This is a genomic window from Allobosea sp. LjRoot90 (assembly GCF_964254315.1).
GTDB lineage: Bacteria > Pseudomonadota > Alphaproteobacteria > Rhizobiales > Beijerinckiaceae > Allobosea.
Map to the genome: position 1 here is coordinate 1 of NZ_CAXUTF020000008.1, position 111950 is coordinate 111950.

At 68.1% G+C, this 111950-nt stretch carries 106 protein-coding genes and 1 riboswitch (1 of these 107 running past the window's edge); of the genes, 62 read left to right on the forward strand and 44 right to left on the reverse strand.

The window, feature by feature from the left end; genetic code table 11:
* Positions 1–272 precede the first annotated feature (272 nt).
* The 3 genes from ACSQ3M_RS23840 to ACSQ3M_RS23850 all read left to right on the forward strand — a co-directional run bounded on the left by ACSQ3M_RS23840 (position 273) and on the right by ACSQ3M_RS23850 (position 4500).
* A complete protein-coding gene (locus tag ACSQ3M_RS23840) occupies positions 273–1241 on the forward strand; it encodes an ornithine cyclodeaminase family protein (protein ID WP_436152562.1) in 969 nt (322 codons plus the stop codon).
* Positions 1242–1436: 195 nt separating this feature from the next.
* Positions 1437–3092 (forward strand): acetolactate synthase large subunit, encoded by a 1656-nt coding sequence (locus tag ACSQ3M_RS23845; protein ID WP_436152563.1) that lies wholly within the window; start codon positions 1437–1439, stop codon positions 3090–3092.
* A gap of 25 nt (positions 3093–3117) precedes the next feature.
* Positions 3118–4500 (forward strand): aldehyde dehydrogenase family protein, encoded by a 1383-nt coding sequence (locus ACSQ3M_RS23850; protein ID WP_436152564.1) that lies wholly within the window; start codon positions 3118–3120, stop codon positions 4498–4500.
* Between the two features lie 8 nt (positions 4501–4508).
* On the opposite strand, the gene ACSQ3M_RS23855 is transcribed toward ACSQ3M_RS23850, so the two are convergent.
* A complete protein-coding gene (locus ACSQ3M_RS23855; protein ID WP_436152565.1) occupies positions 4509–5135 on the reverse strand; it encodes an SCO family protein in 627 nt (208 codons plus the stop codon).
* A 32-nt stretch (positions 5136–5167) separates the two neighbouring features.
* The gene (locus ACSQ3M_RS23860) at positions 5168–6226 is read right to left on the reverse strand and encodes a L,D-transpeptidase family protein (RefSeq protein ID WP_436152566.1); all 1059 of its coding nucleotides are present in this window, start codon (positions 6224–6226) and stop codon (positions 5168–5170) included.
* Positions 6227–6411: 185 nt separating this feature from the next.
* Here ACSQ3M_RS23860 and ACSQ3M_RS23865 point away from each other — a divergent pair, with 185 nt between their 5' ends.
* Together ACSQ3M_RS23865 and ACSQ3M_RS23870 are read left to right on the forward strand one after the other, a co-directional pair.
* The gene (locus ACSQ3M_RS23865) at positions 6412–7035 is read left to right on the forward strand and encodes a DsbA family protein (RefSeq protein ID WP_436152567.1); all 624 of its coding nucleotides are present in this window, start codon (positions 6412–6414) and stop codon (positions 7033–7035) included.
* A 7-nt stretch (positions 7036–7042) separates the two neighbouring features.
* Positions 7043–7207, forward strand: coding sequence for a hypothetical protein (locus tag ACSQ3M_RS23870; RefSeq protein ID WP_436152568.1), 165 nt, complete (start codon positions 7043–7045; stop codon positions 7205–7207).
* Between the two features lie 3 nt (positions 7208–7210).
* Here the strand turns inward: ACSQ3M_RS23870 and ACSQ3M_RS23875 are convergent, their stop codons facing one another.
* Genes ACSQ3M_RS23875 through ACSQ3M_RS23895 form a run of 5 tightly spaced genes read right to left on the reverse strand, consistent with a single transcriptional unit; the run spans position 7211 to position 11958 of the window.
* Positions 7211–7513 carry a hypothetical protein gene (locus tag ACSQ3M_RS23875; protein ID WP_436152569.1) on the reverse strand — a complete coding sequence of 101 codons (303 nt, stop codon included), beginning with the start codon at positions 7511–7513 and terminating at the stop codon, positions 7211–7213.
* A gap of 43 nt (positions 7514–7556) precedes the next feature.
* Complete coding sequence (locus ACSQ3M_RS23880; protein ID WP_436152570.1) at positions 7557–8471, reverse strand: cation diffusion facilitator family transporter; 915 nt, start codon at positions 8469–8471, stop codon at positions 7557–7559.
* On the reverse strand, positions 8471–9004 hold the full coding sequence (lspA, locus tag ACSQ3M_RS23885) for a signal peptidase II (RefSeq protein WP_436152571.1): 534 nt from the start codon (positions 9002–9004) through the stop codon (positions 8471–8473). Before lspA ends, ACSQ3M_RS23880 begins: the two co-directional genes overlap by 1 nt.
* Positions 9001–9627, reverse strand: coding sequence for a methyltransferase family protein (locus tag ACSQ3M_RS23890; protein ID WP_436152572.1), 627 nt, complete (start codon positions 9625–9627; stop codon positions 9001–9003). Before ACSQ3M_RS23890 ends, lspA begins: the two co-directional genes overlap by 4 nt.
* A gap of 12 nt (positions 9628–9639) precedes the next feature.
* Positions 9640–11958: a heavy metal translocating P-type ATPase gene (locus ACSQ3M_RS23895; RefSeq protein ID WP_436152573.1), complete on the reverse strand. Its 2319-nt coding sequence runs from the start codon at positions 11956–11958 to the stop codon at positions 9640–9642.
* Positions 11959–12063: 105 nt separating this feature from the next.
* On the opposite strand from ACSQ3M_RS23895, the gene ACSQ3M_RS23900 reads away from it, so the two are divergent.
* The 19 genes from ACSQ3M_RS23900 to ACSQ3M_RS23990 all read left to right on the forward strand — a co-directional run bounded on the left by ACSQ3M_RS23900 (position 12064) and on the right by ACSQ3M_RS23990 (position 30824).
* Complete coding sequence (locus tag ACSQ3M_RS23900) at positions 12064–12483, forward strand: MerR family transcriptional regulator (RefSeq protein ID WP_436152733.1); 420 nt, start codon at positions 12064–12066, stop codon at positions 12481–12483.
* Between the two features lie 88 nt (positions 12484–12571).
* Complete coding sequence (locus ACSQ3M_RS23905; RefSeq protein WP_436152574.1) at positions 12572–12940, forward strand: hypothetical protein; 369 nt, start codon at positions 12572–12574, stop codon at positions 12938–12940.
* A gap of 180 nt (positions 12941–13120) precedes the next feature.
* The gene (locus tag ACSQ3M_RS23910; RefSeq protein ID WP_436152575.1) at positions 13121–13639 is read left to right on the forward strand and encodes a YcnI family copper-binding membrane protein; all 519 of its coding nucleotides are present in this window, start codon (positions 13121–13123) and stop codon (positions 13637–13639) included.
* Between the two features lie 41 nt (positions 13640–13680).
* The gene (locus ACSQ3M_RS23915; RefSeq protein WP_436152576.1) at positions 13681–15267 is read left to right on the forward strand and encodes a copper resistance CopC/CopD family protein; all 1587 of its coding nucleotides are present in this window, start codon (positions 13681–13683) and stop codon (positions 15265–15267) included.
* A complete protein-coding gene (locus tag ACSQ3M_RS23920) occupies positions 15264–16061 on the forward strand; it encodes a DJ-1/PfpI family protein (protein ID WP_436152577.1) in 798 nt (265 codons plus the stop codon). The genes ACSQ3M_RS23915 and ACSQ3M_RS23920 overlap by 4 nt, the downstream gene beginning before the upstream one ends.
* A 19-nt stretch (positions 16062–16080) precedes the next feature.
* On the forward strand, positions 16081–16560 hold the full coding sequence (locus ACSQ3M_RS23925) for a copper chaperone PCu(A)C (protein ID WP_436152578.1): 480 nt from the start codon (positions 16081–16083) through the stop codon (positions 16558–16560).
* A 158-nt stretch (positions 16561–16718) separates the two neighbouring features.
* A complete protein-coding gene (locus ACSQ3M_RS23930) occupies positions 16719–17633 on the forward strand; it encodes a dihydrodipicolinate synthase family protein (RefSeq protein WP_436152734.1) in 915 nt (304 codons plus the stop codon).
* Entirely contained in the window at positions 17633–18802 is a 1170-nt protein-coding gene (locus ACSQ3M_RS23935; RefSeq protein ID WP_436152579.1) for a mandelate racemase/muconate lactonizing enzyme family protein, read from the forward strand. Before ACSQ3M_RS23930 ends, ACSQ3M_RS23935 begins: the two co-directional genes overlap by 1 nt.
* A 26-nt stretch (positions 18803–18828) precedes the next feature.
* Positions 18829–20106 (forward strand): ABC transporter substrate-binding protein, encoded by a 1278-nt coding sequence (locus ACSQ3M_RS23940; RefSeq protein ID WP_436152580.1) that lies wholly within the window; start codon positions 18829–18831, stop codon positions 20104–20106.
* Positions 20107–20295: 189 nt separating this feature from the next.
* Positions 20296–21201, forward strand: coding sequence for a carbohydrate ABC transporter permease (locus ACSQ3M_RS23945; RefSeq protein ID WP_129157911.1), 906 nt, complete (start codon positions 20296–20298; stop codon positions 21199–21201).
* A gap of 217 nt (positions 21202–21418) precedes the next feature.
* The gene (locus ACSQ3M_RS23950; protein WP_436152581.1) at positions 21419–22249 is read left to right on the forward strand and encodes a carbohydrate ABC transporter permease; all 831 of its coding nucleotides are present in this window, start codon (positions 21419–21421) and stop codon (positions 22247–22249) included.
* 10 nt (positions 22250–22259) lie between these two features.
* Positions 22260–23381, forward strand: coding sequence for an ABC transporter ATP-binding protein (locus tag ACSQ3M_RS23955; RefSeq protein ID WP_436152582.1), 1122 nt, complete (start codon positions 22260–22262; stop codon positions 23379–23381).
* Complete coding sequence (locus ACSQ3M_RS23960; RefSeq protein ID WP_436152583.1) at positions 23378–24361, forward strand: NAD-dependent epimerase/dehydratase family protein; 984 nt, start codon at positions 23378–23380, stop codon at positions 24359–24361. Before ACSQ3M_RS23955 ends, ACSQ3M_RS23960 begins: the two co-directional genes overlap by 4 nt.
* On the forward strand, positions 24301–26049 hold the full coding sequence (locus ACSQ3M_RS23965; RefSeq protein WP_436152584.1) for an SMP-30/gluconolactonase/LRE family protein: 1749 nt from the start codon (positions 24301–24303) through the stop codon (positions 26047–26049). The genes ACSQ3M_RS23960 and ACSQ3M_RS23965 overlap by 61 nt, the downstream gene beginning before the upstream one ends.
* Positions 26046–26810, forward strand: a complete 765-nt coding sequence (locus tag ACSQ3M_RS23970) for an SDR family NAD(P)-dependent oxidoreductase (protein WP_436152585.1) — start codon at positions 26046–26048, stop codon at positions 26808–26810. Before ACSQ3M_RS23965 ends, ACSQ3M_RS23970 begins: the two co-directional genes overlap by 4 nt.
* Positions 26811–26814: 4 nt before the next feature.
* Positions 26815–28227: an FAD-binding oxidoreductase gene (locus ACSQ3M_RS23975; protein WP_436152586.1), complete on the forward strand. Its 1413-nt coding sequence runs from the start codon at positions 26815–26817 to the stop codon at positions 28225–28227.
* A 266-nt stretch (positions 28228–28493) separates the two neighbouring features.
* Positions 28494–29525, forward strand: a complete 1032-nt coding sequence (gene exbB, locus ACSQ3M_RS23980) for a tonB-system energizer ExbB (RefSeq protein WP_436152587.1) — start codon at positions 28494–28496, stop codon at positions 29523–29525.
* Between the two features lie 4 nt (positions 29526–29529).
* Positions 29530–29970: a TonB system transport protein ExbD gene (gene exbD / locus ACSQ3M_RS23985; RefSeq protein ID WP_436152588.1), complete on the forward strand. Its 441-nt coding sequence runs from the start codon at positions 29530–29532 to the stop codon at positions 29968–29970.
* Positions 29967–30824 carry a TonB family protein gene (locus ACSQ3M_RS23990; RefSeq protein WP_436152589.1) on the forward strand — a complete coding sequence of 286 codons (858 nt, stop codon included), beginning with the start codon at positions 29967–29969 and terminating at the stop codon, positions 30822–30824. Before exbD ends, ACSQ3M_RS23990 begins: the two co-directional genes overlap by 4 nt.
* Before the next feature lie 9 nt (positions 30825–30833).
* Here ACSQ3M_RS23990 and ACSQ3M_RS23995 read toward each other — a convergent pair whose 3' ends face one another.
* The 3 genes from ACSQ3M_RS23995 to ACSQ3M_RS24005 all read right to left on the reverse strand — a co-directional run bounded on the left by ACSQ3M_RS23995 (position 30834) and on the right by ACSQ3M_RS24005 (position 33394).
* Complete coding sequence (locus tag ACSQ3M_RS23995; protein ID WP_436152590.1) at positions 30834–32069, reverse strand: alpha/beta hydrolase; 1236 nt, start codon at positions 32067–32069, stop codon at positions 30834–30836.
* A 158-nt stretch (positions 32070–32227) separates the two neighbouring features.
* On the reverse strand, positions 32228–32995 hold the full coding sequence (locus ACSQ3M_RS24000) for an SDR family NAD(P)-dependent oxidoreductase (protein WP_436152591.1): 768 nt from the start codon (positions 32993–32995) through the stop codon (positions 32228–32230).
* Positions 32996–33103: 108 nt separating this feature from the next.
* A complete protein-coding gene (locus tag ACSQ3M_RS24005) occupies positions 33104–33394 on the reverse strand; it encodes a metal-sensing transcriptional repressor (protein ID WP_436152592.1) in 291 nt (96 codons plus the stop codon).
* 214 nt (positions 33395–33608) lie between these two features.
* Between ACSQ3M_RS24005 and ACSQ3M_RS24010 the strand changes: the two genes are divergently transcribed.
* Entirely contained in the window at positions 33609–34502 is an 894-nt protein-coding gene (locus ACSQ3M_RS24010) for a nickel/cobalt efflux transporter (protein WP_436152593.1), read from the forward strand.
* Here the strand turns inward: ACSQ3M_RS24010 and ACSQ3M_RS24015 are convergent.
* From ACSQ3M_RS24015 to ACSQ3M_RS24070, 12 genes are all read right to left on the reverse strand, one after another.
* Positions 34483–35331, reverse strand: coding sequence for a GNAT family N-acetyltransferase (locus ACSQ3M_RS24015; protein WP_436152594.1), 849 nt, complete (start codon positions 35329–35331; stop codon positions 34483–34485). The two genes, ACSQ3M_RS24010 and ACSQ3M_RS24015, sit on opposite strands and share 20 nt — an antisense overlap.
* Positions 35332–35341: 10 nt before the next feature.
* Entirely contained in the window at positions 35342–35863 is a 522-nt protein-coding gene (locus ACSQ3M_RS24020; protein WP_436152595.1) for a hypothetical protein, read from the reverse strand.
* A 70-nt stretch (positions 35864–35933) separates the two neighbouring features.
* Positions 35934–36866, reverse strand: a complete 933-nt coding sequence (locus tag ACSQ3M_RS24025; RefSeq protein WP_436152596.1) for a nucleoside hydrolase — start codon at positions 36864–36866, stop codon at positions 35934–35936.
* Between the two features lies 1 nt (position 36867).
* A complete protein-coding gene (locus tag ACSQ3M_RS24030) occupies positions 36868–37635 on the reverse strand; it encodes an ATP-binding cassette domain-containing protein (RefSeq protein WP_436152597.1) in 768 nt (255 codons plus the stop codon).
* Positions 37636–37741: 106 nt separating this feature from the next.
* A complete protein-coding gene (locus tag ACSQ3M_RS24035; RefSeq protein WP_436152598.1) occupies positions 37742–38683 on the reverse strand; it encodes a sugar ABC transporter substrate-binding protein in 942 nt (313 codons plus the stop codon).
* 33 nt (positions 38684–38716) lie between these two features.
* Positions 38717–39658 carry an ABC transporter permease gene (locus ACSQ3M_RS24040; protein ID WP_436152599.1) on the reverse strand — a complete coding sequence of 314 codons (942 nt, stop codon included), beginning with the start codon at positions 39656–39658 and terminating at the stop codon, positions 38717–38719.
* A gap of 2 nt (positions 39659–39660) precedes the next feature.
* Positions 39661–40440 carry an SDR family NAD(P)-dependent oxidoreductase gene (locus tag ACSQ3M_RS24045; RefSeq protein ID WP_436152600.1) on the reverse strand — a complete coding sequence of 260 codons (780 nt, stop codon included), beginning with the start codon at positions 40438–40440 and terminating at the stop codon, positions 39661–39663.
* Between the two features lie 115 nt (positions 40441–40555).
* Entirely contained in the window at positions 40556–42100 is a 1545-nt protein-coding gene (locus tag ACSQ3M_RS24050) for a xylulokinase (RefSeq protein WP_436152601.1), read from the reverse strand.
* A 31-nt stretch (positions 42101–42131) separates the two neighbouring features.
* A complete protein-coding gene (locus ACSQ3M_RS24055; protein ID WP_436152602.1) occupies positions 42132–43433 on the reverse strand; it encodes an NAD(P)/FAD-dependent oxidoreductase in 1302 nt (433 codons plus the stop codon).
* A 277-nt stretch (positions 43434–43710) separates the two neighbouring features.
* Positions 43711–44442, reverse strand: coding sequence for an amino acid ABC transporter ATP-binding protein (locus ACSQ3M_RS24060; RefSeq protein ID WP_436152603.1), 732 nt, complete (start codon positions 44440–44442; stop codon positions 43711–43713).
* Positions 44439–45101 (reverse strand): amino acid ABC transporter permease, encoded by a 663-nt coding sequence (locus ACSQ3M_RS24065; RefSeq protein WP_436152604.1) that lies wholly within the window; start codon positions 45099–45101, stop codon positions 44439–44441. Before ACSQ3M_RS24065 ends, ACSQ3M_RS24060 begins: the two co-directional genes overlap by 4 nt.
* Positions 45102–45208: 107 nt before the next feature.
* Positions 45209–45964, reverse strand: a complete 756-nt coding sequence (locus ACSQ3M_RS24070; RefSeq protein ID WP_436152605.1) for an ABC transporter substrate-binding protein — start codon at positions 45962–45964, stop codon at positions 45209–45211.
* 135 nt (positions 45965–46099) lie between these two features.
* Here ACSQ3M_RS24070 and ACSQ3M_RS24075 point away from each other — a divergent pair, with 135 nt between their 5' ends.
* From ACSQ3M_RS24075 to ACSQ3M_RS24090, 4 genes are all read left to right on the forward strand, one after another.
* Positions 46100–46687, forward strand: a complete 588-nt coding sequence (locus ACSQ3M_RS24075; RefSeq protein ID WP_436152606.1) for a helix-turn-helix domain-containing protein — start codon at positions 46100–46102, stop codon at positions 46685–46687.
* Between the two features lie 318 nt (positions 46688–47005).
* The gene (locus ACSQ3M_RS24080; RefSeq protein WP_436152607.1) at positions 47006–47878 is read left to right on the forward strand and encodes an alpha/beta fold hydrolase; all 873 of its coding nucleotides are present in this window, start codon (positions 47006–47008) and stop codon (positions 47876–47878) included.
* 83 nt (positions 47879–47961) lie between these two features.
* Positions 47962–48363 (forward strand): c-type cytochrome, encoded by a 402-nt coding sequence (locus ACSQ3M_RS24085; RefSeq protein WP_436152608.1) that lies wholly within the window; start codon positions 47962–47964, stop codon positions 48361–48363.
* A gap of 98 nt (positions 48364–48461) precedes the next feature.
* Positions 48462–49010 (forward strand): NUDIX hydrolase, encoded by a 549-nt coding sequence (locus ACSQ3M_RS24090; protein WP_436152609.1) that lies wholly within the window; start codon positions 48462–48464, stop codon positions 49008–49010.
* A gap of 9 nt (positions 49011–49019) precedes the next feature.
* Here ACSQ3M_RS24090 and ACSQ3M_RS24095 read toward each other — a convergent pair whose 3' ends face one another.
* Positions 49020–49721, reverse strand: coding sequence for a 2OG-Fe(II) oxygenase (locus ACSQ3M_RS24095; RefSeq protein ID WP_436152610.1), 702 nt, complete (start codon positions 49719–49721; stop codon positions 49020–49022).
* A 224-nt stretch (positions 49722–49945) separates the two neighbouring features.
* Here ACSQ3M_RS24095 and ACSQ3M_RS24100 point away from each other — a divergent pair, with 224 nt between their 5' ends.
* Positions 49946–52492: a heavy metal translocating P-type ATPase gene (locus ACSQ3M_RS24100; protein ID WP_436152611.1), complete on the forward strand. Its 2547-nt coding sequence runs from the start codon at positions 49946–49948 to the stop codon at positions 52490–52492.
* Positions 52489–52881 carry a Cu(I)-responsive transcriptional regulator gene (gene cueR / locus ACSQ3M_RS24105; RefSeq protein ID WP_436152612.1) on the forward strand — a complete coding sequence of 131 codons (393 nt, stop codon included), beginning with the start codon at positions 52489–52491 and terminating at the stop codon, positions 52879–52881. The genes ACSQ3M_RS24100 and cueR overlap by 4 nt, the downstream gene beginning before the upstream one ends.
* 107 nt (positions 52882–52988) lie before the next feature.
* Here cueR and ACSQ3M_RS24110 read toward each other — a convergent pair whose 3' ends face one another.
* On the reverse strand, positions 52989–53270 hold the full coding sequence (locus ACSQ3M_RS24110) for a hypothetical protein (RefSeq protein WP_091834565.1): 282 nt from the start codon (positions 53268–53270) through the stop codon (positions 52989–52991).
* A gap of 206 nt (positions 53271–53476) precedes the next feature.
* Here ACSQ3M_RS24110 and ACSQ3M_RS24115 point away from each other — a divergent pair, with 206 nt between their 5' ends.
* The 3 genes from ACSQ3M_RS24115 to ACSQ3M_RS24125 all read left to right on the forward strand — a co-directional run bounded on the left by ACSQ3M_RS24115 (position 53477) and on the right by ACSQ3M_RS24125 (position 57622).
* Positions 53477–54904: a cytochrome P450 gene (locus ACSQ3M_RS24115; RefSeq protein ID WP_436152613.1), complete on the forward strand. Its 1428-nt coding sequence runs from the start codon at positions 53477–53479 to the stop codon at positions 54902–54904.
* Between the two features lie 367 nt (positions 54905–55271).
* Entirely contained in the window at positions 55272–55727 is a 456-nt protein-coding gene (locus ACSQ3M_RS24120; RefSeq protein ID WP_436152614.1) for a glycine zipper domain-containing protein, read from the forward strand.
* A gap of 161 nt (positions 55728–55888) precedes the next feature.
* Entirely contained in the window at positions 55889–57622 is a 1734-nt protein-coding gene (locus ACSQ3M_RS24125) for a hypothetical protein (protein ID WP_436152615.1), read from the forward strand.
* Between the two features lie 16 nt (positions 57623–57638).
* Here the strand turns inward: ACSQ3M_RS24125 and ACSQ3M_RS24130 are convergent, their stop codons facing one another.
* Positions 57639–58214 (reverse strand): hypothetical protein, encoded by a 576-nt coding sequence (locus tag ACSQ3M_RS24130; protein ID WP_436152739.1) that lies wholly within the window; start codon positions 58212–58214, stop codon positions 57639–57641.
* 203 nt (positions 58215–58417) lie between these two features.
* Here ACSQ3M_RS24130 and ACSQ3M_RS24135 point away from each other — a divergent pair, with 203 nt between their 5' ends.
* From ACSQ3M_RS24135 to ACSQ3M_RS24155, 5 genes are all read left to right on the forward strand, one after another.
* Entirely contained in the window at positions 58418–60784 is a 2367-nt protein-coding gene (locus ACSQ3M_RS24135) for a hypothetical protein (RefSeq protein WP_436152616.1), read from the forward strand.
* Positions 60781–64320, forward strand: a complete 3540-nt coding sequence (locus ACSQ3M_RS24140) for a hypothetical protein (protein ID WP_436152617.1) — start codon at positions 60781–60783, stop codon at positions 64318–64320. Before ACSQ3M_RS24135 ends, ACSQ3M_RS24140 begins: the two co-directional genes overlap by 4 nt.
* Positions 64321–64441: 121 nt before the next feature.
* A complete protein-coding gene (locus ACSQ3M_RS24145) occupies positions 64442–65929 on the forward strand; it encodes a hypothetical protein (protein ID WP_436152618.1) in 1488 nt (495 codons plus the stop codon).
* A complete protein-coding gene (locus ACSQ3M_RS24150; RefSeq protein WP_436152619.1) occupies positions 65926–68583 on the forward strand; it encodes a penicillin-binding transpeptidase domain-containing protein in 2658 nt (885 codons plus the stop codon). The genes ACSQ3M_RS24145 and ACSQ3M_RS24150 overlap by 4 nt, the downstream gene beginning before the upstream one ends.
* Entirely contained in the window at positions 68580–71615 is a 3036-nt protein-coding gene (locus ACSQ3M_RS24155; protein WP_436152620.1) for a hypothetical protein, read from the forward strand. The genes ACSQ3M_RS24150 and ACSQ3M_RS24155 overlap by 4 nt, the downstream gene beginning before the upstream one ends.
* 171 nt (positions 71616–71786) lie before the next feature.
* On the opposite strand, the gene ACSQ3M_RS24160 is transcribed toward ACSQ3M_RS24155, so the two are convergent.
* The 5 genes from ACSQ3M_RS24160 to ACSQ3M_RS24180 all read right to left on the reverse strand — a co-directional run bounded on the left by ACSQ3M_RS24160 (position 71787) and on the right by ACSQ3M_RS24180 (position 77275).
* Entirely contained in the window at positions 71787–73271 is a 1485-nt protein-coding gene (locus ACSQ3M_RS24160; RefSeq protein WP_436152621.1) for a hypothetical protein, read from the reverse strand.
* Positions 73272–73341: 70 nt separating this feature from the next.
* Positions 73342–73899: a hypothetical protein gene (locus tag ACSQ3M_RS24165; protein ID WP_436152622.1), complete on the reverse strand. Its 558-nt coding sequence runs from the start codon at positions 73897–73899 to the stop codon at positions 73342–73344.
* A complete protein-coding gene (locus ACSQ3M_RS24170; protein ID WP_436152623.1) occupies positions 73896–75458 on the reverse strand; it encodes a hypothetical protein in 1563 nt (520 codons plus the stop codon). Before ACSQ3M_RS24170 ends, ACSQ3M_RS24165 begins: the two co-directional genes overlap by 4 nt.
* 183 nt (positions 75459–75641) lie before the next feature.
* On the reverse strand, positions 75642–76592 hold the full coding sequence (locus ACSQ3M_RS24175; RefSeq protein WP_436152624.1) for a hypothetical protein: 951 nt from the start codon (positions 76590–76592) through the stop codon (positions 75642–75644).
* A 47-nt stretch (positions 76593–76639) separates the two neighbouring features.
* Positions 76640–77275: an OmpA family protein gene (locus tag ACSQ3M_RS24180; protein ID WP_436152625.1), complete on the reverse strand. Its 636-nt coding sequence runs from the start codon at positions 77273–77275 to the stop codon at positions 76640–76642.
* 295 nt (positions 77276–77570) lie between these two features.
* On the opposite strand from ACSQ3M_RS24180, the gene ACSQ3M_RS24185 reads away from it, so the two are divergent.
* Positions 77571–78569: a hypothetical protein gene (locus ACSQ3M_RS24185; protein ID WP_436152626.1), complete on the forward strand. Its 999-nt coding sequence runs from the start codon at positions 77571–77573 to the stop codon at positions 78567–78569.
* 32 nt (positions 78570–78601) lie between these two features.
* On the opposite strand, the gene ACSQ3M_RS24190 is transcribed toward ACSQ3M_RS24185, so the two are convergent.
* Positions 78602–79516: a LysR family transcriptional regulator gene (locus ACSQ3M_RS24190; protein WP_436152627.1), complete on the reverse strand. Its 915-nt coding sequence runs from the start codon at positions 79514–79516 to the stop codon at positions 78602–78604.
* Between the two features lie 123 nt (positions 79517–79639).
* On the opposite strand from ACSQ3M_RS24190, the gene ACSQ3M_RS24195 reads away from it, so the two are divergent.
* A complete protein-coding gene (locus ACSQ3M_RS24195; RefSeq protein WP_436152628.1) occupies positions 79640–80614 on the forward strand; it encodes an alpha/beta fold hydrolase in 975 nt (324 codons plus the stop codon).
* 165 nt (positions 80615–80779) lie between these two features.
* Here ACSQ3M_RS24195 and ACSQ3M_RS24200 read toward each other — a convergent pair whose 3' ends face one another.
* Both ACSQ3M_RS24200 and cobD read right to left on the reverse strand, forming a co-directional pair.
* Positions 80780–81751, reverse strand: a complete 972-nt coding sequence (locus ACSQ3M_RS24200; protein WP_436152629.1) for a D-2-hydroxyacid dehydrogenase — start codon at positions 81749–81751, stop codon at positions 80780–80782.
* Positions 81752–81856: 105 nt separating this feature from the next.
* On the reverse strand, positions 81857–82861 hold the full coding sequence (gene cobD, locus ACSQ3M_RS24205; RefSeq protein ID WP_436152630.1) for a threonine-phosphate decarboxylase CobD: 1005 nt from the start codon (positions 82859–82861) through the stop codon (positions 81857–81859).
* Here cobD and cbiB point away from each other — a divergent pair.
* Positions 82860–83840, forward strand: a complete 981-nt coding sequence (gene cbiB / locus ACSQ3M_RS24210; protein ID WP_436152631.1) for an adenosylcobinamide-phosphate synthase CbiB — start codon at positions 82860–82862, stop codon at positions 83838–83840. The two genes, cobD and cbiB, sit on opposite strands and share 2 nt — an antisense overlap.
* Here cbiB and cobO read toward each other — a convergent pair.
* Together cobO and cobU are read right to left on the reverse strand one after the other, a co-directional pair.
* Complete coding sequence (gene cobO / locus ACSQ3M_RS24215) at positions 83837–84445, reverse strand: cob(I)yrinic acid a,c-diamide adenosyltransferase (protein WP_436152632.1); 609 nt, start codon at positions 84443–84445, stop codon at positions 83837–83839. The genes cbiB and cobO overlap by 4 nt on opposite strands.
* Before the next feature lie 2 nt (positions 84446–84447).
* The gene (cobU, locus tag ACSQ3M_RS24220) at positions 84448–84960 is read right to left on the reverse strand and encodes a bifunctional adenosylcobinamide kinase/adenosylcobinamide-phosphate guanylyltransferase (RefSeq protein ID WP_436152633.1); all 513 of its coding nucleotides are present in this window, start codon (positions 84958–84960) and stop codon (positions 84448–84450) included.
* Positions 84961–85018: 58 nt separating this feature from the next.
* Positions 85019–85202, forward strand: a riboswitch (cobalamin riboswitch).
* A 35-nt stretch (positions 85203–85237) separates the two neighbouring features.
* Between cobU and ACSQ3M_RS24225 the strand changes: the two genes are divergently transcribed.
* The 9 genes from ACSQ3M_RS24225 to cobJ are packed head-to-tail and all read left to right on the forward strand — an operon-like array spanning position 85238 to position 94695.
* The gene (locus tag ACSQ3M_RS24225) at positions 85238–85411 is read left to right on the forward strand and encodes a CbtB domain-containing protein (protein WP_436152634.1); all 174 of its coding nucleotides are present in this window, start codon (positions 85238–85240) and stop codon (positions 85409–85411) included.
* 10 nt (positions 85412–85421) lie between these two features.
* Entirely contained in the window at positions 85422–86177 is a 756-nt protein-coding gene (locus tag ACSQ3M_RS24230; RefSeq protein WP_436152635.1) for a CbtA family protein, read from the forward strand.
* A gap of 46 nt (positions 86178–86223) precedes the next feature.
* Positions 86224–86649: a DUF1636 family protein gene (locus ACSQ3M_RS24235; protein ID WP_436152636.1), complete on the forward strand. Its 426-nt coding sequence runs from the start codon at positions 86224–86226 to the stop codon at positions 86647–86649.
* Positions 86646–87695 (forward strand): cobalamin biosynthesis protein CobW, encoded by a 1050-nt coding sequence (cobW, locus tag ACSQ3M_RS24240; RefSeq protein WP_436152637.1) that lies wholly within the window; start codon positions 86646–86648, stop codon positions 87693–87695. The genes ACSQ3M_RS24235 and cobW overlap by 4 nt, the downstream gene beginning before the upstream one ends.
* A gap of 4 nt (positions 87696–87699) precedes the next feature.
* Positions 87700–91227, forward strand: coding sequence for a cobaltochelatase subunit CobN (gene cobN, locus ACSQ3M_RS24245; RefSeq protein WP_436152638.1), 3528 nt, complete (start codon positions 87700–87702; stop codon positions 91225–91227).
* On the forward strand, positions 91224–92510 hold the full coding sequence (cobG, locus tag ACSQ3M_RS24250) for a precorrin-3B synthase (protein ID WP_436152639.1): 1287 nt from the start codon (positions 91224–91226) through the stop codon (positions 92508–92510). Before cobN ends, cobG begins: the two co-directional genes overlap by 4 nt.
* 15 nt (positions 92511–92525) lie before the next feature.
* Complete coding sequence (locus tag ACSQ3M_RS24255) at positions 92526–93158, forward strand: precorrin-8X methylmutase (RefSeq protein WP_436152640.1); 633 nt, start codon at positions 92526–92528, stop codon at positions 93156–93158.
* Entirely contained in the window at positions 93155–93907 is a 753-nt protein-coding gene (locus ACSQ3M_RS24260) for a precorrin-2 C(20)-methyltransferase (RefSeq protein ID WP_436152641.1), read from the forward strand. The genes ACSQ3M_RS24255 and ACSQ3M_RS24260 overlap by 4 nt, the downstream gene beginning before the upstream one ends.
* Complete coding sequence (gene cobJ, locus ACSQ3M_RS24265; RefSeq protein WP_436152642.1) at positions 93904–94695, forward strand: precorrin-3B C(17)-methyltransferase; 792 nt, start codon at positions 93904–93906, stop codon at positions 94693–94695. Before ACSQ3M_RS24260 ends, cobJ begins: the two co-directional genes overlap by 4 nt.
* On the opposite strand, the gene ACSQ3M_RS24270 is transcribed toward cobJ, so the two are convergent.
* Complete coding sequence (locus ACSQ3M_RS24270; protein ID WP_436152643.1) at positions 94638–95399, reverse strand: cobalt-precorrin-6A reductase; 762 nt, start codon at positions 95397–95399, stop codon at positions 94638–94640. The genes cobJ and ACSQ3M_RS24270 overlap by 58 nt on opposite strands.
* Here ACSQ3M_RS24270 and cbiE point away from each other — a divergent pair.
* From cbiE to bluB, 5 genes are all read left to right on the forward strand, one after another.
* A complete protein-coding gene (cbiE, locus tag ACSQ3M_RS24275; protein WP_436152644.1) occupies positions 95398–96648 on the forward strand; it encodes a precorrin-6y C5,15-methyltransferase (decarboxylating) subunit CbiE in 1251 nt (416 codons plus the stop codon). The two genes, ACSQ3M_RS24270 and cbiE, sit on opposite strands and share 2 nt — an antisense overlap.
* Before the next feature lie 259 nt (positions 96649–96907).
* Positions 96908–97294 (forward strand): cobalamin biosynthesis protein, encoded by a 387-nt coding sequence (locus tag ACSQ3M_RS24280; RefSeq protein ID WP_436152645.1) that lies wholly within the window; start codon positions 96908–96910, stop codon positions 97292–97294.
* Positions 97291–98058 carry a precorrin-4 C(11)-methyltransferase gene (gene cobM / locus ACSQ3M_RS24285; RefSeq protein WP_436152646.1) on the forward strand — a complete coding sequence of 256 codons (768 nt, stop codon included), beginning with the start codon at positions 97291–97293 and terminating at the stop codon, positions 98056–98058. The genes ACSQ3M_RS24280 and cobM overlap by 4 nt, the downstream gene beginning before the upstream one ends.
* Positions 98055–99380: a cobyrinate a,c-diamide synthase gene (locus ACSQ3M_RS24290; RefSeq protein ID WP_436152647.1), complete on the forward strand. Its 1326-nt coding sequence runs from the start codon at positions 98055–98057 to the stop codon at positions 99378–99380. Before cobM ends, ACSQ3M_RS24290 begins: the two co-directional genes overlap by 4 nt.
* A complete protein-coding gene (gene bluB, locus ACSQ3M_RS24295; RefSeq protein WP_436152648.1) occupies positions 99377–100009 on the forward strand; it encodes a 5,6-dimethylbenzimidazole synthase in 633 nt (210 codons plus the stop codon). Before ACSQ3M_RS24290 ends, bluB begins: the two co-directional genes overlap by 4 nt.
* Here the strand turns inward: bluB and ACSQ3M_RS24300 are convergent.
* Positions 100006–101202, reverse strand: coding sequence for an MFS transporter (locus ACSQ3M_RS24300; protein ID WP_436152649.1), 1197 nt, complete (start codon positions 101200–101202; stop codon positions 100006–100008). The two genes, bluB and ACSQ3M_RS24300, sit on opposite strands and share 4 nt — an antisense overlap.
* Positions 101203–101347: 145 nt before the next feature.
* On the opposite strand from ACSQ3M_RS24300, the gene ACSQ3M_RS24305 reads away from it, so the two are divergent.
* Positions 101348–102274 carry a LysR family transcriptional regulator gene (locus ACSQ3M_RS24305; RefSeq protein ID WP_436152650.1) on the forward strand — a complete coding sequence of 309 codons (927 nt, stop codon included), beginning with the start codon at positions 101348–101350 and terminating at the stop codon, positions 102272–102274.
* Here the strand turns inward: ACSQ3M_RS24305 and ACSQ3M_RS24310 are convergent.
* A complete protein-coding gene (locus ACSQ3M_RS24310) occupies positions 102258–102911 on the reverse strand; it encodes a CoA transferase subunit B (RefSeq protein ID WP_436152651.1) in 654 nt (217 codons plus the stop codon). The two genes, ACSQ3M_RS24305 and ACSQ3M_RS24310, sit on opposite strands and share 17 nt — an antisense overlap.
* A 15-nt stretch (positions 102912–102926) precedes the next feature.
* Positions 102927–103634, reverse strand: a complete 708-nt coding sequence (locus ACSQ3M_RS24315; RefSeq protein WP_436152652.1) for a CoA transferase subunit A — start codon at positions 103632–103634, stop codon at positions 102927–102929.
* A gap of 159 nt (positions 103635–103793) precedes the next feature.
* Here ACSQ3M_RS24315 and ACSQ3M_RS24320 point away from each other — a divergent pair, with 159 nt between their 5' ends.
* From ACSQ3M_RS24320 to ACSQ3M_RS24340, 5 genes are all read left to right on the forward strand, one after another.
* Positions 103794–105092 carry a phosphopantothenoylcysteine decarboxylase domain-containing protein gene (locus ACSQ3M_RS24320; RefSeq protein ID WP_436152735.1) on the forward strand — a complete coding sequence of 433 codons (1299 nt, stop codon included), beginning with the start codon at positions 103794–103796 and terminating at the stop codon, positions 105090–105092.
* Positions 105093–105097: 5 nt separating this feature from the next.
* Positions 105098–105583: a dUTP diphosphatase gene (gene dut / locus ACSQ3M_RS24325; RefSeq protein WP_436152653.1), complete on the forward strand. Its 486-nt coding sequence runs from the start codon at positions 105098–105100 to the stop codon at positions 105581–105583.
* Entirely contained in the window at positions 105580–106032 is a 453-nt protein-coding gene (locus ACSQ3M_RS24330; RefSeq protein ID WP_436152654.1) for an RrF2 family transcriptional regulator, read from the forward strand. Before dut ends, ACSQ3M_RS24330 begins: the two co-directional genes overlap by 4 nt.
* Positions 106033–106122: 90 nt before the next feature.
* On the forward strand, positions 106123–107097 hold the full coding sequence (gene cysK, locus ACSQ3M_RS24335) for a cysteine synthase A (RefSeq protein ID WP_436152655.1): 975 nt from the start codon (positions 106123–106125) through the stop codon (positions 107095–107097).
* Positions 107094–107546 (forward strand): GNAT family N-acetyltransferase, encoded by a 453-nt coding sequence (locus ACSQ3M_RS24340; protein ID WP_436152656.1) that lies wholly within the window; start codon positions 107094–107096, stop codon positions 107544–107546. Before cysK ends, ACSQ3M_RS24340 begins: the two co-directional genes overlap by 4 nt.
* 3 nt (positions 107547–107549) lie before the next feature.
* On the opposite strand, the gene ACSQ3M_RS24345 is transcribed toward ACSQ3M_RS24340, so the two are convergent.
* The 5 genes from ACSQ3M_RS24345 to rnpA all read right to left on the reverse strand — a co-directional run.
* The gene (locus tag ACSQ3M_RS24345) at positions 107550–108407 is read right to left on the reverse strand and encodes a VOC family protein (RefSeq protein WP_436152657.1); all 858 of its coding nucleotides are present in this window, start codon (positions 108405–108407) and stop codon (positions 107550–107552) included.
* Between the two features lie 160 nt (positions 108408–108567).
* The gene (gene yihA, locus ACSQ3M_RS24350) at positions 108568–109233 is read right to left on the reverse strand and encodes a ribosome biogenesis GTP-binding protein YihA/YsxC (protein WP_436152658.1); all 666 of its coding nucleotides are present in this window, start codon (positions 109231–109233) and stop codon (positions 108568–108570) included.
* Between the two features lie 9 nt (positions 109234–109242).
* Positions 109243–109875, reverse strand: a complete 633-nt coding sequence (locus ACSQ3M_RS24355) for a CatB-related O-acetyltransferase (protein ID WP_436152659.1) — start codon at positions 109873–109875, stop codon at positions 109243–109245.
* Between the two features lie 139 nt (positions 109876–110014).
* Positions 110015–111898, reverse strand: a complete 1884-nt coding sequence (gene yidC, locus ACSQ3M_RS24360) for a membrane protein insertase YidC (RefSeq protein ID WP_436152660.1) — start codon at positions 111896–111898, stop codon at positions 110015–110017.
* A 44-nt stretch (positions 111899–111942) separates the two neighbouring features.
* On the reverse strand, positions 111943–111950 hold the final stretch of the coding sequence (rnpA, locus tag ACSQ3M_RS24365; protein WP_436152661.1) for a ribonuclease P protein component. Its footprint extends 376 nt past the window's final position; the window shows 8 of its 384 coding nt (coding positions 377–384); its start codon lies beyond the right edge, outside the window; its stop codon occupies positions 111943–111945.

The window sequence follows — 111950 nt, forward strand, 5'->3', positions numbered from 1 at the left end:
CTTCTTGAAAGTTTTTCGACAAAGCCAACGCTGAGCCCAACATACTCGAATTTTCAACGGCTTAGCTCTTACCCGGCAAAGAGCCTCCCACGAACCGACGGTCCGTGACCGCATCCGAGCCCCTTGCGCACTCGCCTCACGGCAGAACGGCCCCACGCAGCCCATCGCTCGAGCCTTGCCCAGCGTCTCGCCGGTGCTCATACCGGACAGAGCCGGCGCTCGACTGTCGGTTGCCCCGCGCGTTTGCGCCCCGTCACGATGCGGTTCGATCGATGAGCGACCACCTCCTCTATCTATCCCGCGATGACGTGCGGGCCTGCACGGTGACGCCACGCGCAGCGCGCGAGGCCGTGCTCGGCGCCTTTCGCGACCATGCTGCTGGCCGCAACCGAAGCTTGCCCAAGACCGCGCTATCGCTCGGACCCGGCCATGCCTTCCAGGCGATGACCGCCGCCTCAGAGGCGCAAGCAATCGCCACGGTGAAATGGGTCGCTTCGGCGCCGGCTGCGCCGGGCAGCGCAGTGCCCAGCGTGAGCGCACTGATCTGCGTCAGCGATTATGCCACGGGTGCTCCGCTCGCCATCCTCGACGGCGACGAGATCACCCTCATCCGCACCGCCGCGATGTCAGCCGCCGCCGCCTCGCTCCTCGCGCCGACCGTTCCGCGCACGATCGGCTTCGTCGGTTGCGGCCTGCAGGCCTATGCCCATCTCGCCGCCTTTCATGATCTCTACCCTGATCTCACGAGCGCCCTACTAATGAGCCGCAGCCGCCACTCGGCCGAGCACCTAGCCGAGGCTGCCGCTGCACGGGGGTTGGCCACGGAGATCGTCGACGAGGCCGATGCGCTCCTCGCCCGCAGCGATCTCGTCGTCTCCATGGTCCCGGCGGCACCCGGCCTGCACCCCTTCCTCGATGCCAGGCGGATGAAGCCCGCCTCCTTTGCTGCTGCCGTCGACACCGGCCGCAGCTGGCTGCCGGAGGCGCTACCGGCCTTCGACCTCCTGGTCACCGACAGCCTCGTCCAGTCGCAGGCGCCCTATGATGTCGACGGGCAGCCGGTGACGACCGCACGCTTCGGCCATGATCTCGTTGCCCTATCGCATGCGCCGCTGAGCGATGCCGGAACGAAGCGCTCGCTGTTCTGCTTCCGCGGCTTCGCGCTGGCCGATCTCGCGCTCGCGCATCTCGTCCTCGAGAAGGCGCGCGTCGCCGGCATCGGAACGTCCCTGCCGCGCTAGAGCCGGATCCGATCAGGTTGAATCAACCTGATCGGTGAATCCGTCTCTCACTTTGAGTCGAGAGCCCGCTCCGATCAGCTTGCGGTGCAAGCTGATCGGAGCGGGCTCTTGCAACCCTGCCATGCGCCGGCTTTCGCTTCGCGTGCAGGCAGCCTACCTTTCCGGGTATCGAGGCGTTCCGGATAGGCGATGACAATGACGAAGGGTTCCGATCTCCTGGTGGCCGCGCTCGAGAACGAGGGCGTCGACCGCATCTTCGGTGTTCCCGGCGAGGAGAATCTCGATGTCGTCGAGTCGCTTCGGACTTCGAAGATCGAGCTGGTCCTGACCCGGCACGAACAGGCTGCTGCCTTCATGGCGGCGACGCATGGCCGGCTGACGGGGCGGCCCGGCGTCTGCATCGCGACGCTCGGGCCCGGCGCGCTGAATTTCTCGACCGGGGCGGCCTATGCCCATCTCGGCGCCATGCCGATGATCCTGATCACCGGCCAGAAGGCGATCATGAGCGCCAAGCAGGCGCGCTTCCAGATCGTCGATGTCGTCGCCTCGATGAAGCCGCTGACCAAGATGACCCGCCAGATCGTCAGCGCCGCCAGCATCCCTTCCGTGGTGCGCGACGCCTTCCGCGTTGCGATGGAGGAGCGGCCAGGCCCGGTCCATCTCGAGCTGCCGGAGGACATCGCCGCCGAGGAGGTCGCCGACGTGCCGCTGATCCCGGTCCATCCGCTTGAGCGGCCGGTGGCCGATCCAAAGGCGATCGCCCGCGCAGCCGAGATGATCCTGGCCGCCAAGCGGCCGCTGGTGATGATCGGTGCCGCAGGCAACCGGCCGCGACTGGTCGAGCCGCTCTCCGATTTCGTGCGGCAAGTGCGCCTGCCCTTCTTCAACACCCAGATGGGCAAGGGCGCCGTCACCGGCGGCTCGAACCTCTATATCGGCACCGCCGCTTTGTCCGAGGGCGACTATGTCCACCAGGCGATCGACCGGGCCGACCTGATCATCGCGATCGGCCACGACACGATCGAGAAGCCGCCTTTCCTGATGAAGAGCGCCGGCGGACCGAAGGTGATCCATATCGGCTATCAGTCGGCGACGGTCGAGCAGGTCTATCACCCCGATGCCGAGGTGATCGGCGATATCGGAGCGACCGCCGCGGCGCTAGCAGAGCGGCTGGGAGGCCGGCTGCAAGCCGATCCGGTCATGCTGGAGCTGCGCCAGAAGATTCTGGCCCATCTCAACGACCGGGCCGAGGAAGACCGTTTCCCGGTCACGCCGCAGCGCATCGTCCACGATATCCGCGCCGTGATGCCGGAGGACGGCGTCGTCTGCCTCGACAACGGCATGTACAAGATCTGGTTCGCGCGGAACTACCGCACCCATGTCGCCAACACGCTGCTGCTCGACAATGCGCTGGCGACGATGGGTGCCGGCCTGCCGTCGGCGATGATGGCGGCGATGCTCTATCCCGAGCGCCGGGTGATGGCGGTCTGCGGCGATGGCGGCTTCATGATGAACAGCCAGGAGATGGAGACCGCCGTCCGCCTGGGTCTCAACCTCGTCGTCGTCGTCCTCAACGACAACGCCTATGGCATGATCCGCTGGAAGCAGGCCGTCGACGGCTTCGCCGATTACGGCATGAGCTTCGGCAATCCCGATTTCGTTCGCTATGCGCAGGCTTATGGCGCCAAGGGCTCGCGCGTCGGTTCCGCCGCCGAGCTGGTGCCGACGCTGGAGGCGGCCTTTGCCGGTGGCGGCGTCCATCTCGTCGAGGTTCCCATCGATTATTCGGAGAACACACGCGTGCTCGTCGAGGAGCTGCGCAACAAGACGCCAGATATCGAGTTGGCCTGATACGGACCAAGCGAAGGAGACTACCATGCTGCAGGTCGTGCAGGCGTTCGATCGCGCCCCGATCGAGGAGATCGCAACCGATGATGCGGCAGCGCTCGAGGCCAAGCTGAAGGCGGCCGACAACGTCTTCCGCGATCGCGACCCCTGGCTGAAGCCGCATGAGCGGATCGCGATCCTGCGCAAGCTCGCCGAATTGCTGGCGGCCAAGCGCGACCATTTCGCCCGCCAGATCGCACGCGAGGGCGGCAAGCCGCTGACCGATGCGATCATCGAGACGACGCGCGCCATCGACGGCATCCACAATGCCGCCGACGAACTCCGGAACTTCGCCGGGCGCGAGATCCCGATGGGGCTGACGGCCGCTGCTGCCGGGCGCTGGGCCTTCACCACCAAGGAACCGATCGGCGTCGTCGCGGCGATCTCGGCCTTCAACCATCCGCTCAATCTGATCGTTCACCAGGTCGCGCCGGCGATCGCCGTCGGCTGCCCGGTGATCATCAAGCCGGCGAGCACAACGCCGCTCTGCTGCCGCGACTTCGTCGCGCTGGTGCACGAGGCCGGCCTGCCCGAAGCCTGGTGCCAGATGTTCATCCCGGAGACCAACGAGCTCGCCGAGGCCCTCGCCACCGACCGGCGCGTCGCGTTCCTCAGCTTCATCGGCTCGGCCAAGGTCGGCTGGTACCTGCATTCCAAGCTGGCGCATGGCGCGCGCTCGGCGCTGGAGCATGGCGGCGCGGCGCCGGCGATCGTCGACCGCAGCGCCGATCTCGAGCGGATCATCGAGCCCCTGGTCAAGGGCGGCTACTACCATGCAGGCCAGGTCTGCGTGTCGACGCAGCGCATCTTCGTGCATCAGGAGATCGCGGATGCCTTCACCGAGCGGCTGGTGGCGCGCGTCGCCAAGCTGCGCACCGGCGATCCCACCCTGAAAGAGACCGAGGTCGGGCCGCTGATCCTGCCGAAGGAGGCCGACCGGGTCGCGAGCTGGATCGAGGAGGCGGTGAAGGGCGGCGCGAAGCTTGCGCTCGGCGGCAAGCGGCTCTCCGAGACGACGCTGGAACCGGCCGTGCTGCTCGATCCTGCGGTCGACGCCAAGGTCTCGCAGCTCGAGGTCTTCGGCCCGCTGGTCTGCGTCTACCGCTACAGCAAGCTCGATGACGCCATCGCCCAGGCCAACTCGCTGCCCGTCGCCTTCCAGGGCAGCGTCTTCGCGCAGGACATCGATGTCGCCTTGCGCGCCGCCGAGCGTCTCGACGCCTCGGCGGTGATGGTCAACGACCCGACCGCCTTCCGCACCGACTGGATGCCCTTCGCCGGCCGCAAGGAATCCGGCTACGGCACCGGCGGCATCCCCTACACCATGCGCGACATGACGCAGGAGAAGATGATCCTGCTGAACCGGCGCTGAGGCGATCCTCAGCGCTTGAGCAGCAGCTGGACCTTGGCGAGCGCCGAGGCCTGTTCCTCATGATAGTCGATCAGGCTGCGGAAGCGACCTTCCGCGTCCATCAGATAGACCGAGGCGGTGTGGTCCATGGTGTAGCCGTCCGCAGTCGGCAGGCGCTTGGCGTAGGCCTTGTAGGCTTTCAACGCCGCATCGACCTCTTCTTGGCTGCCGGAGAGCCCGACGATGCGCGGATCGAAGGACTGCAGATAGAGCGCCAGCTGCGCCGGCCTGTCGCGCTCGGGATCGACGGTGACGAAGAGCACGTTCAGCCTGTCCGCCTCAGCGCCGAGCTTGCCCAACAGAGTGGTAAGCTCGAACAGCGTGGTCGGGCAGACCTCCGGACAATGGGTGAAGCCGAAGAAGACCAGTGTCGGCTTGCCCTGGTAGTCGGCTTGCGTGACCTTGCGACCGGTATGATCGGTCAACGAGAAGGGCCCGCCGACATCGGCCATCGGCGAGGACGACACGGCCGCGTCGGTGCCCGGCCGGCCCGGCCCGTCGACACGCCACCAGCCGAGCAGGATCGCGCCAGCGGCGAAGGCGACGAGGGCGACCGCGGTCCAGGCGCCGTAGCGGATGAATTTGAGGATCGACATGGCGCCCTGTCTGGCCGCCGGCCTCGCAGACGTCAACGCGGCGTAATCGACCCCGTCGCCGTTGCCTGCTGCGGCTCATCGTCGCCACCGCCATAGGGATCGGCCAGCGCCGCCTGCGGCGCGCTGATCTCGACCTTGCCGGCGACCATGGTCTGCATCCGCTCCGGCCCGACATTGCGCAGCAGCTTGCGGAAGCTCTGGTGCATGCCGCCATCCATCAGCGCATAGCTCATCGCCGGCAGGCTGTCGGCGAGCTCGGTGAAGCGCGCTTCGTCGCGGGCACTGCGGGCGGTGACCAGCGGCTCGACCTCGGGATCGGCCTGATAGGCCGGGCATGGCGCTCCCGGCACGAAGGCGGAAGCATCGCCGGCCGGATTGAAGACGTAGCGGCCGCCGCAGGTCGCCAGCCGCGGCGGCTGGCGCGTCGCCTCGAAATGATCCGAGCCTTCCTTGAGATTGCGCCAGAAGGCGATGTTTTGATTGCTGCGATGACGGGCCAGGTTTTCCGGCGTCATCCGGAACGGGAAGGCCTGGACCTGGAAGCTGCGCTGGCCGCCGGCGAAGGCCTCGCGCGCCATCCCGTAGATTTCGGTGACGCCGTCGTCGGTCATGGCGTAGCAGCCGGCCGAAGTGCAGGCGCCGTGCACCATCAGGGCCGAGCCGGTATAGCCCTGCGCCTTCTCGAGCGCGTTCGGATAGCCGAGGTTGAAGGACAAATAGAACTGCGACTTCGGATTCATCAGCTCCGCCGTCACTGTGTAGAAGCCCTCGGGTGCCTGCCGGTCGCCCTCACGCTTCTTCGGGCCGAGCTGGCCGGACCAGCGGCACATCGGATAGGTCTTGAGCAGAGCGTATTGGCCAGAGCGGTCGCGCTTCCAGACCTCGAGCTCGCTCTCCTTCTTGTAGATCCGCACCACGATCGGGTCGGCCTGGCTCATGCCTTTCGCCGACATTTGCGAGACGAGCGCGGCCGGCAGCGGCTGGAGTGCCCGGCCATCGCCTTCCATCCCGACACAGGACGAAAGCGCGATAGCGGCGGCGCCGAGCAGCGCGAAGCGCCGGACATTCTGGAAGATCGAGCGGATGGTCATGGATAAAATTATCGGAGTGTGGCGCTAACGACTGGTGAACGGGCTCGCGAGCGACCCTGCAACCTCAGGCCGGTCGAGGTTCAATTGACGTTTTCGTGAACGGCACCTCCGGCTCCCCGCGTTCTCGGCACTTGAAGCTGTAGTGGCTTCAGGTCGCAGAACGGCGGCGAAAGGGGAATCACGCGATGCTCGACCGCCGCCTCATCATCCAATCCCTCGCCTTCGGCCTCGCCGGCTCGCTGTCCGGCAGGGTGTTCGCGCAGGCCCCGTCCGCCCTGCTCGACCCCGGCCCGCTGCCGGAAAAGGTCTTCGGCGCGACGGAAGCGCCAGTAACGGTGGTCGAATACGCCTCGCTCACCTGCCATCACTGCATGAACTTCCACATGAAGACCTGGCCGGAGCTCAAGGCGAAATATGTCGACACCGGCAAGGTGCGCTTCATCATCCGCGAATTCCCGCTCGATCCGCTGGCGATGGCCGGTTTCATGCTCGCCCGCTGCGCCGGCGAGGAGAAATGGTATCCCGTCGTCGACATGTTCTACCGGACGCAGGAAAGCTGGGCCCACTCCGACAAGCCGCTCGACGGGCTGACCCAGGCGATGCGCCAGGCCGGCATGGGCAAGGACGGTGTCGAGGCCTGCCTGAAGCGCGAGGATGTCTATCAGGGGATCAAACAGGTTTCCGAGCGCGGCAAGGGGTTCGGCGTCGAGTCGACATCGACCTTCTTCGTCAATGGCAAGAAGGAGGTCGGCGCGCTCTCGCTCGAGCAGTTCGACGCGATCCTCGCGCCGTTGCTGGCCGGCCGCTGACCCGATCATGGTGAGGTCGCGCAACGTCGCGCTTGGGGTGGCGCTGATCGCGCTCGCGATCCTGTTCTACGCGGTCACCGTCGTGCGGATGCGCCAGACCGAGGATCAGCGGCATCTCAACGATCCCAAGGCGCACTCGGCCCCGGCCGCGCCTGCCAGCCCGACGCCTTAAGCGTCAGGCCGGCCGCCCGATCGCACGCTTGGCGGCCTCGACGGCGCCGGCGCATTGCGGCGCGATCTCGACCAGCACCACATCCGGGCTTGCTGCGCCCGTCCAGAAGCGCACCACCTGAACGACGGCCCAGCCCGGGTTCTCGCCGACGCGCGTCACGATCGCAGGCGCAGCAGTGCGGGCGCAGGCAGCGACCTTGTCGGCGCTGTCGCGCGGGATGCCGAGCGCCGAGAGCTGGCTGGTGATGGCGCCCTGAATCGGATCGAGGATCAGGAGCGAGACCAAAGCGGCGATGATCGAGTCCATGACGGTTCAGCCTCTTGTTCTTGTCGCGGGCGCGCGCACGAGGTCAGAGACGTTGCTCATGCCCGTCCGCCTGCCGAATCGCCAGATCCTCGATCTGGATCGTCGTGTGCTTCAGGCCGAACTGCTCGGCCAACAGCCGATTGGCCGCAACGAGCACAGGCCTGGCCTCAGCCATGTCGGCGACCACGACATGCGCACTCATCGCATCGAGCCCCGAGGTCAGTGTCCAGACATGCAGGTCGTGGACGGCCGTGACGCCCGACAGCGCCACCAATGATTTCTCCAGCAAGGCGACATCGACTTCCGGCGGCGTGCCTTCCATCAGGATGTGGACGGCTTGCTTCAGCAGGATCCAGGTCCGCGGCACGATGAACAGGCCGATGCCGGCGCCGACGATCGGATCGGCCAGCGTCCAGCCGGTCGCCATCACGATAACAGCCGCGATGATGACGCCGAGCGAGCCGAGCATGTCGCTCAGCACCTCGAAATAGGCGCCCTTGACGTTGAGGCTCTCGGAGGAGCCGCCGGCGAGCAGCTTCATGCTGATCAGGTTGACGATCAGCCCGACGACCGCGACGGCGAGCATCGGCCCGCCCAAGATGGGCGGCGGATTGAGGAAGCGCTCATAGGCTTCGTAGAGGATGTAAAACGTCAGCAGCAGCAGGACGACGGCGTTGGCGAGCGCCGACAGGATCTCCATGCGGACATAGCCGAAGGTCTGTTGCGGCGTCGCCGGCTTCTCGGCGAAGCGGATCGCGACCAGCGCCAGAGCGAGCCCGCCCGCGTCGGTCAGCATGTGTGCCGCATCCGCCAGCAGCGCGAGGCTGCCCGTCCATAGCCCTCCGACCACCTCGGCAAGCATGAAGGCGAAGGTCAGGCCAAAGGCGGCGGCGAGCCGCGACTTGTGTCGCCCTGCCGCCGTACCGGCGCTGCCGCCATGTGAATGCCCGACTCCCATCAGGATGCTCCGCTTTTGGATTGGTACTGCCCCGCGTCATCCGCACGCGCGTCGTCAGCCCGGTTCATGACCGGCAACGCCGCCAGCAGCATCAGCACCACGCCAAAGGTCAGCGCGATATCGGCACCGTTGAAGGTCGGCCAGTGCCAGTCGCCCCAATGCAGGTCGAGGAAATCGGTTACCGCGCCCTGCCGCCAGCGGTCGAGCGCATTACCGAAGGCACCGCCCGCCATCAATGCGAGGCCGATGCGCTCCAGGCGGTGCCTTGCGAGCGTAGCCCAGGCCAGCAGGCCAAGCCCGGCGGCGAACTTGAACAGCCCGAGCAGTCCAGGCCAGGCTTCGAGCGTATCGCGGAACAGGCCGAAGCTGACGCCGGTGTTGAAGCCGAGGCGCAGGTTGAGGAAGGGCGCAAGCTCGATCAGCTCAGGCGGGTTCAGCACGATCTCGAGCATCAGCCCTTTGCTGGCCTGGTCGAGCCCGACAGCCACGAGCGCAACGGCGACCACTGAGAAAAGTCTGCGCGACCAGCTCATGCGGCTTCTCCGGCGTCGCCGCTGATGCCGAGCCAGCGCCTCACGCGGGCCTTGTAGGCGAGATAGGGCTTTTCGAGCGAGGCGGCGAGCACGCGCTCCTCGATCCCGACCTGGAGCCTGATCGCGACAAGCAGCGCCAGTGTCAGTATCACCTGAACGAGACTCGGCAGGACAATGAAGAGCCCGATGAACAGCAATGCCTGGCCGACGAAGACCGGGTTGCGCGAGATCGCGAAGGGGCCGCTATCGACGATCGCGCCCTGCTCGCCCTCGGCTGCGCCGATGCGCCAGGAGGTGCCCATATAGCGCTGCGACAACAGCGCGACGCAGGCGCCGATGACGACTAAGAGGTGGCCGAGGACATCAAACCAGGGCTCGCCCAGCGCCACCGTCAGCGGATCGCCCTTCATCGGATTGCCGAAAGCAGCGAGCCAGAGTGGCCAGAGCACGGCACCCGTGAAGGCGATACGGAACAGCAGCGCCGGCAGCGTCTGCTTCTCCTTGCCCTTGCCGAACAGCCAGACCGGGCGGCCGGCCTCCTTTGCCAGGATCGCCGACATGGCGAGGAAGCTGACGACGTAGACGGCGACCATCAGGTAGCTGGCGATCTCCATGCCGGACATTGGCCCGCCTCCTCAGCCGGCCTTGCCGGCGTTGAAGCGCAGCAGGCGCAGCGCATTGGCCGTAACCAGCACGGTCGCGCCGGTATCGGCGAGGATCGCGACCCAGAGCCCGGTGTAGCCGAGCACGCTGGTGACCAGGAACACCGCCTTCAGGCCCAGCGCGATCACGATATTGGCGCGGATATTGCCCATCGCCGCCCGCGCCAGCCGGATCATCGCCGCGATGTCGCGCACCCGGCTCTTCAGCACCGCGCCATCGGCGGTCTCGAGCGCGACATCCGTCCCCGAGCCCATGGCGACGCCGATATTGGCGGCGGCCAGCGCCGGGGCGTCGTTGATGCCGTCACCGACCATCATTACCGGCGCCTCGCGCGCGAGTTCCTTAATGGCGGTGACTTTGTCGTCCGGCATCAGCTCGGCCTTGTGCTCCAGGCCGAGCGAGCCGGCGATGGCGGCGCCGGTTCGGGCATTGTCGCCGGTCAGCATTACCGAGCGAATGCCGAGCGCCTTGAGTTCGGCGATGGCGGCGGCGGCGTCTTCGCGCGGCTCGTCGCGCAAGGCGATCAACCCGGCGAGCGCACCATCGGCGATGACGGCGGCGACGGTCTTGCCGGCAGTTTCAAGGCGCTCGACCGCATCCAGCGCCGCTGCGTCGAAGGTCGCACGGTCCTTCGCATGCCGCGGCGCGCCGACGAAGATATCCACGCCGTCGAGCATGCCCGTTACGCCCTTGCCGGCGATGGCAGCTGCATTTGCAGCGGCGCGCACCGGGATCGCATGCGCCTTGGCGCGGGCGATGATGGCGAGCGCCAGCGGATGGCTGGAGCCGGTCTCGACGGCAGCCGCGAGCTCGACGATTTTGCGCTCGTCACGGCCGAGCGCGACGATTTCGGTGACGCGCGGCTCGCCTGCGGTCAGCGTGCCGGTCTTGTCGAAGGCGACGATGCCGGTGCGCGCGGCCGCCTCGATGACGATGCCGCCCTTGAGCAGCAGGCCCTGGCGCGCGCCGGTCGAGAGCGCCGCCGCGATCGAGGCCGGCACGGAGATGACCAATGCGCAGGGGCAGCCGATCAAGAGCAGCGCCAGCGCCCGGTAGATCCAGACCGACCACTCGCCGCCAAAGGCCAGCGGCGGCACCAGCGCAACCAGGATGGCGAGGCCGACGATCGCCGGCATGTAGATACGCGAGAAGCGGTCGATGAAGCGCTCGGTCGGCGCCCTCGCCTCCTGCGCTTCCTCGACCAAGCGGATGATGCGGGCGATGGTGTTGTCCTCTGCCGCCTTCTCGACGCGCACGCGCAAGGCCGCCTCGCGATTGACCGAGCCGGCATAGACCTGATCACCGACGCCCTTGGTCTTCGGCACGGATTCGCCGGTGACCGGGCTCTCGTCGATACCGGAGATGCCATCGGTGATCGCGCCGTCGGCCGGGATACGATCGCCCGGGCGGACCAGCACGATCTGGCCAACCGCGAGTGCCGCGGCGTCGACCTGACGCGTCTCGCCGTTCTCCTCGACCAGCGCCGTCTTGGGCACGAGATCGCCCAGCGCCCGAATCGAGGCACGGGCGCGATCGGCGGCGACGCCTTCCAGCACCTCCCCGACGGCGAAGAGGAAGACGACCAGTGCCGCCTCCTCGGCCGCGCCGATGACGAGTGCGCCGGTCGCGGCGATCGTCATCAGCATCTCGATGGTGAAGGCCTGCCCAACAGCGGCGGCGGCGAAGGCGCGCCGCGCCACCGGCACGACGCCAATCACGCAGGCGGCGACGAAGGCCCAGTAGGCAACCGTCTCCGACAAGGCGAGCTTGGTCAGCCAGGCGCCGGCGAGCAGTGCGCCGGTCAAAAGGACAAGCCTGCCCTTGCCGGTCTGGTACCAGGAGACGCCGTCCGGTGTCGGCTCGTGGACATGGCCCGGCGAGCCGTGGCCTTGGTCGGCGGCGGCCTTCGCCTTGCCGTGATCGTGGTCGTGCTTGTGCCCGCCACAACCCGCATGATCATGCTGATGCGCGTGGCCATGTGCCTTATCCGCCGGCCCATGATCATGGTCACAGCCGCAGCTCGCCTCTGGCTCGGGAGCTGCCATGCGTGGCGCGCTTGCCGGCGTCGTCTTGTAGCCGAGGCTGGCGACGCGCTTCTCGATAGAGTCGCGGCCGGTCCGGCTCTCGTCGAGGGCGAGGGTCAGCGTCTCGGACATCACTGAAAGCCGCACGTCGGAGACACCGGGCAGGCGTTCGACCGCGCCGCGAATCTTCGCCGCGCAACTGGCGCAATCCATGCCGCCGACCTTCCAGGACAGCGTTTCCGTTTCGGTTTTGGCGGCGGTGGCCATGCTCTCGTCTCCGCTTGACAGCGTTGCGGGACCACCTACCTACAACCTATAGCCACTACAGCTTCAAGAGGAAAAATCATGCCGCCGGCGAAAACCCTTGAACGCGTGGTGCCGATCGGGACGCTGGCCGAGCGGACCGGGGTCAAGGTCGAGACGATCCGCTATTACGAGCAGGTCGGCCTGCTGCCGGAGCCCGAGCGCTCCGAAGGCAATCAGCGCCGCTATGGCCGCGCCCATATCGAGCGGCTCGCCTTCATCAAGCATGCGCGCGATCTCGGCTTCGCCGTCGACAGCATCCGCACCCTGTTGCGGCTTTCGGACACACCCGGCATGGCCTGCGACGAAGCGCATGCGATCTCGGCGGGCCATCTCAAGGAAGTGCGCGACAAGATCGCACGGCTGCGCTCGCTGGAGGCGGAACTCGCCCGGATCGCAACGGTTTGCTCGGGCGGCGTCGCGGCCTGCGATTGCGCGATCATCGAGGCGCTGGCCGATCACGCCCAGTGCGAGCACCACAACCACTGAGACATCAACGCAAATTGACCCTGCTCGCAGCCATGCTATCGAAGCGGCAGGAGGACGACTTTTGTCCGCAGGACGCCGCAAAGCAGGAATGAGACGCTGGGTCGCGCTGGCCGCGGCCTATCTCGTCGTGCTGCAGGCGATCTTCGCGGGCCTGACCTCCGGCGCCAATGCGGCGGGCTTCAGCCTCGACCGCTCGCTGGCAATGACGCTCTGCGCCGGCGGCGACATGCCAATAGGGCAGAGCGATGGTGCCGCGGCGGCGCACGAGCTGATGACCTGCTGCATGCTCGGCTGCGCCTTCTCCGGCGCGGGCGCGCCCGCCGCTCCGGCCTCGTTCCTGCCGGTCGTGCACCGCGCCGTCGATCTCGTCGCCTTCCAGTGGCGGCTCGACCTGCCATCCGGCTTCATCGCCGGCCGCTCCCCGGCCAATCCACGCGCGCCGCCCACCAGCCTCTGAGCTGGATGCTTCCGCGCGCCGCTGCGCCGCGACCAGCATCATCCCGACGGCCGATAGCGGCCTTCCATTCCATTCGTTCGCGACGGCAGCTCAGCTGCCTCGCGCGCTCCTTCCGAATCCACGCCGCCCAGCGCGGCTGCGCCGGCCGTGCCGGCGCTCATTCCGCAGGAAATCCTGACGATGAAATCTCTTTCGCTCGCCGCCCTGGTCGCGGCTTTCGCCGCCGGCCCGGCCTTCGCCCATGTCACCCTCGAAACCCAGCAGGCGCCGGTCGGCTCGACCTACAAGGCGGTGCTGCGCGTCCCGCATGGCTGCAAGGGCGCGGCCACGACCAAGGTCCGCGTCCGCATTCCGGAAGGGGTGATCGCGGTCAAGCCGATGCCCAAGCCGGGCTGGACGCTGGAGACGACCAAGGGCAAGTACGAGAGGCCCTATGATTACTACAGCACGCCGACAGCCGAGGGCGTCACCGAGGTCTCCTGGAGCGGCGGCAAGCTGCTCGACGAGCACTATGACGAGTTCGTGCTGCGCGGCTATCTCACCGCCGACCTCAAGCCGGAAACCACGCTCTATGTGCCGGTTGTGCAGGAATGCGAGGGCGGCGCGGTCGAACGCTGGATCGAGATCCCGGCGGCCGGCAAGTCGGCTGATGATTACAAGTTCCCGGCGCCCGGGGTGAAACTCACGCCGAAGAAGTGAGCGAGCGTGGCCGGGCTTTCCCGCCCGGCCGCCATCCCGCCATGACCCGGCAACTCCGCCTTCTCCTCATCCTGCTCGGCCTCGCCGTCGCCTCGCTGGCAACGGCGGGGCAGGCGCTGGCGCATGCCGCGCTGACCAAAGCCGCCCCGGCGGACGGCGCGGTGATCGCTGCCGCGCCGGCCGAATTCAGCCTGAGCTTCAGCGAGCCGGTCTCGCCATTGGTGCTGAAACTGATAGCGCCCGACGGAACCGCCCGCCCGCTCACGCGCTTCACGCTCTCGGAGCGGACGCTTTCGATCGCGCCACCCGCCGATCTCGACCACGGCACGCATGTGCTGAGCTGGCGCGTGACCTCGGAGGATGGCCATCCGGTCGGCGGCTCGGTGCTGTTCTCGATCGGCGCGCCCAGCGCTGCTCCGGTCGTGACGACGCAAAGCGAGCCGGCCGTGCGCCTCATGCTCTGGCTCGGCAAGCTCGGGCTCTATCTCGGCCTCGCCCTTGGCATTGGCGGGGTCGCATTCATCGTATGGGTCGCGCCTTTGCCCGCCGCCGCGCGACGGCCGATCGCAGGTTTTCTCGCGCTCGGGCTTCTGTCCCTACCGGTTGCGCTCGCGGCGCAGGGGCTCGATGCGCTGGCGCTTCCAGCCTCGGGCGCCTTGCAAGCGGCCGCCTGGCAAGCAGCAGCAGCAAGCAGTTTCGGCCGCACTGCGCTGATCGCCGCTCTCGCCCTGCTCGCAGCACTCGCGGCCTTGGTCGCGCCCGGCACGCTCGGCCGCATGCTGGCGCTCGCCGGCTGGCTCGGCGTTGGCCTCGCCCTCGCCGCGAGCGGCCATGCCAGCGCCGCCGCGCCGCAATTGCTGATGCGTCCGGCCGTCTTCCTGCACACCGTCAGCCTGGCCGGCTGGGCCGGTGCGCTGATGCCGCTCGCCTTCGCGCTGCGCGAGCCTGCGGGAGCGGTTGCGCTGACACGGTTCTCGGCACGCATTCCGTTCCTGCTGATTGCGCTCCTGCTGAGCGGCACGGCCCTCGCCATCGTGCAAGTCGAGCGGCCGCAGGCTTTGCTCGAAACCGCCTATGGCAATGTCCTTCTCGCCAAGCTCGGGCTGGTCGCGATCCTGCTCGGGCTCGCGAGCTTCAACCGCTACCGGCTGACGGCAAAGGCCGCAGCGGGACAGATTGCCGTATCGCGGCTGCTGCGCCGGGTCGTTGCCGCCGAGATCGTCGTGGTGCTCGCCATCCTCGGCACGGCAGCGCTCTGGCGCTTCACGCCGCCGCCGCGCGCGCTCATCGCGGCTGCGGCGCAGCCGGCGAGCGTCCATATCCACACCGAGAAGGCGATGGCCGATGTCAGCGTGACGCCGGGCCGGGTCGGGCCCGTGACGATCACCGTCGCGCTGCTGAATGGCGAGTTCGGCCCGCTCAATGCCAGGGAACTTCGCCTGTCGTTCGCCAATCCCGCCGCCGGCATAGAGCCGATCGAACGGCAGGCCGTCCGACAGCAGGACAGTGACTGGCAGGTCAACAACCTGACGCTTCCCGTCGCCGGCCGCTGGACCGTCGAGCTTGAGATCCTGGTCTCGGATTTCGAGATGATCCGCCTCAAGGAGACCGTGGAGATCAGGCCATGACGAGCGAGATTACAAGGCGCGACTGGACGGGATTGGCGGCAGCCGGCGCGCTATCTGGACTGCTCGCCGGACTGCCGCAAGCTACGCTGGCCCAGTCTGCGGGAACGAGCACCCCGCGGATCGCGATGCTGGTGCATCCGGACATGGTGATGCTCGATCTGATCGGGCCGCTGACCGTGTTCTCGCTGCTGCGGGCGGAACTGCATCTGGTCTGGAAGGATCGGCAACCGGTCGCGAACGATCTCGGGCTGCCGGTCACGCCGAGCACGAGCTATGCCGATTGCCCGGCAGAGCTCGACGTCCTGTTCATCCCGGGCGGGCTGAAGGGCAGCGTCGCGCTGATGGACGATGCGCAGACGCTCGCCTTTCTCGCCGATCGCGGCGCGCGCGCCCGCTACGTGACCGCCGTCTGCACGGGGTCGCTGGTGCTCGCCGCCGCCGGGCTCCTCAACGGCTACCGCGCCACGGGCCACTGGTACATTCGCGACCTGCTGGCACTGATGGGGGCGACCGTCGAGGCCAAGCGGGTGGTCAGCGACCGCAACCGCATCACCGGCGGCGGCGTCACCGCCGGTCTCGATTTCGGCCTGACGATCGCTGCCAAGCTGCGCGATGAGGAGACGGCGCGGTTGATCCAGCTCGTGCTGGAGTATGATCCGCAGCCGCCTTTCGACGCCGGCACGCCCGAGCGCGCCGGCACCAAGCTCACCAGCGACGTATTGGCTCGGCGCAAGCCCCTGATCGATGCCGCAAGGCGCAATGCCGAACTCGCCAAGACCCGCCTCTCCCTTTGATCACGCAAGGAGCCTCGACATGATCAAGTTTCGCCTCGCCCTCACCGCTGCGGCTCTCGCCCTGAGCTGCGGCACAGTCCTGGCGCAGGACTACACCGCTGGCCCGCTCAAGATCGAACAACCCTGGACGCGCGCGACCCCGGCCGGCGCCAAGGTCGCCGGCGGCTATGTCGCGGTCACCAACACCGGAGCCACGCCCGACCGCCTGCTCGGCGGCAGCAGCGAGATCGCCGGCAAGGTCGAGATCCACGAAATGGCTGTCAATAACGGCGTGATGACCATGCGCGGCCTGCCCGATGGCGTCGAGCTCAAGCCGGGCGCCAAGACCGAGCTGAAGCCCGGCGGCTACCACATCATGTTCATGGATCTGAAGCGCCAGCTCAAGGAAGGCGAGACGGTCAAAGGCACGCTGACCTTCGAGAAGGCCGGGCCGGTTCCGGTCGAGTTCTCCGTGCAATCGGTCGGCGCCCGCGCCCCGGCCGAAGCTCACAAGCACTAACCAGGACCAACTGCTGCTGAACCACCAAAGCCGCCGGGCATCTGCCCGGCGGCTTTTTCATGCGCGCTTGACGATCCGCAGTATGAGAAGTACGGTCCATATTAGAAAACAAATGATCCATAATATGGATCAACAGGAGGAACGCAGTGCTGCAGGGCATGCTCCCGGTGTTGCCGACGCCGTTCACGCAGACAGGGGCGATCGATCCCGACGCAATGGCGGGGATCGTCGATTTTGCCCTCGCCTGTGGTGTCGACGGCGTGGTGTTCCCGGGCTTCGCCAGCGAGGTCGACGATCTCTCTGCGGCCGAGCGGGGCGCCCTGCTGAAGGTCGTGGTTGCCCGCATCGGCGGGCGGCTGCCGATCGTCGCCGGCGCAAGCGCGCCGACTGCGCTCGAGGCGATCTCGCATTGCCGCGAAGCCCTCGCCAACGGCGTCAGCCATGTCATGATCCAGGCGCCGAAGAGCGTCGGCACCACGACCGAAGCCGTCTCGGCCTTCTATGCCGAGATCGCCGCAGCCGTGCCCGGCATCGAGATCGTGCTGCAGAACGCACCGGCGCCGCGCGGCTCCGACCTCAAGCCCGAGGCGATTCTGGCGATCGTCCGCGACAACCCGGCGATCACCTATGTCAAGGAAGAGACATTGCCGTCGGGCCTCGCCATTTCGGCGATCGCAGCCGGCAAGCCGGCGCATCTGAAAGGCGTCATCGGCGGCGGCGGCGCGCGCTACCTGATCGACGAATACAATCGCGGCGCCTGCGGCGCGATGCCAGCGGTCGAGTTCGCCGATGTGCATGTCGTGATGGACCGGGCCTATCGCAGCGGCGACCTCGCCCGTGCGCGCGAGCTCTATATGCGCACGCTGCCGCTGCTGGTGATCCAGTTCAATTTCCGCATGGCCTTCACCAAGCATGTGCTGACCAGGCGCGGCGTGCTGACCAACCAGGTCGTGCGGGCGAAGGTGCCGCCGATGGATGCCCGGGATGTCGCCGAGATCGACGCCTGGCTGGAGGCCTGCGCCGACCTGATGGCGGTCGAAGCGCGCGCGCCTGCCCTCGCCGGAGAGGCGTGATGGCCGAGCGCGTCGCCCGCGTCGAGGTCTTCTCGATAACCATCCCGCGCGAGACGCCCTATCTCGGCGCGTTGCGCGAAGGCGAGCGCATCAACGATCACGGCTATATCGTCCGCAAGGGCAACCGCACCGTCTATCCGACGGTCGATCGCACCGTGGTCGCCCGGATCGAGACCGCGAGCGGCGCGGTCGGCTGGGGCGAGACCTATGGCATCGTCGCGCCCGGCGCCGCGATGGCGATCATCGACGACCTGCTCGGCCCCTTCGTCGTCGGCCGCGATCCGCGCGACGTCAGCGTCATCCATGACGATCTCTACGACCTGATGCGGGTGCGCGGCTATACCGGCGGCTTCTATCTCGATGCGCTCGCCGCGATCGACATCGCGCTCTGGGACCTCTGCGGCAAGCTTTCCAGCCTGCCGCTGGTCAAGTTGCTCGGCGGCCAGAAGCATGAACGCTTGCCGGCTTACATCTCCGGTTTGCCCAAGCCGACGCGGGCGGAGCGAGCCGATTTTGCCGCCGAGTGGCAGGCCAAGGGCTTCGACAGCTTCAAGTTCGCCGCTCCCGTCGCCGATGACGGCAATGTCGCCGAGATCGAGACCTTGCGCGAAATGCTCGGGCCGAAGGCACGCATCGCCTGCGACATGCACTGGGTCCACACCGGCGAAGAGGCCGTCGCAGCGATCCGGGCGATGGAGCCGCACGGGCTCTGGTTCGCCGAGGCTCCGGTGAAGCCGGAGGATCTCGACGGGCTTGCCCACGTCGCCGCGAAAGTCTCGACGCCGATCGCGGCGGGCGAGGAATGGCGCACGGTCTACGATCTCGTGCCGCGGGTCGCGCGCCGGGCCTGCGCCATCGTCCAGCCCGAGATGGGCCATAAGGGCGTGACCGAATTCATGCGCATCGGGCTCTATGCGCAGGCGCATCACCTCAGGGTGATCCCGCACGCCACGATTGGCATCGGACTGTTCCTGGCGGCGAGCCTGCATGCATCCTCAGCGCTCGCGGCGGTCGAATGCCACGAATTCCAGCATTCGATCTTCGAACCGAACCGGCGGCTGCTCCTAGGCGACATGGATTGCAGCGACGGCTTCTACCGTTTGCCGAGCGGGCCCGGCCTCGGGGTCGAGCCGTCGAAAGAGGCGCTCAAGCTGCTGAAGCGACTGTAACGATAAAACCAAGGGAGGAGGAGACCATGACGAGGAAAAGGCTTGGACTTGCACTGTCCGCGGCTGCGCTCGCGCTCGCCGCCGGCTTTCTCCCCAGCGCCGCACTGGCGCAGGGCAAGGTGCTGAAATTCGTCTCCTGGCAGAAGGACGAGCGCGGCGTCGGCGACTGGTGGGGCTCGGTGATCAAGGAGTTCGAGGCGACCCATCCCGGCGTCAAGATCGAATGGACCAAGGTCGAACGCGGCGCCTATGCCGACACGATGACGACGCTGTTCGCCGGCGGCAAGCCACCGGACATCGTCCACCTCGCCTCCTTCGAGTTCCAGAAGTTCGCCGATAATGGCTGGCTGGAGCCGCTCGACGCCTACATCAAGGAGGCGAAACTCGATCTCAGGGGCTGGGCCGGGCAAGACACCTGCAGCTGGAACAAGCAGACCGTCTGCACCATGATGCTCTATTTCGGCTACATCTTCGCGTACAATGAAGAGCTGCTGAAAAAGGAAGGTCTCGAGGCCCCCAAGACCTATGCCGAGTTCCTCGCGGCGGCGCGGAAATTGACCAAGGACATCAACGGCGATGGCATCGTCGACCAGTTCGGCACCGGCCATGAGACCAAGGGCGGTGGCGGCCAGTATATGAGCGAGATGATGAACTACACGCTCGATGCCGGCGGGCGCTGGACCAACGATGCCGGCAAGGTGACGATCAATACGCCCGAGATGATCGAGGGCCTGTCGCGCTGGAAGACCATCGTCAAGACCAGCCTGACCCCGCGCGACCTGCCGGCCGGCGAGGTCCGCCAGATGTTCGCCGACGGCAAGATCGCGCTGAAGATGGACGGGCCGTGGCTCTGGCCGATCATCCAGAAGGGCAAGGCCAAGGACCAGATCAAGCTCGGCATGGTGCCGTTCAACCCACCGGTCGGCGGCTCCTCCAACGTGCTCGGCATCGCCGCCGACGCGCCCAAGGAGAACAAGAAACTGGTCTGGGACTTCATCGCGCTCGCGACCTCGGACAAGTTCCAGTCGAGCTATGCGACGCTGGGCGCCTCGCCGCCGCCTTCCCCGCGCGCCGACACCTCGGCAGCGAGCAAGGACACGCCGCATTTCGACCTCCTGGTGAAGGCGACCAAGGCCGCCGCCGACGCCAAGATCGACCGGATCCCGAAGGGACTGGAGCTGCAGTTCAACGAGTTCGCCAAGATGGTCATGGAAGAATCGCAGCGCATGATCATCCAGGACCTCGATCCGAAGGTCGTCGCCGCAACGATGCAGGCTAAGGCCGAGGCGCTGCAGAAGCAGTAGCCTTCCCTTCTCCCCTTGCGGGAGAAGGTGGCTCGGCGAAGCCGAGACGGATGAGGGGTCGCGGTACGTCTGCCGGCTAGCGCAGCGATCGCTAATCAGCAGCGTCGCGAGCCCCCTCACCCCGGCCCTCTCCCGCAAGGGGAGAGGGGGTCTGTCGCGGAACGTGCGCCCAATTTGGAAGCCCGACCCATGCCCCGATCAGCCTTCCTTGACCTCGCCCGCCCGAGCCGACGGCACTGGCTCGGCTACCTCCTGCTGGCGCCGGCGGTGCTGCTGATCGCGCTGATCATCGTCTATCCGCTGTTCGTCTCGGTCGATCTCTCCTTCCAGAACGTCAACATCGCCCGGCTCGATCAGCCGCGCCGACCCTTCACCACCGCCAATTACGAGCGGCTCTTCGCCTCCGAGGAGTTCTGGTACGCCTGCTGGGTGACCTTCAAGCTCGTCACCATCGTCTCGTTCTTCTGCTTCCTGCTCGGGCTCAGCACGGCGCTCCTGGTCAACAACCGCTTCAAGGGCCAGGCGCTGGCACGGCTGCTCGTCGCCCTGCCCTGGGCGATTCCGGAGGTGATCGCGGTCGTGATCTTCGCCTGGCTGTTCGATTCCTCCTTCGGCCTGATGAACTGGCTTTTCATCAAGCTCGGCCTGGTCGACCAGACGATCAACTGGTTCTCCTCGCCCGACGCGGCCTTCGCCGTGGTCTGCACGGTGATGGTCTGGAAGGGCTATCCCTTCGTCTCGATCATGATGCTGGCCGGCCTGCAGTCGATCCCCGAGGATTTCTACAACGCCGCCAAGGTCGATGGCGCCCGCGCCTGGCAGCGGCTGATCCACATCACCATCCCCTCGCTGATGCCGGTGATCGGCGTCACGCTGGTGCTGGTGATGCTCTGGGTCTTCCGCGACTTCTCGATCATCTACGTTTTGACCGGCGGCGGCCCGCTGAAGGCGACGCAGAGCCTCTCGATCATGACCTACGAGCAGGCCTTCGGCTTCTTCAAGATGGGTTACGCCTCGGCCATCGGCGTCATCACCCTGATCGTCTGCGTGATCGCGAGCCGGCTGATGATCGCCCGCGCGCCGGACAACATCTGAGGAGGCGGGAGATGGTTCAGCTGTCCGAAGCCAGTTACGGCGGCCGCGTCGGGCGCAAGCCCTCCCCCCTTGTGGGGGAGGGTTGGGAGGGGGGTATCGCACCCGCGGCCCTCTCCGCGCCAAGCTGGATATATGTCGAGGGTGGCATACCCCCCTCTCTAGCTCTCCCCCACAAGGGGGGAGAGGACAGGTCGCGGCAGCGGCAGGAGCGACGCCCATGAGACGTCGCTCGCTCCGTACCGCAGCCCTCTACGCGCTCGTCGTCGCAACCTGCGCCATTCTGGTCTTCCCGATCTACTGGCTCGTCGTCACCGCGCTCTCCGAGCCGAGCCAGCTTCGGCAATTGCCGCCGAGCTTCTGGCCAGCTGAGCCGCGCTGGGGCGTGTTCGGCCAGATCATGGCCGAGCGGCCGATCCTGCTCTGGCTCGGCAATTCAGCGCTCGCCGCCATCGGCGCGGTCGCGATCTCGATGGTGGTCTCGGTGCTCGCCGGCTACAGCCTGTCGCGCTTTCGGGTGCGTGGCGGCCAGTCGCTCGGGCTGTTCATCCTGACCGCCAAGATGCTGCCGGCGACGCTGCTGGTGATCCCGCTCTTCGGCATCTTCCGCAACCTCGAGCTGATCGGCAGCCTGTGGTCGATCATTCTGGCGCACGCCACGTTGATCATCCCGTTCACGACCTGGATGCTGAAGGGCTATTTCGACACGATCCCGCAAGAGCTCGAGCAAGCGGCGATGGTCGACGGTTGCTCGCCGCTCGGCGCGCTGGTCCGGGTGATCCTGCCGGTCTCGGCGCCGGGGCTGGCCGCGACCGCGCTCTACGGTTTCGTGCTGTCCTGGTCGGACTATGCCTATGCCAGGACGTTCCTGACCAACGCCCAGGGCAACTGGACCGCCAATCTCGGCATCACCACGATGAAGGGCGAGTACATCTCGAACTGGAGCGACATCTCCGCCGCCTCCATCCTCGTCGCCCTGCCGATCCTCGCGATCTACCTCTTCCTCGAACGCTATCTCGTCGGCGGCCTGACGGCCGGGGCCGAGAAGTAAGAAAACCCGCATGGCTGGAATCCGTATCGACAGCGTCACCAAATCCTATGGCGGGCTCGCCGTCCTCAAGGCGTTCTCGCTCGACATCGCCGATGGCGAGTTCGTCGTCCTCGTCGGCCCCTCCGGCTGCGGCAAGTCGACCATGCTGAAGATCCTCGCCGGGCTGGAAGAAGCCTCCTCCGGCACGATCGCGATCGGCGAGCGCGATGTCACCGACCTCGCGCCGGGCGATCGCGACATCGCCATGGTCTTCCAGAACTATGCGCTCTATCCGCATCTGACGGTCGCCAAGAACATGGGCTTCGGCCTGAAGATGCGCGGCACCGACCCAGTCGAGATCGAGCGGCGGGTCACGGACGCCGCCAGGATCCTCGGCATCGACCATCTGCTCGAACGCCGGCCGCGGGCGCTCTCCGGCGGCCAGCGCCAGCGCGTCGCGCTCGGCCGGGCGATCGTACGCGAGCCGCAGGCTTTCCTGATGGACGAACCGCTCTCCAATCTCGACGCCAAGCTGCGGGTCCACACCCGCGCCGAGATCAGCGCCCTGCACAAAAGGCTGCGCGTCACCACGATCTACGTCACCCACGACCAGACCGAAGCGATGACGATGGCCGACCGCATCGTCATCATGAAGGATGGCGCGATCCAGCAGATCGCCTCGCCCGACGTGATGTTCCGCGAGCCAGCCAATCTTTTCGTCGCCGGCTTCATCGGCTCGCCCGGCATGAACTTCCTCAAGGCGAAGGCCGAGGCGGCGGGCGGCGGAGCTACGGCAAAGCTGTTCGGCCACGATGTGACGCTGCCCGTCGCGAACGCCGCTAGGCTTGCCGGCAAGGAGATCGTCGTCGGGCTCAGGCCCGAACATATCTCCGCCGGTTCCGGACAGGTCTCGTTCACGGTGGCCCCGCGGCTGATCGAGAGTTTGGGCAGCGAGCAATATGTCTATGTCGATCTGCCTGAGGAGCACCGCCGCGAGGCGAGTTCCGGCGGCGAGGATGAGTCGCGGCGGACTTCGCTGATCGCGCGTCTGATCAATCCCGAGCCACGGCCGCCCGAGGCGACGCTGACGCTGTCCTTCGATCCGGCGCGCTTGCATGTCTTCGATGCCGCCAGCGGCGAGGCGATCCGATGAGCACCATCCTGGTCACCGGCAGCGCTGGACGTGTCGGCTCGCGCGTCGCCCGCCAATTGCTCGAAGCGGGGCATCGCGTCACCGGCTTCGACCTGCGCGCCAGCGGCATCGATCATCCCGCTTATCGCGAGGTGCTCGGTGGCTTCGACGATCGCGCCGCCGCGAAGGAGGCCGTGCAGGGCGCCGAGGCGATCCTGCATCTCGGCGCCTTCATGTCCTGGCTGCCGGCCGACCGCGACAGGCTGTTCTCCGCCAATGTCGAGGGCACGCGCATCCTGCTGGAGGAGGCCGCTGCAGCGAGCCCGAAGCGCCTCGTCTTCGCCTCCTCCGGCGAGGTCTATCCGGAGAACGTTCCCGACTATCAGCCGATCGACGAGGACCACCCGCTGAAGCCACGCTCGCCTTATGGGCTGAGCAAGCTGCTCGGCGAGGAGCTGGTGCGTTTCTTCGAGCGGACGAGCGGGACGCCCGCGACGATCCTGCGCTTCTCACACACACAGGATGCGGGCGAGCTGCTCGACCCCGGCAGCTTTTTCTCCGGCCCACGCTTCTTCCTGCATCCGAAAATCCGGCAGCAGGAGGGCTTCGGCAATGCGGCGACTGTCGCAGCCCTGCGTGCCATCGATGACGGGGGCGAGGCACTGGTGCTCTCGCGCAACGAGGCCGGGCGCCCCTTCCGCATGCACATCACCGATACGCGCGACATGGTCGCCGGCATCCTGCTCGCGCTCACCGACGAGCGCGCCATGGGGCGCACCTATAACCTCGGCGCGACCGCGCCGGTCGACTTCGCCGTGGCGTTGCCGCCGATGGCGGAGTTGACGGGACTGCCGTTGAAGACCATCGACCTGCCGGGCGCCGGCGTCTTCTACGAGACGTCGAACGCCAGAATCCGGACCGAACTGGGATTTGAGCCGCAATGGACCTTCGAGCGCATGATCGGCGAGGCGGCGCAGGCGCGGATGAAGCGCGTGTCCTGACTCCGGGCGAGCGCGACGTTCCGACCGGCGCGGCTGCCCTCGCCAAGGGCCTTTATCTGCTCGACGTGATCGGCGAAGCGCCGGCGCCACCGCGCTTCCGTGACCTGCAAGTCGCGACCGGCCTGCCGAAGGGCACGCTGGCGCGCATGCTCAACACGCTTCTGACCTTCCGCCTGATCCGGCACGAGGAGAGCGACAACACCTACAGGCTCGGCCATCGCCTGTTCGAGCTCGCCCACCGCGTCTGGGAATCCTTCGACCTGCGCGGCGCGGGCGCGCCGGCGCTCGACCGGCTCGCCGAGGAGACGCGCGAGACTGCGGCCCTCTGCTCCATCGACAATGGCGAGGTGCTCTATATCGACCAGCGCAGCCGCGGCGGCCCCTATGGCTTCCGCATCGAGATCGGCCGGCGGGCGCCGCTGCACTGCACCGCCGGCGGCAAGGCCCTGCTCGCCTTCGTCCAGCCGCATGAACAGCGCGCCCTCGTCGACCGGCTGAAGCTCGAGCGTTTCACCGAGACGACCATCACCGAGGAGGAGGCGCTCGCCGCCGACCTCGCATTGACCCGGGCGCGCGGCTACGCCGTCTCGCAAGAAGAGCATGTCGCCGGCGTCGCCTCGGTCGCGGCGCCGATCTTCGACCATACCGGCCGGGCCGTCGCCGCGATCGGCGTGTTCGGCCCGTCCTCGCGGCTGACGCGGGAGCGGCTGCACACCACCGGCCGCGACCTGATGGCGGCGGCGCGGCAGATCTCCGGCAATGTCGGCGCGACGCAGATGAACATTTCCCCGGCTCCGCGCTCGGCGCGGCCGGTCGATCCGAACGTCCAATGCGTGCTGCCCTGGGGCGCGCATCTCGCCGAGGGGCCGTATTGGTCAGCCGGCGAACAGCGGCTCTACTGGGTCGATATCCTCGCGCCCTCGGTCAACCGCTTCGACCCGGCAACCGGCAACAATGAGGAAGTCACGCTGCCGCGCCTGGTCAGCGCCGTGCTCGGCCGCCGCGGCGGCGGGCTGGTGGCGCTGACGCAGGAGGGGCTGGAGGCCTTCGACTTCGCCAGCGGCCGCCTGACGCGGCTCGCCGATCCCGAAGCCGACATTCCCGACAACCGCTTCAACGACGGCAAATGCGACCGGCAGGGCCGGCTCTGGGCCGGAACGATGCGGCTCGACGCCAGCCGCGCTTCCGGCGCGCTCTACGCGATTTCGCCCGATCTCTCCTGGCAGCGGCAGGAGAGCGGGCTCACCGTCGCCAATGGGCTCGACTGGAGCCCGGATGGGCGGAGCTTCTATTTCGTCGATTCCGCCCATGGCCGAATCTATGCCTACGATTTCGACGCGGCCGCCGGCACGCTCGCCAACCGCCGCGTCTTCGCCGAGATCGACAAGGCCGCGGGCCGCCCCGACGGACTCGCCGTCGATGCCGAGGGCTTCGTCTGGTGCGCGATCTGGGACGGCTGGTGCCTGCACCGCTATGCGCCGGACGGGAGGCTCGCCGGCGAGGTCTGGCTGCCGGTCCCACGCCCGACCAGCCTCGCCTTCGGCGGCCTCGACTTCAAGACACTGTTCATCACCTCGGCGCGCATCCGTCTGCCCTCGCGCGTGCTGGCCGAAGCGCCGTTCTCGGGCGGGCTCTTCACCCTGCCGGTCGATGTTCCGGGTCTGCCGGCAGCGGAATTCGGCGGATGACGATCGAAGCCAGCTATCCCGACCTCGCCGGCAAGGCCGCGCTCGTCACAGGTGGGGCCGACGGCATCGGCCGTGCCATCGTCGAGGCGCTGGCGCGGCAAGGCTGCAAGGTCGCCTTCCTCGATCGCAACGTCGAGCGTGGCGAAAGGCTGGCGGCGGAACTCACCGCCGCTAGCGGCGCAGTCTCCTTTCATACCGTCGATTTGCGGGACGTTCCCGCAACACAAACTGCGATCGCGGCGGCGCGCGCCATCCATGGTCCCTTCGCCATCGGCATCAACAACGCCGGCCATGACGAGCGGCACGATTTCGAGGCGGTGACGGAAGCCTACTGGGACGATCGCCTCGCCGTGAACCTGCGGCCGATGATGTTCGTGGCGCAGGCGTTGGCGCCCGACATGCGCGGCCTCGGTGGCGGCGCGCTCGTCAACCTGTCCTCGACCTCGTGGATGAAGGGCTCGCCGCACATGATCGCCTATACCACGGCGAAATCGGCGGTGATCGGCTTTACGCGCTCGCTGGCGCGGGCGCTCGGGCCGGACGGGGTCCGGGTCAACTGCGTCACGCCCGGCTGGGTGATGACCGAGCGCCAGCGCAGGCAGTGGTGGACGCCGGAGAAGAGCGCGGCCAACCAGGCCGCACAGGCGCTCAAGGGCGAGATCCTGCCGGAAGACGTCGCCCAGATGGTGCTCTTCCTCTGCTCCGACGTCTCGCGCATGTGCGCCGGCCAGAACTTCATCGTCGATGCCGGCACGGTCTGAGGCAATGGCTGCGCTCGACGATCTGCGCGCCGTGCTCGATCCGACCGCAATCACTACTGATCCGCAGAGGATGGCACCGCACCTCACCGACTGGCGCGGCAAGCACCGGGGCGCGGCGCTGGCGCTGCTCCGGCCACGCAACGTCGAGGAGGTCTCGGCCATCCTGCGCTGGGCGACGGCGACCCGTACGCCTGTCGTGCCGCAAGGCGGCAATACCGGGCTCTCAGGCGGAGCGACACCGGATGCTTCGGGCGCGGCCGTCGTGCTCTCGCTGGCGCGCCTGAACAAGATCCGGGCTGTCGACACCCAAGGTGATACGCTGATCGCCGAGGCCGGGTGCATCCTCGCCGATGTCCAGCAGGCGGCCGCAAACAATAACCGGCTCTTCCCGCTCAGCCTCGGCAGCGAAGGCTCGTGCCAGATCGGCGGCGTGGTCGCGACCAATGCCGGCGGCATCAACGTTATCCGCTACGGCACGGTACGCGATCTGGTGCTCGGCCTCGAATATATCCGCGCCGACGGCGCCGTGATCCATGGCCTGAAGCCACTGCGCAAGGACAATGCCAGTTATGCGCTGCGCGAGCTCGTGATCGGTTCGGAAGGTACGCTGGCGATCGTTACTGCCGCGACCTTTAGGCTGTTTCCAAGGCCGCGTGTCAGCGCAACGGCGCTGTGCGGTCTCGACAGCCCATCGGCCGCGCTGAAGCTGCTGTCCTTGCTGAAGCAATCGGCCGGCGAACGCATCTCCAGCTTCGAACTGATGTGCGATGGCGAGATGGGCCTTACTCTGGACCTCGTGCCTGGCACAGCCTTGCCCCTGGAACGGCGGCACAGCTGGTATGTCTTCATCGAGCTCGCCGACAGCGATCCCTCAGGACGGGTTAGCGAGCTGCTGACCGAGACGCTCGGAACGGCACTGGAACAGGGTCTGCTTCAGGATGCGGCCATCGCGCAGAGCGAAACACAGGCCAAGGCGATCTGGCATCTGCGCTTCGCCGTCGCGGAAGCGAACCGCCGCGCCGGCCCGATCGTCTCGCATGACACCAGCGTTGCGGTCGCTGACGTGCCCGCCTTCATCACGGCGGTCGAGGCGATGGCGGCCGATTGTTTCCCGGAGGCCAGAACGCTCTTCGTCGGCCATGTCGGCGACGGCAACATCCATGTCGTCCTGCTGTTTCCGCAAGAAACTCCGCGGGATCGGCTCGGCGACCTCGCCACCGTAGTCAACGAGCGCGTCTTCGCGATCATCGGCGCTTTCGGCGGCAGCATCACCGCCGAGCACGGCATCGGCCGCAGCCTGACAGGCGCGCTGACGCTGCATACCCAGCCGGAGGCACTGGAGTTGATGAGAGCGGTCAAGCAGGCATTCGACCCGCTCGGCATCCTCAATCCCGGTGCGGTGCTCGCGCGACCGTGAAGCAACCCTGCGATCGAGGGAAGTCCCCGGAATAGTTGAACTGTTCCGGACCAAAGGTGGCAGCCACGTTACTTTAGAATACGTGTAAACTATTGTATTTGCTAACCAATTCCGTCTGGTTTAACTGCTGGGGACGGTCGCCTTCGACGCTGTCCCTTCCAGGGTCGGCGCTCCGCGATCACCCGAGGACGCTTCGATTGAGGCCGGCCTCGCCCTGAAAGCGCTCCCGGCGGTGAGGAGCGCCGCAAGACCGTGGACCAGAGTCGATGCAGCGTTTGATCGGTACAATCCTGTTTGCAGCGGGCCTCGCCGCCGCCCCGATGACGAGCTCGATCGTCCTTGCCCAGACCGCACCGACCGAAACCGCGCCCGCTCCCCAGCAAAGCCCTTCCGGCGCCCATGGCGGAGCTGTGCCGGCGCCGAGCGTCACCACGCCGGCCGCTCCTGCTCCCACCGGCCAGATCACCCCGACGCCGACAGCTGTCCCTGCTACCATTCCCGCTCCCAGCCCGACGCCGGCACCCGCGGCGGCGCAGGCGACCCTGCCGCACGACCTGTCGCCCTGGGGCATGTTCATGGCCGCCGACATCGTCGTTAAGGCGGTGATGCTCGGCCTTGCCTTCGCCTCGCTCGTGACCTGGACGATCTGGCTCGCCAAGGCGCTCGAGCTCGCCGCCGCGAAGACACGCGCGCAGCGAGCCGTTCGCCGACTGGTCGAAGCGGCAAATCTCGACGACGCCGCGCAGGCGATCACCGGGCGCAAGGGCCGGGCACGCGGCACCGTGGCTGAACTGGTCGGCGCCGCCCAGAGCGAGCGCGAGCGCTCCGGCGACCTCGGCGAGGACGGCATCAAGGAGCGTGCGGCGATCGCTCTGTCGCGGATCGAGGCGCGTGCTGGCCGTTCGATGGCGCGCGGCACCGGCCTGCTCGCCACCATTGGCTCGACTGCCCCCTTCGTCGGCCTGTTCGGCACGGTCTGGGGCATCATGAATTCGTTCATCGGCATCAGCCAGTCGAAGACGACCAACCTCGCCGTGGTCGCGCCGGGCATTGCCGAGGCCCTGCTCGCAACCGCGATCGGTCTCGTCGCCGCGATCCCGGCCGTGATCATCTACAACGTCTTCGCCCGCGCCATCAGCGGCTACCGCGCGACGCTGTCCGATGCGTCTGGCGAGGTGCTGCGCCATCTCTCGCGCGATCTCGAACGACTGCGCCGTCAAGCCGCGCAGCAGGTCCGCGCCAACCTGCATGCGGTCCCCGCCCAGCCGGCGGCCATGCCGCGCGTGCCGGCGGAGTGATACGATGGCCGTTTCGCTCAAGGAACCGCAGGACGGCGATCTCGGCGAAGTCAGCGAGATCAATGTCACGCCGTTCATCGACGTGATCCTGGTGCTGCTGATCATCTTCATGGTCGCGGCGCCGCTCTCGACCGTCGATGTCGCAGTCGACCTGCCAGTCTCGAATGCGCAAACGCAGCCGCGGCCCGACAAGCCGATCTTCCTGACCGTCAAGCAGGATCTCTCGCTCGCGCTCGGCAACGACACGGTGCCGCGCGAGCAATTGCAGGCGGTACTCGACCGCCAGACCAGCAATGACCGCGAGCAGCGCGTCTTCCTGCGCGCCGATGGGGCGGTGGCCTATCGCGAGCTGATGGACGTGATGAACAAGCTGCGCCAGGCGGGCTATCTCAAGATCGCGCTGGTCGGGCTCGAGGACACCGGCCAGGGAGCCGGCAAGCCATGATCGCCTCGGCGCCCGACCGCCGCTGGCTCGCCGCGCTGCGCTGGGGTGCGGCGGCGCTCACCGTCGCCACCCTCCATGGCGGGCTCGCCTGGGTCGGCGTGCACTGGCGCCCGACGGAAGCTGCTGCCGGCGCGCCGGAGCCGGCGGTGATGATCGAACTCGCCGCACTCTCGGTCGCGCCCGAAGCGCCGCTGGAGGAGCTGCCGGTCGCGCCAGAGCGGGCGGAGCCTGAGCCGCCGCCACCCGAGCCGATCAAGGAAACGCCACCGCCCGAGCCTGAACCGGAACCCGTTCCGGAGCCGATCCCGGTCGAGCAGCCGGAGGTCAAGCTGCCAGAGCTGCCGCAGATCCCGAAGCTCGATGCCGTGCTGCTGCCGCCTCCGCCCGAGTTGAAGCCGGTGGAGAAGAAGCCGCCGCCAAAGGTCGTCGAGAAGAAGAAAGAGAAGCCGAAGCCCAGGGTCGTCGAGCGCAAGCCGGTCGAGCGCCGGGCGCCGGAAGCGGTGGCGCCCAAGCCGTCCGAGCAGCGCGCCGCGGCGCCAACCAGCGCGGCGCAGGGTAGCGCAAGCCAGCCGACAGTCTCGACCGCCTCCTGGCGCGGCTCGCTGATCGCCCATCTCAACCGCTACAAGCGCTTTCCGGGCGGCGCGAGCCCCGGCACGGTCCAGGTTGCCTTCGCGATCGACCGCAGCGGCAACGTGCTGTCCTCGCGCGTCGTCGGCTCTTCCGGGGATTCGGCGCTGGACGCCGAAGCGGCGGCGATGATCCGCCGCGCCAGCCCGGTTCCGGCTCCGCCGGCGGGTGTCGGCGGTGGCGGGGCGATCTCGCTCTCGGTGCCGATCCGCTTCAGCCGATAAGGCTTCCGCTCAGCGCGGGGCACCCTGGGGCTGGAACGGCGTCGTCACGGTGTCGCCGACGGCGGCTCCGGCGTCTTGAATATTGTTGCCGAGATGCTCGACCCGGTCGCCAAGGTGGCGGCGTACCTGCGGGTCGACCACCGCGATCGGGGCGGTGACCACAATGCCAGCGGCGGTGCCGACCGCTGCCGCAGCGCTGCCGGTGACCTCGATCAGGCGCTCGCCGAGGCCGACGCGTGAATCGGTGATCGGCTGGCCATCGACGAGACGCGTGCCGATCAGTTTCACCACCTCCGGGCTCTCGGCGAACTTGCCGTGATTGAGCTTGTCGCCGGTGCGCAGCTTGGTGAGATTCAGGACCGTGATCTTGTCCGCCTCGAACTCGCTCTTGTAGGGCTCGACATCAGGGTCGACGGCGCCGAGGCGATCCTTGCCGCCCCAGACCCGGCGCGAGATCGCAAGGGCCCGATCATCCTGGGAGACGAAGAGAGTGAACTTCGGGCGTCGTCCCGTCATCTCCGCGATCTGCGTGCGGAAGACGTCGGCGTCGACATCGGGCGAGGCGAGCATGACATTGGCGATTTTTGCCGGAATGCCACGATTGCGCACCGCCATCTGGGTCAACGACTCCAGTGCAACCCAGTTACCCATGGAGTGAGCCAGCAGCGAGACCTCGCCGACGGCCGGATCGCGCGCCAGCCCCTGCAGCAGCTCCTCGAGCGCGTTGCGAGAATAAGTCGCGCTCTCGCGATCGTAGCCATAGGCGAAGAGCGAGCCCCGCGACGGCCAGGTGAACAGCACGGGCACGACATTCGCGTCGGAATCGTGGACGATCTGGGCGAAGCGATAGACCGCGTCCTCGAAGCGGTTGTTGAAGCCGTGGACGAAGACCATGACGCGGCGCTTCGGCACCCGCGAGACACGCTCGTGCAGGCGCGCCAACCCGGTCTTGGCATCCAGCTTGTCGACCTTGAGCGTGACGAAATCGGTCTCGGGATTGCCCGGCAGCCGGCTCGGCCACTGCACCTCGCCGATCTTGCGGCGGCTGGCGGGCGGCAACGAGATGGTCATCTCGACAAAGGCCGGCTTGCCGCGCTCGCCCGAGAACAGCACGCCGGCATCCGGATCGGCGGCACGCGTCGTCGCCACCAGCATGGTGACCTTGCTGGTGCCCGGGGCCGTCGCGGTAACGGGCAGCAGCACACCCTTCACGTCGCCGGCGCAACCGGCGAGGAAAACCGCCATGAAGACGGCTGCCGGGCCCCGGCCACCAGGTCGGGCGGCTGGCGACAGCAGATCTTTGCGGCTGATCGGCATCACTGACTACCCCAGGTCCCGCTTGCAGCCCGGACCATGCTCGGCTGCAGCGATACCCGTCAAGGACGCCGAAGCCACAGTCGCGGTCAGACCATGTACTGACCGCCATTCACCTCGATGGTCTGGCCGGTGATGTAGCCGCTCATCGCGGGGCTCGCGAGGAAGAGGAAGACGCCGACATTGTCCTGCGGCGTGCCGACGCGCTCCATCGGGACGGTCTTGCGCATCGCCTCGATCTGCTCGGGCGTCGAATAGCGTTCGTGGAACGGCGTCATGATCACGCCCGGTGAGACGCCGTTGACGCGGATGCCGAAGGGCACGAACTCCTTGGCCATGCCGCGGGTCAGGTTGAGCACAAAGGCCTTGGAGCTGGCATAGAGCGAGGAGCCGGGGCCGCCGCCATTGCGCGCGGCGATTGAGCTCAGATTGATGACGCTCGCCTTGCTGCCGGATGTCTTCAGATAGGGCAGCGCCGCCTTCGATGCCATCACCACCGAGCGGACATTGAGATCGACCACGGCGTCGAAGAACTCGTCCTCGATCTCGGCGATCGGCGTGCGCTTCACCAGCGCGCCGGCATTGTTGACGAGCACGTCGAGCCCGCCGAGCTTGTCGGCGGCCTTGTTGACGAGGTCGACCGCCTGCGCGCTCTCGGCGACATCGGCCTGCAGCACATGCGCCTCGCCGCCAGCGGCCCTGATCTCGGCGGCGACGGCGTTCGCCTCGGCCTCGCTCGACTTGTAATGCACCACGACGCGCATGCCATGCGCCGCATAAGCCTTGGCCACGCCGGCGCCGATGCCGGTGCTGGAGCCGGTGACAAGGGCGCGCAGCCCCTTCAGATCTTCGAGCATCATTCCTCCCGTCGGATGCGAGTTTAAATCGTTTCAGGAACGATCTTGCGCGACCCGGCGCCGAACCGCCAGCGCCGCTTCGGCAACCCGGCCATTCGCGGAGGGCGTTCAGAGGAACTTGGTGACTGCCTTGAACTCCGCGAGCAGCGCGCGCGACTCGGCTGGCAGGCTGCCGGCGGCCTCCTCGAGGCAATGGCCGATATGCTCCTGGATCAGGATCTTGCGGGCGTTGGCGATCGCGCCTTCGACCGCCTGCAATTGCTGCGCGATCTCGAGGCAGGAGCGGACATTGGCGACCATCTCGATGGTCGAGCGCAGATGCCCCTCGGCCCGCTTCAGCCGGGTGATGATCTCCGGGTGCCGGTGATGGTGGATCCTGGCGTGCTCTTCGTCCTGCATTCCGGGTCCTGCAGCTTGATCCTATCCTCCCCGGGAGGTTATAGATCGACATAGCCGCTGCACAAGCGGCCCCCGATCAGGCAGGCGCCGGCGCGAGACCGGGCGCGTCCCGGCGATCGGGCGGGCGAGGACGAGACGGGCGCCCCCGACCAGCTCCGGCAAGGCCGGACGGCACGGCAGCGCGCGATCCGTTCCGGATCCGGAGCACGCATTCGTGCCGACCTTCACCGAGTTGCTGGCGCAGGGCGCTGGCCATGCCTGGCTGTTCATTCCGAGCGCGATCCTGCTCGGCGCGCTGCACGGGCTCGAGCCCGGCCATTCCAAGACGATGATGGCGGCCTTCATCGTCGCCATCCGTGGCTCGGTGCTGCAGGCGATGCTGCTCGGGCTCGCCGCGACGCTCTCGCACACGCTCGTCGTCTGGGGCGTCGCGCTCGGCGGCCTCTATCTGGCGCGCGATCTCGACGCCGAAGCGACCGAGCCCTGGTTCCAGCTCGCCTCCGGCGCGATCATCATCGCCATCGCGCTCTGGATGCTCTGGCGGACCTGGGCAGAGCAGCGCGCGCTACGCCCGGCTGACCGCAGTCATAGCAATGGGCATAGTCACGGGCACTCCCATGCTCATGGCCACTCGCACGGGCGCAGCCATAGCCGCGATCACAGCGATGCCGCGGACAATGAGCCGATGGACGCGCATCAGCGCGACCATGCAGAGGACATCCGCCAGCGCTTCACCGACCGGCCGGTGACGACCTGGCAGATCGTGCTGTTCGGATTGACCGGCGGACTGATCCCCTGCCCGGCGGCGATCACCGTGTTGCTGATCTGCATGCAACTGCGCGAGGTTGCGCTCGGCGCCGTGCTGGTGCTGTGCTTCTCGATCGGGCTGGCGATCACGCTGGTCTGCGTCGGCATCGCCGCCTCGCTCAGCCTGCGCGCCATCGAGAAGCGCTCCAACTGGCTGTCGACGGTCGCGGCGCGCGCGCCCTATGTCTCAGGCGCGCTGATCGTGCTGGTCGGCCTCTACACAGCCTGGCACGGCTGGAGCGGGCTGCAGGCGCAGGCTCCGCGCGCCGCGGCGATGCTGGTCAGCCCATCGCCTGGTTGACCAGAGCGAAACGATGCGCCGGGCCGCGCGCGACCGGTGCAGCGCCGCGCGCCATCACCACGCCGGAGGCGACGAGCGGCAGGCCGCGTTCGCTCAGCCAGGCGCCGAGGCCGGTGCGGGCCGGCACGTCGATCCGGACGAAATCGCCGCGGCGGGCGGCCAGCAGCGCCGCGATCAGATTGCAGGCGGCGGCATCGTCGTGGGCTGCAACCGGGCCGATCAGCCAGCCATGCCCGTGCCGGCGCAGGAAGCCGAAGCCGGCCGGCGCGCCGTCGCGCTCGATCAGGATCGCATGGCCGCGCGCCAGCAAAGCCTCGAGGACGGACGCGCGCGGCAGTCCCGTCGCCTCGCCGTCGAGCTGGGCCAATAGCGGCAAATCGGCGGCGGCGGCCGGACGCATGCTCTCATTCGCGGCGAGGACGGGCGCGCCAAGTTCCGGCCAGTCGCCCTGGTGCTGGCGGACTTCGTCGATGGCGATGAAGCCGTATTTGCCATAAAGCGGCTCGCCCTGTGCCGTGGCGACCAGCCCGAGCGTCCGCCCCTCGGTCGCCGCGATCAATTGCTCGGTCAGCAATTTGCCGATGCCCTGCCCCTGCCGGTCCGGCGCGACGATGATCGTGCCGAGCGTGGCATGGGTCGCGCCAAAACCCCACCAGAGCCCGATGCCGACGACGTCCTCCTCGCTCGACACGACGAAGCCCTGGCCGAGCGCGAGCGCAAACTCCCAATCTTCGCGCCGATGCGGCCACCCGATCGCCGCCGAAAGTTTTTGGCAGGCCTCGGCATCAGACGGAGCGGCAGGGCGAAGCGTCAGCTGTGGCGGCATCATCGGCGCGCCCTCAGCGACAGAACGCGGCACAACCGGACTGCCAGAACGGCGCCTCGGCATCGAGAGGCGGCACCGAGGGTCGCGGCTTCGCGTCCGGCAGATCCGCCGGCACCGGCACCACCAGCTCCCACCAGCGATGGGCGCATTGCGAACGGAAGGCCATCTGGTCGCTGATCGAGGTGTTCTCGCGGGCGAGGACGGCGTCGAGCGCGTCGCAAGCCTTGCGCAAGGCGCCGTCGTTCCCATCACCGGGCTCATTGGCATAATCGTGGAAGGCCGCGGTGAAGGCCTCCATCTCGCGGGCGATATGCGGCCAGTCCTGCCGGCCGAGGTTCCAGGCATCCATCCACTCGCGCACCACCGTCTCGACCGCCTCGGCCTTCGGCTTGCCGGCGACCTTGCGGGCGGTGGTCAGCATATGGCGCATCAGTTCGGCGCGGGCATGGAGCTGGCGGGCGGCGAGGGCAGCGGTCTGCATCGCCATGATCGCGCGCTCGGCTTCGCGCTGCAGCTCCTCGACGAAATGGGCCATATCCTTCTCCGCTAGATAGTTTGGAGCGGGATTACTGCGAAAAACCGGTTCCCACTTTTTCGCATCCTGCTCACGGCAACGTCGCGAGCCGGTCGAACAGGCGCTGGAACAGCGCCTCTGCCTCGACACTCGCGACGACATGGGCATTGGCCTGCCGCTTGAGCCGGCCGTTCCAGTCAATGGTGGTCCGCCCTCGCAACGGGCCGTCACCGGTCTCGACCTCGACGAAACAGTCACGCCCGGCAAAGAGTTCCGGCCAGAGCAACCAGGCGATCACGCAAGGGTCGTGCATCGGATGGCCGGCGGTACCGAGCCCGCCGGGGCGTGGACGCGTCAGCATGCCGTGCACGGCCCGCCCCGCCGCGTTGCCGAAGGCGATGAGGCGGGCGACCTGTTCATGCGAGGCGATCGCCTGATGGGTGACGCCGAGCCCCATCATCACGATCGGGCGGCCACAGCTGAAGACAATCGCGGCGGCGTGCGGGTCGACATGGATATTGAACTCGGCCGCCGGGGTGATGTTGCCGAGCGCCAGCGCCCCGCCCATCAGCACGATGCGCTTCACCTTGGGCAGCACGTCCGGCGCCAGCCGGAAGGCCAAAGCGAGATTGGTCAGCGGCCCGAGCGGGCAGAGCGTGACGCTGTCGTCCGGCGCGGCTCGCAGGATGGCGATCAGAACCTCGACGGCATGGCCGGACTCGGCCTTGCCGCGCGGCGGCGGTAGATCGGCGCCGGCGAGCCCGTCCGGTCCGCAAACGAATTCGGCGGTCGAGAGCGGGAAGATCAGCGGCCTATCGGCTCCGGCATGAACCGGCACGTCCTTGCGGCCGGCGAGCTCGCGGATGCGCAGTGCATTGGCGGTGGTCAGCACGAGCGGGACATTGCCGGCGACGGTGGTGACCGCCTTGAGATCGAGTTCGGTCGCGCTGGCGAAGGCGAGCAGCAGGGCAACCGCATCGTCCTGGCCGGGATCGGTATCGATGACGATCGTTTCGCGCGCCATCTCACGCAGCCTTGGCGTTGCCGGCCATGATCATATGGCTGAGATCGTCGGCAGTGAGATCGCCAAGCGGGCGATCGACGTATTTTCGGCCGGCGCCCATGATCACCACCCGGTCGGCGAGCGCGACCACGTCGCGCATATTGTGGCTGATCAGCAGCACCGTCCTGCCATCCGCCTTGAGCTTGCGGATCAGGTCGAGGACGAGCGCGGTCTCCTTGACGCCAAGCGCGGCCGTTGGCTCGTCCATGATGATGACCTCGGCCTTCCAGCGCAGCGCGCGCGAGATCGCCACCGCCTGGCGCTGGCCGCCGGAGAGCCGCTCGACCGGGCGATCCATATCCTCGACTGTGACCGAGAGCTGCTTGAGGAAGCCGCGCGCCTCCTGCGCCATCCTCTTCTTGTCGAGCACGCGCAGGAAGGGCAGCAGCACAGCCTTCGTCAGCTCGGAGCCCATGAAGACGTTCTGCGCGATCGAGAGCCGCGGCGCCAGCGCGAGATCCTGGTAGATCGTCGCGACGCCATGGCTGAGCGCATCATGCGGCGAAGCGAAGACGACCTCCTTGCCGCGCATGTGAAGCGTCCCCGACGTCGCCTCCTCAGCGCCGGAGACGACCTTGATCAGGCTCGACTTGCCAGCGCCGTTGTCGCCGCAGATGGCGACGACCTCGCCGGCAAAGATGTCGAGATCGACCTCTCGCACCGCCACGACCGGGCCGTAGCTCTTGCCGATGCCGCGGAGGGAGAGGATGGGGGTGGCGGGAGAGGTCATAGCTGTCCTGCTCAATGCAGAGCGTCATTCTCGGCCGAAGCGAAGCGCAGAGCCGAGAATCTCCGGGAAGAGATGCTCGGCTCAAGGCCGAGCATGACGGCCTTGGTCACTTCAGGAACTGCTGGACGTTGCTCTTGTCGACCAGCACGGCCTCGGTGAAGAGATAGGGGCCGGCAGCGATGGTCTCCTTCGGCTTCTTGTCGACGACGATCGCCTGGATGGCGTCGACCGCCTGCTTGCCCATCTCCTCGAAGGGGATCGAGACGGTCGCCATGAAGGTCGAGGCCGGGTCGGCGATGCGGGCATAGGTCTCCTTGCCACCATCGACCGAGACCAGCGGGATCTGGCCCTTCTTCACGCCCTGCGCCTGCAAGAGATCGTCGATGATGTAGGCCTGGCCGTCGAACGAGGCCCAGATGCCGTTGATCTTGCCCTGGTTCTGCAAGAGCAGCGCCTGCATGCCGGCGCGGACATCGTCGCGCCAGCTCTGGGTGCGGGCCATCGAGAACTTGCCGAGCTCCTTCACGCCCTGGTTCTCGGAGAGCACCGCGTCAAGCAGCTTGCCGCGAATGCGCGAGGCGACGTTGAGGTCAAAGCGGGCGGTGACGATATTGCCCTGATAGCCGAGCTGGCCGAGCAGATAGAGCGCCGCTTCGGCGCCGACCTTGTACTCGTTGGTCTGGATGTCGAAGAGCGCGTGCGGGCTCGAGCCCGACTGCACGGTGATAACGGGAATCTTGGCGTCCTTGGCCGCCTTGAACTGGGCGTCCGCCTCGACCGGCTTGCCCATAGCGATGATGATCGCATCGACCTTCTTGGCGATCAGCGCGTCGAACTGCTCGGCATGCCTGGGCAGCGCGCCTTCCGAGTTCAGCAGCGTGACGTTCCAGCCCTTGGCCTTGGCCGCGGCGGTGGCCGCATTGGCGACGCGGGCATGCGTCTCCGACGAGAACTGGAAGCCGATGACACCGAGCTCGAAAGCCTGTGCCCCCTGCCCCAGGCCGATGACGGCAACCGCCGCCAGCACAACTCTCTTCAAACCGACCATGACAACCTCTCCCCTTGTTATCGTTGTGACCTGTCAGACCTTGAACGCCGCCTTCTTCATCACGCTGGCCGAGAAGGCGACCGAGCCGATGATGATGACGCCGAGCACGATGTCCTGAACGTAATAGGGCGCGCCGAGCAGCACCAAGCCGTTGCCGAGCACTTTCAGCACCAAAGCAGCGAAGACCGTGCCGGGCACGTTCGGCTTGCCCGGCTCGAACATCGTCATGCCGAGCAGCACGGCGGCGATGGCGTAGAGCAGGTAATCGCCCGCCATGTTCGGCGCGGCCGAGGACAGATTGGCGGCGAGCAGCACTGCTGTGATCGCGGCGAGGATCCCGGAGAGCAGCAGGCCGATGCGCTTCATCTTCCCCGTCGCAATGCCGGAGAGCCGCGCTGCCTCGTCGGCTTCGCCGGTCGCGACCATATGGGCGCCGGTTCGGGTCCATTTGACCAGGCCCCAGGCAAAGAGGGTGACGCCCGTCAGCCAGAGCACGAGATTGGGGATGCCGAAGGTATAGCCGCGCGCCAGCCCGGTGAAGCTCACCGGCCAGCGGCCGACGAAGGCAATGCCCTGCGTGATCATGAAGGCGAAGCCCTTGGCGATCGCCGCGGTGCCGAGCGTCATGATCAGCGAGGGGATGCGCAGCACGGTGACGCCGTAGCCGTTGAGCCCCCCGAGCAGCGCGCCGACCGCGAGCGCCGCCGCGACCGCGACCAGCGGTGGATATTGCAGCTGCACGAGCCAGCCGCAGACCACGGCGGACAGGCTCGCCATCTCGGCGATCGAGAGGTCGAGCTCGGCAACGGTGAAGGCGAGCGCGAAGCCGAGCGCCAGGATGGCGAGGAAACTCGTATCCTTGAGCACGTTGACGACGTTCATCGTCGTCGCGAAGTTCGGTGCGAAGACGACGAAGAAGATGATCAGGGCGAGGCCGGCGAGCGCAGTGCCGTAACGGCCGATGATCTCGCGCATCGTCAGGCGTTCCCTGTCGCGATCGCCGAGATCGGCGAGAGGATCTCGATGCCGCCGGTGACCGGGATCAGCGCGCCGGTGACGAAGGCTGCTGCCGGCGAGAGCAGGAAGGCGATGACGCCGGCGACATCCTCCGGCCGGCCGAGCCGCCCGAGCGGGGTGCGCTGTGAGGCGCCCTCGACCAGCGCGTTGAATTCCTTGGCAAAGCCGCCGCGCACCATCGGCGTGTCGATGATGCCCGGCGCGACTGCGTTGACGCGGATGCCATGGCGGCCGAGCTGCTGGGCCATGCCGTAGGTCAGCGTCGCCACGCCGCCCTTGGCCGAGCCATAGGCGAGATTGGCGCCACCATTGCTATGGGCGATCGAGGAGATGTGGACGATGGCGCCGCCCTCACCCTGCGCGATCAACCGCTTCGACACGGCCTTGGAAACGCGGAAGACGGCAGAGAGGTTGATGTCGACGAGCCTGTCCCACTCCTCGTCCTCCATCTCGACCATCGGCACCGGCCGCGAGGCGCCGGCGCCGGTCACGAGATTGTCGAGCCGGCCGAAGCGCTCGACCGCGAGTTCGACCAGCGCCCCGGCGAGATCGCGGTCGCGGACATCGCCGGTCATGGCGGCAACCTCGGCGCCTTCGGCTTGCAGGCGATCAGCCAGCTCGACCAGCGGACTGGCTTCCAGCCCTGAGAGGACAAGCCTGTGTCCGGGTGCGAGCGTCATCGCGAGCGCGCCGCCGATGCCGCCGGAAGCACCCGTGATCAGGGTGACGGGCTTCGGCATCAGGTTGCCTTGCCGACGGAGAGGCGAAACGCAACGACGCGGCGCGGGAGTGACATGGACCTCTCTCGGCGGATTGGTTCCATTTGGGTAAGGCGCAAGCCCTTCAGCCGCAACGTCAATCGACGTGCAGGACCGTGGCCGCAGACGCATGACGCGCGAGACCGGCGAGCGGCCCGCCCTCCTGCGCGGCGGCGACGAGATCGCGCGAGATCGGCGCGAGCGCCGCTTCAGCCTGGCGGAACAGGGCGAACAGCGCATCATAGGCCGGTTTGCGCGCAGGATCGGGCTCGAAACGGCGCGCGACCGTGACGAGCGCCTCCTGTGCTTGCGCGAGCGAGGCGAAACGCCCGAGGCCGGTGAAAGCAACGATCGCAGCGCCGAGCAAGCCCGGTTCCTTCGAGGCCGCAACGACGACCGGCCGACCGCAGAGATCGGCCTTGATCTGGCTCCAGACCGGATTGGCCGCAGCGCCGCCGCCGAAGCGGATTTCGGTCGCAACTCGGCCGAGTGCGGTCTCAGCTCGCTCCAGCACGATCCGATTGAGGCAGGCGACGCCTTCCAGCACGGCAAAGGCGAGATCGGCCGGGCCGTGCTGGCGGTTCAGCCCGATGAGGGCGCCGCGCAAGGACGGGTCCCAATAGGGCACGCGCTCGCCCTGGAGATAGGGCAGGAAGAGCAGGGGCTGCGGCTGGCGCGGACCGGAAAGCAGCGCATCGATCTCCTGCCCGACATCGGCGCCGTCGCGTCCGAGCAGCGCCAGCAGCCAGGAGACAGTGTCGGCGCCGGTCTGGCTGGGGCCGCCGAGCTGGAACAGGCCGCGCCAGTCGACAGTAAGCAGGCCTTCCGCCCGCGCCGGCTCGCGGCCGACGACACCGAGCACCTCGGTGGTGCCGGAGATGTTGTAGGCGAAACCCTCGCGCATGGCGCCGAGGCCAACCACCGCCGCCCAGGTGTCGTTCGAGGCGCAGAAAACCGGCTTGCCGATGAGACGGTCGAACGGCGCGGGCAAGCCGGGCTGGACCCCGCCGACCTGCTCCCAGGGCTCCAGCATCGCCGGCAAGATCGACGCCGGGATGCCGGCGGCCGCCAGCAGGTCGCGGCCGTCATGCGGTGCTGCTGCGGTGAGCAACCGTGCCATCGAGACCGGGTCGCTGGCCTGCCGGCCCGTCAGGCGGAAATTGAGATAATCCTTCGGCTCGAGCAGGCAGGCGAGCTCGGCGAAAGCCTCCGGCTCCTCCTCGCGCAGCCAGGCCAGGCGGGCGAGCGGGTGGAAGGCGTTGATCGCGGCGCTCTCCGGATGGGCCGGATCGAGCCGCGCACGCAGGCCTGCCGCGACTGCGTCCGCGCGCGTATCTTTCCAGGTCATGGCAGCGCGCAAAGGCCAGCCATCCCGATCGAGAAAGACCTGGGTGCGGGTGACGCCGCAGATCGCGACAGCCTCGACCGCGTCGAACAGTGCCGGTGCTTCTGCCGCCAGCCCGGAGCAAGCCTCTGTCAGCAGCTTCCACCAGGCATCAGGCTCGATCTCGGAACGGCCCGAGCGGTCATCATGGCTCGCCGGCCCGGCAATGGCGTGCTGGGCGCAGGTAGCGCCGGTTTCATCGACGAGGGCGGCGCGGAACGAAGTGCCGCCAAGATCGCAGGCGAGGACGATGCTCATGCCCTCGCCCTGCGTCAGGAACGAGCCATGGTCAAGCGGCGCGATCCTTCATACCGCCATCGGTCAACCGGTACCAGGCGATGATCGCCGAGACATAGAGCTCGTTCAGCGCATGCAGCGGCAACGGCGCGATCGGCACGACCGGGAAAGGCAGGCGCGTCCTGTCACCGCTGTGCAGATACTCGGCCATGGCCTTGCCCATCGCCGTCTGCAAGCCAATGCCGCGGCCCATGCAGCCGATGTCGACGAGCAGTCCCGGCTCCGGTTCGTGCAGATGCGGCAGGAAATCGCGGGTCAGCGCGACGCGGCCACACCAGCGATAATCGAAACGCAGCCCCTTGGCCTGCGGATACATCTTGCCGATGACGCGTTCGAGATGGGCCCAGTCGGCGGCATCGCGCGGCTCGCGGAAGGGCCCGCGCCCGCCCATCAGCAGGCGGTTTTCGTGATCCTTGCGGAAATAGAGCAGGAGCTGGCGGGTGTCCGAAGTCACCTGCCCCTCGGGCAGGATCGTGCCAGCGAGATTGTCGGAGAGCGGCTCGGTCGCGACGATGAAGGAATTCGGCCGGATCACCGTCTGGCGCAATTTCGGAATGAGGTCGCCGGTGTAGCCATTGGTCGCGATCACCACGCGCGGCGCGGTGACCGTTGCACCCTGCGCAGTCCGCACGACCCAGTTGCCGCCATCGCGGCGTAAGTCCGTCACCGGGCTCTGGCCGTGGATCGCAGCGCCCGCCTGCTGCGCCGCCCTGGCTAGGCCGCGGGCATAGGCCAGCGGCTGGACGCCGCCGCCGCGCGGGTCGAGCCAGCCGCCGAGATAGCGGTCGGTACCGATCAGACGACCGACCGCATCGGCGTCGAGAAAGCGGGCGCCGACGCCGCGCATGCTCCATTCCTCGGCCCGGCGCTTCACCGTCTCGACCATGGCCGGCGTATGCGCGCCCTGGACCCAGCCGGCGCGGCGATACGGCACATCCATCCCGTGCTTCTCGATCAGCCCGAAGACGAGGTTTGCCGTCGAGCCGACGAACGAGACCAGGGCCTCGCCGGCCTCAGGACCGTATTTGGAGACGATCTCGGATGGATCGTATTTGATGCCGGGGATGACCTGCCCGCCATTGCGGCCGGAAGCGCCCCAGCCCGGCTCGTGCGTCTCGAGCACGACGACCGAGACGCCGGCTTCTGCCAGGTGAAGTGCCGTCGAGAGGCCGGCATAGCCGGCGCCGACGATGCAGACATCGGCCCGGACATCGCCCGCGAGCGGCGGCGTTTCCGGCGCTGCTGGAGCCGTCGCATGCCAGAGCGAGGGCTGCAGCGGAAAGGGCTCGGCCATCTAAGAGCTCCTAATGGAATCTGGAGGGGTCTCGACGCCGGCAATTCGTCCGGTCCGCCAGGAGCGGTGCGCCGTCGATACCGTTGGTATCGACAAGCGACGCGACGCCGCGGGCGGTCGAATTCCCGGCGCCGAAGGTGGGCTTTGGAGGGCCACCTGCGGCGTCGAATCTGCTCGCCGATATCGAAGGATATCGGCTGCGCGCTTCTCCTGGCATTCGGCTCCTCCAAAGCCCATCGAGACCCCTCCAGATTCCATTAGGAGCTCTTGGTATCCCTTAGATCGGCTTCAGCACGCGGCGCAGGAAATCCTGGGTGCGCGGATTGCGCGGCGCGCTCAGCACTTCGCGTGCCGCGCCCTCCTCGACGATGACGCCGCCATCGAGGAAGAGCACGCGGTCGGCGACCTCGCGGGCAAAGCCCATCTCGTGGGTGACGACCAGCATGGTCATGCCGTCCTCGGCGAGGCTCTTCATCACGCCGAGCACCTCGCCGACGAGCTCGGGATCGAGGGCCGAGGTCGGCTCGTCGAACAGGATCGCCTTGGGCTGCATGGCGAGCGCCCGGGCGATGGCGACGCGCTGCATCTGGCCACCCGAAAGCTGGGCCGGATAGGCGCCGAGCTTATCGGCAAGGCCGACGCGAGCGAGCAAATCGCGCCCGCGCTCGAGCGCCTGCGCCCGCGGCTCCTTCTTCACATGGATCGGCCCCTCGACGACGTTCTCCAGCGCGGTCCGGTGCGGGAACAGATTGAAACGCTGGAACACCATCGCCATCGCGGTGCGGATGCCGACGATCGAGCGGTCGGCGCGGTCGACCTTCGCGCCGTCGATCAGGATCGATCCGCCATCATAGGCTTCGAGCCCGTTGATGCAGCGCAGGATGGTCGACTTGCCGGAACCGGACGGGCCGATCAGGCAGACGACCTCTCCGCGCTGGACGCTTCCCGTGATGCCCTTCAGCACCTGATGGCTGCCAAAGCTCTTGGTGACGCCGGAGAGCTCGATCATCGCTTGGCTCCCTTGCCGAAGCGGCGTTCCAACCAGCCGACGAAGGCGATCAGCGGCAGGCTCATCGAGAGGTAGAGCAGCGCGACCAGCGTGTAGACCGTCATGTTCTTGAAGGTCGAGGAGGCGATCAGCGAGCCCTGCAGGGTTAGCTCGGCGACGGTGATCGTCGAGGCCTGCGAGGAATCCTTCAGCATCATGATCATGATGTTGCCGTAGGGCGGCAGCACGATCTTCACCGCCTGGGGCAGGATCACCCTGCGCATCATCATGCCCCAGCCCATGCCGATCGACTGTGCCGCCTCGATCTGGCCGTGGTCGACCGCCTCGATGCCGGCCCGGAAATTCTCGGATTGATAGGCCGAATAGGCGATGCCGAGCCCGATGATCGAGGCCTGCAGTGCCGAGAGCGCCAAGCCGAACTCGGGGAAGACGAAGTAGATGTAGAACAGCTGCACCAGGATCGGGATGCCGCGCAGTATGTTGACGACGGTCTTCGCGACGAAGGCGAGCCAGCCGATGCCGGACACACGCATCAGCGCCCAGACGAGGCCGAGCGCAGTCGACAACGCCAGCGAGCCGAGCGTCACCAGGATGGTGAATTTCAGCCCCTGCAGGAGCAGAGGCAGGAATTGGGCAGCATCACGCAGAAAAGCTTGCATCGGAGCTCGTCGTCACGGGAAGGTCGCGGCGATGGATCGGCCTCAACCCCGTCAGCCGGATCGCACAGGACCCGGCCGAGGCGTAGGCCGACATGTCTCCGGCTCGCTTATTCCAGCCCCCATTTGGCGAGAATCTTGTCGAGCGTGCCGTCAGACTTGACCTTGGCGAGGCCGGCATTGACCTTCTTCAGCAGTTCGCCGTCGCTCTTGCGCACGCCGATGCCGACCGAACCGGTGATGATGGGCTTGTAGGACTTGACCAGCCGGACGTTCGGGAACTGCCCCTGCTTCAGCGTATAGGCCATGATCGGCGCGTCGGCGAAGGCGGCCTGGATACGGCCGGCATTGACGTCGGCGAGGATGTCCGGCGAGGTCTTGTAGAGCTTCACCTCGGAGAACAGACCGGTCTTCTGCAGCACCTCGACATAGGCGGTGCCGATCTGGGCACCGACTGTGTAGCCCTTCATGTCGGCGAGCTCGACATAATCCTTCTTGTCCGAGGCCGGGACCAAAAGGCCCTCGCCATAGGTGTAGATCGGGTCGGAGAAGTCGATCACCTCCTTGCGCACCGGGGTGATGTACATCGCCGCCGAGATCAGATCGATCTTGCTCGCAGTGAGCGAGGCGACCAGCGTCGAGAACTGCATGCCCTCGACCTCGACCTTCAAGTCGGAAGCGGCGGCGATCGCCTTGACCAGGTCGACCATCACGCCTTCGATCGTGTTGGTCTTGGTGTCGAGGAAGGTGAACGGCATGCCCGTCGGCGTCGAGCCGACCTTGAGGACGGACTGGGCGGCGGCCGGTGATACGGCCGTGGCGGCAGCGCCTCCAGCCAGCAAGGTCAGGAAGGTCCGGCGTTCCATAGCAATGTCCCCTATTTTGTCCGTGCACCGCAAAGGCGCCAGCTCGAATTTTCACGAGCATGAAGATACGAGCATAGGACGATCTTGCCGGCAAGCGATTTTCATGCACATGAAATAGGCTAAGAAGGAATCGCGATGAGCCTGCCTGCCACCGACCTGCCGCATCTGCATGTCGACCGCGAGATCGGAGCGCGGCTGCGCCAGCTCCGGCGCGCCCGCCGGCTATCGCTGGAGGAGCTCGCGAGCCGCACCGGGCTGTCGATCGGCTTCCTCAGCCAGATCGAGCGCGGCCTGTCCTCGCCAACGCTGCGGGTGCTGGCCGCCGTTGCCGACGCACTCGGCGTCGCGATCTCCGAACTTTTCCCTGCCGACACACGGAGCGCCGACCCGACCGCCACCATCGTGCGCCAGACCAATCGCGGCGAATTGCAGCTCTGGCGCTCCGGCATCCGCAAGCAATTGCTGACCCCGCAGGCGGAGGGCGCAAAGCTCAACCTCTTCATCGTCGAGATGGAGCCAGGCGCCAGCACCGGCGACGAGCACTACATCCATAATGGCGAGGAGGCTGGTCTGGTGCTCAGCGGCACCATGCTGCTCAATGTCGAGTACGAGAGCTGGGTCCTGCACGAGGGCGACAGCTTCCGCTTCCTGTCCTCACGCCCGCACCGCTTCGCCAACCAGCATAACGGCGTCACCCGCGTGCTCTGGGTCAACTGCCTGTAGCTGACACCTGCATGCGTTGAACGCATGACAACGCTCTTTCCTGATAGCCCGATCTGCGTCTAAGCCAATGCCGCCATGAGGAAAGGCGGCTGGACACAGCGCTCCTCCCGGCATGATCGTTGACCAGGGAAACGCAAGGGAGGTCGGCATGGCAGGGCAAGCCGCCAGCAAGACCGTCCCGTTGGGCTCCGCATCCGGGCCGCAGCGGCACACGATCCGTGTGATCCAGATCAATGTGCCGGCGGCATCGGCGCCGAACGATCGCGCCCTCCCTCCCGGACAGCCAGCCAGCCTTCCCGCGCCAGAGGACAAGCAGCCATGACACAAGCGCGACGGCACCAGCACGACGCCCCCGATGGAACCACCGCCGGTGCGGCCAGGCCGGCCGAGATCGATGGCGAATTTCGGGTGAAGCTGCCCGATGGCGCGATGCTGCGCGCATTTTCGCAGGGCCAGGGCCGGCCGTTGCTGCTGGTCAGCGGGCTCGCCGGCAGCGCCGCCTTCTGGGACGACAATGCCGCGACGCTGGCGCGTTCCTTCAAGGTGCTGCGCTTCGACCAGCGCGGCATCGGCGCCAGCGACCGCGGCAGCGCCCCCTGCACGATCGACCAGCTGGCGCGTGACTGCCTCGCCGTGCTCGATGCCGCCGGCATCGAACGTGCTACCGTGCTTGGCCACTCGACCGGCGGCTGCATCGGCCTGTCGCTGGCCCGCCAGGCGCCGGAGCGGCTCGACGGGTTGATCATCAGCGGCGGCTGGTTGAAGCAGAACCGCTACATGACCGCGCTGTTCGAGACCCGCCTCGCTATCCTCGACCAGCACCCGCGCGCCTATGCGGCGACCGCGGCGCTGATGGCGTACCCGCCGACCTGGCTCGAAGCGCATTGGAGCGCCTACGAGGCAGCCGTCGCCGCCGCGCCCGCCTCGCCCGAGGCGAAGCAGGTGGTGCGCGAACGCATCAATGCGCTGCACGCCTTCGACGGCTCGAGCTGGGCTGGGGAGATCGCCCTGCCGACACTGATCCTCGGCGCCCGCGACGATTTGATCGTGCCCGCCTTCCTGCAGGAAGAGCTCGCGGCTGCCATGCCCGGAGCACGCAAGACGCTGCTCGATTCAGGCGGACACTTCTTCCCGATCTCCCGCCCGGATGCTTTTACCGCCAACGTCGCCGAATGGATCGGGGCCCTGTAGCGGCACCGCGACGAACTGCCCCGTATTCAACGCAGCAGGCTGCGCTATCTCAGAAGGAGTCTAGACTGAGGAGAGACGACCCGATGAGGCTGCCTGTGAGACTGATCGCCAGCGCCACCCTGCTCACCCTCGCCGCGTTGGCCGCATCCCCCGCCTCGGCGCAGGATGTCTCCGCCGGCGAGCGCTCCTGGAACAAGTGCCGGGCCTGTCATCAGCTCGGCGAGGGCGCCAAGAACCTGGTCGGCCCACAGCTCAACGGCCTGTTCGGGCGCCATACCGGCGAGGTCGAGGGCTACAGCTATTCGACCGCCAACAAGGGCGCCAACATCACCTGGGACGAGGCGGTCTTCGCCGAATACATCAAGGACCCGAAGGCCAAGATTCCCGGCACCAAGATGATCTTCGCCGGCATCAAGAACGAAAAAGAGATCGCCGACCTCACCGCCTTCCTCAAGCAGTTCGGCAAGGACGGCAAGAAGCTCTGAAAGCGGCCTGCGGGCTGAGAGCTCTTCCAGTTCATCATTACCCAAGAACGGCGGAAACACCGGCCCGCGCAACGATAGCGAGCGGGCCAGGTGCCGACATGTCGCGCGAAAAAGCATTGCCGGCTACAAAATCAACTGGCAAGCCGCCCCCCGAATCACCATATGCTGCCGCCGGAGGGCGCATGGGGAAGTCGGTAAGGGCAGCAAAGGCGGCGAGCGGCAAGCGGGCGGCGGGGCCGAAGGTTCAGATCGGCGCGATCCCGTATCGGCACCGGCTGGACGGTGCTGTCGAGATCATGCTGGTGACGACGCGGGAGACGCAGCGCTGGATCGTGCCGAAAGGCTGGCCGATTCGCGGGCTGAAGAGCCATGAAGCCGCCGCGCGCGAAGCCATGGAGGAAGCCGGTCTGCTCGGCGAAGTCGGCAAGAAGCCTGTCGGTCGCTACACCTACTGGAAGCGGCGCACGCGCGACTTCGTGCTGTGCAAGGTCAGGCTCTATCTGCTCGCGGTGACGGACCAGCTTCCGACCTGGCCCGAGCAGGAACAGCGCCGCTGCCAGTGGTTCACCCAGGCCGATGCGGCGGACCTCGTCGACGAGCCGGCGCTGGGTGCGATCCTTCGCGGCCTGAGGTTCAAGGCGTCCTGACGGCTTGCATCAGCGCGCATCGTGGAAGATCAGCCCGGTCGTATAGCGCTCGCCCGAACGCACCCGGCTGACGCCATGGCGCAGATTGACGCGATAAGCCCCGCGCGTCCCCTGCACCGGCCGATGCTGCACAGCGAAGATCGCAGCCTCGCCCTGCCGCAGCGGCACCACCTCCGGCCGTGACTGCATGCGCGGGCGCTGCTCAACCAAGGTGAACTCGCCGCCGGTGAAATCCCGCTCCGGCTCGGAGAGCAGGATCACCATCTGGAACGGGAAGAACAGATCGCCGTAGAGGTCCTGGTGCAGGCAGTTGTAATCGCCGGCGCCGTATTTCAGCAGCAGGGGCGTCGGTCGTTCCTGTCCTTGCGCATGGCAGAGCGCCAGGAAATCGTCGAGCGTCTCCGGGTAGCGCTGATCGATGCCGAGCGCCGCATTCCAGCGATTGGCGATCGGTGCGAGCCGGGCATAGATCAGCGGGCGTAGTGCCGCGATCACATCCGGCAACGGGTGGGCGAAGTACTGGTATTCGCCGCGGCCGAAGCCGTGGCGCGCCATGACAATGCGGCTGCGGAAATGCCCGGGCTCGGCATAGAGCGCGCGCAGCGCGGCGCAGGTTTCCGCATCGAGCAACGGCCCAGTCAGGCCGACGCCATGCTCGTCGAGCTCACTCTCGATCCGCCGCCAGTCGAGAGCGGTCACGACCTCATCCATCGCCTGTCCATCCGTCCTACGGAGTGCCGCCGTCGCCATGTTCCACGTCCTTCACCAGTCTCGTTGGCAGCGATGAAACGCAGCGGCGGCGGCGCGCGACACCCGGTTTCTGCCCGGCAGGAAGCCGGCCGAGCCGCTGCGGCGATCCAGAAAAATAGCCACTTGACCTTCCCATCATGGGAAGGTGTAGCCATCTTCCAAAGAGAGAAGGAAGGTGATGCGTCATGACGATGCATGCGAAGCATGAAGTGCCCGCAGCCAAGCCCAGCACGATCGATATCCCCGTCGATGGGATGACCTGCGCGTCCTGCGTCCGACGGGTGGAAAAGGCGATCTCGGCTGTCCCCGGCGTCAGCGAAGCCCAGGTCAATCTGGCGACCGGCAAAGCGCGCGTAACCCTGGCCGGCGGGGATACCGAGGCGGTCGCCGAAGCGATCCGCGGCGCCGGCTACGAACCGGGCGCGACCGATATCTCGCTGGCGATCTCAGGCATGACCTGCGCATCCTGCGTCGGCCGGGTCGAGAAGGCGCTAGGCGCCGTCCCGGGCGTGCTGAAGGCGCAGGTCAATCTCGCGACCGAGCGCGCAACCGTCCGGGTCGCCGATGGCAGCATCACACCGGCGCTCGTCGCGGCCGTCACCATTGCCGGCTACGAGGCCAAGCCGCTCGACGAGGGACGCAGCGACGACGGCGATGCTGCCGCTGCACGCCGACAGGCAGAGCAGGCCGCGCTCGGCCGCTCGGTCGTCATCGCCGCGCTGGCGACCTCGCCGCTGCTGGTGCTCGAGATGGGGCCGCATCTGAGCGAGGTCTTCCACCATTGGCTTTACGCCCGCGTCGATGCGTTCGTGCTGAAGCTCATCGCCTTCGGCCTCACCACCATCGTGCTGTTCGGGCCGGGTCTGCGCTTCTTCCTGAAGGGCTGGCCGGCGCTGATGCGGGCTGCGCCCGACATGAACGCGCTGGTCATGCTCGGTGCCGGTGCGGCCTATGCCTATTCCGTCGTCGCGACCTTCGCGGCCAACTGGCTGCCGGCCGGAACGGACTACACCTATTTCGAGACCGGGGCGGTGATCGTCACGCTGATCCTGCTCGGGCGCTGGTTCGAGGCTCGCGCCAAGGGCCGCACCAGCGAGGCGATCAAGCGACTGGTCCAGCTCCAGGCGCGCTCGGCCCGCGTGCTGCGCGACGGCGTCGAGAGCGAGATCGCGATCGAGCATGTCCGGGTCGGCGATCTCGTGCTGGTCCGGCCCGGCGAGAAGATCCCGGTCGACGGCGAGGTCGTCGAAGGCGCATCCTATGTCGACGAGGCGATGGTGACCGGCGAGCCGGCGCCTGCCCATAAGAGTGTCGGCGCCAGCGTGATCGGCGGCACCATCAACCGCAATGGCGCGCTGCGCTTCCGGGCAGAAAAGGTCGGCGCCGATACGCTGCTCGCCCAGATCCTGCGCATGGTCGAGCAGGCGCAGGGCGCCAAGCTGCCGATCCAGGCGCTGGTCGACCGCGTCACCAACTGGTTTGTGCCGGCGGTGATCGCCGTCGCGCTGCTGACCTTCGCAGCATGGCTCGTCTTCGGCCCCTCGCCCGCGCTGACCTATGCGCTGGTCAACGCCGTCGCGGTGCTGATCGTCGCTTGCCCCTGCGCCATGGGTCTGGCCACCCCGACCTCGATCATGGTCGGCACAGGCCGCGCCGCCGAGCTCGGCGTCCTGTTTCGCCAGGGCGCGGCACTGCAGGGCCTGAGTGAGGTTACGACTATCGCCTTCGACAAGACCGGCACGCTGACCAAGGGGCGGCCCGAGGTGACGCGTTTCGTCGCCGCCGACGGTTTCGCCGAGGACGAGGCCTTGCGTCTCGCCGCCTCGGCCGAAAGCGCCTCCGAACACCCCTCCGCCGAGGCGATCGTCGCGGAAGCGAAGCGGCGTGGCCTCGCGCTCGCTCCGGCGGCCGATTTCGCGGCCGAGCCTGGCCTCGGCATCTCGGCTCGGGTCGAGGGCCGCGACATCCTGGTCGGTTCGGCCAGGCTGATGGCCGAGCGCGGCATCGCTGCATCGACCTTCGCCGAGCAGGCCGCAACCTCCGCTCGGGACGGCGAGAGCCCGCTCTATGTCGCGATCGATGGCAGGCTCGCCGGCCTCGTCGCCGTGGCCGACCAGGTCAAGCCGGGCACGGCGGCGGCGATCGACGCGCTCAAGGCGCTCGGCCTGCGCATCGTCATGGTGACCGGCGATAACCGCGCCACCGCCGAGGCGATCGCGGCCCGGCTCGGCATCGACGCGGTCGAGGCCGAGGTCCTGCCGACCGACAAGGCCGCGATCGTCAAGCGCCTGCAGGCAGGCGGCGGCAAGAAGGTCGCGTTCGTTGGCGATGGCATCAACGATGCGCCGGCGCTGGCCCAGGCCGATATCGGCATCGCCATGGGCGCCGGCACCGACATCGCCATCGAGAGCGCCGACATCGTGCTGATCTCCGGTGATCTGCGCCATGTCCCGGAGGCGATCGGCTTGTCCAAGGCGACGATGGCGAATATCCGCCAGAATCTCGGCTGGGCCTTCGGCTACAATGTGCTGCTGATCCCGGTTGCGGCCGGGCTGCTCTATCCGCTCTGGGGCGTGCTGATGTCGCCGGTCTTCGCCAGCTTCGCCATGGCCTTCTCCAGTGTCAGCGTGCTGGCCAACGCACTCAGGCTGCGCCGTTTCGCGGCGCGGCAGGACGTCACTGCGACCGCGCCAGGCGCAGCGACGGCCACTGCCTTCGGGAGGATGGGATGAACATCGGACAAGCCGCAGAGGCTTCAGGCGTCAGCGCCAAGATGATCCGCTATTACGAGCAGATCGGACTGATCGAGCCACCGGCGCGCTCGCAATCGGGCTATCGGGTCTATGCCGAGCCCAATGTCCATACGCTGCGCTTCGTGCGCCGTGCCCGCAGCCTCGGCTTCTCGGTGGACGAGACCGGGTCGCTGCTGGCGCTCTGGCGTGACCGTTCGCGGGCGAGCGCGGACGTCAAGCAGCTTGCGCTCAAGCATGTCGCAGAGCTCGAGGAGAAGGCTGCGGCACTGCAGACGATGGCGGCAACGCTGCGCCATCTCGCGAGCAACTGCCATGGCGATCAGCGGCCGGACTGCCCGATCCTCGACAAGATCGGCGCGCGCAACTGACCCCCTGCGCCACGGCGTCGCGATGAAGCACAAAGCAAAACGCCGGCGACCCTTCCAGGCCTCCGGCGTTCGCTGATATCGAGAGATGGTGGCGCCGAGCGCGCCGATCAGCGCCGCATCGCCTCGGCGAGGCGCGGCGAGAAGGTCCGAGTCGGCCGGCGGACCACGACGACGGAGCGGTTCGGCGTCATCACGGTGGTGCGGTGCGCGGCCTTGCGGATCAGCGGCACGACCTCGGCGACGGTCACGCCCATCAGCTGGGCGGCGAGCTCGGCCTGCTGTTCCGGCGAATCGCTCATGCACTGCGCCGCCGTCACCGCCTCTTCGAGGGTCGGCAGCTCTTTGCGCGGGCGCAGAATGCGCGGGGGAGGATTCTTGTACTCAGGCATCACGGTGGCTCCTTGGACACCTAAAATAGCACTTATTGTGCACTGCACAAGATTGCATGGATTATTCTCTGCAATGCAACAATCGCAGGACGGGCTGGCACGCGACTTGCGCCTTTGGAATGCCTGAAATCGGCAGGAGACTGTCACTCTCAGAGCCGGTTCCGATCGAGCAGCGCTCGTCGGCTCGGCTCCGCGAGGAGAAAGCCATGATCACAGCGGATGCCGCCATGTCTGCGGCGCAAGCCCGCCGGCGTCGGCCACCGGCCCCAGTGCCGGAAGAGCGCGAGTTCGGCCGGCTCGAGCTGCTGCTGCGCTTGCGCCGCAACCCGCTGACGATCTGGCGCACACGGCATTTCCGCGAGCCCATCATCGCCGGCGACGGTGTGTTCGGCTACGGCGTTGTCGTCTCCGATCCGGACGTCATTCGGCATGTGCTCGTTGAGAACGCGGCGAACTACCGAAAGGACGATCTCCAGCGCACCATCCTGGCGCCCGGGCTCGGCGAAGGCTTGCTGACCGCCGAGGGCGAAGCCTGGAAACGGGCGCGGCGGACATTGGCGCCTCTGTTCACGCCGCGCTCCGTCGCGGCGCTGGCCGAACGCATGGTCGCGCCCGCCGAGCGGACCGTCGCCCGCATGCTGCGCCGGCGCAGTGGTCGCATCGTCGATGTCTCGGCCGACATGACCCGGGTAACCTACGACATCCTGGCCGAGACGATGTTCTCGAACGCGATCGCCGGCGGCGCCGATGCGTTCGGCAAGGCCCTAACGCGCTATTTCGAGACACAAGGCCGGATCGACCCGCTCGACGTGCTCGGCGCGCCGGCCTGGCTGCCGCGGATCGGGCGCTGGATGGCACGGCCGGCGATCTCCTTCTTCGAAACGCAGGTCAAGGCGATCATTGCGGAACGGCAGGCGCTGCATGCCGGCGGCACCCGGCAGCCGGAGAAGCCGGACCTGCTCGACGCCCTGCTCGCCGCACGCGATCCCGAGACCGGCACCGGACTCAGCGAGGCCGAGGTCGGCGCCAACATCGTCACCTTCATCGGCGCTGGCCACGAGACGACCGCGAACGCGCTGACCTGGTCGCTCTATCTCGTTTCGCTCGCACCGGACGTGCGCGCGGCGCTCGAGGCTGAGATCGATGCGGCCGGCGAGGATCTTGCCGCCGCAGCCTTGTCCGGCGAGCGCCTTTCCCTCACCCGCGCGGTGATCGAGGAGGCGATGCGCCTCTATCCGCCTGTCCCGTCGCTGTCGCGGACGGCATTAGCCGACGATGTCGCGGCTGGACATTGCGTCATCCCGAAGGGCGCCCTGGTCGTGGTCTCGCCCTATCTTCTGCATCGGCACGAGACGTTATGGGAAGCGCCTGACCGGTTCCGGCCAGAGCGCTTCCAGCCCGGAGCCCGTGAGACCATCCCGCGCTATGCCTATCTGCCGTTCGGCGCCGGCCCCCGAATCTGCATCGGCCTGCAATTCGCCATGGTGGAAGCGGTGATCGTGCTCGCCAAGCTGCTCCGGCATCTGCGCTTCGACTATGCGGGCGAGGAGGCGCCGATGCCGACCCAGCGCATCACGCTGCGCCCGCGTGACGGAATGCCGATGCGGGTGACGGAGCGTCGCTCGTCGCGGTGACAACCCAATGGACCGCGGCGAATTAACCACAGCTGCCGGAAAAGCATTAAAGATGAACCTCGGGTTTTTAAAGATGTCGTATTGCCGATGGCTGCAGCGATGGAGCAGCGGCCACGCGGCAGCCCGTCAGTCCCGGTTTTTCTTGGCTTTCACGACGGGTTGTGGCGTGCGAACATTTTAAAGATTGTCGAAATCGTCACAAACTGCGCTGGCCCTTGCCCAGAAAAGGCCAATATGGAAGAGATGCCGGGTGTGGCGCCGTATGGTCTTGCTCGGGTTTTGCGAAACCGGCTCTACCGCGTGCAAGGGCTGTCAGATTGCAGGCGCCATAGATTTTGGAAACAACCTTTTTTACTGGGGTGACGTGATGCATGCCAAGACCATGAAGGCCGGAACCATCCTCGTCGCGGGCGCGCTCCTGCTCGGCGGCTGCACCGGGTCGCAGGAACGTGTCGCTGCAGGCGGCGCGTTGGGTGCCGGCGCCGGTGCCCTGATCGGCGGCGCAGTCGGCGGCGGCCGCGGTGCACTGATCGGCGCCTTGATCGGTGGCGTTGCCGGCCTCGTCATCGCCGACGCGATCGAGAAGGAGCGTGCTCGCGAGGCGGCTTACATCGCCGCGCGCTCGGGTGGCTCGAACGTCCAGAGCTTCCGCAATTCGAGCGGCCAGGCTGTCACCGTGCGCGCCCGTACCGTGCGCACCTACAACAACAGCCAGGGCCAGCGCATTCGCGTCGTCGAGCGCAGCGTGACCCGTGAAGGCAAGGCTGCCGGCACCGACCAGGTCGAGGTCAACCTGGCCACCAACGAGGCCTCCGGCATCTGAGCCGCGGGCGAAACCAGAACCGGTCCTCCCTCGACCGCGAGGGAGGACCCCATGAGTATCGAACCGAGATGACTGCGCGAGCGCTGACAAGACGGATCCTTTGCCTGACGGTTGCCTGCCTCACGGCGGCATCGCCGGTGGGGGTTACGGCGCAGACGCAGATGATGGCCGGGTTCGATCCGTACAACCCGTTCGGCTCCGCCGCCCAGCTCCTCTGGCAGCGCATCCAGCAGCAATGCCCGCAGCTCAAGCTGCCGGTCGCCATCGGCATCGCCTCGCGTCCCGCGACCCGCGATGCCTTCACGACCGACCAGGGCAACAATATCATGCAGCAGATTCGGGCTGCGTTCTCGAACATTCCCGGCGTCTCGATGGCGCCCTGGCTCGACATCGACCCGATCAAGGGCATCGTCGACACCGGCGTCCTCGACAATCCGATGGCGGGCGACAACAAGGAACAGCTCAGCAAGATCCAGATCGAGGTCCGGGCATCGGGCCAGAAGGTCGGTGCGGCGGCACGCTTCAACCTGTCGGCGCATGGCTGGAACGGCTATGAGAGCTGCTCGCCGAGCCTCGATCCCTTCACCGTCTCGCAGGATTTCATCGGCGAGGAGTACAGCTCGACCGACGAGCTCTTCAACCGGGTCGCAGCCGGTGTCTGGGCGGCCTCGGTCGATACCTCCAACCCTGTCACGCTCTCGGTCAGGATGCTGAGCGGGTTGCCCGTCAGCCCCGGCTGGCAGGAATTCTTCTCCGACAAGCTGCGGCGCGCGCTGAGCAAGCAGAATGCCGAGGAGCGGGAGACCAAGATCCGGGCAGCGCGCCATGTCACGCTCGTGATCGCGCACGACCCCGCCAGCACCGAGGACAAGCGCTGGGACGGCATGGTCACCGTCGACCCGCGCCCGCTGGGCTACCGGATTTCGGTCAGTGTCAACCGCAGGGACACGACGCCCGTCGCCGAGGACGGCCTGGTCACGCTCGACGAACTGCCGACGATGCAGCAATGGGCTGCGCTCGGCCCCGAGGCTCAGACGCCACGGCTCGACCAGACGCCGATGCGGATCAATGCGCGCATCGAAGGCGGCCGGGCGCTGCAGCAATATCCCTTCCTGGTCGCGCAGGAATCCTATGTCGAGGTCGATATTCCGACCGGCACCGTTCGTGGTCCGCACCCGGCTGTGCCCGTTGACGTGCTCGGCCGCAACAACACCCCGATGAAGACCATCCACATCGCCAATCCGAGCCGCCCGAACCTGCGGCGCTACAAGCTCGGCCCCGGCGAGTACACGATCCGGGTCGGCAGCGCCGGCCCGGTCGCGCAGGACTTCCAGCTGCGGGCGCGCGCGGTCGACACCAGGGACATGCTGGTACCCGAGGCGCCCGGCAGGCTGCTGCGCCGGTTCCAGGACTGGTACGCCAGCGTCTCCGAGGACCCGCGCACCGGCCAGCGCACCTGCTTTGCCTATACCGCAGCCCAGCAGGCCACACCGCGCTATTGGCGCGAACAGGCGCCCTTCATCCTGCTGCAGGCCAGCAGCGGTGGGACCAACGATCTCCAGCACCTGATCGAGGACAAGCGCTATTACAAACCAGGCGCGCCCTTCGAAGCCGTGATCAACGAGGGCAGCGCGACGCGCCGGCTCAACGCCAGTCCGACCGCTTCCGGCAACTTCATCCGCCCGATGAAGCAAGGTTCGAACGGCCAGCCGATCCTCGATATGGACGCGGTCGCCGGCTACAATCGAGGCACGACGCTGGAGATCAGCGGCACCACGCCCGAGGGGCGCCCGGCCCATGTGGTCTATTCGATGCAGGGCTACCGCGCCGCCGTCAACGCCATGTCGCTGGAATGCGGCCGGCGCGATCTCGCCAACGCCCTGGTCTGGAAGTAGTCGCCCGCCTATGCGTTCAGGCCAGCGCGAGCGTCGCCTGCGCCGGCCCTGCTCCTTCGCGGGCAGTCTCGAACCGGATCAGGCCGCGGCGGACGCCGCTGGCGGCGTCGAGCACAGCGGTGAGCGAACGAGCGGAGCGTTCGAGCACGCCGAGCAGGGCCGGGACGAGGCGCGGATCGCTCCAGACATCCTGCGCACGGCGTCCGAAGGGAGCCAGGAAGGGTTCGAGCCCGCTCCAGGCGAAAACCACCTCGCGCGGACGCGTTGCGGCTGCATCGAGGCCGAGCAGCATGCGCTCGATGATCGGGGCCCAGACACCATCGTCGTAGCGACCGGCAGGCAGCAGGACGATCAGCCGCTCGGCGCTCGTCAGCGCCGCCTGCGCTTCCGAGGCGGGCTGAACTGGCTCGCGGAACAGGCGCGGCAGCAGGCGCGGCGCGAGGAAGCTCGCCGCAATCATGCGCGACGACCCATCCGAGGAATCCGACAGCGCCAGCGGACGGGTCGCGACGTCCTCGCCGGCCGTGGCCTGGGCGAGCGTGACCGGCAAGGCGGCTGGCAAGGCGGCAAAGCAAACCGATTCCGCCGTCATCGCATCGCGCTCCGTTTCAGTGCCCGTATCGCCCTCCCCGGCAAACCGGTCCGGCAGATCTCGGAAGTCGCGGCCAGCTGGCCGCAAGATCAGGCCCGCCCAGCGAAAGTTGGACCCGGTGCATCTCTTGCAAGACGTCGGACCATCGCGCAAGGTCGCCCCGCGTCATCACGCCTCATTCGTCTTCCCCGGAGCCTATTTCCGTGACTTCCTCAATGGCGCCTGTCGCCATCATCTGGGACGGATCGCGCCATGTCGCCGCGATCTGGCGACAAAGCGCTCCGATCCGTTTCCTGGCAGCCGAGGAGGCCGGGGGACGTATCAGCCTGATCGCTGCCGCCGACGCGGGGACCACGCCGCTGCACGGCAAGTTGCCGGCGGGAAGCCGGGCCCTCCATGCCGTGACGCTCACCCCGGACGGCCGACTGACCACGGTTCCCGCCCAGCTCGACGAAAGGCTTTCGCTCAACGAAGCCGACCGGCGCTCGCTCGGCCTTTCGCTCGTGCAGGTACATCGCGAGACCGACAGCGCACTCGTGCTGCGGGACGAACCGGCAGGTGAGCAGACGCAAACCGACCTCCTGGCCTCCGGTTTCAACCAGGCCAGCGGCTCGGAGGCCGACGGCTTTCGCCTGCTGGTCGGCCCCTTCCTCAACCCCGAGGATGAGCGGGCCGCCTTGACGCAGATGGCCGCAAGCCGGAACGGCCCGGCAGACGGTCTGACACTCTCTTTCAGTGGCGACGATGCGCAGACTGCATCCGAAGGGCTTCTGGTCGCGCATCTGCCGATAGCGATGCGCGAGGCCAGGCAGGCCCTGGGCCACATCGACCAGGAGCTCCGGCTCGCCATCGAGACCGAGCTCGACCTGCTCGCCGCCTCGCTCACCGACCAGCGCGACGTCGATGCGACCGGCCTTGGCCGCCTTGCCGCACTGCGCCGCGGCTTTCGTCTGCTGCGCCCGCAGGCCCGGCCCGACGGCAGCGCTGGTATCGCTCTGCCCGATTGGGTGCAGGGTGACGAGATCATCGTCTTTGCCGCGCCGCGCCGCCAGCTCGTCTGGGCTGGCGAGGGCGAGGCGATCAGCGGCGCGCCGATGACACTGCGCTGGCAGGACGGAGCCTTCGCCGCCACCTCGCACCGCCAGGGCTATGCCGCCTCGACCGCGACCGGACTGACGCTCGGCGCAAGCGGCGGCAACGCCCTGGTCGTCGCAACCGCCGGCGCCACCGCGCCGCTGTATGATGATCTCGCGCTCGCCGCGGGCCGGCTTGCCGAGGGGTTGTGGCGCGCCACCAGCGCGCTCCGGCCGGCGCGCCTCGCCGCCGCGCTCGACGAAATATCCGGACGCGCAACGCAAGCGCCTGCCGGGCCGCTCGCGCGGCTCGATGCGCGTGCCAAGGACGCCGCGCCGGCAAGCCTGCTGGACGCGCTCGCGGCGACTGCAGGCATTGATCCGGCACGGACGGACGAGCTCGGCGAACGCTCGCTCGACGAGCAGATCGCCATGCTGCTGCGCGCGATGACGCAGCCGCAGCTGGCGCGGCGTGCTTGCGCCGTGCGCCTCGCTCTGCCTCTACCGGGATCGCCTGAGGACGAAACCCGGCTCGCGCGTTTGCTCGCCTGGTACGAGGATCCCAATCTCCCGCAAGTGCTCGCCCGTGAGGCGATGGCACTCGCCGGCCACGATCGGCGGGCAATGCGCCTGCTGCACGATGTCGCCGCAAGTGCCCATCAAAGCTGGCTCGACGCCCGCCTCGCCACCGAAGTCGAACAGGCCGTGGCGGACGCCGCCACACGCAGCGGCCAGCGCCGGCTGTCGCCGCTCGACACCCTTCTGCTCGACCTGCGACGACAGCCGCAGCGGCAGCCGGCACCAGGCCTCGAAGCGGTCGCTCGCATGCGCAGCGAGCTCGCCGATGCCGCGCAGCAAGCAAGCCAGCCGGCAGCGATCACGGATGAGCTGGCGCGCCGGCTCGCAGAACTCACGCCAGGCGAGATCGTCGTGCTGCATGGCCATTTCGCCGGCTTGCGACGCGAGGTGGAACAGGTGCTCGCGGCCGCCGATCTCATTCGCGGCTGGGAACAGGTCGCCGGATACCCGGACCTCGCCGCGCGTACCCATCGCGGTGGCGATCCCGTGCGCGGCGCGCAGCGGCTCACGGCGACGAGCCGCCATTTCGCCGGCTCGCTCGCACGGATCGAGAGCCTTGCCCCGGCCCTGGCCGGCCTTACGGCACAGATCGATGCCTTGCTCGGCCCAGCGGGCGAAGCGACAAGCCGCGGCCAGACGCTGCGCACGACGCTCGAAAGCTATAGCCGGCTGCTGTTGGCGCAGATGGCGCTGCGTGAAGCCGACGCCGCCTTCGCAGAGATACCCTTCGCCGGACGCGCGCTCGCCGATCCCGCGGATACCGGTTTCGGCGCCGCCTATCGCCGGCTCAGGGCCGGCGCCGGCGACATGTTGCCACGCTACCTCGCCGCGGCGGCCGCATTGACCGGCCTCGATCATCACTGGGGCGTTGCACTTGCAAGCGATGCCGCAGCCTCCGCTTCGAGGCAGGACGCATGACCACTCTGCCCTGCTATAATCTCGAGACCCGGCTCGGGAGCTTCGCAGCGACGATCGCGCTCGACCGCACCGGCGATCTGATCGACCTCCTCGCCTTCGAGGCGCCGGAAGACATGGTCAAGGCGGTGACGGTCTCGCTGGTCTCGCATGTGCCGAGCCTCGCCAGCGGCATCGATATCGGCTGGCTGCAAGGCAATGCCCTGCTCGACAAGGCCGCGATCCGGGCTGGCGAGCGCCTGGTGCTGGGCCTGCGCCGTGAGGCGGTGATGCGCGCCGTGGCGAACCACCGGGCCCAGGCCGATGCCGACAGCGACGCCAGCATCGAGATCGCCTTCTCGACCATTGTCGAGACGGCGAGCGGCACCCGCGCCTCGCCGCGGCGCCTCCTGAAGGTCGCGGCACTCGCCGGCGCTTCGCAGCCGGACTGGCGGATCGAGCCGGTCGAGATCGACCTGGATTCCCTGCACGCCGGCAAGCTGCTCGCCATCGGCCAGATCGCGATCGATATCCCGAAGGACATCGTGCTCGAAGGCCGGCGCGGGCTGACCCTCGAGGCGAGCTGCTTCGGCATCAAGGCGCAGCATCTCTCGCTCGGCGTCGCCGCGCCGATGGATCATTCGGTCTCGCTGCGGCGCTTTCCGGATGTCGGCACCGCGACCAGCCGCCACCTGATCTGGCTCGCCGATGCGCCGGCCCTCGCTGGCCAGGAGGTGCGCCTCGACGTGACGCTGACGCGAGACGCCGTGCTCGATTTCGTCGACGAGACGAGCCAGGCCAATCCGAAGGCGGCGCTGCAGGTGAGGCTGACCGCCAAGCTCGGCGGCTGGGTCGGCCAGGACGGCGCCGGCCATGATCCGGACGGCCCGGCCAAGCCCTGGTCGAGTGCGCTCGAAGCACGTTCGGTGCCGATCCGCAGCCAGAACCGCGGCGAGGTCGCGCTGACGATCGCGGGGCAGCATTTCACCTGCCCGCTCGGCGGCAGTGCGCAGTTCGAGATCACCGGCGGGCTCAATGCGGAGGTCGATCCGGACGACGAAACCTCGATCGTGCGCTGCGACGGACTGGTGATCGATCTGCGCCGCTGGCCACTGACCCGAACCGCGCCGCTGACGGTCGAAGTCACCAGCCGCATGGGCGAGAGCGAGATCGCCGAGCCATCGACGCCCTTTCCGCTCGAGATCGTGCGCGAGGGCGATTTCGGCCGGCGCGGCCGCGCGGTCGTGCCGATGCAGAACCTGACGACGACACTGTCGCGCGCCGTGCGAACCAGCGGCGCCAATGTGCTGCGCGGCGAGATCACCATCTCGCTCGCGATCAAGGCCGGCGACGAGGGCGGCAAGGCCTTCGCGCAGGCAAGCTTGCCGCTGCGCTATAGCCGCCGTGTCCATCGCCTGCCGATCTGCATCGATCTTGGGGCCTCCGCCACCTCGATCTGGTCAGGCGCGCCGCGTGCCGCCGGCCGCGCCACCGAGATCAGGCCCCTGGCACTCGGTACCTGGCTCGCCGCCCATGTCGATCCGCGCCATGGCGAGGCTGCCCTGCATGATTCCGGCGCCGCGCCGCTGATCCCGAGCCATGTCGGGCTCGACTCCAGCAACAATTTGCGCGCCGACCACGCGCCGCACAGCCTGCCGGACCTCGCTTTGATCGGCTCCGATCGCGTCAGCGTGGCGCGACGGCTCAAGGCTTTCGCACGGCGTTACGATGTCTCCGCCCCGGCCCCGCCGCCGCAGCCCGGACTGCCCGAGGGCGGCAAGCGGATCGACTCGCTGAAGCACGCGCTGACCTCCGGCGCGGTCTCGCTGACGCTGAACGAGCCGGTCCACCGCTATGACGCCGCAGCCGACCGGGTCGTCGCCACCAACACCGTCGAGATCGCGCCATTGGTCGCCGACGTGCTCGACGAGCTGGTCGACCTCTATGTGCTGCGTCTCGGCGAGGACCGCCTGCGAGTCGAGGACCATGCGCCGCCGCCGGTGGTGCCGCGCATCCTGGTCTCCTGCCCGAGCGGCATCGGCGACGAGATCGCCTCGCGCTACCGCGCCGCGCTCGAACTCTTCGCGCAGCGGCTGGAGCGTCTCTTCCCCGGCACGACCAGCTTCCCCGACGCCGCCGTCACCGTACCCGAAGCCGTCGCGGCGGCGCGCTATGTCGCCAGCCTGCCGGAGGTGCGCGCCGCCGTGCCGGACCTGGGCGAGGCACTGCTCATCACGCTCGACATCGGCGGCGGCACCAGCGACGTCGCGCTCGCCTCCTTGCGCCGCGATGGCGATCGGCTGAACCATTCGACGCTCGCCACCTTCGGCCTGCCTGTCGGCGGCGACCTGATCGACGAGGCGCTGACCGGCATCGCCGCGACGCTGATCGACCGGGCGATGGAGGGGCAGGACGCCCACTGGCAGCCCGCCTTCGCCGAAGCCTCGCTTGCCCGCGCGATCCAGCGCGAGGACGCGGCCGCGCTGGCGGCGCGCAGCTGGCTGCGCAATGCGGTGAAACATGCCAAGGCGCGCCTCGCCAACCATCTGAGCGAAAAGGCGCAGGCCTCCTCGGCGCGCTATCGTTGGGATGCGGATGCGGCCGATGAGACGTTCGACCTCATCCTCGCCGAGGTGAGGCCGGATGGCGGACCCGCTGGCCTTTATGTCGCACAGAACGAGCCAAAGTTGGCGGAGGCGGCATCCAGGCCGGGCCTGCAGCTTGCACTCGACGGTCCCGACAAGGCGGGCAACCGCCGTCTCGTGCTCAAGCTCTCGCGCGCTGCGCTGGAGAAGGGTGCCGGCGAGGCCTCGCAGCGCCTGACCGAAATCGGCGCCGTGCTCGGCGGCATGCTGCCGCGCCTCGCCCGCGCCGCCGGCCCGAACCCGACGCGCCGGCCGACCGTGATCATGGTGCCGACCGGACGCGCCGCGCTCTGGCCGCCGATCTTCGAGGCGATCGCGGCCGAAGCCGAGGCCAGCCGGGCCGCCTTCCCGTTCGAGCGGCCGTTCTCGCCGGCGGCAATGAAGAAGGCGGTGATCGCGGGCGCCGCCATCCTCGGCATCGAGGGCGACATGGCCGGCAGCACGGTGCTGCACAAGAACCCGCTCGGCATCGCCGCAATGGCGGTGCAGATGCGCGATCTCGGCGCCACCGGCCTGCGCACCGAATTCGCCGCCGAGCGCATCCATTATCTCGGCTACGACATCGCCTCGGGTGCGCGTGTCCATGCCGAGCACGACGAGGCGGCGCCGAGCCTTGGCGGGCGCGCCAATCTCGGCCGCCGCTTCCAGTTCGTGCGCACGATCCCGGGCCTCGACCCGCAGGGGAAGGCGCTGGCGCGCCTGCGTCCATTGCTCGACGGACAGGATCCGATGGTGCTGCTCGAGGGCGATTCCATCGTCGAGGCGCACCGGGAAGGGCTCGACGGCTTCGGCGTCTGCGAGATCATCAGCGAGGTCCTGTCGCCGACGAGCCGCAAGGTCACGGTCATCGCCGCCAATGAGGGCTGGGAAGCCTGCTGGCGGATCGAGCACGACCGCGTCTCGCGCATCTACTAGGATCGCAGGATCGTCATGGCCCGCACGCGAAAACGGCTCTGGCGTTCACAAAGGCGGGCTCGGCCCGCCTCGTCGCGACCACACGTTCATCCTGATTTCATCGCCCGAGTGAGCTGACGCCATGGCCCTGCCCGATCTCATGGACCTGGTGATGCACGACCCGCGGCGGCTGACCAGCTTGCGCGCCGTCGCCGGCGAGCCGGGCGAGGCCATGCCCGGCATCGAGAACCTCTGGCGCAAGCCTGTCTTCAGCCTGATGGCAGGCGGGCAACCGACCAAGGACGGCAAGGCCTCGCTGGAAGACCTGATCGATCGCCACCGCAGCATCGCGCTGACCGATGGCGGCAGCGGCCCGCAGCCGATCGACGTGCCCTTCACCTCGCTGGTGGTGCTGACCGCCGAGGCGCTGCCCGGGGCCCAGGAGCTCGGCCGCTTCCTCGCCGACCGGATCGAGCAGCGCTTTCGCGACGTGATCGATCCCGATATCGGGGTCACCGTCCATGTCGAGCAGAGTCTGCATGCGACCGCGCCGGTTGCGGTCTATCTCGGCCATGGCATCTACGCCCCACCTGCCGACAACCGGCTGCCGCATGGCGAGGTGGTGATCCGACAGGATGCGCAGACCGCGATCGGCCAGCCGATCATCGGCGTCAACACGCCGGGCGGGCTCTATTCCGGCCAGGCCCGCTTCGCCTTCTCGCGCAGCGAGATGCTGACGCCGGCGGTGCATCCCGACCTGCCGGGCGGCACGATCTTTTTCCTCGGACGCTTTCCCGTAGACGCCTCCGCGCGCGATGCCGGCGGCCTGCCACTGCTCACCGCCCTGCCGCAGACACCCGAGGCGCGCGCCCAGGCGATCCAGGTCGAAACGCTGGCGCTGCCCGGTGGCAATGTCGACGCCCGCTTCGAGATCCTGGGCGTGCGCCCGCAGGTCGGCCGGGTCTCGCTCGGCCTCGTCGACGTCACCCTCGACCGCAGGCCCAGCCGCCTGCAAGCGCAGCCGCCAAGCGGCCCACATCTCGCCGTCGTCGGGCTCGCCATCCCCGAGAACTTCGGCGGCCGGCGCATGGCGCGCTACTGGGTCGAGCGCAGCCATGGCGGGCGGCTGATGTCCTCCGCCATGCTGGCGCAGCGCGACAGCATCGTGGTGCAGGGCCGCGACGCCCGCCGCTACGACCGGCGCGAACTGCGCTACAGCCGGCCCAGTGGCGAGTTCCGTGCCGAGAGCATGAGCTTCGACGGGCGCCGCCGCTCGCTGCTGATGCTGGAGGATGGCGAGTTCGGCTATATCGGCCTGCCGCACGAGCAGACGGCGATCGCCTTCGGGCCGGACCAGTCCTCGCGCGGCTACGGCACGTTCGACTGGCTCGGCGAAGCGGTGCGCGTCCAGTTCGGCTCCGGCGTGGTCGAGCGCCTCGACGATCTCTATGATCACAACCCGGTCGGCTTCATCGCGGCAGCGCCCGGCGGCGTCGCCGTGCAGTCCGCTGGCGACATCTGGATCCTCGGCGGGCGCAAGCCGCAGGCAGCCGGGACCTGCATCATCCCGCCGAACGGCCCCTTCGTGCTCGGGCCGCTGGTGGTCGAGCTTCGGGAGGCGACGCCATGAGCCATCCGCTCTTTCGCGGCCTGAAGCGCAGCGTCACCGCCGTCGCGGTCGGCACTGTCACCATCGTCGGCTTCCTCTGGCTCTCGGGCGGTCTGATCGGCGAGCTCGCCGCCAGCCGCGCCTGGATCAAGCAGCCTGATTTCACCGAGACCAGCCGCTCGAACGAGGACCTGTTCGCGCAGGGCGTCGCGACCGGGCTGATCTGGCTCGATCCCGCCGGGCCGGTCATCCGCTCGCAGCCCTGCGAGGCGCTCTACGACGCCTCGCTCACGGTGCCGACGCCGCAAGGCGCCAAGGATTTCTCGCGCACGCTGCTCGACCGGCTCTGCAATCTGCCGGCCGGCGCGCAGATCCGCTCGGAGATGCTGGCCTGGAACAACTCCTTCCTGATCGCCGCCGCCCGCGACGACCGCGCCCCCGACCGACGCTGCGCCGACGGCACGCCCCTGACGCTGCCTGTGGTCCCGGCCGGCTGCCGTCCGTCGGGCTGGACTGCGCGCGTCGCCCAGACCACCGACCTCGCCGCGCCGCTCAACGTGATGCCGAACGCGGTGCCGCCGCCGCGCGACTTCGCCGATTTCGCCAAGCGCCGCGCCAACCAGCTCTCCGACTGGGCCCTGTTCGGCCCGCTGCGGGCGCCTGACGACCGGCTCGTGCTCTCGACGCGGCTGCCCCCCGGCAATCGCCGCGTCACCGTCGACATGATCCTGGAGCCGGCGCGCATCGTCGTCGGTAATGAGCGCGTCAATCTCGACCCGAAGCGCGACGAGCAGACCGTGCGCATCGCCGGGCTTGCCATCGCGGCCGAGCGGATCTGTTCCGACAGCGACGAATTCGCCACCTGCGCCGAGGAGGCCCAGCAGGGCCTGCCGCATGGCTGGCGCTTCTCGATTACCGGCGCGCGCCGGCGCGAGGTCGAGATCGGCTTCGAGGGCCAGCCGGTCCGGGCCGTGCCGCCGCGCGCCCGCGAAATCCTCGGCGGATCGGGCGTGCAGAGCGAGGACGGCAAGGTCAAGCTCTGGCGCTCCTCGCATATCGAGGCCGATTGCGAGCGGGCCAAGACCAAACTGGTCTGCGAGCTCGGCTGGCGCGGCGCGGTCACCCAGCGGCGCACCGGCGCGGCCCGCGCCCTGTTCTTCGCCGACGGCACGCCGGCGCTCGACAATAACGGCGTGCCGCTGCCGATCGTCGATGAGCTCGGCCTGACCGCGATGATCGGCTACGGTGCCGGCGATGTCGGCTCGCTCTCCGCCGCGCTCGGCCGGGCCCGCACCCGCGAGAACCTGACGCTGACCATCGAGCCGCGCCTGCAGAAGCTGGTGCAGGAGGCGGTTTACGAGCATATGGGTGAGCGCCTCGGCCGCGGGAAGCGCCCGCGCAAACCGGGCCCGCTGCCAGTCAACCTCGCCCCTGAGCAGGAGCCGCCGGACCAGGGCGATGGCCGCGCCGTCGTGCTCTTGATGGATGCCGGCGACGAGCCGGGAGCTCTGCTCGGCCTGGCGAGCTGGCCTGACTTCGTGCCGGGCATGCACAGCTGGGACATCCAGGCGCTCTCGACCGGGCGCGACAGCGATTCACCGCTGGCTGGCCATGGCTGGCGCGCCGGCGACGTCCACACCATGCCGGGCTCGACCTTCAAACTGGTCACCGGCCTCGCCAGCATCCTCGCCGTGCGCGAGCAGCCCCGCTTCGCCGACATGATCATGGGCCGCATGCCGCCGGCCCAGCAGGCGCAGATCTTCGGCATAGCGGGCGGCGGTGGCCTCAATGTCGACGGCGTGCCGATCACCAATTATGGCGGCGCAGGCTTCAATTACGGCATCCTGTCGGCTGCGCAGAGCGGCTGCCCCGATGCCGGCCGCGGCGCCCAGATCGGCTTCTGCGAGGCGCTGATCAAATCGTCGAACCTGTGGTTTGCCGGCATGGCGCTAACCATGGACGGGCGCAAGGTCGGCGGCCGCGCCACCACCATCCCCGGCCGCACCGGCACGATCCTGGCGCAAATGACCGAGCATCTCTACCCGATCACCCAGCCGGGCAGCCTTGCCCAGCCGGGCGTCGACCTGACCCGCGGCATCGTGCCTGGCGCGCAGCGGCTGACCGGCGAGGCGCTTGATCTCGCGGTCGAAGATAAGCGCAATGCAAGACGCATCGACCTCGCCACCAATTCCTATGGCCAGGGCGTGCGCGCCACGCCGGTCGCGATGGCCTCGATCTATGGCTCGGTCGGCGCCCGCAAGGTCATCCTGCCGCGCGTGCTGAAGCCGGTCTCGGACGTCGCCGAGACGCCGCTGCCGAACGAGGGCAAACCGGTGATCCCCGGCATGGATCCGCGCCAGGCCGAGCCCTTCCTCGACGACGCCCAGCGCGGTCTCTACGGCGTGGTCAACTCACCGGGCGGCACCGCCGCCGGCGTGATGGCCTCGCTGCCGCCGGATGTGCGCCGGCGCATCTTCGGCAAGACCGGCACGGCGGACACCATCGAGGGCATGAACTCGGCCTGGTTCGCCGGCTGGATGGATAATGTCGCGGGCAGGAAGCGCGTCGCCTTCACCTGCCTGGTCTCGCATACGCGGGAAACCGGCGGACGCGCCTGCGGCCGGCTGATGGCCGGCCTGCTCGCCAAAATGGCCGCGCTCGGAGACAAGAAGTGAGCGAGACCACCGCGCTGCGCCAGCTGATGGGGCGCTGGCTGACCTTGCGGCCCTTCCGCCTGCCGCGCATCCGCATCGGTGGGGCCGGCGGCGCGCTGACCGGCCTCGTGCTGCTGGCGCTGTGCCTCGCTGTACTCGGCTTCTGGTGGCACAACGCTACCCATCTGATCGAGAGCGCCCGACCGGTGGTCAGCCTGGAGCGACTCGACCTCGCCCTTGCCCGCGGCGAGACCGTGACGATCGGCCGGCGCGAACTGCTGCAACCACAGCGCTTCGACGCAGCGGAGGCGCGCCATGTCGCCCTCACCCGTCAGCAGGACGGCCGCGTCACCATCCGCAATGTCGCCGCGACGCGCCGGCTCTGGCTCGACTATCTCAACGGCGCCGGCAGCTTCTCGGCGCGCTGGCGTTTCCAACCGGGCGATCGCATCGCTGCCGGCGCGCTGGCGATCGCGGTCGACGAGGCACGACCGGGGCGGCTGGCGCTGACCTTGACCGAGGCCGGACGTCCGGGCGCCCGCAAGCTCACCGTCGACAGCACCGGCCCGCTCTCGACCCTCCGATTGGACGGCAACGCGCTCTCCGTCTGCCAGCCACGCAGCGGCGCCGACCGCATCCGCGAGATCGTCACCGGGCTGATCGCCACCGACGAGCGCGGCGAGGACCGCATCGTCTCGCTCGGCGGCCGGCTGACCTGCTCGGTGCGCGAGGAGGCGCATATCGCCGCCAGCGCCCTGCCCTTCAAGGCGCTGACCATCGTCGCGCGTGGCGGCAGCTATTTCCTGGCACCTGGCGACGCCGTCGATGCGCCGCGCCCGCCGGTCGTATTCGCGCGCGGCAACCAGCGCGTCACCGACTTCAGCGACATCGCCTGGGAGCTCGATCCGGAGGGCCCGGCACGGCTCAGCCACATGATCATCGGCCGCACCCGCTATACCGTCGACATCGGCCAGGAATCGAATGGGCGCCTGCCGCTGCGGTTGACGCCGCTGAGCAAGACCCACCGCTTCGGGCCCGATGATGCCGAGATCCTCCGCGCCGCCGCGACGACCGAGAGCGTGCGGCCGGTGGTGACGCCGCCCCGCCAGCCGATGTCGGGCGCCGAGATCGGCAACCCGCTCGCCTCGCTCAACGGCGTCGAGCGTATGGTGCGCCTGCTGCTGACGCTCGGCGTCGCCGTGTTCGGCGTGCTCTCGGCCATGCATCACGCCACTCTGTTCCGGCGCAGCGCCATCCTGGTGCGGCTCGTCGGCGCGCTCGGAGCGACCGCCTTCATCGGCGCGACGACCATGCTCGCGCTGGCGCCCGAGCTGTCGCGGCTTGGCGGCGCCTCGATCTCCTATGAGGGGGCGCTGCACGCTACCATCATCGCCTATGCGATCGCCTGCATCGCGATCATGGTCGGGCCGCGCTTCACCACGCCGCTGCGCGTGACCTGGCTCGGCCTCGTCATGCTCTGCTGTCTCGGCAGCCTGACCCTGCTCGCGCTCGGCATCGATGCCGAGAAGACCGACTTCACCATCCATGCCGAGAAGAACAAGCTCCTGTTCTTCGACCTGATCCCGGTCGTGGCGGTAGTGATCGCCTTCCAGCCGCAGCGCTCGATCGCGGCGCTGCCACGCTCCTTCTTCATGGGCGTCGGCTTCAAGGACCAGTTGCTGCGTGCCGTGCCGGCAATCCTGATCCTCGCCGCCTTCGTCGCCTGGGGCGTGCTCGGGACCGAGACCGGCGTCGCCGGCTTCCAGCCGGTCGAGCTCGGCAAGATCGCGCTCGTGCTGGTGCTGGCGCATATCTTCCTCGGCTTCTCGCGGATCGATTTCTTCTATAACCAGCGCCACTACGTCTCCTGGCTGACGGTCAGCCTCGCGACCGTGCTGGTCTTCATCCTGTTCCTGACCGCGGTGCCGTTCCTGAAGAGCGACTATTCGCCGGCGCTGATCATCATCGTCACCACCGTGGTGCTCGCCTTCGCCTTCCTGCTGCCGAGCACGCTGAAGCGCCTGGTCGAGATCATGCGCGTCTTCCTGCGCCGCGCCGACGCGCCCCAGCGCAAGGCCCGTCGTCTCGGCTGGCCGCGTGGCGGCGTGCTGGCGCTGGTGCTCGTCATCCTGCTCGGGATCAATGCGGCCCTGATTTATGCCTTCCCCGGTCTCGTCACCTATGCGATCTCGGGCCAGTGGAGCCTGCCCAAAGACCGGCTCGCCGCCATCGACACGCTCGAGAAGGCGCGCGGCGGCCTCTTCCGGGTCCCGGCCGAGCGCCTCCTGACCTGGTACGATCTCGACCACACCACCAAGCGCACGCAAACCGCCGCTCAGGACCGCAGCCCGGACGTGATCCACCGCGATCTCGGCTTCCAGCTGCTGCAATCCAAGGTCGCGCTCGCCGAGATGCCCTGCACGCTGGCGAGGCTCGATCTCGGCCTCGACAAGACACCGCTCGAGGTCCGCCGCGCGCTCGACGAACTCCCGCCATCGCCGATCTCGCTCTGCGCCATGCTGCCGGGCGCCCGCATCACGCCGATCGCCGAGCGCAAAGGCGAGGAGCAGGACGAGACGGTGAGCCGCTTCACCGTCAGCGACCTCGTGCGATTGCCGGTGGTGCAGAACGACTTCATCGCCACCTTCCTGATGGTGCGCTTTGGATTGCCAGCCGGGCTCGCCTTGCTGGCGGCGCAGGTCATCACCGTCTTCGGCCTGCTCTGCCTGGCTGTCAGCCTGATGCGCGAGCGCGCCATGGGCTCGGCCCAGGAAGGCGCCAACAAGGGCATGGCGATCATCCTCGTCGGCATCGCCACCATCTTCGCGCTGCACTGGAGCATCTCCTGGGGCAACGCGCTCGGCCTCTTGCCGGTGATGGGCCAGCCGATGACCTTCATCGCCGCGGCGACCTCGCATCACATGCTGATGGCGCTGCCCTCGATCGCGATTGCGCTGATCGCCGGCCGTCTCGCCGCTATCCGCCAGCTCTCGCCGACCAGCGACCCGCCACCCTGGGGCCTATGGCGCGGGCTGACGCGGGCGGGGCTGTAACTGCAAGCCCACCGCCGTCATTCTCGGCCGAAGCCCTCGGGTCCGACCTTCGGTCGGCCCAAGGATAAACTCCGCGTAGGGCCGAGAATCTCGTGACGAAGAGGCTGTAATCCAGAGCTTTGTCCGGCCTGAGATGCTCGGGTCACGCCCGAGCATGACGGCTCGGTCGGCTCAGCGTCGCTGGATCTGGATCGAGAGCGGCTTCGGCTCTTCGACCTGGATCGCCGGGAACGCTGTGATGCCGCCCCGGATCGCTGTCGGATTGAAAACCACGCGGGTCGCGTTCGATTTCGACGCGACCACGGCCGGACCGGTCCCGCTCTGGAACTTCAGCTTGGCCGGTGCGACCGGATCGAGCGCCAGTCCGCAAATGTCCTGGCCGTCGATCAGGACGCTTCCCGCCTCGCCGACATCGACCGAGGCCTCGCTGTAGCGCGGGCGCAGTTCGTAGATCTGGGCCTCGCAGCTGCTCCCGGCCGGCGCCGACAAGGTCACCAGCTTGGCCAGAGCAGCGCCGACGATGACCGCAGGACCGCCCTGAGAAGCAGGGTTCTGCTGTCCCAGGGAGGGCGCGGTCGCATTCTGCTGACGACTACCCTGCTGACCGGCAGCAGGCTGCGTCGCCTCGCTAGTCCCAGGTGTCAGAACCGGGGGGGCCTGATAGGGCCCCTCGGACGCGCCGCCCCGCGTCAGATACCAGCCCGCTCCGGCGGCACCGGCGAGCAGTACCAGCGCCGAGGCCGCAATCAGCGGCAGGCGTGACGAGGAGGAACTCGATGCCGGCTTGTCGCCGAGCACCGAGCGGCGCGAGCGAGGCGCCTGCGGGCTCTTCAGCACATCGGCGATCGAGGGCTCATCCGTTGCCGGGCGTGGCTGGACGACGGTCTGCCCCGGCTGCGGCTCAGCGGGTTGCTCGGCGGTCTTGGGCTCGAACGGTCTCAGGGCCATCGAAGACGATCCCGACGTAGCCGGCCGTTCCGGCGCGGACGCAGCGGCCTGCGGTTCGAAGGAGCCGCTGCGCAGGAAGATATCGATCGGCGCGGCGATGTCAGCGAGGGACGAGACAACCACGATATGGTGCGGCTGACCACCGAGAATCTTGCCGAGGATCGCAACCGCGCGCTCGGCCTCGTCGCCGCGCGGCACCAGCGCCAGCACCGGCGTCGCGCCATGCTCGGCGTCGGCGAAGAGATGACGGCAGCGGTCGATCTTGGTGGTGAGATGGTATTCCTGCTGGGTGACGCGCGCTTCGCCCGCGGTATCGGCGACGGAAAGATCGATCGCGCCCGTACCCCAGATCACGAGCTTGGCTTCGGCGGCCTTGTGTGTCACCGCCTCGCCATGGGCGAGCGCGCAATGGGCCGCGAGCGTCGGCACCATCCAGCTCTTGCCCTGATCGATCGCACCGGAGGCGGCGAGGCGATAGCTGCCGCCGTCGGGCAGGCCGAGAATCTGGCGCAAGGGCTCGCCGGGGCGCAGCAGATTGCTGTACTGCGTGCTCCAGGGCTCGCAGACATCGGAGCTCTCGGTCGCCAGCACGACACGCGAAACCGGCACGCGTGCCGACCAGGCGAGTTTCTTCAGGATGATCGGCTGGTCGGTCGTCGGCACCACGACGAAGACACCGGAGCGCCTGACGTTCTGATCTCCCGCCATCATCTTCTCTCGCAGGCCCTGCCGTCCCTTGCGCCGGGCAAAAACGCCGCTTTTGGCAGCGCTCCCGACCTTACAGCAGATAAACGCCCGCGAGCGGGTTGGCGAGCATCAATCGCAGCAGGTCGCGCTCGGCATCCTGGCGCGGCAGGTCGATGACGATGTGCTTGTCGACCGGCGCCGGCAACGGCAACCGCACCACGCCCTCGACCGAGACGACCTCGATCATGGTCGGGGCCGGGTCGGTCTCCGACAGGCACTGGATGACCAGGGCCGGCGGCGCATCGTCCTCCTCGATCACGTCGAGCTCGAAGGAGCCGATGCGGCGGTGGGTCGCGCTGCTGTCATAGGCCGCGGCGGCGAGTTCGCTACGCGCCACGGCCTGGAAGGAAAGCAAGCGGCGATAGAGCCGTGCCGCCTCCGGATCGGTGCGGATGGCGCGCTCAGCGGCGAAATTGACCGGCTCGCCACGAACGCGGCGGGCATGCGCCCAGAGATCCGCGCGGCTGATGCTCGTGGCAACCGCCTCCTCCGGCTCAGCGCTCGCAAGCGCCGCCAGAACCAGGCGGGCCGTGGCGCGGCCGACGCGGGGGTCGTCTTCGAGCGGACCCTGGTTGAGGAAGTCTGTCATGGCCGTTTCGATCGCCCTTGATAGCGCTGCGAGAAGACGTCGGTGAACCGCGCCTCGTCGCTGGCAGCCTGGGCGACCAGGTCCGCCGTTTCGCCAAAGCGCTTCTGTTGCTTGTTGATCCGGTGCAGGGCTGCTGCGACCGTTCTCAGTGCTCCCCCATGCCTTGCGAAGGTCAGCGCCAGTTTCGCATCGTCGATCCGGAAGCTGGCACGATCATGACGCCAGCGCCGCAGCAGCTTCTGGCCCTCGGCCGTCGCCGCATCGCTTTGCGGGCCCTCGATCGCCTCGAGCGCGTTGGCGATCAGCAGCAATTCGTCGAGCCGCTTGCCCAACACCGCAAGCCCCGTGGCGATACCGGCATAGTCGAAAGCTTCCGGGCTCTGGTCGACCTGGCCACGATTGGAGCCAGCGATACGGCGGCTCGCCTCGACAAGCCGGTTCTCCCAGGGAGCGACGGCGCGCGAGCGGACCAGCGTCAACGGCTGCTCATGAGCGAGCGGCAAGATGGCGAGTGCCCGGCCGATCGATTCGCGCTCCTCCTTGTTGAGGAATTTCGGCTCGACCGGCAGGCGCATCAGCGCGGCGTAGACACGCTCGCGCACGACGCCGTCCTCATCCTGCTCCTCGGGCTCGTCATCCTCTTCCTCGGGATCCTCCGGCTCCAGCTCGCCGAGCACAGCTTGATAATCCAGCCAGGCGATCAGCGCCTCCTCGGGATTCTCCGAAGGCTGACGCGTCATCAGGGAGTCTATCGAGGCGGGTGCCATGAAGTCGCGGCGGCCGACGCTCGAGCGCTCCTCGCGAATGAGGGCGCTAAAACGCTCGGCGAAGCGGGCGAAACTCCAGGTCTCGCCATGCAGCAGGGCGAAGCTCCAGAGCGAGACGAGATCCTCCGGATCGAACTCGCGCTGACGCTCGCGCCGACCGGAGGCGTTGAGGAAGGCCTCGCGCTGGCGGATCAGGTCGGCGAAAGCGAGCAAGGGCAGATGCCGCCGGCGCCAGGCCCGCATGAAGCGTGCCGGTTCCTGAACCGCCCGTTTCAGCCCGTCCTCATCGAACGCAGACAGCGCGAAAACCGCATCGAGCGCCGTGCGCAACGCCGCGAGCCCGCCCTCCGAACGCTCGTCCGCTTCGGCGGCGAAGAGGAAATCGGCAAGGCCGAGCGCGCGCCTGACCCGGCTCCAGGAGAAGGAGCGGGTCTTCGCATCGCCCTTGTCTGCTCCATAAGAGAGAACGATCTCGGTTGCCGAAGCTTCGATGGTGGCGCCGGCGAGCCTGATGGATACCGGCCCGTCCTGGCGCAGCGGCCGCAACAGGATGCCGCTCTCGTCGAGCATGCAGCCGATAGCGGCGTCGCGGGCCGGCATCCGAGGGGTTGCCGTCAGCGCACCGAGCGAGAACAGCACCTGGAGCATGTCCCAGAGTGGCAGGTCGGCGTTCTCCGAGCCGCTGCCGGTGATCGCCAGAACGAACTTCTCGGTGTCCCGCGCGGAAAACCGGCGCGAAGACGCGATCGTACTGATCTCCGCGACCCGTGCCGGGTCTATCCCCCAATCCATGTCTCAAATATCCGCATCGAACGCCGGTTCAGCTGCAGCGATCGGAACGCCTGCCCATTCCGCTCGCCTCAGGCCGGCACATATTGCTGCCATAATTAAAGTAACAAGCCGCCCGGTCGATGTCGACCGGGCGGCATTTTCGCAAGAAGGGTCCGGGATTTATGGTTACCCCGCAGCCTTCGATCAGCGGGTGGCGACCTTGCTGACCACCAGCCGGTTGCCGGAGAAGGTGACCTGGCCGTTCAGACCAACCAACTCCATCATCAGGCGGAAATTGCGGGTCAAGCGGGCCGAGTCGGCGGACGTCGAGTAGAAGAAGTCGGCCGAGGTCGAGGTCATCTGCGTGGCGCGGTGGGCGCGGTAGCAACCCCAGCGGACGAACTCGCTCTCAACCCGGTCGACTTCCGTGGTGGTGAAGTCGCGCAGCTGGATCACGAAATCGGTCGGCAGGTTGTTGCAGCCGTCGCCGCCAGCCGCAACCGGCGCGGGGCCGCCACCGGCTCCGCCGCCGAGGACGATGCCGTCCTTGCCGACAGCCGCCGCACCACCGCTCGGGCGGGCAAAGCCTTCGAGCTTCTGGGCGATCGCAGCGCCGAGATCGGTGGCGAGAAGGCGCGACTGGGTGCCGACGGTCTCGAGCAGGCACTCGGCGCTGCAGGGGTTCGGCAGGGCGGGCAGCTGGAAGCCGCCGACCTCGAAGGCCGCGATGAACTGGCCGGAGCGGACGTTGAGCACGCGGCCGGCGATGCGGATTTCGGGGAAGCGGATGTCGGCAGCGACGGCGCGGCGGGCCGAGGCATAGATCTGGTAGACGACCATGGCGTCGACCGGGGTCGAGACGGCACGGGCGATCTCGATCAGCTCGGCGTCGCGACGGCGGACCCGGGCGGTCTGGGTGATGCCGAGCGCCAGGCTGGTCTCGTCATAGACCTGGAAGCCGCGGGTGTTCAGATACTCCGAAAGCTGGAGCTGAACCCGGTTGAAGATGCGGTTGTTGCGCGGAACCGTATCCGGATCGGCATCATCCGACATCACCAGGAGGTTGATGCGGGAATTCGGCGATTGAGCGTGGGCGACGGCTGCGAAGGACATCAGCAACGCGAAGCCGAGCATGAGACGCTTGAACAAAGCCATGACGGTGCCCCCTGAGGCAAATGGTTGTTTCGGGAAGACGGTAGAACTCAGCCGGTGATGGCAATGACCTCGACGCGGCGATTGACGGGTGAATACGGGCTGCGCGGGTTGCGCAGCATGTCAGGGCCGAAGCCGTGGGCGACGAGGCGGCCAGGTCCGATCTCGCCGTAGGAAACCAGCCAGCCGCGGACCGCGGCAGCCCGCTCCTGCGACAGCTCGACATTGTAGTCGTAGCCGCCCTCGGCGCTGGTGTGCCCGGCGATCAGGAAGCGCTGATCCAGCAGGATCGGATCGCGCAGCGCCAAAGCGAGCCGCATCAGAGTCGCCTCCGCGCCACGGCGCAAGGAAGCCGAGTCGTTGTCGAAGAAGACCGTGACCTCGACGCGGCGGGTCAGGTCGATCACGACATCCTGGCCATACCCGCGTGGATGGACCCGGCGCGGCACCGGCGCGACGCGGCGCACCACGACCCTGCCGCCACCACTTGCGCTACCACCTGAGCGGCCCGGTACGCGATCATGCGGTGCCAGCGAACGCAGGATGTTGGTCGCGCCCTGATCAGTCTGCGCCAATGCAGGAACGGCGCTGAGCAGCGGCAGCGAAAGGACGAATCCGCCGAGCGCGCGGCGGGACATCATCTGCGGAAGCTCGATGTTGTCCTTGCGCTCATCTGCGTTCTTCATAGCCAGACCCCCTGTTTACCCTCTCTTCGCATAGTCCTGTAGCCTCGACAATGCGACGGCCCGGTCGGGTGAAGGCGGGGCGCAACAATGACGTTGCCCGAGCTTTGCCACTGTTTGCCGGATTTTCGCAGCGAGCTGCATTTTTTCCTGAACAGTGGATGAATGCGCGGCCTCCTACGCGCGCGCGTTCATCACAGACGCTCCGACTTTGCGCGTGCATTCGCGAAACCGGCTCAAGGTTCGCCAAGGGCCTGACAACGTGCCCAGCGCACACCCGTTCATGAGGAGACCCGCCATGGGCTTCCAGCTCGACCAGACCGCCCGTCAGCGCAGCAGCCGCCTGCGCTTCGCCGTCGCCGCGCTTGCCATCCTGGTCTCGGCAGGCGCGACCTTCGCCCAGTCCGAGCGCGAAGGCGCGCCCGGCGCCGCGGCGACCCAGCTGGCGCAGGCCAGCGGAGGTAACTCCGATGCGCCAAAGATCGCCGAGCGGCCGCAGTCGCTGAAGCTGGAATTCTCCTCGCGCACGGTCTCGTTCGGCGTCGCCCAGGCGGCCCGCGAGATCATGACGACGCGCCAGATTCCGTTCGCGCCCGGCAGCTGGGACGTCACCTCCGACGCACGCCGTGCCATCACCCAGCTGCGCGACGTCTTCCGCGGCAATGCCCCCAAGGGCGCGCCCTTCGCCATCCTGGTCTCGGGCGGCGACGAGGTGGTCAATTATCGCCGCGCCCGCGGCCTGCGCACCGCCCTGATCGAGATGCAGCTCGAAGACGCCGCCAAGGTGGTGATCGCCGCCCGCGCTGCCGGCGAAGGCCAGGCCAGCGACGACGGCAAGGCGCGCGTCGATCTCGTCCCGCTCGACCCGGCGCGCTGCGGCGGCTGCGGCGACGCTTCCTTCCGCACGCTGGCACTCGATACCGGCGTCCAGAAGCTGGTGCGCGCCACTGCCGAAGATGCAGTCGTCCCGGCCTCGCAGGTCGCCGGCAAGGACAGCAAGGACACGGCCGATGTCGCCGCCGCGCCGGTGCGCCAGCAGGCCACCGAGAAGGCGCCGCAGCGCGCCCAGGCACCGCGCCCGGCCCAGAAGCCGACCCTCGATCGGCCGGCGGAGCCACGCTACGACGGCCGCACCGTCTGGGCCGACACCGACGATTACGGCCAGCAGCGCCGTCGCATCAATCGCAGCGTCAAGCGCGGTGGCTGCCAGATGCCGGATATCGTCATCGACGACTACTATCCGGGCGGCCCGCTCGTCGGCTGCGACGGCAGCTACGGCCCGCGCCCGCGCTGGTGAGCTGCGAACTCCATCTCTGATATCAAGGCGCGCTAGCCGACTCGTTCGGCGAAGCGCGCCTTCAGGCGTGGCAAGGCGAAATCGGCAAAGGCGCGGACCTTGGCGACGGAGAGCCGGCCTTCCGGCGCGACGAGATGGACCGGCAGCAGTTCCGGCTCGCAATCCGTCAGCACCAGCTTGAGCCGGCCACTGCGAACCTCGTCGGCGACCTGATAGCAAAGCGGGCGCACCAATCCATGCCCGTCGACCGCGGAAGCGATCGCCGCCTCGACCGAGCTGACCATCAGGCGCGGCTTGACCCTGACCTGGCGCGGCCGGCCGCCTTCTGAAATGGGCGGGAAGGTCCAGAGCTCGCCAGCCAGCGGGTGGATCTGCGCGATGCAGCGATGGCCGGCGAGATCGCCCGGCTCCTGCGGCACGCCATGCTTGGCGAGATAGGACGGCGCGGCGCAGACGATCTGGCGCACGCTGCCGATCCGGAGTGCGATCAGGCTCGAATCCGGCAGATGGGCGATGCGCAGGGCGAGATCGACGCCCTCGTCGAGCAGGCTGACGACGCGATCCAGGAGCAGCATCCTGACCTGAACCTCGGGCTGCTCGTCGAGGAAGGCGTCGACCAGCGGGCGCAGGAGGCGCGTGCCGGCAACGACCGGGGCGGTCAAGGTGAGAAGGCCGCGCGGCGCGGCGCGCTCGCCAGCCGCCTGCAGCTCAGCCTCCTCCAGATCGACGAGCACCCGCCGGCAGGCGGCGGCGTAACGCTCCCCAGCTTCGGTGAGACGGATCATCCGCGTGGAGCGGTCGAGCAGCCTCGCCCCGACATGGCCTTCGAGCGCATTGATGGCGCGCGTCACGGCTGGGGCCGAGCGCCCGAGCCTGCGTCCCGCACCGGCCAGGCTGCCCTCGTCGAGCGCGCTGACGAAAACGCGCATCGCTTCCAACCGATCCATCGTCATTCCATTTTCTGGAAGAATAGCTTTCCTTGTATAGCCATTCTGCCGAATTTCGTCAGCCCATATGTTTCCCTCACGAAATCGGCCGGCTCGTCGCCGGCCAGCGCGAGGAACCTTCAGATGACGCAGGATTCATTCAGCCGCCGCGACGCCTTCGTCGCCCTGTCCGCGACCGCCACCGGCGGAGCCTTCGCCGGCTTCGCCACCCCGGCGCAGGCAAAGGCACCGACGCAGCCCACGCATCACCGCACCGTCAGCATCGACGGCATCGATCTCTTTTACCGCGAGGCTGGCCCGGCCGATGCGCCGGTGCTGCTTCTGCTGCATGGTTTCCCGAGTTCCTCGCGCATGTTCCGCAACCTCATTCCGGCGCTGTCCGACCGCTATCGGGTGATCGCGCCGGATTATCCGGGGTTCGGCCACAGCGCAGTGCCGGATCGGGCGAGCTTCAAGTACGGCTTTGCCCGCTTCGCCGAGCTGATCGACACGTTCCTGACCGAGCTCAGGATCGACCGCTTTGCGCTCTATGTGATGGATTACGGCGCGCCGGTCGGCTTCCGCCTCGCTCTGAAGCGGCCCGGCCAGGTGACGGCGCTGATCGCCCAGAACGGCAACGCCTATGAGGAGGGCCTGCGCGACTTCTGGGTTCCCGTGAAGGCCTACTGGGCCGACGACACGCCGGCGGCGCGCGAAAAGATGCGCGGCGGGCTGACCCTGGAGGCGACGCGCTCGCAATATCTCGACGGCGCCGCGGACAAGAGCCTGGTCGATCCCGACAGCTGGCTGATCGATCAGATGCTGATCGACCGGCCCGGCGTCAGCGAGATCCATCTCGACCTGTTCAAGGACTACCGCACGAATGTCGCGCTCTACCCGCAGTTCCACGCCTTCTTCCGCGAGCGCAAGCCGCCGACCCTGCTCGCCTGGGGCAAGAACGACTTCATCTTCCCGCCGGAAGGCGCGCGCGCCTATCTGCGCGACCTGCCCGAGGCCGAGCTGAACCTGATCGACAGCGGCCATTTCGCGCTGGAGGACAAGGGCGAGGAGATCGCGGCGCTGATCCGCGACTTCCTGGGGCGCAAGCTGAAGGTGTGAAGGCAGCCGCGGCCATCTTTCCGGGGCGCCGCGCAGCGGCGAGCCCGGAACCCATACCCGCAGGCCTAGGAGGAATGGCGCTGCCGCCGCCGCGGCTAACTAACAGGACCTGTGTTCATGGGTTCCGGGCTCAGGCCTATCGGCCTGCCCCGGAATGACGGCAATTCAGACGATCTGGTTCAGCAACTCGCCTTCACCGCGTTCCAGCTGACCGAGATTGTCGAGCAGGATGTCGATGACGTTGCCCTCATAGGCGCGGGTTTCGCCGGCGCTGTGCGGGGTCAGCAATACCTGCGGCATTGCCCAAAGCGGCGAGGTTGCAGGCAGCGGCTCCTCATAGACGCAGTCGATGCCGGCGCCGGCAATCCGGCCGGCCTCGAGCGCGGCAATCAGCGCCGGCTCGTCGACGACGCGGCCACGCGCGACATTGATCAGGTTGGCTGATGGCTTCATCGCGGCGAGCGCAGCGGCGTCGATCAGCCCCTCCGTCTCCGGCGTCAGCGGGCAAGTCAGCGCGACGAAATCGGCCTGCGCCAGCGCGGCGTGCAGTTCTGCCGGCAGCACGATCCGCTCGACATTCGGCTCCGAGCCAGGCCGGCGGCGCACGCCGATGACGCGCATGCCGAAGGCCGAGGCGATCGCCGCGAGGCGGAGGCCGATGCGGCCGAGCCCGACGATCACCAGCGTACGGCCGCCAAGCTCGTCCTCGCGGCGGGAGCGATCGCCGATCATCGGCCGCCAGAATCGCTTGGCCTGGTTGTCGCGGGCGAGATGGAGCTGGCGCGCCAGCGCCAGGATCAGCGAGATCGCATGCTCGGCGACGGCGCGCTCATTGCCGCCCTGGGCACTGGCGAGGCGAACACCCGCCGCGGCCAGCTTTTGCTTATCGAACTGGTCGGTGCCGGCGCTGATCGACTGGATGAAGCGCAGCTTGCTCAAGCCCGCCAGCATGTCGTTGCGCCAGAGGCCGGAGACGACCAGCACATCGGCCTCATGGGCGCGGGCCTTGAGGTCCTCGACGGTCCGCACCTCGAAGCTCGCCGCCGCGCCATTGCGGGCCAGATACTCTTCGCGCAACTGATAGGCCGCATGCGCGAAGCCGATGGTGAGCGCGGACTGCTTCGGCCAGGGCTGCATGCTCTTCGTCTCCGGATGGCTGGAATCACCTGACGATAGCGACGGGGCGTCGCTTCGTCCCGCACTCACCCGCATGCACCCGCTGCGGCAGCCGCGCAGCGGAGTTCAGGCCGATGCGAGCGCATCCGCCAGCCGCGCCCACGCGGCCTCATCGCCCGGCAGGCCGAAGCGTAGGCGCGAAGGATCGTGCTGGAAGCGACGGACATAGACCCCGGCCCGGCCGAGCCGCTCGAACAGGGACGCCGCGCGCGACATCTCGAGCAGGCGGTAGAGAACGGCCCCACCTACGACCCGGCCGAGTGGTGCAAGCAGGGCATCGAGCCGTCCGGCGTCAGCGGCGCGGGCTTCAGCCGTGGTCGAGAGCCACGCCGCATCGCGCAGCGCAACAGCCCCGACATGCAAGGCCGGCCCAGCCACGGCCCAGGGTCCGAGCATAGTATGCAAAGCGTCAGTCAGGCGCGGTTCACCGATCGCGAAACCGAGGCGGAGGCCGGCCAGCCCATAGGCCTTGCCGAAGGAACGCAGCACCAGTGCCCCCTCCGGCAGGGTCGGCAACAGACTCATCTCGGGCGCAAAGTCGGCAAAGGCCTCATCGACGACTAGCAACCCGCCCCGCGCAGCCAACGCCCCAGCCAGTTCGACCAGCGTCTCACACGCAACGATGCGCCCGTCCGGATTGTTCGGATTGACCAGCACGACGACATTGGCGTCGCCGACTTCGGCGAAGTCGGCGATCTCGCGCACCTCGGCACCCACCTTGCGCCAGGCCGGCGCATGCTCGCCATAGGTCGGCCCGAGCACGGCGACGTTCGCAGCGGGTACCAGACGCGGCAGCAATTCGATCAGGATCTGCGTGCCCGGTGCGGCGACGACGCCGCTTTCGGGGCGAGCGCGATAAGCCTCGCGGGCCGCCGCCAGCAGCATTGCCTCCTCGGCCGTGCCCGGCAAGCGCTGCCAAAGGCTTAACGGCAGCTCCGGAAGCGGATAGGGGATCGGGTTGATACCGGTCGAGAGATCGATCCAGGGTTTTGGCGCCTGCGGAAACAGCGCCTTGGCCGTGGCGAGATCGCCGCCGTGCCAGATCGTCTCCTTCGTCTCCCCGGCCGCCATGTCGCTCTCCGAAAGCCTGCCGCTGCTTCTCGCCGCCCTCGTGACCGAGGCAGCGATCGGCTATCCGGCGCGCCTGTTCGCATGGATCGGCCATCCCGTCACCTGGATCGGCGGGCTGATCGCCTGGCTCGACCGGAGCTTGAACCGCGAGTCGGCGAGCTTCGCGGTGCGGCGGATGGCCGGCGTCGCGGCGTTATTGATCCTGCTCGGCGTGACGCTGGCCGCCGCTCTGGCCCTCGTTGCGCTCTGCCGTCTCGCCGGCGTCCTCGCTTTGCTGCCGCTGGCGCTGCTGGCCTCGACGCTGCTGGCTCAGCGCAGCCTCCATGACCATGTCGCCGATGTCGCCGCAGGGCTTGAGCGGGACGGCCTCGCCGGCGGGCGCAAGGCAGTATCGATGATCGTCGGCCGCGATCCGGAGAGCCTCGACGAAGCCGGGGTGGCGCGTGCCGCGATCGAGAGCCTGGCCGAGAATTTTTCCGACGGGGTGGTGGCGCCGGCCTTCTGGCTCGGCGCCGGCGGCCTGCCGGGCGGCGCGCTCTACAAGGCGATCAACACCGCCGATTCTATGATCGGCCACAAGCACCCGCGCCATCTCGCCTTCGGCTGGGCTGCGGCGCGGCTCGACGATCTCGTCAACCTGCCGGCCTCGCGGCTGACTGCCTTGCTGCTAATCGCCGCCGCGGCGCTTGATCGAAATGCCGATGCCGGCACGGCCTGGCGCGCGGTGCGACGCGACGCCCAGCGCCATCGCTCGCCCAATGCCGGCTGGCCGGAGGCAGCGATGGCGGGGGCGCTCGGGCTTCGCCTCGCCGGGCCACGCGTCTACGGATCGGTCAGGGTCGAGGATGGCTGGATGGGCGATGGCAGGGCGGAGGCGACGGCGGCGGACATTCGGCGGGCGCTCACCCTCTACCGGCGCGCCTGCCTGTTCCTTTGGGGGTTGGCGGCAGCTGGAAGCCTCGCCGCGCTCGCCCTCTAGAACTCGATCCCTTCCTGCGCCTTCACGCCGGCGGCAAAATGGTGCTTCACCAGCGTCATTTCCGTCACGAGGTCAGCGGCCTCGGTCAGCTCCGGCTTGGCGTTGCGGCCGGTGACGACGATGTGCAGGTCGGAGCGACGAGCAGCCAACGTCGCGACCACCTCCGCGAGCGGCAGATAGTCGTAGCGCAGGGCGATGTTGAGCTCGTCCAGCACCAATAGCCGGATGCTCTCATCCGCCATCAGTTCCTTCGCCTTGTCGAAGGCGCGGGTCGCGGCGGCAATGTCGCGGGCCTTGTCCTGCGTCTCCCAGGTGAAGCCCTCGCCCATGGAGTGCCAGGAGACCTGGTCGCCGAATGCGTCCAGCGCCTTGCGCTCGCCGGTCGACCAGGCGCCCTTGATGAACTGCACGACGCCGATGCGCCAGCCATGGCCGAGCGCGCGCAGGATCAAACCGAAGGCGGCGGTCGACTTGCCCTTGCCCGGGCCGGTGTTGACGATCAGCAGGCCTTTTTCGAGCGTCTTGCCGGCGACCTCCGCGTCCTGAACCGCCTTGCGCTTGGCCATCTTCGCTTTGTGGCGGGCGGCGTCCTCGGTCTCGTCCATCGCTACTTCACCTGCATCGGCAATCCGGCGACCATGAAGACCACGCGCCCGGCCTGCGCCGCAAGGCGCTGATGCAAGCGGCCGGCCTCGTCGCGGAAGCGGCGGGCGAGCGCATTGTCCGGCACGATGCCCAGCCCGACCTCGTTCGAGACCAGCACGACCGGTGCCGTCGCCTCGCGGCAGGCCGCGATAAGCTCGCCCGTCGCGATCGCGATATCGCGCTCGGCGAGCAGCAGATTGGTCAGCCAGAGCGTCAGGCAATCGACCAGGATGGGCTGCCCAGTCCGGGCATTGCGGATCGCCTCCGGCAGGGCGACCGGGGCGTCGACCGTTTGCCAATCGCGGGACCGGCGGGCGCGATGCTCGGCGATGCGGGCACGCATCTCGTCGTCATAGGCCTGGGCGGTGGCGATATAGGTCCAGGCGGGCGGCAGTGCCTCGATCAGCGCCTCGGCATGACGGCTCTTGCCGGAGCGGGCGCCGCCGAGGACGAGGGTGAGCGGGGGAAGGGTCATGTGAGCCGCCATGCGCTTTCCAGTCGGGCATTGCATTGCACAGCGACCACCGGATGGCTAATGATCATCCATGACGGTGCCTCGACGACGAGGTGAAAAGGGAACGCGGTGAAGGACCGCGGCTGCCCCCGCAACTGTAAGCGGCGAGTTCCGCGCCATCGGCCACTGGTTTTTCGACCGGGAAGGCGGCGCAGGACATCAGACCCGCGAGCCAGGAGACCTGCCGTCATTCGATGTCGTCCAACAGGCTGCCGGTGGGGTGGCCAGGAGTGAGCCAATGAACACCGCAACCGTTACCAGCCAGGCCAGCGTCTCGGAACGAGCGAAAGCCGTCGCCGCCGCGCTGATCCTCGGCTTCGTGCTGATCTACACCGTCGGCTTCGCCGCCTCGTCCAATATCCACAACGCGGCGCACGACACGCGTCACGGCCTCGCCTTCCCCTGCCATTGAGGGGAAGCACATGGTCACGCGTGTTCTCACGGTCAGCATCCTGGCCGGGCTCTTGGCTGGGCTGCTGATCTCGGCACTCCAGCACGTCACCACCACCCCGCTGATCCTCAAGGCCGAGACCTATGAGGCGGCGCTGCGTGTGCAAGGCGCCCCGATGCAGGCCGCCTTCACCGGCGACGCCCGCATCATTCTCGTCCATAACGACCCGAAAGCCGGGGCGGAACACACCGGCGAGCACGAATGGAAGCCGCAGGACGGCTTGCAGCGCACCGCCTTCACCAGCCTGGTGACGATTGCGACCGCGATCGGCTTCGCCGCATTGCTGCTTGCCGGGATGATCGCGGCCAACGAGCAGATCGACCAGCGCCGGTCGCTCGCTTGGGCCATCTGCGGTTTCCTCGCCTTCGGGCTCGCTCCGGCGATGGGGCTGGCGCCGGAACTGCCGGGCTCCGCTGCAGCCGAGCTCCAGCAACGCCAGCTCTGGTGGCTGCTGACGGCCGTGGTCACTGCCGGCGCGCTCTTCGTGTTCCTGCGGGTCGAAGCCTCCTGGGCCCGGGCGCTCGCCGTGCTGGCACTGCTGCTGCCGCATCTGATCGGCGCGCCGCACCCGGCCGCGCCGGAAAGCAAGGTGCCAGCCGAGATCGCCGCGCATTTCGCCGCGCTCTCGCTCGCCATCCAGGCCGCGCTCTGGCTTGCCACCGGTTTTGCCGTCGGCGTGCTCTGGCCGTGGCTTGCGCGCCGCAGCGCCGCGACAGCGGCGGCCTGACGCCTCGCGCGGCCGGCGACGGCCGCGCCAATCCAAGGAGGCGTTCATGCTCGAAGGCGATCTCGCCCTCGCGACGCAAGCCCGGCTGGAGCCGGGCTGTACCATCCATGTCTGCACCGTCTGCCGGCGCCAGCGCGAGGACCTGCCGGAGGGTTATGACCAGCCCGGCATCGGCTTGGCCGCGGCGCTCTCCGAACGCATGGCCGGCAGCGGCATTGCCGTCATCCCGGTCGAGTGCCTGGCCGTCTGCAAGCGGCCCTGCACGATCGCGCTCACGGCCGACGGCAAATGGACCTATCTGATCGGCGATCTCGACGCCGGTCTTCATCTCGACGAGATCGTCGGTGCGGCGGAAAGCTTTGCCGCCAGCGCCAATGGCATCGTTCCCTGGAAAGAAAGACCCGTCTCGTTCCGCAAGGGCGTGGTCGCGCGCGTGCCGCCTTTGCCGCGCCAGCAAGGATCAGATCAATGAACGCTCCGCAGAATACCGCGCTCGGCAAGGTGCCGTGCACGATCATCACCGGCTTCCTCGGCGCCGGTAAGACCACGCTCGTCCGCCATCTGCTCGAGAACGCCGGCGGCAAGCGCCTCGCCGTGCTGGTCAACGAGTTCGGCGATCTCGGCTTCGACGGCTCCTTCATCGCCGGCTGTGGCATCGAGGGCTGCACGCAGGAGGACATCGTCGAATTGCCGAATGGCTGCATCTGCTGCACCGTCGCCGATGATTTCGTGCCGGCGCTTGAGAAGCTTTTGAACCGGCCGAACCCGCCGCAGCACATCCTGATCGAGACCTCGGGCCTTGCTTTGCCCAAGCCCCTGGTGAAAGCCTTCAACTGGCCGGCGATCCGCTCACGCGTCACCGTCGACGGCGTCATCGCCGTGGTCGACGGGCCGGCAGTGGCCGAGGGCCAGTTCGCCGATGATCCGGAAGCGCTGAAGGCGCAGGCGGCGCAGGACCAGGCGGTCGACCACGACAACCCGCTGGAGGAGGTGTTCGAGGACCAGATTCTCTGCGCCGACCTGATCCTGCTCAACAAGAGCGACATCCTCGACGCGGCCGGCCGCGAGCGGGTCAAGGCCGAGATCGCCCAGCATTTGCCCAAGGCGATCAAGGTGGTCGAGACGGCCCATGGCAAGGTCGAGCCGGCGCTGATCATCGGGCTGGGCGCTGCAGCCGAGGCCGATCTGGCGGCGCGTCCTTCGCATCACGGCGAGGGCGAAGACCACGACCATGACGATTTCGACAGCGTCGCGCTGCCGCTGCCGCAGGCGGCCTCGCCGGAGGAACTCGTCGCCCGCCTCGCCAAGGCGGCCGAGGCCGAGGGCGTGCTGCGCCTCAAGGGCTTCGCCGGCATCCCCGGCAAGCCGATGCGGCTTGTGGTGCAGGGCGTTGGCCGGCGTGTCGGCCATCACTACGACCGGGCCTGGGGCGCTGAAGAAGCGCGCGACGGCCGCCTCGTGGTGATCGGTCTCAAGGGCTTCGACCGCGCCGCCGTGGAAGCGGCGCTCGCCGGATAATGCGATGCACCTCCTCCCGACCAGCGAGGTGAGGCTCGACGACGGCGAAGACGCCGTCGACCTCGCTCTGCCGCCGGGAGACCTCGTCGTCCTCTCCTTCAGCGACAGCGACCTGTCGGCGCTGGCGGCAGCCTATTCGTCATGGTCGGGCCTGTCCCGACCATCCACGTCTTCGCTGGTCGAGGACGGTGTTCGAGACGTGGATGCTCGCCACAAGGGCGAGCATGACGGTGGAGGCTCGGCATTTTCGCTCCGCCTCGTGCCGCTCAGGCGCTTCAGGCATCCGCTCTCGATCGACCTCCTGATCGAGAAGACGCTCGCCGGCTCACGCTTCGTGCTGCTGCGCTGCCTCGGCGGGCTCGACTATCTGCGCTATGGCGTCGAGCAGATCGCCAGCGCCTGCCGGCAGCATGGCATCGCACTGGCGGTGCTGCCGGGCGACGATCGCGAGGACGAACGGCTCGCCGGCTATGGCACGGTGCCGCCCGCATTCGCGGCGGAGTTGCTCGGCTATTTCCATGCCGGCGGCGGTGCGCAGAACATGCGGCGGCTGCTCTGGCGGGTGGACGGTTATCTCGCGGCGCTGCCCTCATCCGACCCGGCTTCGCCGGGCCACCTTCTCCCCCGAGGGGAGAAGGAAGAGGCGTCGATGACAGACCCCTTCTCCCCTCGGGGGAGAAGGTCCCGGCAGGGGGATGAGAGCCAGCGTGACCTCGCTCCGATCGCGCTCCCCACCCTCTTCGCTCTTGGCCCCAACGCCACGCCCCTACCTTGGCGCAAGGCCCTCACCGCCCTGCCGGTAGACTCACCGCTCGTCCCTATCCTCGTCTACCGCTCCGGCGTAGCCGCCGGGGATACGGCGATGGTCGAAGCGATCGCAGCGGCTCTCGCCGAGCGGGGCCTCAGCCCCCTGCCGCTCGCCCTGACCAGCCTCAAGGACGAAAGCGTCACGGCAGAACTCGCCGCGCTGATCGCGGCACGCAAGCCAGCACTGATCGTCACCACCACCGCCTTCTCGGCCCGCGACGGCGCCGAATTCGTGCTCGATGCTGCCGACTGCCCGATCCTGCAGGCCGTGCCGGTCGGCAGCGTGCTCGAGGCGTGGGAGGCTTCGCCGCGTGGGCTCTCCGCCGCCGACCTTTCCATGCAGGCGGCGCTGCCGGAATTCGACGGCCGGCTCGGCGCCATCCCCGTCGCCTTCAAGGAGGAGATCGCCGATCCGGCAACGGGTTTGGTGCTGCGGCGATTGACGCCCTATCCGATGGGCATCGCGGCGCTCGCCGATCTCGCCGCGAACTGGGTCGCGCTCGGTCGCAAGCCGCGTAGCGAGCGCCAAATCGCGCTAGTGATGTCCGACTATCCCGCCCGCGGCGGCCGCGCCGGCTTCGCTGTCGGCCTCGACACGCCGGCGAGCGCGCTAGCGATCCGGGAACTGCTGGGTGAGGCCGGATATGACGCCGGACCCGCTCCATCCGGCCCTGTCACCGTGGGCGGCGCGGATCTCATGCAGGCCCTCACCGAGGGCCCGGCTGACTTCGCCGTCCCACTCGCCAGCTATCGCGCCTGGCTCGCAGCCATCCCTGCCGCTGCCCGCGAAGCGCTCCTCGCGAGCCACGGCCAACCCGAAGCCGACCCGGGCTGCGACGGCGAGGCCTTCCGCTTCCGGCTCGTCCGTTTCGGCAAGCTCGCCATCGCCCTGCAGCCACCGCGCGATGCTTCGCCCGACCGCAAGGCGCGCTATCACGACCCTGACGCGCCGCCGGGCCACGCCTATCTCGCCTTCTATCTCGGCCTGCGCGAGATCCTGCGCGCCGACGCGCTGATCCATCTCGGCACCCATGGCACGACCGAATGGCTGCCCGGCAAGGCCGTCGCGCTCTCGGCCGCCTGCTGGCCGCGGCTGGCGGTCGGCGCCCTGCCGGTGATCTATCCCTATGTCGTCGACGATCCCGGCGAAGCCGCGCCGGCCAAACGCCGGCTCTCGGCCTTAACGCTCGGCCATCTGCCGCCGCCGCTAGCGGCTCACGATGCTGCCGGCGAAGCGGCGCTGCTGCGCGATCTCGTCGAGGAATATTCGCAGGCGCAGGTACTCGATCCGCGCCGGGCCGAGCTGGTCGCACGCGAGATTCTCGACCGGGCGCAGGCGAGTGGCCTCGCCGCAGCCAGCGGCGTCACGCCCGATCAGGACATGCCGAGCGCACTCGCGGCGCTCGACGCCCATCTCTGCGATCTCGCCGAGACCGCTTTTCGCGACGGGCTGCATATCTTCGGTCATTCCGAAGCCGACCCGGCCTCCGCCGAGAGCGAGCGCCGCAACCTGCTGAAGGCGCTCGATGCCGGCTTCGTGCCGCCCGGCCCGGCCGGCGCACCGCATCGCGGCCGGCCCGACGTTTTGCCGAGCGGGCGCAATCTCTCGACGCTCGACCCGCGTGCCCTGCCGACGCGCTCGGCCGCAAAGCTCGGTGCCAGTGCGGCGCAGGCGATCATCGCCCGCCATCTCCAGGACGAGGGCGACTATCCGCGCCGGATCGTGATGGACCTCTGGGCCTCGCCGACATTGCGCTCGGGTGGCGAGGACATCGCCCATGCCCTGCACCTGATGGGCGCCGCACCGCTCTGGGACCATGGCTCGACCCGCGTCACCGGCTTTTCGATCATCCCGCAGGCGAAGCTCGCCGCGCCGCGTGCCGACCTGACCATCCGCATTTCCGGCGCCTTCCGCGATACCTTCCCGGCGCAGATCGCTCTGCTCGATGCAGCAGCGCGCGGCGTCGCGGCGCTCGACGAGCCTGACGAATGGAACGAGCCCGCGGCCGCCCGCCGCAGGGGCGAGACAGGAGCCCGCATCTTCGGCGCCGCACCCGGCCGCTATGGTGCTGCCACGGCCGACCGGGCGCTCGATGGCGACTGGCAGACGCGGGCCGAGCTCGGCGCCGCCTATCTCGCCGCCACCAGCCATGCCTATGGCGGGCCGGACGGCTCGGCCGCGCCCGATGAGAGCTTCGCCGTTCGCGTCGCCGACGCGCAGGCCTTCGTCCATGTCAGCGACACGGCCGGGCGCGACATCCTCGAAGCGACCAGCGCCGCCGACGTGATCGGCGGCTTCGTCGCGGCGATGCAGGCGCAAGGCGGCGAGGCGGCGCTCTACAGCCTCGACACCTCCGATCCGGAGAAACCGAGAGCCAGAACGCTGGCCGAAGACGTTTCGCGCATCGTCCATGGCCGGCTCTGCCATCCCCAATGGATCGCGAGCCATCTCGCCCATGGCTGGCGCGGCGCGGCGGAACTCGCCGAGGCGGTCGATGCGCTCTTCGTCTACGCCGCGAGCACGGATGCGGTCTCCAATGCGCTGTTCGATGCGGTGTTCCAGGCTTATTGCGGCGATCCCGCCGTCTGGCAGGCGCTGGAAAAGGCGAATGCACCGGCCGCCGCTTCGATCCGCTCGCGCCTCACCGAGGCGCAGGAGCGCGGGCTCTGGCACAGCCGTTTGAACTCGGCGACGATGCTCTCCGGACAGGAGACCGCCGAATGAGCGCCCCGGCCCGCGAGACGATGCGGCGCGGCTGGTGCCCGGGCACCTTGCGGCCGATGCTGACCGGCGACGGTTTGCTGGTGCGCCTGCATCCGCCACGCAATACGCTGACGCCTGACCAGCTTACCCATCTCGCCGAACTGGCGGCCCGGCACGGCAATGGCCAGATCGAGATCTCCGGCCGCGGCAATCTGCAATTGCGTGGCATCCGCGAGGAGGCGCATCCGGCGCTGGTCGATGATCTGCTGGCTGCCGGGCTCGTCGACGAAGCCGATGGCGACGGCCCGAACCGGCTTACGCTGACCTCGCCGCTCGCTGGCCGGGCCGCGGACGAGTTGCTCGATGCCGCCGCGCTCGCGAAGACGGTCGAGCACGCCGGCCGCAGCGTCGCCGGCCTGCCTGCGAAATTCTCGATTGTCGTCGATGGCGGCGGCACATTGGCGCTCGATGGCTTCGCCGTTGACTTCAGACTGCGCGCCGTCGCGGCAGAGATGGTCGCATTCGGGTTGCCGGGCGACCTCTGGTTCGGGCCGACTCGCCTGGATGAGGCGCCGGCGCTCACGGTCCGGTTGCTGGACGGCTTCGTCGCTGTCACCCGACGCAACCCAGAGCAGATCCGCCGCATGCGCGATCTCGATCCGGAGGCGCTGACCGCGCTGGCCGCATCATGCGTACTTATGCCTATGGCTGCTCCGCCCGTTCGAGCCGAACCCCATCCGGTCGGCCTCACCGCCGAGCGAGACGACCTGGTCGCCGTGCTGTCTGCCCTGCCTTTCGGCCGTACAGACACCAAGGGGCTCACGCGGATCGCCGGGCTCGCCCGCGAAGCCGGCGTCCGCGAGATCAGGCTTTCGCCCTGGCGCGGGCTCGCCTTCTGCGGCCTTCCGGCCGACACAGCGGGCGCCTTGCGAGCTGCTCTTCGAAGCGAAGGCCTCGTCGTCGAGCCGGACGACCCGCGCCTTTCGGTCTCGGCCTGCACCGGTGCACCGGCCTGCGCGCGCGGCGAGGCTCCAGCGTTGGCTGATGCCGCAGTGCTGGCCGACGCGCTCGCCCCGCTGCTCGCCGATGGCCTCAGCCTCCACGTCTCCGGCTGCGCCAAATCCTGTGCCCATCCCGGCCGCGCCGATCTCACGCTGGTCGGCCGCGATGGCCACTACGACGTGATCGTCTCAGGCGGCGCCGGCGATGCCGCCATGGCCCGGCTTTCATTGAGAGAACTTGTGCGCCGGCTCGAACCGGGTCAGGACATCCGCGCGCGGCTGGACGCCGCCCATACTGGTTGAAGACAGGTATCGAGTTTGAACACGCGTCACGCCTATATCCGCGACGGAGCCGCGATCTACGAACGCTCCTTCGCCATCATCCGAGCCGAATCCGACCTGTCGCGTTTTTCGGGAACGGCGGAGCGTGTGGTCGTGCGGATGATCCATGCCTGCGGCATGACCGACCTGCCAAGGGACGTGGCGATGTCGCCTGATTTCGCCGAGGCGGCCGAGGCCGCGCTGGCCAGGGGCGCCCCGATCCTGTGCGACGCCCGCATGGTCGCCGACGGCGTCACCCGCGCGCGCCTGCCGGCGAAAAACGAGGTGATCTGCACGCTTCCCGACGCATCCGTGCCGAAGCTGGCCGAGGAGCTCGGCACGACCCGCTCGGCTGCGGCGATGGAGCTGTGGCGCCCGCATCTTGCGGGCTCTCTCGTCGTCATCGGCAACGCGCCGACCTCGCTGTTCCGCCTGCTCGACATGCTCGACGAGGGCGCGCCGAAGCCGGCAGCGGTGATCGGCATTCCCGTCGGCTTCGTCGGCGCGGCGGAATCGAAGGAGGCGCTGGCTCAGGACGGGCGCGTGCCCTTCCTCGTCGTGCACGGCCGGCGCGGCGGCTCGGCCATGGCGGCGGCAGCCGTCAACGCGCTGGCGCAGGTCAAGGAGTGAGCGGCGTGAGCGAAGAAGCGCCCCGCACCCTGCTCTATGGCGTTGGCCTCGGGCCCGGCGATCCCGACTACATGACGGTGCGCGCCCGTGACGTCATCCTCAAGGCCGACCGGCTCGTGCATTTCTGCAAGCGCGGCCGGCGCGGCAATGCCCGCGTCACCGCCGACGCCGTCATCGCGCCCGATCCGGCCCGCGAGATCGAGCTCGCCTTCCCGGTGACGATCGAGGTGCCGGTCGAGGACGAGGGCTATACCGGGCCGATTGCCGCCTTCTACGACGAGGCGGCCGAGCAGCTCGCCTGCGAGATGGCAGCCGGCCGCAGCGTCGCCGTGCTCTGCGACGGCGACCCGTTCTTCTACGGCTCCTTCATGCATCTGTGGCGCCGCCTCGCCCATCGCTTCCCGACCGAGGTGGTGCCGGGCGTCACCGGCATGGCCGGCGCCTGGGCGCGCGCCGAGGCCCCGATCAGCTGGGGCGATGACGTCATGACCGTAGTGCCGGGCACGCTCGCCGAGAGCGAATTGACGCGCCGGCTGGTCGATACCGACGCCGCCGTGATCATGAAGCTCGGCCGCAACCTGCCCAAGGTGCGCCGTGCGCTGCAGGCCGCGGGGCTGATCAACCGAGCCATCTATGTCGAGCGCGCCACCATGGCCGGGCAGGTGGTGACGCGCCTCGCCGACAAGGGCGATGACGAGGCGCCCTATTTCTCGATGATCCTCGTCCCCGGCGAAGGACGGCGGCTGTGAGCGGCTCGCTCGCCATTGTCGGCCTCGGACCGGGCGAGGCGCGCTATCTCACGCCCTCGGCGCTGGCCGCGCTCGAAGCCGCCAGCGATCTCGTCGGCTACGGGCCCTATCTCGACCGCGTGCCGGAACGCGCGGGCCAGGCCAAGCACGCCTCGGACAATCGCGTCGAGGTCGAGCGCGCCCGGCATGCGCTGATGCTGGCCGCTGAAGGGAAAGCCGTCGCGGTCGTCTCCGGCGGTGATCCCGGCGTCTTCGCCATGGCTGCCGCCGTGTTCGAGGCGCTGGAAGCGGGCGAGCCGTCCTGGCGCAGGCTTCAGATCACGGTCGAGCCGGGCATCACCGCCATGCTCGCCGCGGCGGCCAAGGCCGGCGCGCCGCTCGGCGGCGATTTCTGCGCGATCTCGCTGTCGGACAACCTCAAGCCCTGGGAAGTCGTGACGGCGCGGCTCTCCGCGGCGCTATCAGCCGATTTCGTGATCGCCCTCTACAATCCGATCTCGAAGGCGCGGCCCTGGCAGCTCGGTAAGGCCCTCGAGCTGGCGGCGACGATCCGCGCGGCCGAAACACCGGTGATCTTCGCCCGCGCCGTCGGGCGCCCCGACGAGAACCTGCGCGTCCTGACGCTCACCGAGGCCGTCGCGGCGGCAGACAGCGCCGACATGGCGACCCTGGTGATGATCGGCGCCAGCGCGACGCGATTGATCGCGCGCGAGGGCAGAAATCCGATCGTCTATACGCCGCGCTCGGTGACGAAGAGCCCCTGTGCCACCAGCCAGGGCAGGACCTGATCGATATGCTCGACGGTCTCGACATCGGGCTTGGGCGGCCGCTCGACCATGATCACCGGCAGGGAAAGCCGGCGCGCCGCGACGAGCTTGCCGAGCGTCATCGGCCCGCCGGCATTCTTGCTGACGAGGACCTCGATGCCCTCATCCCGCATCAGTTTTTCCTCGGCATCCGCCTCGAAGGGGCCGCGCTGCTGCAACACCCTGGCGTGCGGCAGCGGCAGGTCATTCACGGGTTCGATCACGCGGATCAGGTAATGGTGCTGCGGGGCGGCGAAGACATGCGGCAATTCGAGCCGGCCTATGGTCAGGAAGACGCGGCGCGGCTCATCGCCCAGCGCCTCGACGGCGGCGTCGATGTCGGGCACGCATTTCCAGAGATCGCCGTTCTGCGGCTTCCAGGATTCACGCCGGATCGCCAGCAGCGGCACGCCTTCCGCCTTGCAGGCCGCCTCGGCATGATAAGGCATGATCGCGGCGAAGGGGTGGGTCGCATCGATGACGGCGACGACGCCTTCGTCGATGAGATATTGCCTGAGGCCGGCAATGCCGCCGAAGCCGCCGGTGCGGGTCGGCAAGGACAGAGGGCGCGGGTCGGAGGTGTGACCCGCGAGCGAGATCACGGCGCGAATCTCGGGTGCCTGTTCGGCCAGGAGCTGATCGAGTGCAGCCGCTTCGCTGGTGCCGCCGAGGATGAGGACCGTCATGGAACAGTTTTCGCCTGAATCGACCAAACTGTCGAGCACACCGCCCGGGCCCTGGCTCTCGCTGGTCGGGCTTGGCGAGGATGGCCGCTCCGGCCTCTGCGCCGAGGCGCTGGCCGCGCTTGAGGGTGCCGAGATCGTCTTCGGCGGCGAGCGCCACCTCAAACTGATCGGCGACGTGCCCGGCGAGGCGCGGCCCTGGCCGCAGCCTTTCCGCAATGCGCTGCCGGCGATTCTGGCCGAAAAAGGCCGCAATGTCTGCGTGCTCGCGACCAGCGATCCGTTCCATTACGGCATCGGCGCCGGGCTGACCAAGGCGGTGCCGGCGGCCGAGATGCGCGTCATCCCGCAGCTCTCCTCCTTCTCCATGGCCTGCACGCGCATGCGCTGGCCGCAGGAGGAGTGCGGGCTGGTCTCGCTGCACGGCCGGGCCCTTCAGAGGATCATCCCTTTTCTCCAGCCGGGTGCGCGGGTTCTGGCCCTGTCCTGGGACGATTCGACACCGCTCGCCGTGGCCCAGCTGATGAGCGCGCGCGGCTTCGGCGAGAGTTCGATCACCGTGCTGGAAACGATCGGCGGCCCGAACGAGCGCATCCGGCAGGCCCGCGCCGACGCCTTCGCGCTCGACGGCATCGTGCCGCTCAACCTGCTGGCGATCGAGGTGGTCGCCAGCCGCGATGCCCGCATCCTGCCGCTGGCGACCGGGCTCTCCGACGACTGGTTCGAGCATGACGGCCAGCTCACCAAGGCCGATATCCGGGCGATCACCCTCTCGGCCTTGGCGCCGCGCGCCGGCGAACTGCTCTGGGACATCGGCGCCGGTTCGGGCTCGGTCGGCATCGAATGGAGCCTGCGCCATCGCCATAACCGTGCCATCGCCTTCGAGGAGCGGCCGGAGCGCGCCGCCCGCATCGCCCGCAACCGGCTCGCACTCGGCGCGCCGCCGCTCGAGGTGGTCGAGGGCAAAGCGCCCGAGAGCTTCGCGGGCAAGGCCTCGCCCGACGCGGTCTTCATCGGCGGCGGGCTCACCGATCCCGGCGTATTCGAGGCCGCTTTCGCGGCGCTGAAGCCCCGTGGACGGCTGGTGGCGAACGCCGTGACGATCGAGGGCGAGGCCCGGCTCGCGGCGCTGTTCTCCGCCCATGGCGGAGCCTTACGCCGCATCGGCGTCTCGCATCTCGACCCGATCGGGACGATGCATGGCTGGCGCGCTGCGATGTCCGTGACGCAATGGCGGGTGGTGAAGCCGTGATGCCTCGGGCCGACGCCAGCGAGCCGCTGCGGGCGCCGGGCTCCTCCCTTCCCCCTTGTGGGGAAGGGTATGGGGATGGGGGGCGAAAAGGTGGGCGCGACCTTTTCTATGACGAACGTTGCCGCTCGTCCGGCGCCATGTCCTTTAACCGCTCACCAAGCTGGACGCCCCCCACCCCTGCCCCTCCCCACAAGGGGGAGGGGTTCGCACTGCGGGTCCCGCGCCATATCGCGAATGACGGGCATAGGGGCTACAATCGATGACAGCGATCACCGCCGGCATCGGCCTGCGTCCGGGCACGTCGGAGGCAGACATCGAAGCCTGCTTGGCGCAGACGCTGGCCACCGCCGGCCTGTCGACAAACGCACTAAGCCGCCTCGCAACGCTCGCCTCGCGCCGGGACGAGCCGGGGCTTGCGGCCGTGGCGCAGGCGCATGATCTCACCCTCATCGCCATCCCCGACGAAGCGCTCGCCGGCTTCGAGGCGGCCTGCGCCACGCGTTCGACCCGGATTTCCGGCCTCTACGGCGTCGGCTCGGTGGCAGAGGCGGCGGCGCTGGCCGCGGCCGGGCCGGGCGCCACCCTGATCCAGCCGCGCATCGCCACCGCGCGCGTCACCTGCGCTCTCGCCCGGAGCGCCGCGTGACCGTCCATTTCATTGGCGCCGGTCCTGGCGCGGTCGACCTCATCACCCTGCGCGGGCGCGAACTGATCGGCGCCTGCCCGGTCTGCCTCTATGCGGGATCGCTGATCCCCAAGGCGATGCTCGGCTGGTGCCCCCCCAGAGCGCGCATCGTCGACACCGCCCCGCTCGATCTCGACGCCATCATCGCGGAGATCCAGGCGGCTCACGCCGACGGCAAGGACGTTGCCCGGCTGCATTCCGGCGACATCTCGATCTGGAGTGCGACCGGCGAGCAGATGCGCAGGCTGGATCAGCTTGGCATCCCCTACGAGATCACGCCCGGCGTGCCGGCCTTCGCCGCCGCGGCGGCAGCGCTCAAGCGCGAATTGACGCTGCCTGGCGTCGCGCAATCGCTGGTGCTGACACGCACCTCCGGCCGGGCCTCAGCGATGCCGGACACCGAAAAGCTCGCGACCTTCGCGGCCTCAGGCACGACGCTCGCCATCCATCTCTCGATCCATGTGATCGAGCAGGTCGTGGACGAACTCACCCCCTTCTACGGCGCCGACTGTCCGGTCGCGATCGTCTTCCGCGCCTCCTGGCCGGAAGAGCGCATCCTGCGCGGCAGGCTTTCCGACATCGCCGCCCAGGTGCGGGCAGCCGAGCTTGAGCGGACCGCCCTGATCCTCGTCGGCCCGGCGCTAGCGGCGGAGGATTTTGCCGAGAGCGCGCTCTATTCCACCGGCTATGACCGGCGTTTCCGGCCAAGCGGAGGACAGGCATGACCGCCAGAGGCCTGCTCATCGCCGCGCCGCGTTCCGGCTCGGGCAAGACCACGATCACGCTTGGGCTGCAACGCGCCTTGGTCCGCCGTGGCCTGAAGGTGCGCGGGCTGAAATGCGGGCCTGATTATATCGACCCGGCCTTCCACGCCGCGGCGACGGGCACCCCCAGCGCCAATCTCGACAGCTATGCGATGCCGGATGCGATGCTCGGCCAGATCGCCAATGTGGCGGCGCAGGACACCGATATCGTCATCGCCGAGGGCTCGATGGGGCTGTTCGACGGTGTGCCCGGTCCTGACGGCCACACCGGCGCCAGTTCCGACATCGCGGCCCTGCTCGGTTGGCCGGTCGTGCTGGTCGTCGACGTCTCCGGCCAGGCGCAATCGGCTGGCGCGGTGGCGCTCGGCTGCATGCTCTACGACAAGCGCATCCGCGTCGCCGGCGTGATCCTCAACAAGGTCGCGAGCGAGCGCCATCGCCGCCTCGCCGCTGCGGGCATGGAGAAGATCGGCCTGCCCGTGTTCGGCGCGCTGCCGCGCGAGGCGAGCCTGATCCTGCCCGAACGCCATCTCGGCCTGGTCCAGGCCGGCGAGACCGAAGACCTGCACCAGCGCCTCGACGCGCTCGCCGACGCCGTCGCGGCCGCGATCGACCTCGACGCGGTCATCGCCGCCGCAGGCGCGACCAATTTGCCGAGCTCCACACATCAAACGATCCCGCTGCCGGCGCCCGGCAAGCGCCTTGCCATCGCCCGCGACGCCGCCTTCAGCTTCGTCTACCCGCATGTCGAGGCGGGCTGGCGGGCGCTAGGGGCCGAACTCATGCCGTTCTCGCCGCTCGCCGACGAGGCGCCGCCCGAAAGCTGCGATGCCTGCTGGCTGCCGGGCGGCTATCCCGAGCTGCATGCCGGTCGACTGGCGGCCGCGACGCGCTTTCTCGACGGGCTGCGCAACTTCGCTCGCACCCGCCCGGTCCATGGCGAGTGCGGCGGCTACATGGTGCTAGGGAATACTCTCACTGATGCCGATGGGGTCAGCCATGCCATGGCCGGGCTGCTCTCGGTCGAGACCAGCTTCGCGAAGCGCAAGATGAACCTCGGTTATCGCAATGCGGTTCTCGCTGCCGACGGGCCGCTCGGTCCTGCGGGTAGCCGCCTGAGCGGGCACGAATTCCACTATGCGACGGTGATCTCGCAAGGCGAGGATCCGCCCTTTGCCATGGTCACCGATCCGCACGGCTCGGCCCCCGCGGCCGCCGGCAGCCGCCGTGGCCTGACTTCCGGCTCGTTCTTCCACGCGATCGCGGTCCGGGAGGGGGCGTGAGCTTGCCGCCCGCCTTCGACGACGGCTTCCGCGACAAGCTCGGCGAGCTCATCGCCTGGCGCCGCGATGTCCGGCGCTTCCGTCGCGAGCCGGTGCCGGAAGAGTTGTTGGCTAAGCTGCTCGATCTGATGCAGCTCTCGCCCTCCGTCGGCTATTCGCAGCCCTGGCGCTGGCTGAGGGTGGACGACCCCCATCAGCGCGCCGCGGTGCAGACGAACTTCTCTCGCTGCAACTCTGAGGCGCTGGCCGACTACGAGGGAGCGCGCGCGGCACTCTATGCCCGCCTCAAGCTCGAGGGCTTGCGCGAAGCGCCGGTGCAGTTCGCGGTGTTCTCCGACCATGGCACGGCGCAGGGCCATGGCCTCGGCCGGCGGACCATGCCGGAGATGCTGGATTATTCGGTGGTGGCGGCGATCACGCAATTCTGGCTCGCCGCGCGCGCCCATGGGCTCGGCCTCGGCTGGGTCTCGATCCTCGATCCCGCCGAAATCGCGGGTATCCTCGGCACTCCACCAGAGTGGAAGCTGATCGGCTATCTCTGCCTCGGCTATCCCGACGAGGAGCACGAGGTACCGGAGCTGGTCCGCGCTGGTTGGGAGAGCGATACGCGGCTCGCCGGGCGCGGCTAAGGCGCCCGACCGAGCGCGCCGCGCAGGCCGAATGCCGTCAGGATGGCGAGCACGGCAGCGCCGCCGACCAGCCCGGCCGCCGAGGGCCAGCCCAGCGCCTCAATGACACCGCCGACCGCGACGGGACCGACGACCTGGCCGAGATTGCTGCCCTGCATCAGCAGACCGACGACGACCGGGGTCAGCGCCGCCGTCGGCGCCAGCACCGGCGCGGAAGAGAGCAATGTCGCAGGGATGATCCCGCCGACCATCGAGAACAGCACGCAGAGCAGGAAGGTCGCGGAATCCGGCAAGAGGCCGAGGAAGATGCCGAGCGCGGACAATCCCATCACCAGGCTGGCGAAGGCGATCAGGCCGATGCGCGAGACGCCGCGCGCCAGCAGCATGCCAGCGGCGAGGTTGCCGATGATGTTGACGGCGCTGGCGAGCGCACCGAGCACGCCGGCGGTTGCGAGCGAAACCTGCATGCGCTGCATCAGCAGCACCGGCAGGAAGCTGAACAGGGCAAAGAACATCAGCGCGTAAAGCGCGAAGGTGAGTGCAAGCAGCAGCGGGCCGCGCGCGCTCAGCACCGCGCCGGCATCGCCTGCCAGGGCCGCCAGGGAGGTGCGGCCGCCGCCGCCGACCTGCGGCACGGCGAGCAAAGTGAGTGCGATGGCGACGACGGCGAGAGCGCCGGTGACCTGCCAGATCATACGCCAGTCGGTGAGCCAGAGCCCGGCGAGCATGGCCAGCGCGATGCCGGCCGGCATGAAGCAGCTCCACAGCGCCATGGCGATGTCGCGCTGCGCGGGACTGGCGACGCGCTGGAGAATGGCCGGCCCGGCGATGGTGATCAGCAAGAAGCCGAAGCCTTCGAGAACCCGGGAGGCCAGCAGCATCGGAAAACGCGGTGCCGCCGCACCCAGGAAGGCGCCAACCGTAACGGCCAGCAGGCCGAAGAGGAGGACGCGCCGCGCGCCGAGGCCGATGGCGAGCGTGCCGACAGGAATCCCGCCGACCATGCCGAGCACGGCGAAGATCGAGGCGAGCCAGCCGAGCGTCGCAAGGTCCAGCCCGAACTCGGCCTGGACCAGCGGCATCGCGATCGCAGCCTTGCCAACCTGCAGCGCCGCGACGATGCCGCCGGCGACGACGACGGAGACGGCGAGCCAATCCGTCCTGGCGGCAGGTGCCGCCGTGATCGTCGTCATGAATAAGGCCTCGCGATGACGGTCGGGACTTTATGATCGGTCATGGCCACTCCTCGACGACATGCTGGCGCCGCTCCGAGATGTGGTTTCCTGTCGATCTCAGAAAGTGAGATAATTCGCATCAACTCGATCAAGGCAATCGATCATGCTGGATGCTCTCACGCTCGATCAGATGCGCATCTTCGCCACCGTGGCCGAAGCCGGCAGCTTCCGTTCGGCAGCGACGCGCCTGTCGCGGGCGCAATCGGCGATCAGCCATGCCATCGCCAATCTCGAGGCGCAGCTCGGCCTTTCCCTGTTCGACCGCTCCGGCCATCGCCCCGCTTTGACGGCGGAGGGACGGGCGCTGCTGACCGACATCAGGGAGGTGCTGCTGCGCGTCGGCGCCCTGAAGGCCCGCGCGCATGGCCTCAGCAAAGGCGTCGAGATCGAGCTTGCGCTGACGATCGACGTCTTGTTCCCCTCTCCACTGATCGGCGCAGCGCTCACCGAGCTGCGCGAACGCTACCCATCGGTCACGATCCGGCTCGCCATCGAGCCGCTCGGCGGACCGATCGCCGCCCTGCTGGAGCGGCGGAGCGCGCTGGCGATCACGGTCGGCGAGAATTTCCGCGATCCGCGCATCGCAATCGAAGCCGTGACGAGTATCCAGGCGATCGCGGTCGTCGCAGCGACGCATCCGCTCGCCCGGGCCGGTGATGGGCGCGTCCTGTCGCGCTCCGAACTCGCCGGGCATCTCCAGATCGTGCAGATCGACCCAACGCCGATCTCGGGCTCGCAGGATTTCGGCGTGCTCTCGCCGCAGACCTGCCGGGTCACCGGGCAGGACACCAAGCATGCGATGATCCTGGCCGGGCTCGGCTGGGGCCGGCTGCCCCACTGGCTGATCGAGCGCGATCTCGCCGAGGGCAGGCTGGTCCGGGTCGCGACCCGGGCGCTCGGCCGGAACGCCCAGCTGCCGGCCGAAGCCTATCTCGCCCACCGCCTCGACGAGGCGATGGGTCCGGCGGCGCGCGCCTTCGCCGAGGCGCTGGCGCGGCTTTGTGCGGGAGATGTCAGACCGCGATCTTGAAGGGCGCCTCGGTCTTGGCCTTGATCTCGTCGAGCGTCACGCCCTCGGCAAGCTCGATCAGGGTCATGCCGCCGCCATTCTCGTCGATCGCGAAGACGCCGAGATCGGTGATCACCATGTCGACGACGCCGGCGCCGGTCAGCGGCAGGTCGCAGGCCTTGAGCAGCTTCGGCGATTCCGAGCCGTCCTTGTTCTTCGCCACGTGCTCCATCACCACCACGACCTTCTTGACGCCGGCGACGAGGTCCATGGCGCCGCCCATGCCCTTCACCATCTTGCCGGGGATCATCCAGTTGGCGAGGTCGCCATTCTCCGCCACCTGCATGGCGCCGAGAATGGAGAGGTCGATATGGCCGCCGCGGATCATGCCGAAGGAATCCGAGGAGGAGAAATAGCTCGTGGTCGGCAGTTCGGTGATGGTCTGCTTGCCGGCATTGATCAGGTCGGGGTCCTCCTCGCCCTCATAGGGGAAGGGGCCCATGCCGAGCATGCCGTTCTCCGACTGGAGCTGCACGCTCATGCCATCGGGGATGTAGTTCGAGACGAGCGTCGGGATGCCGATGCCAAGATTGACGTAGAAGCCGTCCTTCAGCTCCTTGGCGGCGCGAGCGGCGATCTGTTCACGGGTCCAGGCCATGTGCGTGATCTCCTCTCAAGCCGTTTCGCGCTTGCGCACGGTGCGCTGCTCGATGCGCTTTGCCGGATTGGCGACGTGCACGATGCGCTTCACGAAAATGCCGGGCGTGTGGATCTGGTCAGGATCGATCTCGCCGGCCGGCACCAGATGCTCGACCTGAGCGACGGTGAGGCGCGAGGCCGAGGCCATCATCGGATTGAAGTTGCGCGCCGTCTTCCGGTAGACGAGGTTGCCCTCGGTATCGCCCTTCCAGGCATGGACGATCGAGATGTCGGCAAAGAGACCGCACTCCATGATATAGCGCTCGCCGTCGAATTCGCGCTCCTCCTTGCCCTCGGCGATCAGCGTGCCGACGCCGGTCTTGGTGAAGAAGGCCGGGATGCCGGCGCCGCCGGCGCGGATGCGCTCGGCCAGCGTGCCCTGCGGGTTGAATTCGAGCTCGAGCTGGCCGGAGAGATACTGCTCGGCGAAGAGCTTGTTCTCGCCGACATAGGACGAGATCATCTTCCGGATCTGGCGGGTCTCGAGCAGGACACCGAGGCCGGCACCGTCGACGCCGGCATTGTTGGAGATGAAGGTCAGGTCCTTGGCCCCGGATTCGCGGATCGCCTCGATCAGCATATCGGGAATGCCGCAGAGGCCGAAACCGCCGGCCATGATGGTCATGCCGTCTTTGACGGCGCCGGCGAGCGCCGCCTTGGCGTCGGGATAAACCTTCTTCATCGGAATGCCTTCGTCGCTTGGTGGGGAGGGCTCAAAAAAACTAGCCGAGCGCATGGTGCGGTTGCAACATGCGCCGCTGACGCGCCCCTCGTGTGACCATGCACAGCCAAGAGCCTTCAGGCCGGCACATGACAGCCCGGCCCGGCCGATGCTACCAAACTGCGCGTCCCGCCTTCTGGAGCCAAGCCCTTGCCCGCCTCCCGCTCCATCCTGCTGATCATCGGCGGCGGCATCGCCGCCTATAAGTGCCTGGAGCTGATCCGGCGCCTGAAGGATCACGGCATCGCCTGCCGCTGCATCCTGACCAGAGCGGGCGAGCAGTTCGTCACACCGCTCGCGGTGTCTTCGCTCGCCGGCGAGAAATGCTTCACCGACCTGTTCTCGCTGACCGACGAGGCCGATATCGGCCATATCGCGCTGTCGCGCTCGACCGACCTACTCGTCGTCGCGCCAGCCACCGCCGACCTGCTCGCCAAGATGGCGAACGGCCATGCCGACGATCTGGCGTCTACAGCGCTTCTCGCCACCGACAAGCGCATTCTGGTAGCCCCGGCGATGAACCCGCGGATGTGGGAGCATCCGGCGACGCGGCGCAACATGGTGACGCTGCAGAAAGACGGTGTCCTCGTGGTCGGCCCCAATTCCGGCGCCATGGCCGAACGCGGCGAGAGCGGCCCCGGCCGCATGGCCGAGCCGCATGAGCTCCTGGCCGCGATCGAACTGGCGCTCGCCGGCGAGACCCGGCATTCACCCTCGATCGGCTTCCTCGGCCGTTTGCCCGGCGGCGGCCCCACCGGGCCGAAGCCGCTCGCGGGCAAGCGCGTGCTCGTCACCTCCGGTCCGACGCATGAGCCGATCGACCCTGTGCGCTACATCGCCAACCGCTCCTCCGGGAAGCAGGGTCACGCCATTGCAGCCGCGGCGGCAGCCGCCGGCGCCGAAGTGACGCTGATCTCCGGTCCGGTGACCATTGCCGATCCCGCCGGGGTCACCACGGTCCATGTCGAAAGCGCCCGCGACATGCTGGCGGCGACCGAGGCGGCGCTGCCGGCCGATCTCGCGATCTTCGCCGCCGCGGTCGCCGACTGGCGTACCGCCGACGCAGCCGGCCAGAAGATGAAGAAGGATGGCAGCGGGCCGCCCAGCCTCGCTCTGGTCGAGAACCCGGATATCCTCGCCACCATCGCGGCACGCGAGATCGACAGGCCGGCCCTGGTCGTCGGCTTCGCGGCCGAGACGCAGAACGTCGTCGACTATGCCCGCGCCAAGCTCGCCAGGAAGGGCTGCGACCTGATCGTCGCCAATGATGTCGGAGGCACCGGCGTGATGGGCGGCGACGCCAACACCGTCCACCTCGTCAGCGCCGACAGCGTCGAGACCTGGCCGACCCTGCCCAAGGCCGAAGTGGCGGCACGCCTCGTCACGCATTTCGCCGATCTGCTGGCAAAAAAGAGCTGACGTCGATGGCGACCCTCCGCATAAGGCGTCTGCCGCACGCCCACGACCTGCCTTTGCCGGCCTATGAGACAGCTGGCGCCGCCGGCCTCGACCTGCGCGCCGCCTTGCCCGACGAGCCTCTGCGGCTGGAGCCCGGCGCGCGGCTGCTCGTCCCGACCGGGCTCATACTCGAATTGCCGGTGGGCACCGAAGGCCAGGTCAGGCCGCGCTCGGGGCTGGCCCTGCGCCATGGCGTCACCCTGCTCAACACGCCGGGAACGATCGACGCGGACTATCGCGGCGAGGTCCAGGTCATCCTGATCAATCACGGCCAGGAGGCTTTCATCATCCAACACGGCGACCGCATCGCCCAGTTCGTCGTCGCGGCGGTGCTGCAGGCCGAGATCGTCGAGGTCGAGGAGCTCACGGACACGGCGCGCGGCGCCGGCGGCTTCGGCTCGACCGGGGTCAGCGATGCCGCCCCGCGACAGACGGCCGGAGCCAAGGCATGATCCAGCTCTCGCGCCGCAGCCTGCTCGCCATCACTGCCGTGGTCGACATCGCCCTGCATGCCCGCCCCACGCCCGTCGCGGCCAAGGCGCTGGCGGCGCGGCACGAATTGCCGCCGCGCCATCTTGAAACCGTACTGCAGGCGCTGGTCAGGGTCGGGATCCTCAAGGGCGTGCGCGGGCCGCGCGGCGGCTACGAGCTCGCCAGGGAACGCCGCCGCATCACCGCCGGCGAGATCGTGCGCGCCGCGATGCAGGCGAATGCCGACGAAACCCTGCCGCCGCTGCCGCGTTCCGCCCTGGTGGACGCGGTGGTCGACCCGATGATGCAGCAGGCCATGGAGGCCTGGCTCGCCAAGCTCGAAGCGGTCAGCGTCGCCGACCTCTGCCGCGAGGCCGAGGAGCGTTCCGCAACCGGGAAACCGCCGGTCGATACAGATTTCACGATTTAATCCGTTAAATCTACCATTCCTCGACAGATTCTGTGATTTGATGTTAGTTTGAGACCCAGTTCACAAGCCCAGACCAGCAAGGAGGCCGCCATGGCCGATGCAGCGCAGAAGCCCGCCCGTGTCCCCGGCCGCGGCCGCGTCTACGATTCGATCACCGACACGATCGGCGATACCCCGCTGGTGCGCCTGAACCGCCTGCCGGCCGAGCGCGGCGTCAACGCGACCATCCTGGCCAAACTCGAATTCTTCAACCCGATCTCGAGCGTCAAGGACCGCATCGGCGTCTCCATGATCGACGCGCTCGAAGCCTCCGGCGCGCTCAAGCCGGGCGGCACGCTGATCGAGCCGACCTCGGGCAATACCGGCATCGCGCTCGCCTTCGTCGCCGCGGCGCGCGGCTATCGCCTGATCCTGGTGATGCCTGAGACGATGTCGCTCGAACGCCGCAAGATGCTGGCCTTCCTCGGCGCCGAGCTCGTACTGACGCCCGGCCCCGGCGGCATGCGCGGCGCCGTCGCCAAGGCCGAGGAGCTCAAGAGCGAGATTCCGGGCGCGCTCATCCCGCAGCAGTTCGAGAACCCGTCGAACCCGGAGATCCATCGTAAGACCACGGCCGAGGAGATCTGGAACGACACCAATGGCGCGGTCGACATCGTCATCTCCGGTGTCGGCACCGGCGGCACCATCACCGGCGTCGGCCAGGTGCTGAAGGCGAAGAAGCCTTCCGTGAAGATGGTCGCGGTCGAGCCGGAGGATTCGCCGGTGCTGTCAGGCGGCCAGCCCGGCCCGCACAAGATCCAGGGCATCGGCGCCGGCTTCATCCCGGGCATCCTCGACCGGAGCGTCATCGACGAGGTCGTCACCGTCGGCAACCAGACCGCCTTCGAGACCTCGCGCGCGCTCGCCAAGAGCGAAGGCATCCCGGCCGGCATCTCCTCGGGCGCGGCGGTCGCCGCAGCGCTGGAGGTCGGCGCCCGGCCGGAGAACGCCGGCAAGACGATCGTGGTGATCATCCCCTCCTTCGCCGAGCGCTATATCTCCAGCGCGCTGTTCGAGGGTCTGTGATCCCAGCAAACCTGCAGATCGTCCGGCTGAGCGAGGCCCTGCCGGACGATCTGCCTGCCTTGCAGGCCGAGGCGGCGGCCGAGGGCTACCGCTTCGTCGAGGGCATCCTCGAAGAATGGGACGCCGGCCGCTATCTGGCTGGAGACGACCGCAACGCGCTCTTCGCGCTCTATCGCGACGGCATGCTGGCAGCGGTCGGGGCGGTGACACCCGACCCCTATGATCCGGCTCCCGATCTGCTGCGCATCCGCCATGTCTATGTCCGGCCGGAGCACCGGCGTGGAGGCGTTGGCAGCGCGCTCGCCAACGCATTGGTGCAACAGGGCTTCGCGCTGGCGCCGCGCCTATCGCTCAACGCCGCCGATGCCGGTGCGTCCGCCTTCTGGGAGGCAATAGGCTTCCTGCCGGATGCCGGCGGCACCCGCCGGACCCATCTGCTGACGCGCTGAAAGTCAGCCTCGGAGCGTGATCCGGTTGCCCCAGGGATCGACGACCGATCCAGCATCGCCGCCAGCAGCCGCCATACGACGGCTCAGCGCGGCATGAGCGTCCGCATCGCGCGCAACCAGCTCGAAGCTCGACAAACCTGCCTCATCGTCTCCGCGCGGACCGGCGCCGCGGCTGTGCCAGGTATTGGCGGCGATGTGGTGATGATAGCCGCCGGTCGCCATGAAGCTCGCGCCGGGATAGTGCACTGTCACCTCGAAGCCGAGCGCATCGCGATAGAAACTCTCCGCCTCTGCGACATCGCCGACGCGCAGATGGATATGGCCCATCACGGTACCATCAGGCATGCCGGCATAGCTGCGTCCGTCTGCATCGCGCAGGAGCGCGTCGAGATCGAGCCGCTCGGTTGCCATCTTCAGGCGGCCGCCGTCGAGACGCGGCCACTCGGCGCGGCTGCGGTCGCGATAGATCTCGATGCCGTTGCCCTCGGGGTCGGAGAGATAGAGCGCCTCGCTGACGAGGTGGTTCGAGGCACCCTCCAGCCCAACGCCCCTCTCGGCCGCATGCCGCAGCCAGTTGCCGAGATCGCGGCGCGACGGCAGCAAGATCGCCATATGGAATAGGCCGGCAGCCGAGGACGGAAGCTGCGCGCCCGCTTCGAGCTTGACCAGTGGCTCGCCGCCAGCGCCAAGCACGGTGTGGTCCGCATCCTGCTCGACGAGCGAAAGCCCGATCGCATCGCGATAGAACGCCGTCAGCCCGGCAAGGTCGCGGACGTGCAAGCTCACCGCGCCGATATGCACGGGTGCGTCGAGGGCCTCGTTACGGACGGGGTGGGCCAAAGCCTCAGTGGCTGCGGACATGGAACTCTCCAAACTTGCGAGCGGCAATGCGCTTTCCAGCAAGATGGGGCTTTCAACCGTGCTTGTCGTCCCCTCGCAGGGCAAGTTTAAGATTGCGCATGCGCAATAAACTCGATCGACATCTGCAAACAGAGACGCGGCGAAGCAATGGCGGCCGCCGTCAGGCGCGCTCCGCCAGCGTTCGCCCGATCGCGGCACGAAGCTCGGGGATGCCGAGCCCCTTTTCGCTGGAGGTCAACAGCACTTCGGGGAAAGCGGCGGGGCGGCGCTTGATCTCGTCATAGGTCGCCTCGGCCATGAAGGTCTGGTCGGCCTGCTTGAGCGCATCGCCCTTGGTCAGCACGACCTGATAGCTGACGGCGGCCTTGTCGAGCGTCTCCAGCACGGCGCCGTCGACATCCTTCAAACCGTGGCGGGCGTCGATCAGCACATAGACGCGCATCAGATTGGCCCGGCCGCGCAGATACTCGTGGATCAGCCGCGTCCAGGCCGCGACCTTCTCCTTGCCGACGGCGGCATAGCCATAGCCCGGCATGTCGACGATGGTCAGGCGCTCGTCATGGTCGACCTGCCGGAAGAAATTGAGCTGCTGGGTGCGGCCTGGCGTGTGCGAGGTCCGCGCCAAAGCGTTGCGGCGGGTCAGCGCGTTGATCAGGCTCGACTTGCCGACATTGGAGCGGCCAGCGAAGGCGATCTCGTGGCCGACCATGGGCGGCAAGTCGTCGATCTTGGTCGAGGCCCAGACGAAATCCCACGGACCCTCGAACAGCTTGCGGGCGGATTCGAGCTCGTCGGCGGTGAAGGAGGCGGTCTGATCTGAGGTCATCGCCTTTGCCTACACGGCGGCACGCAGCGCGTCGATGTCTGCGCCGGCGATCAATGGCAGGTTGCGCGCGATCTTTTCCGGTTCCCAGTCCCACCAGCGGATCTCGAGCAGCGCTGAGACCACCTCCGGCGGGAAGCGCGTCTTCACGACGCGGCCGGGATTGCCGACGACGACGGCATAGGGCGGCACGTCGCGCGCGATCTGGGCGCGGGTGCCGATGATCGCGCCGTCGCCGATCGTCACGCCGGGCATGATCACGGCCTCGCGGCCGATCCAGACATCGTTGCCGATCACGGTGTCGCCACGCAAACCAAGGCCGTCGCGGGTGAAGTCGGGCACGTTCTCGAAGCCGAACATGCCGAAGGGATAGGTCGAGAAGCCGCCCATCGGATGGTTGGCGCCGTTCATGATGAACTGCGCCGCCTGGGCGATCGCGACGAACTTGCCGATGATCAGCCGGTCGCCGATGAAGTCGAAATGATAGCGCACGCAGCGGGCGAGGAAATGCTCGGGACCGCGCGAGTCATCGTAATAGGAGTAGTCACCAACCTCGACGAGCGGATGGTCGACGACGGCCTTGAGGAAGGCCGTGCCTTTCCAGCCGGCGATCGGATGGCGGGTTTTTGGGTCGGGCAAGGGCATGGCGCGGCACTAAGCACATCGCCATCGTCACGGACAAGCCGCTAAGCCGCGCAGACCCAGCAGCGAACGCAAAACGCCGGAGCCCCGAGAGGCATCCGGCGTTCCATGTCGTTGCGGTCGGGGCTCTCGCCCCGCCGCCTCACTTCTTGTTGCTGTTCGCCGGCTTGGGCGCGGTTACAGCGCCAGCCGCGGCCGGCTTCTTGCCCAACATCGACTTGATGTTGTCGAACAGCTCGATCTTGACGCCGTGCTTCCTCATGATGAAGCCCTGCTGCAGGATCGAGAGCAGGTTGTTCCAGCTCCAGTAGATCACCAGGCCGGCCGGGAACGAACCGAGCAGGAAGGTGAAGAACACCGGCATCCAGGTGAACATCATCTTCTGGACCGGATCCGGCGGCTCCGGGTTCATCTTCATCTGCACGAACATCGTCACGCCCATCAGGATCGGCCAGATGCCGAGATGCAGCATGGCCGGCGGCGTGAACGGCAGGGCGCCGAACAGGTTGAAGAGGTTGGTCGGGTCGGGCGCGGCAAGGTCGCGGATCCAGCCGTAGAACGGCGCGTGCCGCATCTCGATGGTGATGAACAGGATCTTGTAGAGCGCGAAAAAGACCGGGATCTGCACCAGCACCGGCCAGCAGCCGGCGAGCGGGTTGATCTTCTGCGTCTTGTACAGCTCCATCAGCGCCTGTTGCTGCTTCATCTTGTCGTCAGCATAGCGCTCGCGGATCGCCACCATCTCGGGCTGAACCGCCTTCATCTTCGCCATCGAGGCGTAGGACTTGTTGGCGAGCGGGAAAAACAGGCCCTTCAGCAGGACGGTCACGACCAGGATCGCGATGCCGAAATTGCCGACATGCTTGTAGACCCAGTCCATCACGTAGAACATCGGCTTCGTGATGAAATAGAACCAGCCCCAGTCGATCATCAGCTCGAAGCGCTTGATGCCCTGGTTCTTCTCGTAGCCGTCGATGGCTGAGACTTCCTTGGCGCCGGCGAACAGGCGCGAGGAGGCGCTGGCCGAAGCACCCGGCGCAACATTGACGGCTTCGCCGAGGAAATCGGCCTGATAGGTGCGCACCGATCCGGTCTGGACCGAGGAGTAGCGACCTTCATACTTCCTGCCCTGGTCCGGGATCGCGGCGGCGGCCCAGTACTTGTCGGTGATGCCGACGAAGCCACCAACGACGTCCTTCCAGGCCTTGCCATGCGTCGCCGAGCCGAGCCCCGGCTCCTTGTCGACGGTGTCGTAGGTGTATTCCTGCAGGCCCTGCTCGCCGAGCGAGCCGATCATGCCCTCGTGCAGCACGTAGTAACCGAGCGTCGTCGGCTTGCCGACGCGCACGACCTGGCCATAGGGGTAGAGCGAGACGGCGTTCGTGCCCTTGTTCTCGACCTCGTCGCGGATCGAGAACAGGGCGTTGTCGTCGACCGCAATGGTGCGCTTGAACAGCAGGCCCTGGCCGTTGTCCCAGGTCAGCGTCACCGGCTTTGCCGAGGTCAGGATCTCGCTGTCGGCGCTCCAGACCGTGGTGGCGTTCGGCAGCAGGACGGAAGCGCCCGGCCCCGCGACCCAGCCGAAATCGGAATAATAGGCATTCGGCCCACCGGCCGGCGAGAGCAGCACGATGATCGGGCTCTTCGGGTCGACCGTTTCGCGATAGGCCTTGAGCGAGACGTCATCGATGCGCGCGCCTGTCAGCGAGAGCGAGCCGGCGATCTTTGGCGTGTCGATCCTGAGGCGCGGGCCGGCGGCGAGCGCTGCCTCGCGGGTCGCGGTGACCGGCGCGGCCGTGACGGGCGCCTGGCCGGGCTGCGTCGGCACAGTGCCCGGAGCAGCCGGGGCGCCGGAAGGCTGGGTCGCCAGCTGGCCGGGCGCTTGCTGGCTTTGCGTCTGCTGGTTCTGCTGAGCGATCTGCTTCTGCTTCTCGGCCTGCGGCAGGCCATAGAAATATTGCCAGCCGAGCAGCACGACGACCGAAAGTGTGATCGCCAGCAGCAGGTTGCGGTTGTCTTCTTTCATCATCATTGTCTGAAAACGGTCTCGCTGGCGGCCCTGGCGGGCGTCTATGAGG

Bases quoted from the DNA above. Each gene is read 5' to 3' on its own strand.
- ACSQ3M_RS24190 (WP_436152627.1), bottom strand. From the start codon at position 79,516: ATGGATCGGTTGGAAGCGATGCGCGTTTTCGTCAGCGCGCTCGACGAG.
- ACSQ3M_RS24095 (WP_436152610.1), bottom strand. From the start codon at position 49,721: ATGGATGAGGTCGTGACCGCTCTCGACTGGCGGCGGATCGAGAGTGAG.
- ACSQ3M_RS23925 (WP_436152578.1), top strand. From the start codon at position 16,081: ATGATCAAGTTTCGCCTCGCCCTCACCGCTGCGGCTCTCGCCCTGAGC.
- ACSQ3M_RS24060 (WP_436152603.1), bottom strand. From the start codon at position 44,442: ATGATCGAGCTCTCCGGCGTCACCAAGAGCTTTGGCAGCCATCAGGTG.
- ACSQ3M_RS24160 (WP_436152621.1), bottom strand. From the start codon at position 73,271: ATGGCGGGAGATCAGAACGTCAGGCGCTCCGGTGTCTTCGTCGTGGTG.
- ACSQ3M_RS23915 (WP_436152576.1), top strand. From the start codon at position 13,681: ATGACCCGGCAACTCCGCCTTCTCCTCATCCTGCTCGGCCTCGCCGTC.
- ACSQ3M_RS24005 (WP_436152592.1), bottom strand. From the start codon at position 33,394: ATGCAGGACGAAGAGCACGCCAGGATCCACCATCACCGGCACCCGGAG.
- ACSQ3M_RS23905 (WP_436152574.1), top strand. From the start codon at position 12,572: ATGAGACGCTGGGTCGCGCTGGCCGCGGCCTATCTCGTCGTGCTGCAG.
- ACSQ3M_RS24330 (WP_436152654.1), top strand. From the start codon at position 105,580: ATGATCCAGCTCTCGCGCCGCAGCCTGCTCGCCATCACTGCCGTGGTC.
- ACSQ3M_RS23910 (WP_436152575.1), top strand. From the start codon at position 13,121: ATGAAATCTCTTTCGCTCGCCGCCCTGGTCGCGGCTTTCGCCGCCGGC.
- ACSQ3M_RS24180 (WP_436152625.1), bottom strand. From the start codon at position 77,275: ATGAAGAACGCAGATGAGCGCAAGGACAACATCGAGCTTCCGCAGATG.
- ACSQ3M_RS23990 (WP_436152589.1), top strand. From the start codon at position 29,967: ATGATCGCCTCGGCGCCCGACCGCCGCTGGCTCGCCGCGCTGCGCTGG.
- cobO (WP_436152632.1), bottom strand. From the start codon at position 84,445: ATGGACGAGACCGAGGACGCCGCCCGCCACAAAGCGAAGATGGCCAAG.
- ACSQ3M_RS24310 (WP_436152651.1), bottom strand. From the start codon at position 102,911: ATGGCCTGGACCCGTGAACAGATCGCCGCTCGCGCCGCCAAGGAGCTG.
- ACSQ3M_RS24130 (WP_436152739.1), bottom strand. From the start codon at position 58,214: ATGACGGCGGAATCGGTTTGCTTTGCCGCCTTGCCAGCCGCCTTGCCG.
- cobG (WP_436152639.1), top strand. From the start codon at position 91,224: ATGAGCGCCCCGGCCCGCGAGACGATGCGGCGCGGCTGGTGCCCGGGC.
- ACSQ3M_RS24345 (WP_436152657.1), bottom strand. From the start codon at position 108,407: ATGTCCGCAGCCACTGAGGCTTTGGCCCACCCCGTCCGTAACGAGGCC.
- ACSQ3M_RS24280 (WP_436152645.1), top strand. From the start codon at position 96,908: ATGACAGCGATCACCGCCGGCATCGGCCTGCGTCCGGGCACGTCGGAG.
- ACSQ3M_RS24355 (WP_436152659.1), bottom strand. From the start codon at position 109,875: ATGCCCTTGCCCGACCCAAAAACCCGCCATCCGATCGCCGGCTGGAAA.
- ACSQ3M_RS24015 (WP_436152594.1), bottom strand. From the start codon at position 35,331: ATGATGCCGCCACAGCTGACGCTTCGCCCTGCCGCTCCGTCTGATGCC.
- ACSQ3M_RS23935 (WP_436152579.1), top strand. From the start codon at position 17,633: ATGGCCGAGCGCGTCGCCCGCGTCGAGGTCTTCTCGATAACCATCCCG.
- exbD (WP_436152588.1), top strand. From the start codon at position 29,530: ATGGCCGTTTCGCTCAAGGAACCGCAGGACGGCGATCTCGGCGAAGTC.
- lspA (WP_436152571.1), bottom strand. From the start codon at position 9,004: ATGAGCTGGTCGCGCAGACTTTTCTCAGTGGTCGCCGTTGCGCTCGTG.
- ACSQ3M_RS24115 (WP_436152613.1), top strand. From the start codon at position 53,477: ATGATCACAGCGGATGCCGCCATGTCTGCGGCGCAAGCCCGCCGGCGT.
- ACSQ3M_RS24055 (WP_436152602.1), bottom strand. From the start codon at position 43,433: ATGGCCGAGCCCTTTCCGCTGCAGCCCTCGCTCTGGCATGCGACGGCT.
- ACSQ3M_RS23950 (WP_436152581.1), top strand. From the start codon at position 21,419: ATGAGACGTCGCTCGCTCCGTACCGCAGCCCTCTACGCGCTCGTCGTC.
- ACSQ3M_RS23945 (WP_129157911.1), top strand. From the start codon at position 20,296: ATGCCCCGATCAGCCTTCCTTGACCTCGCCCGCCCGAGCCGACGGCAC.
- ACSQ3M_RS24175 (WP_436152624.1), bottom strand. From the start codon at position 76,592: ATGGCTTTGTTCAAGCGTCTCATGCTCGGCTTCGCGTTGCTGATGTCC.
- cueR (WP_436152612.1), top strand. From the start codon at position 52,489: ATGAACATCGGACAAGCCGCAGAGGCTTCAGGCGTCAGCGCCAAGATG.
- ACSQ3M_RS23960 (WP_436152583.1), top strand. From the start codon at position 23,378: ATGAGCACCATCCTGGTCACCGGCAGCGCTGGACGTGTCGGCTCGCGC.
- ACSQ3M_RS23975 (WP_436152586.1), top strand. From the start codon at position 26,815: ATGGCTGCGCTCGACGATCTGCGCGCCGTGCTCGATCCGACCGCAATC.
- ACSQ3M_RS24165 (WP_436152622.1), bottom strand. From the start codon at position 73,899: ATGACAGACTTCCTCAACCAGGGTCCGCTCGAAGACGACCCCCGCGTC.
- ACSQ3M_RS24270 (WP_436152643.1), bottom strand. From the start codon at position 95,399: ATGACGGTCCTCATCCTCGGCGGCACCAGCGAAGCGGCTGCACTCGAT.
- ACSQ3M_RS24085 (WP_436152608.1), top strand. From the start codon at position 47,962: ATGAGGCTGCCTGTGAGACTGATCGCCAGCGCCACCCTGCTCACCCTC.
- ACSQ3M_RS24045 (WP_436152600.1), bottom strand. From the start codon at position 40,440: ATGCCGAAGCCCGTCACCCTGATCACGGGTGCTTCCGGCGGCATCGGC.
- ACSQ3M_RS24030 (WP_436152597.1), bottom strand. From the start codon at position 37,635: ATGACCTCTCCCGCCACCCCCATCCTCTCCCTCCGCGGCATCGGCAAG.
- ACSQ3M_RS24305 (WP_436152650.1), top strand. From the start codon at position 101,348: ATGCTGGATGCTCTCACGCTCGATCAGATGCGCATCTTCGCCACCGTG.
- ACSQ3M_RS24065 (WP_436152604.1), bottom strand. From the start codon at position 45,101: ATGCAAGCTTTTCTGCGTGATGCTGCCCAATTCCTGCCTCTGCTCCTG.
- ACSQ3M_RS24120 (WP_436152614.1), top strand. From the start codon at position 55,272: ATGCATGCCAAGACCATGAAGGCCGGAACCATCCTCGTCGCGGGCGCG.
- ACSQ3M_RS23890 (WP_436152572.1), bottom strand. From the start codon at position 9,627: ATGTCCGGCATGGAGATCGCCAGCTACCTGATGGTCGCCGTCTACGTC.
- ACSQ3M_RS23860 (WP_436152566.1), bottom strand. From the start codon at position 6,226: ATGACCATCCGCTCGATCTTCCAGAATGTCCGGCGCTTCGCGCTGCTC.
- ACSQ3M_RS24070 (WP_436152605.1), bottom strand. From the start codon at position 45,964: ATGGAACGCCGGACCTTCCTGACCTTGCTGGCTGGAGGCGCTGCCGCC.
- cobD (WP_436152630.1), bottom strand. From the start codon at position 82,861: ATGGCGGCCGGGGAGACGAAGGAGACGATCTGGCACGGCGGCGATCTC.
- ACSQ3M_RS24185 (WP_436152626.1), top strand. From the start codon at position 77,571: ATGGGCTTCCAGCTCGACCAGACCGCCCGTCAGCGCAGCAGCCGCCTG.
- ACSQ3M_RS23845 (WP_436152563.1), top strand. From the start codon at position 1,437: ATGACGAAGGGTTCCGATCTCCTGGTGGCCGCGCTCGAGAACGAGGGC.
- ACSQ3M_RS23955 (WP_436152582.1), top strand. From the start codon at position 22,260: ATGGCTGGAATCCGTATCGACAGCGTCACCAAATCCTATGGCGGGCTC.
- ACSQ3M_RS24075 (WP_436152606.1), top strand. From the start codon at position 46,100: ATGAGCCTGCCTGCCACCGACCTGCCGCATCTGCATGTCGACCGCGAG.
- ACSQ3M_RS24020 (WP_436152595.1), bottom strand. From the start codon at position 35,863: ATGGCCCATTTCGTCGAGGAGCTGCAGCGCGAAGCCGAGCGCGCGATC.
- ACSQ3M_RS24150 (WP_436152619.1), top strand. From the start codon at position 65,926: ATGAGCCATCCGCTCTTTCGCGGCCTGAAGCGCAGCGTCACCGCCGTC.
- ACSQ3M_RS24090 (WP_436152609.1), top strand. From the start codon at position 48,462: ATGTCGCGCGAAAAAGCATTGCCGGCTACAAAATCAACTGGCAAGCCG.
- ACSQ3M_RS24140 (WP_436152617.1), top strand. From the start codon at position 60,781: ATGACCACTCTGCCCTGCTATAATCTCGAGACCCGGCTCGGGAGCTTC.
- ACSQ3M_RS24025 (WP_436152596.1), bottom strand. From the start codon at position 36,866: ATGGCGCGCGAAACGATCGTCATCGATACCGATCCCGGCCAGGACGAT.
- ACSQ3M_RS23895 (WP_436152573.1), bottom strand. From the start codon at position 11,958: ATGGCCACCGCCGCCAAAACCGAAACGGAAACGCTGTCCTGGAAGGTC.
- ACSQ3M_RS24290 (WP_436152647.1), top strand. From the start codon at position 98,055: ATGACCGCCAGAGGCCTGCTCATCGCCGCGCCGCGTTCCGGCTCGGGC.
- cobW (WP_436152637.1), top strand. From the start codon at position 86,646: ATGAACGCTCCGCAGAATACCGCGCTCGGCAAGGTGCCGTGCACGATC.
- ACSQ3M_RS24100 (WP_436152611.1), top strand. From the start codon at position 49,946: ATGACGATGCATGCGAAGCATGAAGTGCCCGCAGCCAAGCCCAGCACG.
- ACSQ3M_RS23855 (WP_436152565.1), bottom strand. From the start codon at position 5,135: ATGTCGATCCTCAAATTCATCCGCTACGGCGCCTGGACCGCGGTCGCC.
- ACSQ3M_RS23875 (WP_436152569.1), bottom strand. From the start codon at position 7,513: ATGGACTCGATCATCGCCGCTTTGGTCTCGCTCCTGATCCTCGATCCG.
- ACSQ3M_RS23870 (WP_436152568.1), top strand. From the start codon at position 7,043: ATGGTGAGGTCGCGCAACGTCGCGCTTGGGGTGGCGCTGATCGCGCTC.
- yihA (WP_436152658.1), bottom strand. From the start codon at position 109,233: ATGACCTCAGATCAGACCGCCTCCTTCACCGCCGACGAGCTCGAATCC.
- ACSQ3M_RS23850 (WP_436152564.1), top strand. From the start codon at position 3,118: ATGCTGCAGGTCGTGCAGGCGTTCGATCGCGCCCCGATCGAGGAGATC.
- cysK (WP_436152655.1), top strand. From the start codon at position 106,123: ATGGCCGATGCAGCGCAGAAGCCCGCCCGTGTCCCCGGCCGCGGCCGC.
- ACSQ3M_RS23865 (WP_436152567.1), top strand. From the start codon at position 6,412: ATGCTCGACCGCCGCCTCATCATCCAATCCCTCGCCTTCGGCCTCGCC.
- ACSQ3M_RS24235 (WP_436152636.1), top strand. From the start codon at position 86,224: ATGCTCGAAGGCGATCTCGCCCTCGCGACGCAAGCCCGGCTGGAGCCG.
- ACSQ3M_RS24225 (WP_436152634.1), top strand. From the start codon at position 85,238: ATGAACACCGCAACCGTTACCAGCCAGGCCAGCGTCTCGGAACGAGCG.
- ACSQ3M_RS24315 (WP_436152652.1), bottom strand. From the start codon at position 103,634: ATGAAGAAGGTTTATCCCGACGCCAAGGCGGCGCTCGCCGGCGCCGTC.
- ACSQ3M_RS23930 (WP_436152734.1), top strand. From the start codon at position 16,719: ATGCTCCCGGTGTTGCCGACGCCGTTCACGCAGACAGGGGCGATCGAT.
- ACSQ3M_RS24145 (WP_436152618.1), top strand. From the start codon at position 64,442: ATGGCCCTGCCCGATCTCATGGACCTGGTGATGCACGACCCGCGGCGG.
- ACSQ3M_RS23940 (WP_436152580.1), top strand. From the start codon at position 18,829: ATGACGAGGAAAAGGCTTGGACTTGCACTGTCCGCGGCTGCGCTCGCG.
- ACSQ3M_RS24230 (WP_436152635.1), top strand. From the start codon at position 85,422: ATGGTCACGCGTGTTCTCACGGTCAGCATCCTGGCCGGGCTCTTGGCT.
- ACSQ3M_RS24035 (WP_436152598.1), bottom strand. From the start codon at position 38,683: ATGGTCGGTTTGAAGAGAGTTGTGCTGGCGGCGGTTGCCGTCATCGGC.
- yidC (WP_436152660.1), bottom strand. From the start codon at position 111,898: ATGAAAGAAGACAACCGCAACCTGCTGCTGGCGATCACACTTTCGGTC.
- ACSQ3M_RS24200 (WP_436152629.1), bottom strand. From the start codon at position 81,751: ATGCAGCCCTGGCCGAAGCAGTCCGCGCTCACCATCGGCTTCGCGCAT.
- ACSQ3M_RS23995 (WP_436152590.1), bottom strand. From the start codon at position 32,069: ATGGCGGTTTTCCTCGCCGGTTGCGCCGGCGACGTGAAGGGTGTGCTG.
- ACSQ3M_RS23880 (WP_436152570.1), bottom strand. From the start codon at position 8,471: ATGGGAGTCGGGCATTCACATGGCGGCAGCGCCGGTACGGCGGCAGGG.
- cobU (WP_436152633.1), bottom strand. From the start codon at position 84,960: ATGACCCTTCCCCCGCTCACCCTCGTCCTCGGCGGCGCCCGCTCCGGC.
- exbB (WP_436152587.1), top strand. From the start codon at position 28,494: ATGCAGCGTTTGATCGGTACAATCCTGTTTGCAGCGGGCCTCGCCGCC.
- ACSQ3M_RS23840 (WP_436152562.1), top strand. From the start codon at position 273: ATGAGCGACCACCTCCTCTATCTATCCCGCGATGACGTGCGGGCCTGC.
- ACSQ3M_RS24170 (WP_436152623.1), bottom strand. From the start codon at position 75,458: ATGGATTGGGGGATAGACCCGGCACGGGTCGCGGAGATCAGTACGATC.
- ACSQ3M_RS24300 (WP_436152649.1), bottom strand. From the start codon at position 101,202: ATGACGACGATCACGGCGGCACCTGCCGCCAGGACGGATTGGCTCGCC.
- ACSQ3M_RS24050 (WP_436152601.1), bottom strand. From the start codon at position 42,100: ATGAGCATCGTCCTCGCCTGCGATCTTGGCGGCACTTCGTTCCGCGCC.
- cbiB (WP_436152631.1), top strand. From the start codon at position 82,860: ATGTCGCTCTCCGAAAGCCTGCCGCTGCTTCTCGCCGCCCTCGTGACC.
- ACSQ3M_RS24080 (WP_436152607.1), top strand. From the start codon at position 47,006: ATGACACAAGCGCGACGGCACCAGCACGACGCCCCCGATGGAACCACC.
- ACSQ3M_RS23965 (WP_436152584.1), top strand. From the start codon at position 24,301: ATGGACCTTCGAGCGCATGATCGGCGAGGCGGCGCAGGCGCGGATGAA.
- cbiE (WP_436152644.1), top strand. From the start codon at position 95,398: ATGGAACAGTTTTCGCCTGAATCGACCAAACTGTCGAGCACACCGCCC.
- dut (WP_436152653.1), top strand. From the start codon at position 105,098: ATGGCGACCCTCCGCATAAGGCGTCTGCCGCACGCCCACGACCTGCCT.
- ACSQ3M_RS24040 (WP_436152599.1), bottom strand. From the start codon at position 39,658: ATGCGCGAGATCATCGGCCGTTACGGCACTGCGCTCGCCGGCCTCGCC.
- ACSQ3M_RS23920 (WP_436152577.1), top strand. From the start codon at position 15,264: ATGACGAGCGAGATTACAAGGCGCGACTGGACGGGATTGGCGGCAGCC.
- ACSQ3M_RS24110 (WP_091834565.1), bottom strand. From the start codon at position 53,270: ATGCCTGAGTACAAGAATCCTCCCCCGCGCATTCTGCGCCCGCGCAAA.
- ACSQ3M_RS24195 (WP_436152628.1), top strand. From the start codon at position 79,640: ATGACGCAGGATTCATTCAGCCGCCGCGACGCCTTCGTCGCCCTGTCC.
- cobN (WP_436152638.1), top strand. From the start codon at position 87,700: ATGCACCTCCTCCCGACCAGCGAGGTGAGGCTCGACGACGGCGAAGAC.
- ACSQ3M_RS23970 (WP_436152585.1), top strand. From the start codon at position 26,046: ATGACGATCGAAGCCAGCTATCCCGACCTCGCCGGCAAGGCCGCGCTC.
- ACSQ3M_RS24000 (WP_436152591.1), bottom strand. From the start codon at position 32,995: ATGCTCGAAGATCTGAAGGGGCTGCGCGCCCTTGTCACCGGCTCCAGC.
- ACSQ3M_RS24125 (WP_436152615.1), top strand. From the start codon at position 55,889: ATGATGGCCGGGTTCGATCCGTACAACCCGTTCGGCTCCGCCGCCCAG.